This window comes from Sphaerisporangium sp. B11E5, from assembly GCF_039871875.1.
Classification (GTDB): Bacteria; Actinomycetota; Actinomycetes; order Streptosporangiales; family Streptosporangiaceae; genus Sphaerisporangium.
This window is the reverse complement of the sequence record NZ_JBDPMD010000002.1, coordinates 1-115,343: the sequence shown is the minus strand read 5'-3', so window position 1 is coordinate 115,343 and position 115,343 is coordinate 1. Positions and strand designations below refer to the sequence as shown.

Here is a 115,343-nt window from a genome sequence, read left to right as displayed (position 1 = left end):
TCGCTGACCTTGCCCGTCTCGGGTTCGATGCGAACTGGACATGTCTACGAGCGTCCGACATCGGCGCCCCCCACCGCCGCGAACGCTGGTTCTGCCTGGCCTGGCCTGCCGACACCACGCGCCCGCGACAGCAAGGGACCCGGCTACCGCGACGACCTGCCCACGACGGTGGAGACGCTGCTGCCCACCCCGACCACCTCAGAGGGCACCGGGACCGGGCACGCGGCCCGCGGGGGGATGAACCTGCGGCACACCGTGTCCCTGCTGCCGACGCCTCGGGCGTCGGAACGGGAGAACCGGCAGACCAAACGCTCACCCTCGCAGGAAGCGGGCAGGCACGGCCTGTGCCTGGCCGCCGAGGTGGCAGCCCTGTTGCCGACGCCGAGGGCGACCGACGGCACCAAAGGCGGCCCCAACCAGCGGGGCAGCTCGGGGGACCTGACGCTTCCCTCCGCGACCCACCGGATTGGGGACAGTACGGCCCCGCCATCGCCCGATGGGAAGCCATCACCGGCCGCCCGGCACCTCGGCCAACTGACCATCGACGACGCCTATCCCCCCGATTCGTCGAATGGCTGATGGATCTGCCCGGCGGATGGGTCACCGACGTCCCCGACCTGACCCGCAACCACCAGTTACACGCCCTGGGCAACGGCGTGCTCCCCGCACAGGCCATCGCCGCCCTTCACACCCTCCTACCCGACCACCTCGCCACCGACGTCAAGGACGCGGCGTGATCGGCCGGACCTACCTCGAACGCGGGCGCCCCGTCGTGGTCCTCATTCACTGGGGACCCGGCGGCGGCCCCCGCAACGTGCTCATTCAGCGCGCGGACGGCACCAAGGTCGTGCGCCCGTTCCGGGGCCTACGCCGCCCTAAGGAGGACACCAGCGATGCCACCGGTTGACCTGACGCGGTACGCCCTGGCCGCCGCCGCTCGCGGCTGGCACATCTTCCCGCTCACCCCCGGCGACAAGCGCCCTCTTCGCGGGTTCACCGACTGGGAGCGCCACGCCACCACCGACGCCGACCTCATCTGCCGGACCTGGACGCGCGGCCCGTTCAACATCGGCGTTGCGTGCGGTCCCTCCCGGCTCGTGGTGCTTGATCTGGACACGCCCAAGCCCGGCGATACACCACCATCCGCGTGGGACCTGCCCGGCGTCGCCGAGGGCGCCGACGTGCTCGCCCTGCTGTGCGAGCAGTCCGGCCATCCGTTCCCGACTCTGGAGACCTTCCAAGTCCGAACGCGCCGAGGCGGGACGCACCTGTACTACGCCGCCCCGGCTGGCAGCACGTTGGGGAACAGCAGCGGGAAACTCGGCTGGCTGATCGACACCCGCGCCGCCGGCGGCTATGTGGTCGGCCCCGGCAGCGTCGTCGATTTCCCGGACGGAGCCGGACGATATGAGGTCATCCACCCCGCCGACCCGGCCCCGTTGCCCGGTTGGCTGGCTGCCCGGCTGACGACGACCGCCCCCGTACCTGCCGCCGGTACCTCCGTGGGGGACGTACTGGCCTTCTCCGGCGGTGACCGCGCCGCAGGGTACGCCCTCGCCGCACTCCGTGGGGAGGTGGAACGAGTCCTCGCCGCGGCCCCCGGCACGCGGAACGACACGCTCAACGCCGCCGCGTTCGCCCTTGGGCAGCTCACCGCCGCCCGGTTACTGCCGCGCCACCTGGCCGAATCGGCGCTACAAACCACGGCCGAGGCCATCGGACTCGCTTCTCGCGAAGCCTTCGCCACTATCCGCTCAGGACTGAACTCCGGCGAACGTCAACCACGGAGGGCAGCATGACCGCTAACCGGCCGGACATCAGCGCCGACTCCATCCTGAACCAGGTCAGCGCCGGTCAAGTACTGACCGACTTGCACACACAAGACCGGCATAACTGGGAAACCCCCGCGCCGTTCGGGCAGCGGAGCGAGTTGCCGCCCTTCCCGGCCCACGTGTTCCCCACCTGGGTAGCCGAGCACATGTCCGCGGTCGCCGAGGAAACGCAGACCCCGCTCGATCTCGCAGGCTGCGTCGGCATGGCCGCACTGTCCACCGCCGCCGGAGGGCGAGCCGTGGTCAACGTCCGCGGCTCGTGGGTCGAGCCGGTCAACCTGTTCGTCATGGTGGCCATGCCACCCGGCTCGCGCAAGTCCGCGGTGTTCCGGGACATGACCGCACCGCTACGGCACGCCGAGAAGACCCTGACCGACAGCGTCACTCCGCGCATCGTTGAAGCCGAGGTGGCCCGCCGCCTCGCCCTGGAGGTCGCCGAGAAGGCTGCCCGCTCCGCCACCACTGCCCGCGGTGAGGCTGCGCCCGAGGCCGTAGCCGAGGCGCAAAGCGCCGCGCTGGCCGTGGAAGGCATCCATGTGCCCGTCAAGCCCCGGCTTGTCGCCGACGACATCACGCCCGAGGCGGCGGCAAGCCTCCTGGCCGAACAGGGCGGACGGCTGGCCGTGCTCAGCGCCGAGGGCGGCATCTTCGCCACCCTCGCCGGCCGCTACTCCGGAACCCCGAACCTGGACCTGTTTCTCAAGGGACACGCCGGAGACACGCTGATCGTGGACCGGCGAGGCCGCACCGAGCACGTTGAACATGCCGCCCTCACGCTCGGGCTCGCCGTCCAACCCGAGATCATCGCCGACATCGCGAGCATGCCCGGATTCCGCGGCAAGGGTCTACTCGGACGCATCCTCTACAGCCTGCCGAAAAGCAACGTCGGCTATCGACGCATCGACCCGCCCCCCGTCCCTCCGCACGTCACCGAACGGTACGAGACCAACCTCCAGAAACTCGTGATCGGCATGTACGACTGGGACGACCCGGCCCGGATCGTGCTCTCCCCCGAGGCCGCCGAAGTCTTCGCCAACCACCGGCGCCGGACCGAACCTCGGCTACGCCCGGACTCCGGCGACCTCGGCCACATCGCCGATTGGGCGGGAAAGTTCGACGGTGCCGTAGCCCGCATGGCCGGCCTGATCCACCTCGCCACCCACATTGACGACGGCTGGCGCCACCCGATCAGCGCCGACACCATGAACGCCGCCGCCACCCTCGGCGAGTACTTCACCGCTCACGCACTCGCCGCGTTCGACGCGATGGGCGCCGACCCCGAATTGGAAGGCGCCCGGGCGGTCCATGCCTGGCTACAACGCACACGCCCCGAGCGCTTCACCGTCCGCGAGGCGTTCACCGCGCTCCCCCGCAGCCGCTTCCGCAAGGTCGCCGACCTGGTAACGCCACTCGATGTCCTCGAACAACTCGGCTGGATCCACCGCGAGCCCGAACCACCCCGCACCGGCCCCGGCCGCCGGCCGTCCCCCGCGTACGCCGTCCACCCAAGCCTCTGCACTCAGCGATAGCGCACCCGCAACGGAAGGAGCTGCCGTATGCCCTCGGCTATCAAGCCGAACGAGAAGCTCACAGTCCGCCAACTCTGCGAGGAACTGCAAATCTCCACATCGACTTTTTACGACTGGCGCCAGAAAGGCACCGCGCCAAAGTGCATCCGCATCCCGAACGGCGACCTCCGTATCCGCAGAGCGGACTTTGAGAGGTGGCTGGACGAGCACGAGGACGCCGCTTGATGGACAACATCACCTACAGCGTGCGCTTCTGGAAGACCAAGACCTACAAAGGCGCGAAGGTAACGACCCACACGGTTCGGTGGGTCGTCGGTGGCCGCGAATGGAAGGAGCCATTCCGGAACGTAGCGCAAGCCGAAAGCTTCCGGGCGCGCCTGATGACTGCGGCCCGTGAAGGGGAAGCCTTCGACACCCGCACCGGCCGCCCGATCTCCTGGAAGCGCGAAGAGTCCGCTCTGAGCTGGTACGCCTTCACCCTGGCCTACGTCGATGCCAAATGGCCGTACGCTTCCCCGAACCACCGCCGAGGAATCGCCGAGGCCCTCACCGATGCGACCGAAGCCCTTCTGACCAGCGAGGCGGGTGCGCCCCGAGACCTCCGGCGCGCCGCACTTCGCTGGGCCTACAGCACACGCATTCGAGATAACGTGCGACCGCCCGCCGACCTGATTCAGGTCATTCGATGGCTGGAACAGCACACGGTCCAGGTGGCTGCGTTCACCGAACCCGGCAAGGGCGCGATCCTAGCTCGCGCCGTACTCGACAGAGTCAGCCGTACCAAAGACGGCGAATTGGCAGCGCCGAATACCGCCAACCGCAAGCGAATGGTTCTAAATAACGCAATGGAACACGCCCGCGAGATGGGCTTACTACCAGCCAACCCCCTCAAGGCCGTGAAGTGGACAAAGCCCCGCACCCTCACCACGGTGGACCCTCGAACCGTCATCAACACCGAACAGGCCCGGCGATTTCTCGGGGCAGTCCGACGGCGCGGCGAACGCGGAGCGCGAATGCAGGCATTTTTCGGCTGCATGTACTACGCCGCGCTACGGCCGGAGGAAGCCATTGACCTCCGGCGCGAACACCTCGTGAGTCTGCCGGACGACGGATGGGGAGAAATGCGGCTCACCAACGCCGAACCCCGCGCCGGAAGCCGCTGGACCAACAACGGCCGGCCACGCGAGCGCCGCGCCCTCAAGCACCGAGCGGACGGCGAGACACGGCCGGTACCGATTCACCCCGAGCTGGCGACCCTCCTACGGGCGCACCTGAAGGAGTTCGGCACTGGCCCCGAAAGGCGCGTGTTCATCGGCCCCCGCGGCGGGCTGATGACCGACCGCGCATACCTCAAGGTATTCCACGAAGCCCGAGAACAGGCGTTCACCGCCGATGAAGCTGCCTCACCGCTCATGGATGTCCCCTACGCCCTCCGGCACGCCGCCGTGTCCACGTGGCTCAACGCTGGCGTCCCTGCGCCTCAGGTCGCCGAGTGGGCAGGACACAGCGTGGACGTGCTCTTGCGAGTATACGCGAAGTGCATCCACGGGCAGCAGGGCGAAGCCCTGCGCCGCATTCTCGACGCCACGACATCCTGAACGGAGGGGCACCAATGTCATGACGCGCCAATGTGAGGCGTTCTCATTGTGCAGTGAAGGTGCTGCGCCGAAGGTCCCCGAGACGCATGGCGCAGCATTCACCGTCATTCCTACTTCTTTGACAACCGAGACCGGCGCCAGAAGACATAGATCATGACAAGGGCCAACGACTGGAGCACCATGAGTCCGATCGCCAGAGGGGCGGGGTACGAAGCCAAAACTTCAGCGTTGGCCAGGGGGATAACGAGCTGAGCAGCCATCGCGGCGGTCGCCACTCCCGCTTCGAAAAGCTGATCGAGATTTTTCGAGGTGACGTTGGCCCTGGCCGTCAGTCCAGTTCCATCAGGGGCCTGGAGGGCGATTGTGGCGTGTGCCTTTTCGGTGGGCTCACCCTCAGCGGTAACAGGAAGGGTACGGGGAGAGGTCGACATGAGTCTCCTTTCGAAGAGGACCGTTCTGCCAATGCAGAACTAGGGAGCCCTCATCCAATGCCGACCGTACGATCACCTATGGGTCAAACCAGGTAGATGCGGACGATCGTTTACGTGCTGTCATCTGTCTCTCCCTTTGTTGGCGCTACTGCGCTGGGACGGAGCTTAGCCCATCCCGAGACGGCTCTGCATCAGTTTGATGCAGACGGTACATGGATCAGTAGTGTTTTGACTGCTCGATGTGCGACCATGAGACTGGGAAGCTGTAGGTTTGATCACTGCCAGCGTCAACCAACCGATCCGAGGAGGTGCATGATGACTCCGAATCCAAGCCCTTCCCCTCGCCAGGTCGTGGCTGAGCGCATAACGGTTGGCCTCGTACCGCGCGTGGCGGAGCAACTTCAGAAGCTTCAGGAGAGCACGGGCCTTTCCAAGACAGACTTGGTGAACAGAGCGATCAGTGTCTACGAGTTCTTGGAGACCGAGGCAGCCCAGGGGAACGATGTCATGGTCCGCAAGCACGACACAGGTGAAACCTTGATCATCAAGATCCTGTAAGCGCCCACATCGCCGTATACGGGAGACGGATCTGGCAGATCCGTGCGTCCATCCCCAGAACCCCCCGCGACGCATGAGAAGTTGGCCGCGTATTGGCCGCAGCGAGCCGTAGAGCACCGTTGTCAGCCGTAGACGGCCGGACATACAGCAAGAGGCCCGTCACCACGTTTCCGCTGGTGACGGGCCTCTTTTGGCTGGTGTGGCAGGTCCAGGGTTCGAACCTGGGTAGGCTGAGCCGACGGTTTTACAGACCGCTCCCTTTGGCCACTCGGGCAACCTGCCTGGGGTCTCCTTGCGGGGACAGGTAGAAGAATAGCGGACTTCCGGGGTGACTGTGACAACGGGCGGGGTGGTGGGCTGCACAGGGGGGTGGGTTGGTCGCTAGGGTCGGGGTGGAGTAGAGAGGATCGTTGATTCGATGGCCGACAGTAGCTTCGATGTGGTTAGCAAGATCGACCGGCAGGAGGTCGACAACGCGTTGAACCAGACGGTCAAGGAGGTGGGGCATCGCTTCGACTTCAAGGGGACGGGGGCTTCGATCGGCTGGTCGGGGCAGAAGGACATTGAGATCAAGGCGAACAGCGAGGAGCGGGCCAACGCTGTCCTTGATGTGTTCCGGGAGAAGATCATCAAGCGGGGGTTGTCGCTGAAGGTGCTGGATCCTGGGGAGCCCAAGTTGTCGGGGAAGGAGTACCGGCTGGTGGTGGGGCTCAAGGAGGGGATCGACCAGGAGCACGCCAAGAAGATCTCGAAGATCATTCGGGATGAGGGGCCCAAGGGGGTCAAGGCGCAGATCCAGGGGGAGGAGCTGCGGGTCAGCTCCAAGAAGAAGGACGAGTTGCAGGATGTGATCGCCTTGCTGAAGGGCAAGGATCTGGACATCGCTCTGCAGTTCACGAACTATCGGTAGTTGCCGGGGTTGAGGGATTTGGTCCGGTGGGGGGCTGGGCGCTCGGGGGCCCGCCCCGAACCGGAGTGCACGCGCGGGGGCCCGTCCCCAATCGGAGTGCACGCGCGGGGGCCGTCCCGAACCGGGGTGCACGCTCGGGGGGCCGTCCCGAACCGGGGTGCACGCTCGGGGGGTCCGCCCCAAACCGGAGTGCACGTTCGGGGACCCGTCCCGAACCGGAGTGCACACTCGGGGGCCCGCCCCAAACCGGGGTGCACACTCGGGGGGCCCGTTCCGAACCGGGGTGCACGCTCCGGCATGCCGGGGGGCTCCAAGGGGGTCGTAGGGGGTGGGCCGGGTGTTGAGGGTGGCATCGTCGCGTCGGCCATGAAGGGGCTTACGCACGGCCGGAACCTGGTGGGAGGGGCTCTGACCATATGTGGTGGGCCGTGCGGGGGGGCTGAGGTGCGTGGGCGGTGGGCTTTTACTCCTTTGGGCGGAGATGCGTAACCCCGTCAAGTGAGCATTTCCGCGTGTGTACAGCGTGTTCTTGGTGGCGCACCATTGCCGGTTGTCACGAGAAGCTCGCGGAAGAGGAGTGACGCTGTGCGGAAGCTGACGTTGACCGCGTTCATGACGTTGGACGGGGTTGTGCAGGGGCCGGGGACGGCTGTGGAGGACACCAGTGGGGGGTTCGACAAGGGCGGGTGGCTGATGCCGTTCGCTGACGCGGACATGGACGAGATCGTCAACGAGTGGTTCTTGCAGGCGGACGACTTCCTGTTCGGGCGGCGGACATACGAGATCTTCGCGGCGCACTGGCCGAACGTCGTCGACGAGGACAACCCCGTTCCCACGCGGCTGAACAAGCTGCCGAAGTACGTCGTGTCGACCACTCTCACGTCGTTGGAGTGGAGCAACTCGTACCTCATCTCGGGGGACGTCGTCGAGGAGGTGGCCCGTCTCAAGGCGCAGCCGGGGAACGAGCTGCAGGTGCACGGGAGCGGGGTGCTGGCGCGGACGTTGATCGAGCACGGGCTCGTCGACGAGTACCGGCTGTGGTCGTTCCCGATCTTCCTCGGGAGCGGGAAGCGGATGTTCGAGGGGGGGAGCGTTCCGCGGACGCTCAAACTGGTGACCAGCCGGACGACGAGCACGGGGGCGATGGTCCACACGTACCAGCCGGCGTGAGCCTCAGGTGATCGGGTCGATCATGATGTGCGGGTCCAGGAGGGCCAGTTGGTCGCCCCGGTCGGTGAGGACGGGCCAGTGGGTCTGGCGGGCGCACCACACGACGTGGCCGGCGACGACGTCGTTGGAGCCGTCGAGCAGTTCACCGATGTCGGGGGCCTTTCCCGCGGTCAGGTCGTCGATGGTGACGCCGGGGCCCATGATGAGGTCGAAAAGCTCCGCCTGGGTGTCGAGCGGGGCGATCGAGTACACGGCGGCCAATGCGGACGACGGCACGCAGAGGCCGCCTCCTCGGTAGAGGCACATCGCGACGATGTGGCGCGAGTAGCGGGTCTTGGCGACGGCGATGTCGACGAGGGCGCTGACGTCCAGGACGCGTCCGGGGATCATGACACCCGCGTCCGGGGCACGGGGGGACGGACGGCCTGCGACCATTCCTCGTCGGTCAGCGGCTCGACGTTGAGTGCGGCCGCGGCGGCGGCGAGGTCCTCGCGGTCGAGACTCCAGCGGGCCATGAGGGTCACGGCGGCCTGTCTGCCGTCGATATGGCGCTGGACGGCGCCGCGGATGATGTCTTCGACCCTGCGGCCTTCCAGGTGCGCCTGGCGCATGAGGGCCTCTGTCTGGAGGTCGTTCAGACGGATGCTGAAAGAGGAGTGCCCCATATCCGTGACGGTAGACGCATATTCGTACGGAGGCACCCCCCAAGAGTGACGGGGTTGAACTTTTGTGGTCTCCCTGGTCACATATGCGCCACCGGCGTGCATGATCAGCCGCGTATCTGACGCCGAATCGTGACCCAACCATCCCGGTTTGTCCGGCATCTATTGAGGTGACGAAAGGAGCGCCATGAAGCGTGCGCGTACGCTCGCCCTGCTCGCGGTGGCCACCGCGGCGACGGTGAGCATGACGACGGGTCCGGCGGAGGCGAGGACGGGAGCCGCCTCCGCCACCATATCCTCGAAAAGCACCACAAAGAGCATGACTAGCGGACAAACCGTGCGTTATGCCTGGTTGAATTCATGCGTGAAAGGCGATTTCAGCCGCCCGTGCGGGTCGTGGAAGCTGACCTTGAGCAACGGCAAGACCGTCACTCTCGCCGACGCCACCGTGTTCCCGCGCCAGGCGGACGGCAAGGTGGACAAGTCGTCCAACGCGCCGCTGGCGATCAGCGGGGACGGCAGCCGGGTCGTGTACTTCCGCAAGTCCGACCGCAAGATCGTGTGGAGGAACGCCGCCGGCGGGACGGCGCGGGCCCTGCCCGGCAAGGCGGCGAAGGTGCCGAAGGGGCTCGGGATGGCGGACCTCGCGATCAAGCTGTCCCGGGAGGGGGACCGGATCGCGATCGACTACAACGACTCCGACGGTTCGCTGCCCACGTTGCTGGTGGACCTGCGGGGCGGGGGGACGGCGACGCTGCCGGGGGTGAAGGTCGTGCAGGGGTTCAGCCCGGACGGGACGCACGTGCTCACCACCGGCTTCACCGAGGACAACACGACCGAGTTCACCGTGTACGACACCGAGGGGAACGCCGGGGAGAGCCGGGTCGTGCCGCAGGTGGTGTCCAACAACGCGCCGATCGCGCTGGCGGACGACCAGGTGACGGTGGGGCTGGTGATCAACTCGCTGACCGGCGGCACGTCGACGCTGCGGCAGTACGACCTGTCGACGGACTCGGTGTCGCCCGCGTTCGACCTCAAGGTGCCGTTCGGCGAGACGCCGTACCGGCTGTACTGGGACGAGAACGGGAAGCTGATCGTGTGGGGGGTGCGGGCGAACGATGACGGGCTGGCGGATCGGGCGACCGCCCGGCGGATCGATCCGTCTACGGGAGAGTTGACGCGGATCGACGCGTTCCCGATGAAGCCGGATGTGTGGACGTGGTGGTTGCCCGGGGAGTGAGCGACTCTTTTCGGTCCCGTATCCCGGCCGGGATACGGGACCTTTCGCGTCAGCGGCGGTAGCCGGCCATGCGTTCCAGGCGGGCCACTCTTGCCGAGGTCGAGGGGTGGGTGGTGAAGAGGCGGGCTATGCCGGTGCCCCGGAAAGGGTTGGCGATCATCAGGTGGGACGCGGAGGCCAGGCGGCTGCCTTCCGGCAGCGGGGTGGCGCGGGTGCCCATCTCTATCTTGCGGAGGGCGGAGGCCAGGCCCAGGGGGTCGCCGGTCAGCAGGGCGGCGGATTCGTCTGCCTGGTATTCGCGGGAGCGGCTGATGGCCATCTGGATCATGGCGGCGGCCACCGGGCCCAGGAACATCATCAGGAGGCCGCCGAGGAAGCCCGGGCCTTCGTCGTCGTCGGTGGAGCCGCCGAAGAAGACGGCGATGTAGCTGCAGTACGTGATGATCGTGGCCAGGGCCGCGGCCACCGAGGAGATGAGGATGTCGCGGTTGTAGACGTGGGACAGCTCGTGGGCGACGACGCCGCGTAGTTCGCGTTCGTTCAGAGTCTGCAGGATGCCGTAGGTCATGCAGATGGACGCGCGGCGGGGGTGGCGGCCGGTGGCGAAGGCGTTGGGCTGCATGGTGGGGGAGATGTAGAGGCGGGGCATCGGCTGGCGGGCGTCGGTGGAGAGTTCGCGGACGATGCGGTACAGGGTGGGTTGCTCGACTTCGCTGACCGGGCGGGCCCGCATGGCGGACAGGGCGATGCGGTCGGAGAAGAAGTAGGCCACGCCGGTGGTCAGCAGGGCGAACACGACGGCCAGCCGGAGGCCCGGGCCGCCGCCCAGCCAGGCTCCGGCGAGCAGGATCAGGGACGAGAGGGCGGCGAGGAGGACGGTGGTGCGCAGGCCGTTGTGGTGCACGGTTCCTCCCCTCCGGTGTGCTGGCTCCACCCAACCAACGCTCGTAACCAGGTCGAACGTTCCCAGTGGTCCCGGCTATCCCACGACGGAGAGGATCAACTGGGGGGCGAGGGAGAACGCGACGGAGAGCGCGAGGGCCATGGCGACGGCGACGGCGGCGGGACGGGCGGCGGCGAGACGGCCGTCTGTCAGCGTGGGGTCGCCGACGGGCGGCGTGGCAGGGGTGGGGACGAAGAGCCGGGCCATCCAGGCGAGGTAGTAGTACAGGCCGATCACGGTGTTGACGGCCATGACGACGGCGAGCCACGCGCCGCCGCCGTCCACGATCTCGCGGAAGACGACGACCTTGGCGAACAGGCCCGCGAGGCCGGGGGGGAGCCCGGCGAGGCAGACGAGGAAGAAAGCCAGGGAAAGGGCCGCGGCGGGACGGCGGAAGGCCAGGCCGCGGTGGTCGTCCAGGTCGCCTGAGCCCGGTACGAGCATGACGACGGCGAAGGCGCCGATGTTCATCGCGGCGTAGATGGCGAGGTAGGCGGTGGCGGCGCCGACGGCGTTCTCGCCCTGCACGCCGAGGGGCGCGAGGATGTAGCCGGACTGCGCGACCGACGACCAGGCGAGCAGGCGTACGGGGTCGCGCTGGCGGAGGGCGAGCAGGTTGCCGGCGGTCATGGTGAGGGCGGACAGCACCGCGACCACAGGGGACCAGAAGGCGGTCTGCCCGGCCAGGGCGATGGTGAGCACCAGGATGAGCCCGGCGAAACCGGCGGCCTTGGAGATCACCGACAGCAGGGCGGCGACCGGTAGCGGGGCACCCTGGTAGACGTCCCCGGCCCAGAAGTGGAACGGCACGGCGGCGACCTTGAACGCGAAACCGGCGATCACCAGGACGACGCCGACCGCGAGCACCCCGCCGGGGGCGGCCCCGGGGACGGGGACGGGGGCGGTGAGGCCCGCCGCGATGCGGTCGAGGTGGACCGAGCCGGTGAGCCCGTACAGCAGGGAGACACCGAAGAGCATGACCGCGGTGGAGATCACCGAGACGAGGAACAGCTTGAGTGCCGCCTCTGAGCCCTTGGCGTCGTATCGCTTCAAGGCGGCCATGGCGAAGATCGGCAGCGAGACCAGTTCCAGCGCGACCACCAGCATGATCAGGTCGCGGGACGCGGGGAGGGTGACGGCGCCGGCGAGGGTGCAGAGCAGGAGGAAGTACCACTCCCCCACCGGGATCGCGCCGGGTCGCGTGAACTGGGTCGCGGACAGCAGCACGATGACGAGCGCGGTGGTGAGGACGACGGCGGCGAACACCAGGGTGAGGTCGTCGACCACGTAGGAGCAGGCCGGGGCGGGGTGGCGGCGGTCCGGGGGGACGCAGAAGGTGCTCAGGGTGCGGCCGGCGGTGGCCTGGAGGATCACGGCGACCAGGGACGCGAGGACGCCGGCGAAGGTGACGGCCGTCAGGAGCGTGCGGGTGCGCGGGAGGAAGGCGTCCAGGAGGAGGACGAGGCCGGCCATCAGCGCCAGGATCAGGGACGGCGCGATGGCGGCGTAGTCGATCGACTGGATCACGGCGCCCCCAGGAGTGCGCGTACGGCCGGGTCGGTGACGGCGAGCAGGGCCTTCGGCCAGAGCCCGAGGGCGAGGATCAGGACGACGAGCGGGGTCCACGCGGCGAGCTCGTACGCGGTCACGTCGGGGACGGCGGGGTGCTCCCGGGCGGTGGCGTCGGGACCGGCGGCTTGCGCTTCGCGGGCGGCGAGGTCGGCGGCGGCGGCGCTGTCCTCGGGTCCCGGCCCTGTGAGCACCGCGTGCCCTTCAGGTTCGGCGGCGGCGGCGACGCGGGACGGGGGGCCGTGGGTGATCAGGGCGAGGGTGCGCAGGAAGTAGGCGGCGGTGAGGACGGTGCCGATGCCGCCGACGGCCATGTAGGTGAGGTACAGCGGACGGGACAGGGTGGACGCGGGGTCGAAGGCCGCGAGGAGGGCCAGCATCTCGCCCCAGAAGCCCGCGAGACCCGGCAGCCCCAGGGACGCCACGCACGCGAAGGTCAGCAGGGACGTCAGGTACGGCAGGGTGCCGAGCAGGCCGCTCGGCAGGCTCGCCAGCGAGGCGGTGTGGTACCGGTCCTTCAGCGACCCGACGACGAAGAACAGCAGGCCGGTGATGAGGCCGTGGGCGATGTTGCCGAAGAGGGCGGCGTTCATGCCCGCGGGGGTGAGGGTGGCGAGGCCGAGCAGCACGAAACCCATGTGGCCGACCGAGGAGTAGGCGATCAGCCGTTTGAGGTCGCGCTGCGCGAGGCACGCCAGCGAGCCGTAGACGATGCCGGTCACGCCGAGCGCCCCGAGCCACGGCGCGAGGACCTCGGCGCCCTCCGGCAGGACGGGCAGGGCGATGCGGGCGAAGCCGTAGGTGCCCATCTTGAGCAGGACGCCCGCCAGCAGCACCGACCCCACGGTGGGGGCCTCGGTGTGGGCGGCGGGCAGCCAGGTGTGCAGCGGCCACATGGGCGCCTTCACCGCGAACCCGGCGCCGACCGCGAGGAACGCGATGATCTGCGCGGCACGCGGGATGCCCTCGCCGTGCCGTTCCGTCAGGCGCACCATGTCGAGGGTGCCGGCGTGGCTCCAGATCAGCAGCAGGCCGAGCAGCAGGACGGCCGAGCCGAGCAGGGTGTACAGGATGAACTTGACGGCCGCCGCGCGCCGCTCGGGCCCGCCCCAGACGGCGATCACGAAGTACATCGGGATCAGCACGATCTCGAAGAAGACGAAGAACAGCAGCAGGTCGAGCGCGAGGAACGTGCCGATCATGCCGACTTCCAGCACCAGCAGCGTGAACGCCAGCTCGGGGAACCTCCCCTGCTCGGGGCGGTGCCGCACGAGGTACAGGAAGCACAGGAACGTCAGCAGCGCCGTCAGCACGACCAGCGGCAGCGAGATGCCGTCCACGCCGAGGTGGAAACGCAGGTCGAGCCCGGGGATCCACTCCCGGTCCACCTGGAGCTGCATGCGGCCGGCCCTGCCGTAGTCGAACACGGCGGCGGCGGCGAGGGCCAGCGCCAGCGTGACCCCGGACACCACGACCCCGTACCAGGGCACGACCTGCGCGGTCTCCCCGGAGGAGGGACGGCGGGCGAGCAGCACCAGCAGCACGACGGCGCCGGCGAGCGGCGCGGCGAGCAGCGCGACGAGGATCATCGGGCCACCACCCGTGTGAGGCGCGCGGGGATCATCCGAACACCACCGCCCCCACCGCGAGGATGAGCAGGCCGGCGAGCACACCCGTGAGGTAGAGCTGCAGGTTGCCGGTCTGTCCGCGCCGCAGCAGCCCGGCGAGGGACGTGGTGGCGGTGCCCGAGCCGCGGACGGCGCCGTCCACCACCGTGTCGTCGGCGCGGGCGACCACCCGGGCCAGCCACATCACCGGGCGGACGAAGACCAGGGCGTACAGCGTGTCCACGTAGAAGGCGTTCTCGCAGGCGGGACGCAGCGGGCCGAGCAGCCGGGCCGGGTCCCGCGCGGGCGCGGCGCGCCAGGCGGCGTAGACCAGGCCCGCGCCGATCAGCGCGGCCAGCACGCTGAGCACGGCGGACGGCCACGCGACCAGCCCCACGCCGGTGAGGCCGAGCAGCAGCGCGGGCACCGCCAGCACGCCGATGGGCCACAACATGGACGAGGGCGCCTCCCGGCCGTCCCAGACGTGCGCCACGCCGGGCTCGGGCTCGGGCAGCGGCACGGCGGCCACCCGGGGCTCGCCGAAGAAGGTGCGCAGCCACGCGCGGGCGGCGTACGCGCCGGTGACCGCGACGGTGAGGATCGCGCAGACGAGCAGCAGCCACGCGGTGACCCCGGCGAGCGGCGCACCCTCGGCCGCGGCGTGCTCGACGGCGGCGAGCACCGCGTCCTTGCTGAAGAAGCCGCTGGCGGGGGGCAGGCCGGCGAGGGCGGCGAAGCCGATGGTCATCGCGGGGAAGGTGATCGTCATGGTGCGCCGCAGGCCGCCCATGTGGCTCATCATGTTGGACCCGACGGCGTGGATGACCGCGCCCGCGCACAGGAACAGCAGCGCCTTGAACGCGCCGTGCGTGACGAGGTGGAACACCGCCGCGGTGTCGGACCCGGCGGCGAGGCCGCCCGCCATGTACGCGAGCTGGCTGATCGTCGAGTACGCCAGCACCCGTTTCAGGTCGTCCTGGGCGAGGGCGGCGAGCGCGGCGCCCAGCATGCCGAGGGACGCGAGCACGGCGAGGGTGTTCAGCGTGGCGGGGGCGCCGAGGAAGGCGGGGTAGAGGCGGGCGACGACGAAGATGCCCGCCGCGACCATGGTGGCGGCGTGGATGAGGGCGCTGATCGGGGTGGGGCCCGCCATGGCGTCCGGCAGCCAGGTGTGCAGCGGCACCTGGGCGCTCTTGCCTGCCACGCCGAGCAGGAGCAGCAGCGTCGCGGCGACCAGCGTGCCGCGCGGCATCTCGGGGACGGCGGCGAGCACGTCGGTGACGCGGAAGCTGCCGGCGGACAGGCCGAGGGTGAAGATGCCGAACAGGAAGCCGACGTCACCGGTGCGGGTGACGAGGAACGCCTTGACCGCGGCCCGGGAGTTGGCGCGGTCCTCCCACCAGTGCGCGATCAGCAGGTAGGAGCACAGGCCCATGATCTCCCAGCCGACGTACAGCACCAGCAGGTCGGCGGCGTACACGACCAGCAGCATGGCGCTGGTGAAGAGGCTGATGAAGGCGCTGTACGACGGGTAGCGGGGCTCGGCGCGCATGTACCCGACCGAGTAGATCTGCACGGCGAGCGCGACCGCGGTGACCAGGACGGCGACCACCGCGGCGAGCTGGTCCACCCGCAGGCCCACGTCGATCGGGACGGAGCCGGTGACGATCAGCGACAGGGAGCCCTCGACGGAGCCGGCAAGCCAGACGGGCGCCGCGCCCGGGCCTTCGCCGCTGTAGTCGACGTAGCTGCGCGGGAACGGGTCGCTGGTCAGCAGGTGGAGCGCCAGCCAGGACGCCAGGACGAACGAGACCGCCGCGGGCAGGACGGCGATGAGCGCGGCCCGCCGGTACGCGCCCCGGTCGACGGTGCCGGGGGTGGAGGGCGCCCAGGGGCGGCGGGTGAGCAGGAGGCCCGCGGCGGCGGCCAGGAACGGCAGCAGCACGACCGCCGCCGCGGCGACGATCACCGGGCACCGCCCCGCGCCGGGGCGGGGACGCCGTCGCCCTCGGGGATCATGTGCCCGTCAGGGGCGTCGCCGTCCGGTAAGCCGCCGTGCGGCCCGGGCGTGTCGCCGTCCGGGCCCGCGGCGGGGGGTTCGCCGCCGGGCGGGATCTCGGCGAGGTCGCGCAGGTGGTCGATCTCGACGGTGCGGCGGTTGCGGAACACGGCGAGCACGATGGCGAGGCCGACGCCGAGCTCGGCGGCGGCGATCACGATGACGAACAGGGTGAGCACCTGCCCGCCGTGCAGCGCGTCGCGCAGCCACACGTCGAAGGCCACGAGATTGAGGTTGACCGCGTTCAGCATGAGTTCCACCGACATCAGCACGAGGATCGTGTTGCGCCGGGCGAGCACGCCGTACACGCCGATCGAGAACAACAGCGCGGCGAGGACGGCGGGGTAGACGACGTGCACGTCAGTCCTTTCCGCCGATGTCGGTTCTGGACAGCACGATGGCCCCGATCAGCGCGGCCAGCAGGAGCACCGACAGCGCCTCGAACGGCAGCACCCAGTTGCGGAAGATGCTCGCCCCGAGCGGCTCGGCGGCGCCCCGTCCCGGGGTGAGCTCCGCGTACGCCGTACCGAACCCGGCGATCACGGTCGTGACCAGGACGGCGGCGGTGGCGACCCCGACGGTCAGCGCGGCCGGCCGGTTGCCGGAGTCGAGGTCGTCCGACCGCCCGATGGGTGCCCGGGTGAGCATGATCCCGAACAGGAGCAGCACCACGACGGCGCCGACGTAGATGAGCACCTGCACCCAGGCCACGAACTCCGCGGTCAGCACCAGGTAGCACCCCGCGAGCGCCCCGAACGAGACCACCAGCCACAGGGCGGCGTGCACGATCTGCCGGGTCGTCACGACCAGCAGCGCCGACCCCGCCGCCACCACCCCCAGCAGCAGGAAGACGACCTCCTGGACGGTAGGCGGCCAAAGGCCCGGCGCCGCCGCCGTCACGACTCCTCCACCGCCCCTGATCCGTCGTCCTCCCGCCGTTCGGCACCGGGCGAGGCCGGTGGAGCCGCCGGAGTGCTCCCCGGCGTGACGGGTGAGGCAGGGGTGGCCTTGGAGATCGGTGGAGCGGCGGCGGTGTCATCGGTGGCCGGGGTGGCCGGAGTGGCCGCTGGGGTGGATGAGGCCGATGGGGCCTGCTTGTCGGGAGTGGTTCTCTTGGGGAGGGATCCCGGAGGGCGGATGGCCTGGACGGCGGCGTGGCCCGTCGGGGCCGCGGCGGCCGCCGGTCTCGCGGGGCGGCCGGTGGTGGCCGGCCCCGCAGGGCGGCCGGTGGTGGTCGGCCCCGCCGGGTGGTCGGTGGTGGCCGGCCCCGCCGGGTGGTCGGTGGTGGTCGGCCCCGCCGGGTGGTCGGTGGTGGCCGGTCCCGCGGGGCGGTCGGCGGTGGACCTGGCCGGCCTCGCGGGGCGGTCGGTGGGGCCGGCGCCCTCGGAGGTGGCTCTGGGGGCTGGGCGGGTGGGCTTGGGGGTGGTGGCGGCGGCTATTTCCTTGGGTGGGGCGGCGCCGGGGTCGTGGGGTGGAGGGATGGGGATGGTCTGGGACCACTCGGCGAGTCTGTCTTTTTCGTGGAGGAGGTCGCGGATGTCGTAGTCGGCGTACTCGAACTCCGGGGTCCAGAACAGGGCGTCGAAGGGGCAGACCTCGATGCAGATGCCGCAGTACATGCACAGGGAGAAGTCGATCGCGAAGCGGTCGAGGACGTTGTGCGCGCGGGCGCGGCCGCCCTCGGGGGCGGGGGTCGTCTCCTTGTGGGAGTCGATGTAGATGCACCAGTCGGGGCACTCGCGGGCGCACAGCATGCAGACCGTGCAGTTCTCCTCGACCAGCGCGATGACGCCGCGGCTCCGCGCGGGCAGATCCGGTCGTACCTCAGGGTATTGGCGGGTGTCCGCCCTGCTCAGCATGTGGCGGAAGGTGACGGCCAGCCCCTTCGCCAAACCTTCTCCTGGTATACGAGCCACGATCCAACATCATGACGCACACAGGCGGTCTCGTGAATGCGTGACCCCCATCCACCTCCCTGGTTTTCCTGAAACATCAGTCATTCGAGGGAATTTTCCGACACGCCGACCGGCACCTTAGACCGATGCAGGGCCCTGCGCGAAGCCGTATTGTTCCCGTTATGCACCCGACCAACGGCGGCCAGGGGAGCCCGGGATCGGGGCCACCGGACCCCTCGCGGCCCGGTGATCCGGGGCCCCGGCGACGCGAACGGCCCTCCGCCCCGCCGCCCCGGTACGAACGCCCGTACGCCCCGCCGCAGGACCCGCGGCGCCCCCAACCGCCGTACGCCCCGCCGCCCCCGCACGGGGACGCGCACCACGGGCCGCACGGCGGCCCGCACCTGGGCCAGAACCCCACGCACGGCCAGTTCCCGGTCGACCGGCCCGCGCCGCACCGGCCGGAGCCGCGCCCGCACGTGCCGCCACCGCCGTTCACCCAGGGGGTCCCGCCGTACCAGCCGCCACCGCCGTCCGGCGCGGGCAGCGTACTGTGGGCGCTCGCCCCGTTGTACACCTGCGGGTTCGCCACGCCGTTCACCATGGGGTACGCGGCGGCGCGGGCCCGCAGCGCGTGGCTCGCCCTGTCGGCGCTGGTCTACGCGCTCGGCCTGGTGCTGTTCGTCACCGGCGTGGCCGCCGACGCCCCCGGCGGGGACGACACGCTGGAGATCCTCGCGGTGCTCGGGTCCACGCTGAACTGGCTCGGCGGCACCGTCCACTCCCTGATCGTGCGCAAGCACGTCTTCGAGCGCAGGGATTCTCCCAACGACCAGGCCGTGGCCATGGCGCAGTACCGCCGCGAGCTGCGGCAGCAGGCGCGGGAGCTGGCCGAGCGCGACCCGGCGCTCGCCCGCGAGCTGCGCATCGGCCGTCCCGACCTGCCCCGGCAGTACGACGACGGCGGGCTCGTGGACATGAACCACGCGCCGGCCGAGGTGATCGCCACGCTGCCCGGCATGACGGCGGAGCTGGCCCGGCGCGTCGTCACGGCCCGGGAGGAGGTCGGCGGCTTCATCTCGGCCGAGGACGTCTCCATCGCGGTGAACCTGCCACCCCACCTGAACGCCGACCTGGTGGAGCTCACGATCTATCTGCGCTGACCCGCAGGGCCGGGTGGGGAAGGTCGCGGTTTAGCACCGCATTCTCTGGCACGGCCGGAAAAACGTGCGCACCATCATTCATCTCCGTATTGTTCGCGCTATGCAGCCAGTCAGGCCCTCTTCCTCCACCACGGCGCTGAGCATCGTGTGGGCACTGGCTCCGCTTCTGACCTGCGGCATCGGCACGCCGTTCACCATCGGCTTCGCCGCGGCCCGCAGGCGTGCCCCCGTGTTGTGGGTGGCGGCGGTGCTGTACCTCGGATGCCTGGTGGTGATGACCGCGCTCGCCGCCGCGTACGGCGACTCCTCGAACATGCCGGACTGGGTGGCCATGGTCATCGTGGTGGCGCTGTTCACCGTCTGGATCGGCGGTCTGATCCACTCGCTGGCCATACGCTCGGTGGTCTTCGGCCCCCGCCCGCCCCGGCGCGGCGCCCTCCCGCCGCCGCCCCACGGCTACCCGGCGGCGCGTCAGCAGTCCCCCTACCCGGCCCCGTCGTGGCAGCCGAGCCCGGCGCGGCCCGCGAGCCACTACCAGCCCGCGCCGCCGAGGCCCTACCCCACCCCGCAGGAGCGCCCCCCGTACGGCCAGAACCGGCCGTCCTACCCGCCGGCCACGCCGCCGCGGTACCCGCACGGCGCGCCGCCCGCGCCTCCCGACGCACCCCGCAACACGCCGCAGGACCGGCCCTCGTACCCGCCGGCCGCGGCGCGGGAACGGCCGTCGTACCCGCCGCAGGACCGCCCCGCGCCCCCGCCGCCGAAGCCCACGCTCGTGGAACGGCCGGAGCCCGGGCCGTCACAGACGCTGCCCACGCCGGACAAGACGTCCATCCTGCACAGCGGCGCGACGCTGCCCGGCCGGGACCCCGGGCCGCTGCCCGTGGGCGAGCCCACGCAGATCGGGCGCTACCGGCTGATCGGCAGCCTCGGCGAGGGTGGCCAGGGCGCGGTGTACCTGGGCGAGACGCCGGAGGGCACCCGGGTCGCGATCAAGGTGCTGCACGCGCGGCTGGCCACCGAAGGCAACGCGCGGCAGCGGTTCCTGCGCGAGGTGGAGGCCGCCCGCCGGGTGGCGCCGTTCTCCACCGCGCGGGTGATCGACGCCGACGTGGCCGACGAGCGGCTGTTCATCGTGAGCGAGTACGTCGAGGGCGCGTCACTGGAGCAGCTCGTGCGGGAACGGGGACCACGCAGCCAGGACGGCCTGGTGCGGCTCGCGCTCGGCACCTCGGGCGCGCTGGCCGCCATCCACCGGGCCGGCATCGTGCACCGCGACTTCAAGCCGAGCAACGTGCTGATCGGCACGGACGGGCCCCGGGTGGTGGACTTCGGCATCGCCAGGGTGCTGGACAACGCCACCGCGACCTCCAGCGGGGCGCTCGGCACGCCCGCGTACATGTCGCCCGAGCAGGTGTCGGGCGAGCGGGTCGGGCCGCCGTCCGACATCTTCAGTTGGGCGGGCACGATGTACTTCGCCGCGACCGGCACGCCGGCGTTCGGCGAGGACAACATCGCCGCGGTGTTCAACCGGATCTTCACCAAGCAGCCTGACCTGTCGGCGCTGCCGGACGGGCTGGCGGACGTGATCGGCAGGTGCTTCGACAAGAAGCCGGAGAACCGCCCCACGGCCTCGGACGTGATGCTGGCCATCGTGCATTAGGCGGCCGGTGTCACCGCATGACGGCCGGTACCGGAACACGCGGGGAATGCGGGGATAAGCGGGGGTTCGGTAATTTCGATTTTCGGATTCGGTAAGCCTGGCAGCCCGGCACGCGCTTCCCTTAGGTTTACACGGCGGTGTCAGCCGCCGTGTCCGGCCGCTCCGCAGGGAGGAGTTCGCATGCCGCCGTCGCCCGTCGCGCAGTGCCGTGCGGACATGGCCGAGGTCGCCGAGGCGGCCGGTGAGATCCTGCAGGCGCTCGCCGCCGTCCCGCCGCTGTTCGGCGACGCCACCTGGCACGGCGCCGCGGCCGACCGGTGGGCGGCGGACTGGTACGCCCGGTACGCGAGGCTGGTCAGGCTCCTGCACGACGTGCTCGCCGAGCAGCCCCATCTGATCGCCCGCCTTGAGGAGGCGGAACGCCGGAAGGTCGCGTTGTAGCAGACCCGGACGGCGGGCCGTCCGCGAGAGGGGGGACATGGACGAGTTCGTCGGTGTCGAACCGGCCGGCCTCCAGGAGCTGGCACGCCGGCTCCAGCGGCTGGAGTCCCTGCTCGCCGAGCACGGCCCGACGATCCAGCGGAAGATGCTCCAGTGGGACAGCACCCTGTCGTTCGCCGCCCTCCCCCACCTGGCCGACGAGGCCCTGCGTGACGCCCGCGACATGGCCGCCCGCGCCGCCAAGGCCCTCACCCTGGCCGACCCCCCGTCCGCCCCGGCACCGGCCTCCGGCGGATCACCCGCCACGTCCGCGACGACCGTACGCCTGGACTGGGAGGCCACCGGGCACGCCGGCGAGCAGGCCGAGCGACACGTGGAGGCCCTGTCCCGGGTCGTGGCGGGCGAGAACCCGGCGGGCGGGAGCCCGGTGGAGGGGAACGCGGCCAACGGGCACGCCGCGAACGGCGGCGCGGCGGACGGGAACGCGGGCCACGGGAACGCGGCGGCGCGTCTGCTCGCCGAGGATCTGGTCCGGCGGCTCGGGGACGCGGGCTATCTCGCCGCGTTCTGGGGGCAGGCCTGCCCGGTGGCCCTCCAGGCGGCGCGTACGCTGATCAACCGGGCGGGGCCGGGGCTGTTCGGGCCGGAGAGCGCGAGCATCCTGCGGGCTCTCGGCGGTGCGCTGGCCGCCGCCACGCGGATGCGGCGCGGGAACGGCCCCGACGCGCGGCCGCTGCTGCCGGACGCCGTGCTCGACGAGATCACCAAGCACCCCGACCAGTGGTCGGTCGCCATGCTCGTCAAGTACGGCCCGGACGGCAGGAGCTGGGACTGCGACATCCTCGCCGCCATCACCCGCGCCGTGCTGGAGGCCCACTCCACCGGCCGCATCGACCTGCCGGACCGGGCGCGGGGCACGGACTCCGACCCCGTGGCCGCCGTGCTGCGCCGGGCCGCCGAGAACGGCCGGGCCGCGCGGCGCCTGCTCGACGACCCCGCCACCTGCCCCGAGCACGCCGCGCTGCTGCGCGAGGCTCTCGCGAGGGTGTCAGCCGGCGAGCACCTTGACGACGCCGGTGAGGGCGAGCTGGAGCAGCGCGGCCGGGACCAGCCCTAGCCAGGCCAGCTTCTGCAACTGGTCGGCCCGCAGGCGCGGGAAGCTGACCCGCACCCAGATCACCACGAACGCCAGCGCGAAGACCTTCAGCAGCGTCCACACCGGCCCCGGCAGCAGCGGCCCCTGCCACCCGCCGAGGAACAACACCGTGGTCAGCGCGGACAGCACCACGATGCCGACGTACTCCGACAACATGAACAACGCGAAGCGGATGCCGGTGTACTCGGTCATCGGCCCCATGATGATCTCGGAGTCGGCGATCGGCATGTCGAACGGCGGCCGGCGCAGCTCGGCGAGGCCAGCGACGAAGAACACCACCGCGCCGATCGCCTGCCACGGCAGCCACCACCACTGCCAGGCCTCCACGATGCCGGGCAGCGACAACGTGCCCGCCGCCATCGCCACCGACGAGGCGGCCAGCACCAGCGGCAGCTCGTACGACATGAGCTGCGCGGCCGAGCGCATGCCGCCGAGCACGGAGTACTTGTTGGCCGACGACCAGCCCGCCATGATCGAGCCGAGCACCCCGACGCCCATCACGGCGAGCACGAAGAACAGCCCGGCGTCGAGGTCGGCGCCGATCAGCCCGGGCCCGACCGGGATGACGATCATCACGACGAGGTACGGCACCAGGGCCACGGCCGGGGCCAGGGAGAACACCCTGCGGTCGGCGGCGGCCGGGATGACGTCCTCCTTCTGGACGAACTTCACCCCGTCGGCGATGAGCTGCGCCCACCCGTGGAAGCCGCCCGCGTACATCGGGCCGAGGCGGGACTGCATGTGGGCCATGGCCTTGTGCTCGGTCTGCCCGACGATCAGCGGCAGGGTGAGGAACGCGATGACGATCACGGCGAGCCGCAGCGCGACGTCGAGCACCTCAGCCATCGCTCGCCTCCCCGGGCGCGGCGGGCTTCCCCCAGTCGGCGGGCACGCCGGGCGGCAGCACGCGGCGGCGGCTCGGCGCGCCGTGCCCGGACTCGCCGGGTTCCTTGGCGCCCGGCCACGGCTTGGCGACCCGGGCGGCGAGCACGAAGTCCTTGCGCAGCGGGTGGCCCTCGAAGCCGTCGGGCAGCAGCAGCGGCACCAGGTGGGGGTGGCCCTCGAAGACCACGCCGAACATCTCGAACGTCTCGCGCTCGTGCCAGTCGGCGCCGCGGTAGACACCGGTGACGCTCGGCAGGCGCGGGTCGGCGCGGGAGACCTTGGTGCGTGCCAGCAGGTGGACGTGCTCGACGGGGTCGAAGAGGTGGGCGACCACGGTGATGCTCTCGGGCGGGTCGTCCACGCCGGTCAGCCAGTCGAAGTACACGCAGCCGAGGCCGTCGCGGGCGAAGCGCAGCAGGTCGAGCCAGTCGGCGGGACCGATGTCCACGGTGGTCTGGCCGAAGGAGTCGGACACGGTGGCGCGTTCGCCGTACCGGTCCTCGACGGCGGCCCTCACGCGTCCACACCCTTCGGCGCGTACCGCTCGCCCAGGGACTCGCCGGCGATCTTCTCCTGCAACTTCATGATGCCGTACAGCAGCGCCTCGGGCCGGGGCGGGCAGCCGGGCACGTAGACGTCCACCGGGATGATCTGGTCGACGCCCTTGGTGACGCAGTAGGAGTCCCAGTACGGGCCGCCGCTGTTGGAGCAGGCGCCGAACGAGATGACGTACTTGGGGTCGGGCATCTGCTCGTAGAGCCGCTTGACGGCCGGCGCCATCTTGTCGGTGACGGTGCCGGACACGATCATCAGGTCGGCCTGCCTGGGGCCGTTGGCGAACGGGATGACCCCGAAGCGGATGAAGTCGTGCCTGCTCATCGAGGTGGCGATGAACTCGATGGCGCAGCAGGCGAGCCCGAAGTTGAACACCCACAGCGAGTAGCGGCGCCCCCAGTTGAGGATGAACCGCATGGGTTTCGGAGCGAGCCGGGAAACCGGCCCGACCGTGGGCATCGGGAGATCGCTGGCGGCCATGGTCGCATTCTCCCTCCTGCGACGTGATCCGGCGAGGCCCAGGTGCGCCGAGGGCCTGGTCAGGTCCAGGTCAGCACGCGCTTGCGGTAGGCGTACAGGATGCCGAGCGCGATGAACGCCAGGAAGACGAACATCTCGACCAGCGTGGTGAGGCCGAAGCCCGGCGCCGCGAAGACGGTCGCCCAGGGGAACAGGAACACCGCGTCCACCGCGAACACCACGTAGAGGTAGGTGAAGACGTAGTAGCGGATCTGCGTCTGCGCCCATCCCTCGCCGACCGGGTCGACGCCGCACTCGTAGGTGGTGAGCTTGTCGGGGGTGCTGTTGCGGGGGCTGAGCATGCGGCTGGCCAGCATCGCGCCGGCGAACACGGCACAGCCGATCAGCAGCAGTACGGCCACGACCAGGTAGGAGCTGTAGTAACCGCTCGTACCGCCCATACCGCCTCCACCTCCACGGGGCCGGCTCCCCTAAAAGTACACCAATGCCCCTGCGTCCCCCAGGCACTACCCAGCGGGACCGACGCACCCCCACGCCGCGGCTCCCCCGCTGGTACTGAAGGGGCTGGCGCGCCGCGGTTATACCTTTGTCACCGTCCCCGACCTGCCGGGTCCGGAGAGCATGGCGGCAGGACAGGTCCACGACGCCGCGCCGGGTGCCCGAAGCCGCGCCACACAGGCGAGGCGAGACTGGGGCCATCGGCATGAGCGACATATAGTTGGTGAACGTGACCAGTGACGTGCTCTACTCCCGCTTGCACGTTGATCTAGGCAGGCTCGCCGCAGGGCTGTGTACCTGGATCCGCTTCCGGCCGTGATGAGGCCGTGAGCGGACGTCTCCGACCCCCGTACGACCCCGGGTCCTCCCCCGGGAAGGACCACCGCCATCCACGGCCGTCCCCCTGACGGCTTGCCGGAACCGCGGAGAACACCGCCCGCCGTCCCAGAGACGGGTCACACCTCTGATCGACGCGCATGCGGAAAGAAGCCGAGCCACCCTTAGGGATCTAGCATGGAAGTGACATCGTGCCACCAGCGACGACGCCGCGCCGCGTCGAAGAGGAGTGAGCTGTGACCAAGCAGGTGCAGCAACTCGATCGCGTGATCATCCGATTCGCGGGCGACTCCGGCGACGGCATGCAACTCACCGGCGACCGATTCACCGCCGAGACCGCCGAGTTCGGTAACGACATCTCCACACTGCCCAACTTCCCTGCGGAGATCCGCGCCCCCGCGGGCACGCTCCCCGGAGTGTCGAGCTTCCAGCTCCACTTCGCCGACCACGACATCCTCACCCCCGGTGACGCCCCCAACGTCCTCGTGGCGATGAACCCCGCCGCCCTCAAGGCCAACCTCGGCGACCTGCCCCGCGGCGCCGACATCATCGTCAACACCGACGAGTTCACCAAGCGCAACCTGCAGAAGGTCGGCTACGCCGCGAGCCCCGTCGAGGACGGCTCCCTCGGCGAGTGGCGCGTGCACGCGGTGCCGCTGACGTCCCTGACGGTCAAGTCCCTCGAAGGCTTCGACATCTCCAAGAAGGACGCCGAGCGGGCCAAGAACATGTTCGCCCTCGGCCTGCTGTCGTGGTTGTACCACCGGCCGACCGAGGCGACCGTCAAGTTCCTGCGCGCCAAGTTCGCCAAGAAGCCCGACATCGCGAACGCCAACGTCGCGGCGTTCCAGGCGGGCTGGAACTACGGCGAGACCACCGAGTCGTTCTCGGTGTCCTACGAGGTCAAGCCGGCCAAGCTGGCCCCCGGCCTGTACCGCAACATCTCGGGCAACCAGGCGCTGGCGCTCGGCTTGGTGGCCGCGTCCGTGCGGTCGGGTCTGCCGTTGTTCCTCGGGTCCTACCCGATCACCCCGGCGTCGGACATCCTGCACGAGCTGTCCAAGCACAAGCGGTTCGGGGTGCGCACCTTCCAGGCGGAGGACGAGATCGCGGGTGTGGGCGCGGCCCTCGGCGCGGCGTTCGGCGGGTCGCTCGGCGTCACCACCACCTCCGGCCCCGGCGTGGTGCTGAAGGGCGAGACGGTGGGCCTCGCGGTCGCCACCGAACTGCCGCTGATCGTCGTGGACGTGCAGCGCGCCGGCCCGTCCACCGGCATGCCGACCAAGACCGAGCAGACCGACCTGCTGATGGCCATGTTCGGCCGCAACGGCGAGTCGCCGCTGCCGATCGTCGCGCCGTCCACCCCGTCCGACTGCTTCGACGCGGCGATCGAGGCGGCCCGGCTGGCCGTCAAGTACCGCACGCCGGTGATGCTGCTGTCCGACGGCTACCTCGCCAACGGCTCCGAGCCGTGGCTGCTGCCCGAGGTGGACGATCTGCCGGACCTGTCCGCCGACTTCACCGTGGCGCCGAACGGCGACGACGGCACGACGTTCCTGCCGTTCCGCCGCGACCCGCAGACGCTGGCCCGCCCCTGGGCGGTGCCGGGCACGCCGGGTCTCGAGCACCGCATCGGCGGCATCGAGAAGGCCGACGGCAGCGGCAACATCTCCTACGACCCCAACAACCACGACCGCATGGTCCGCCTGCGCCAGGCCAAGATCGACGGCATCGCGCAGGACATCCCGGCGCTGGAGGTCGACGACCCCGAGGGCGACGCCCGGGTGCTCGTGCTCGGCTGGGGCTCGACCTACGGGCCGATCGCGGCGGCGATACGGCGGGTCAGGCGGTCCGGCGGCAAGGTCGCGCAGGCCCACCTGCGTCACCTGAACCCCCTGCCGGCCAACACCGGCGAGGTGCTGCGCGCGTACGACAAGGTGCTGCTGCCGGAGATCAACCTCGGCCAGCTCGCGCTGCTGCTGCGTGCCCGCTTCCTCGTCGACATCATCAGTTACAACCGCGTGCGCGGTCTCCCCTTCAAGGCCGAGGAACTGGCCGGAGTGATCCAGGACGTGATCGACAGTGAGTGAAACCACGACCAACGGACATGTCGGTGATGTCGAGGGGCTCAGGGGCAGCGGGCTGACCCTCATCCCGCGGTCCGACGCCAAGCAGAGCCTGAAGGACTTCAAGAGCGACCAGGAGGTGCGCTGGTGCCCGGGGTGCGGTGACTACGCCATCCTGGCGGCGGTGCAGAGCTTCCTGCCCGAGCTCGGGCTGCGCCGCGAGAACATCGTGTTCGTCTCCGGCATCGGCTGCTCGTCCCGCTTCCCTTACTACCTGAACACCTACGGGTTCCACTCGATCCACGGCCGCGCCCCGGCCATCGCGACGGGCCTCGCGGCGTCCCGCCCCGACCTGTCGGTGTGGGTGATCACCGGGGACGGCGACGCGCTGTCCATCGGCGGCAACCACCTGATCCACGCGCTGCGCCGCAACGTCAACCTGAACATCCTGCTGTTCAACAACCGCATCTACGGCCTGACCAAGGGGCAGTACTCCCCCACCTCCGAGGTCGGCAAGATCACCAAGTCGACGCCGATGGGCTCGCTCGACAAGCCGTTCAACCCGATCTCGCTGGCGCTCGGCGCCGAGGCGAGCTTCGTGGCGCGCACCATCGACTCCGACCGCAAGCACCTGCAGTCGGTGCTGCGCGAGGCGACGGCGCACCGCGGCGCGAGCCTGGTGGAGATCTACCAGAACTGCAACATCTTCAACGACGGCGCGTTCGACCAGCTCAAGGACCCTGGGCTGCGTGACGACATCACGCTGCGCCTGGAGCACGGGCAGCCGATCGTGTCCGCCACCAAGGCCGCGCGCCGCGCGCCGGGCGGGGGCATCGAGGTCGTGGACCGCGCGGGTGTGCCCGAGAGCGACATCCTCGTGCACGACGCGCACAACCCCGACCCGTCGGTGGCGTTCGCGTTGTCCCGGCTGGACGAGCCGGCGTTCGAGCACGTGCCGATCGGCGTGTTCCGGTCGGTGGAGCGCCCGGCGTACGACACGCTGATGGAGCAGCAGGTCAACGACGCCGTCGCCGACCGCGGGCCGGGCGTGCTCTCCGACCTGCTGCGCGGCGGGGACACCTGGCGCGTCGGCTGACCCCGGCCACTCGCCGCCACCACGCACAAGGGAAGGCCCCCGCGGAAACGTCCGCGGGGGCCTTCCCTTGCCGGTCCTCCGGGCTCAGCCCGCGGAGACGGGCTTGCCGTCCTCCCAGACGTTGTCCCGCCACTCGTTGCCTGTCCCGTTCTTGTCCCAGTACGCGACCGGGCCGTGGTAGCCGCCCTTGGCCCAGACGTCCTTGCTGAAGACGTTGCCGACGACCTTGATGTTGGACGAGACGCCCTTGCTGCCCGCCCCGGCGTACAGCGAGTAGCCGCCGCCGGCCAGGAAGTTGCCCTCGACGGTGACGTTCCTCACCACGCCGAAGTCCTGGAACAGGGCGATGGCGCCGGTCTGGTCGAGGTTGTTGATCACCGTGTTGCCGCGGATCACCAGCTTGGCGCCGGACGGCGGGCCGGCGGTGCACATGATCATGTCGGTGTGGTCACCGGAGAAGTACTTCGGATCGTGCAGGTAGGAGTCCTCGATCAGGCCCTGCTCGGTGAGGATGCCGTTGCTGATCGTGTGGATGTCGGCCCGGCGCACGGTCAGGTCGCCGCCCTGGTTGATGATGCCGAACTGCGTCTGCTCCTTGCCGTTGCCGAACACCTCGCTGTCCTGCACCACCAGGCCGCTGCGGCCCTGGCGCTGGATGATGCCCCACTGGCCGGGCGACGCCGCGACCCGCGTGTTCTTGATGGTGACGTTGTCGGCGTCCACGTTGATCTCGCCGCGGACCTCCATGCCGTCGATGACCGTGCCGTCCTTGGTCACAGTGATCGACTTGCTCTCCTTCAGCGTGACCCCCGCGGGGACGCCGGTGTCGGCGGCGCCGGGGAACGAGCCGGTGGGCGGCGGCGGCGTGGAGCTGCGCGTCGGCGTGGGTGTCGCCTCCCGCGTCGGCGTGTTCGACGGCGTCAGCGAGGGCCGCGGGGTGGAGCTGCGGGTCGTGCTCGGCGTCGCGCTCGGCGTGCGGCTGCGCGTCGGCGTCGGCGTGGCCTCGGGCGGCGTGGGCGTCAGGCTCGGCGTGCTGCTCGGCGTGCCCGGCTCGGTCGGCGTGAGGCTCGGGGTCGGCGTGACCTCGCCGTCGGTGGGCGACGGCGTCGGCACGACCGTCGGGTCGGTGGTCGGCGCGCCGGTCGGCCGGCCGCTCGGGCGCGGGTGGTGCCAGCGGCGCTCGCGGTGCCGGAAGACCAGGTCCACGAAGTAGCTGACCCGGCGCGGGTGCACGCGGGAGGGGAAGCCGGCCTGCTCGGTGACGCCGAACACCCCGGCCTCCGCGGTGAGCGGGCCGGAGGTGACGGGCCGTTTGAAGGCGCCGGGCTTGGCGACGTACCCGCCGTTCTCGGTGTGGTAAGAGACGGTGTAGGTGCGTCCGGCGACGGTGCGGACCGGCTCGTCGAACAGCGCCTGCTGCCAGCCGCTCTTGCTCTCGCCGGTGAAGGTCACCTTGGCGAGCAGCTTGCCGCGGGAGTCCCACAGGCTGCCGCGGTGGACCCCGGTCTCACCGGCCGGCTTGTAGAAGCGGACGCCCGCGACCTCGCCGTCCTTGTTGGCACGGAATCGGGTGCCGAGCTCCAGCGGGGTGTTCTCCATCTGGGCCGTGCCCGCGACCTTCTTGGTCTTCCACAGGCTCGACTCCAGCGTCACCTCCGACGACACCGGCGCGGTGCTCGCGACCGGCGGCGGGGCGGGCGCCCGGTTGACGATCACGACCGTGACCGTCGCCCCCAGCAACGCCGCGGCGGCCAGTAAGGAGACCCGTCCGAGCACGGGGAACCGGGACGGCCTCCCGGCTCTGCTTCTCGTGGACCGGCGCTCGGGGCGCGAGCGGTCCGCATGCCGGCGAGTGCTCACTGGCACAGCCTCCACTCCGGCGCACCTGAGCGCCGATCATGTTTCAGTGCGAGGCCATTGTTGCGGTTGGGAAACGATGAGACAACCGGATCGCCTGGTTTTAACTGCTAATTGGGCCCAATTGGTATACGTAATGCGATTACGGCATCCCTTTCTCGCTCATCTCAGCAACCGGAAACGCAACAGACGTCCGGTTTCGCCTGATCAGCAGTGGCACGGTTCAACCGGACGAGCGGGCACGCAGCTTGGCGTAGTACGCGAGGCAGTCGTCGTACTGCGGCAGCAGCCCCTTCTCGCGCGCCTCGGCCAGGGTCGGCGCGGCGGCGTCCTTGGGCGACAGCAGCGGCCGCACGTCCGCGGGCCAGGCGATGCCGAGCGCCGGGTCCAGCGGGTGCACGCCGTGCTCGCGCCGCGGGGCGTACGGCTCCGAGCAGGCATAGATGACGGTCGCCTGGTCGGTGAGCGCCATGAACGCGTGGCCGAGTCCCTCCCCGACGTACAGGCCCCGCCGGGTGCGGTCGTCTAGCTCGACCGCCTCCCACCGGCCGAAGGTGGGCGAGCCGACCCTGATGTCCACCACGACGTCGAGCACGGTGCCCGACACGCAGGTGACGTACTTGGCCTGGCCGGGCGGCACGTCGGCGAAGTGCACGCCGCGCAGCACGCCGCGGCGGGACACCGAGCAGTTGGCCTGGGCGAGGTCCAGCCGGTGGCCGACGACCTCGGCCATGCGGTCCGCGCGGTACCACTCCAGGAACGTTCCCCGCTCGTCGGTGTGGAGGCCGGGGGTGTGCAGGTAGGCGTGCGCGATGCTCAGTTGCTTCACGCGCCCAGAGTGACATCTCCGTGTCTCAGTGCGCTATCGAATGGCCCGTGCCGCTCCGCGCGGCGGCGGCTTCTGCGATAGTTGGGCGGTCTCGTTTTGGAACGTGCCCAGCCCGCCCTCCGCCGGCCCGTGCCGCACCGCTCCGCCGTCCCCCCCAGTCTCCTAACCGCCGTCAAGGAGAGACAGTGAGCCGTCTGAACGCCCTCCGGAGTCGCTTCGTCGACGCCCCCGACTCGCTCGGGGCCAAGGCGAGGGCGCGACGCTGGAACTGGTTCGCCCAGCGCTTCCCCGACCTGTCCGAGATGTCGGTCATCGACCTCGGCGGCACGGCGGGCGCCTGGCTGCGGGCGCCGGTGCGCCCGGCGCGGGTACGCGTCGTGAACCTGGAGAAGCCCCCGGCCGAGTTGCCCGACTGGATGCGCGCCGACGTCGCCGACGCGTGCGACCTGCCGCGGGAGATCCGGAACGGCGGGTACGACCTGGTGTTCTCCAACGCGGTGATCGAGCACGTCGGCGGCCACCTGCGCCGTCAGCAGTTCGCCGACGCGGTGCACGAGCTGGCCGACCGCCACTGGGTGCAGACGCCGTACCGCTACTTCCCGGTGGAGCCGCACTTCCTGTTCCCCGGCTTCCAGTACCTCCCCATCGCCGCCCGCACGGCGCTGCTGCGGCGCTGGCCGCTCGTGCACACGCCGACCTCCGACCGGGAGGCGGCCCGCAACATCGTGATGGAGGTGGAGCTGCTCAGCATCACCGAGATGCGGCATTACTTCCCCTCGTCGCACATCCGGTTCGAGCGGCTCGGCGGTCTGGTGAAATCGGTCATCGCGCTGAAGGAGAAGGCCGGGTGAACACTTTCCCGGCCGTTCGGGAAACCCGCCTTACCCAGAAATGAATACCAGCCGCGAAGCCCCCGCGGCCGGGCGAGGCCGCCCGGCGCGGGACGCCCTGGCACGGGTCAGGGCCCCTCTGGCGAGGTTACGGGTGTGACAGAAGGGTCCCGATTGCCTGTCCCTGGTAAACCGGCGTCACCGTACGGGCGTCGATTCGTCGGGACCACGCTCCGCAGCGTGAGCACCACCGGGGATCACTCACCCATATCGTCACGTGGGAGCACCATGACATCGCGCAGTGCCGCGCGCCGGCCTTTGTCGGCGATCGCCGCGGCAGCGTTAAGTTTCATCGCATTTCTCACCGTGCCGGCCACGCCGGCCGGTGCCGCCGGCCCGTGCGACGCGGGCGGCAACAAGATCACCTGCGAGAACGACCAGCAGGGCAACGACCGGAGCGAGTGGGAGACCAACCCGCAGGGCACCGTCGAGGGCTACGCCGACCAGATGAGCGTCAACCTCGGCCAGACCGTCAACTTCAAGATCAGGTCCGCGGCCCTGACGCTCCAGGTCGACATCTACCGGATGGGCTACTACCGCGGCGACGGCGCCCGCAAGATCATCTCCGTGCCCGCCACCACCTCGGTCTCCCGCTTCCAGCCGAGCTGCCCGGAGAACGCCACCACCGGCGAGGTGTCCTGCAACTGGGGCACGGTCGCGAGCTGGACCGTTCCCACCACGGCCGTCTCCGGCATCTACTTCGCCCACGTGATCCGTCCCGACACCAACGACGACACCCACGTGGTCTTCGTCGTGCGCGACGACGCCAGCACCTCGGACCTGCTGTTCCGCACCGCCGACAGCACCTGGCAGGCGTACAACTCCTGGGGCGACATCCCCGCCACCGAGGAGAACCCCAACAAGGTCCACAACAGCCTGTACCGCGGCGACAGCGTCGCCGCCCCCGGCCGCGCCGTGAAGGTCAGCTACAACCGGCCGTTCAACACCCGCGAGTCCACACCGTGGGGCCGCGACTTCGTCTTCGCCAACGAGTACCCCATGGTCCGCTGGCTTGAGGCCAACGGCTACAACGTCACCTACCAGTCCTCGCTCGACGCCGCGCGGTCGCCCGCCACGCTGCTCACCCACAAGACGCTGCTGTCGGTCGGCCACGACGAGTACTGGTCGGGCGAGGAGCGCGCCGCGTTCGAGGCGGCCAGGGACGCCGGGGTGAGCCTCGCGTTCTTCAGCGGCAACGAGGTCTACTGGAAGACCCGCTGGGAGAACAACTACCGCACGCTGGTCTCCTACAAGGAGACCCACGCCAACGCGAAGATCGACCCCACGCCCAACGTGTGGACCGGCACCTGGCGCGACAACCGCTTCAGCCCGCCCGCCGACGGCAACCGGCCGGAGAACGGCCTCACCGGCCAGTTGTTCACCGTCAACTGCACCACGTCGGCCAACGGCTGCCAGGCGATCCCGCTGACCGTCCCGGCGGCCGACGGCAAGATGCGCTTCTGGCGCGGCACCACGGTGGCGAGCCAGTTCACCGGGTCGATCAGCTTCCCGGGCCTGGTGGGCTACGAGTGGGACGAGGACATCGACAACGGCGCCCGGCCGAAGGGCCTGGTGCGGCTGTCCAGCACCACCTCGATGGCCGAGCAGGTGCTCATCGACCAGGGCACCAACGTCGCCGAGAGGAGCGCCACCCACCGCATGACGCTGTACCGCGCGCCGAGCGGCGCCCTGGTGTTCGGCGCCGGCACCGTGCAGTGGAGCTGGGGCCTGGACGACGAGCACGACAGCTACGACTCCAACAGCTACGCCGACCAGCGGATCAGGCAGGCCACGGTCAACCTGTTCGCCGACATGGGCGTGCAGCCGAAGTCCCTGGTCTCGCCGCTGAGCCTCGCCGTCAAGTCCACCGACGTCACCGCGCCCACGGCCACGATCACGGCCCCGGCGTCCGGCGCCACCGTGAGCAACGGCTCCACCGTCACCGTCAGCGGCACCGCCCTGGACCTCGGCGGGCAGGTCGGCGCGGTCGAGGTCTCCACCGACAACGGCGGCACCTGGCACCCGGCCTCCGGCCGTACCGCCTGGACCTACTCGTGGAAGGTCACCGGCGTCGGCGCCACCACCATCAAGGTGCGCGCGGCCGACGACAGCGGCAACGTCGGCGCCGAGGCGACCAGGAACGTCACCGTCGAGTGCCCGTGCAGCCTGTTCTCGCCGTCCACCGTGCCGAACAACCCCGCGGAGAACGACGGCAGCGCGCTGGAGCTCGGCGTGCGCTTCACCCCGTCGGTCAACGGCTACCTGACCGGCGTGAAGTTCTACAAGGGCACCGGCAACACCGGCACCCACACCGGCACCCTGTGGTCGAGCACCGGCGACCCGCTGGCCTCGGGCACCTTCGGCGGCGAGTCCGCCACCGGCTGGCAGACGCTGAACTTCGGCTCCCCGGTGTACGTCACCGCGGGCACCGAGTACGTCGCCTCCTACTTCGCGCCGAACGGCCACTACGCCGCCGACGGCAACTTCTTCCGGTACCAGCCGCTGGTGAACGCGCCGCTCACCGCGCCGAAGGCCACCGAGACGGCGGGCAACGGCGTCTACCGGGCCGGGGCGGGCTTCCCGAACCAGACCTACAACGGCGGCAACTACTACGTCGACGTCGTCTTCACCGTCAACGACGTCTACCCGCCGGCGGCCACCTCGGCCACGCCGGTGCCCGGCTCCTCCAGCGTGGCCACCACGGTGCAGCCGAAGATCACCTTCGGTGAGCCGATCCAGTCCGGCACGGCGGTGTTCACCGTGAAGGACTCCACGCAGGCGAACGTCGCCGGCACCGTCTCGCTGGACGCCTCCCGCAAGAACCTCACCTTCGCGCCGGCCGCGCCGCTCGCCCCCGGCGAGCCGTTCACCGTGTCGGTCAGCGGGGCCAAGGACGACGCGGGCAACACGATGACCCAGCCGTACGAGTTCACGTTCACCACGGCCAAGGCGTGGGCCGCGGGCGTGTGCCCGTGCACGATCTGGCCGGACGTCACGGTGCCGGACAACCCGAGCGTCAACGACCCGGCGGCGGTGAACCTCGGCGTCAAGTTCCAGGCCTCGCAGGACGGCTTCATCGAGGGCATCCGGTTCTACAAGGGCCCCGGCAACACCGGCACCCACACCGGCACCCTGTGGAGCGCCACCGGGCAGGAGCTGACGACGGCGACCTTCACCGACGAGTCCACGCAGGGCTGGCAGGAGGTCTACTTCGGCACGCCGTGGCCGGTGACCAGGGACACCACCTACGTCGCGTCCTACCACGCCCCGAACGGCCGGTACTCGGCGACGTCCAACGGCCTCGCCTCGGCGGTCACCGCGACGCCGCTGCGCACCCTGGCCAGCGGGTCGAGCGGCGGCAACGGCGTCTACCAGTACGGCGCGCGTGCGTTCCCGACGAGTTCGTGGGGCGCGAGCAACTACTGGGTGGACGTCATCTTCACCAAGCTGGCCGACACCACCGCGCCGTTCATCACGATGCGGTCGCCCGACCACGGCGGCACCGGCGTGGCCACCGGCACCGCGGTGACCGCGACGTTCAGCGAGCCGATCGTGGAGAGCACCGCCACGATCACGGTGAAGAACGCCGCCAACCAGGCGGTCGCGGGCACCCGCTCGCTCAGCCAGTCCGGCACGCTGCTGACCTTCACCCCGGACGCGCCGCTGGCGCAGAGCACCACCTACACCGTGACGGTCAGCGGCGCCGAGGACGACTCGGAGAACGCCATGACCACCACGTCGTGGTCGTTCACCACCGGCGGCCCCGCGAGTTGCCCGTGCTCCATCTTCGCGAGCAACGCCGTGCCCGCCACCCCGTCGATCAACGACTCCAGCTCGGTGGAGCTCGGTGTGAAGTTCACCGCGGAGATGGACGGCGTGATCAACGGCATCCGCTTCTACAAGGGCGCGGGGAACACCGGCACCCACGTGGGCAACCTGTGGAGCGGCACCGGCACGCCGCTGGCCAACGGCACCTTCGTCAACGAGACGGCGAGCGGCTGGCAGACCCTGCTGTTCGACGTCCCCGTGGACGTCGTCGCCGGCCAGGTGTACGTGGCGTCCTACCTGGCGCCGAACGGGCACTACGCGGGCGACGGCGGCTACTTCAACGCCGGGCCCGTGGACAACTCGCCGCTGCACGCGCTGGCCAACGGCGGGGCGGGAGGCGCCAACGGCGTGTACCGGTACGGGTCGTCCTCCGGCTTCCCGACCGCCAGCTTCAACGGGGCCAACTACTGGGTGGACGTGCTGTTCACCCCCGGCAGCTGATCCCGCCATCCGTGTGCGATTCGATCGCCTGACGAACGAAAGGAGTGCCACGTGACGATCGGCCTTGCCGTGATCGGCGCGGGCTACTGGGGGCCCAACCTGGTGCGGAACGCGATGGCCACCCCCGAGCTGCGGCTGGAGTGGCTGTGCGACCTCGACGAGGAACGGGCCCGGGCCGTGCTCGGGCGCTACACCACGGTGAGGCCGACGGCGTCGTACGAGCAGGTGCTCCAGGACCCGGCGGTGGACGCGGTCGCCGTCGCCACCCCGGCGCGGACCCATTTCGACCTGGTCCGCGCCGCCCTGGACGCCGGCAAGCACGTGCTGGTGGAGAAGCCGCTGACCCCCACCCACGCGGAGGGGGCCAAGCTGGTGGCGCTCGCCGAGGAGCGTCAGCGCGTGCTCATGCTGGACCACACGTTCTGCTACACCCCCGTGGTCCGCAAGATCCGTGACCTGGTCACCACCGGGGAGCTCGGCGACGTCCAGTTCGTCGACTCGGTGCGCATCAACCTCGGGCTGGTGCAGCCGGACGTGGACGTGTTGTGGGACCTCGCGCCGCACGATTTGTCGATACTCGACTTCGTGCTGCCCGGCGGCCTCGACCCGGTCGCGGTGTCGGCGCACGCCTCCGACCCGATCGGGGCCGGGCGGCCGTGCCTGGCCTACCTCACCCTGTGGCTGCGCTCGGGCGTGCTCGCCCACGTGCACGTCAACTGGCTCAGCCCCACCAAGATCCGCACCACCGTGATCGGCGGATCGCGCCGCACGATCGTGTGGGACGACGTGAACCCCGCCCAGCGCCTCGCCGTGTACGACCGGGGCGTCGACCTGTCGTCCGCCGGGGCGGACGAGCGCCGGGCGGCCCTCATCTCCTACCGGACCGGTGACGTCGTCGTCCCGGCCCTGCCCGAGCGTGAGGCCCTGCGCGGCGTGATGAGCGAGTTCGCCGCCGCCATCACCGAAGGACGCGCGCCGCTGACCGACGGACGGTCGGGGCTGCGCGTCCTCGCCCTGCTGGAAGCGGCCGGGCGAAGCATCCACAATGACGGCAGAAGAATCGACCTGGGGGACCTTCTCGATGATTGACAACAGCCGCTGCCTGGTGACCGGCGGCGCGGGCACCATCGGCTCGACCATCGTCGACCAGTTGCTCGCCGCGGGCGCGGGCGAGGTCGTCGTCCTGGACAACTTCGTCCGCGGGCGGCGCGCCAACCTCGCCGCCGCCGAGGCCGCCGCGGACGGGCGGCTCCGCGTCGTCGAGGGCGACATCCGCGACACCGCGCTGGTCCGGTCGGTGACCAGGGGCATGGACCTCGTGTTCCACCAGGCCGCCATCCGGATCACCCAGTGCGCTGAGGAGCCCCGGCTGGCGCTCCAGGTGCTGGTGGACGGCACCTACGAGGTCGTGGAGGCCGCCGCGGAGGCGGGCGTGCGCAAGGTGGTCGCGGCGTCGTCGGCGTCGGTGTACGGCCTGGCCGAGACGTTCCCCACCCGCGAGGACCACCACCCGTACGACAACGACACGCTGTACGGCGCCGCCAAGACGTTCAACGAGGGCCTGCTGCGCAGCTTCCACGCCATGCGCGGGCTGGACTACGTGGCGCTGCGGTACTTCAACGTGTACGGGCCCCGCATGGACATCCACGGCCTGTACACCGAGGTGCTGATCCGGTGGATGGAGCGCATCGAGTCCGGCACGCCGCCGCTGATCCTCGGCGACGGGCTGCAGACCATGGACTTCGTGTACACCCAGGACATCGCCCGCGCCAACCTGCTGGCGGCGGCCTCCGACGCCACCGACCGGGTGTTCAACATCGCGAGCTCCGCCGAGACCAGCCTGCGTGAGCTGGCCGAGACGCTGATGCGCGTCATGGGGCGCGAGGACCTCGGGCTGGAGTTCGGCCCGGCCCGCGCGGTCAACGGCGTCACGCGGCGGCTCGCGGACGTGTCCGCGGCGGCCGAGGCGCTCGGCTGGAAGGCCGAGATCGGGCTGGAGGAGGGCCTTCGCCGGCTGGTGAGCTGGTGGCGGTCCGAACGCGCGGCGAGCTTGTGAACGGCTTACTGGTCTACGCGGGCGGCACACGGTACGACGGCGTGACCGGCACCGACCGCCACATGGCGGACCGGCTGGCCGGGTTCGCCGACGTGCTGTACGTCGACCCGCCCCGTCCCCTCACCTCGGGGCTGCGCGACCCGGAGACCGGCGAGGCCGGGCACCTGCTGCGGGAGGTCCGGCCGGGCCTGTGGCGGCTCAGCCCGGTCGCGCCGCCCGCCGCGTACCGCCCCGGGGTGGACCGGCTCACCGCGGCGCTGGCCCGGCGTGCCGTGCGCGGCGCCGCGCGGCGCCTCGGGCGGGACATCGCGGCGGTCGTGGTGGCCGGGTCCACCGACCTGCTCGACGTCGCGCCGGGGGCCCGCACCGTGCGGTACGTCACCGACGACCTGGTGGCGGGGGCCGGGCTGATCCGCATGCCGGCGGCCCGGCTCGCCCGCGCCGAGCGGAGCATGACGTCCCGCGCCGGTGCCGTCGCCGTGGTGTCGCCCGGCCTGGTGGACCGGGTGTCACGGCTCGGCAGGAAGGCGTCGCTCGTGCCGAACGGGTGCGACGTGTCGGCGTACGCGGGCATCGATGACGCGCCCCTGCCGGCGGACCTGCCGGAGGAGCTGTCCGGCGTGCCGGTCGCCGGGTTCGTGGGGCACGTCAACGCGCGCATCGACATCGCGCTGCTGGAGGCCGTCGCGGACTCCGGCACGCCGCTGGTGCTGGTCGGGCCGGTCTCGGCGGGGTACGAGCCGGCGCGGTGGCCGCTCCTGGTGGAACGTCCCAACGTGCACTGGGTGGGACGCAAGGCGTACCAGGAGCTCCCGTCGTACCTGCGGGTCATCGACGTCGGGCTCACGCCGTACACGGCGACCGCGTTCAACCGGGCCAGCTTCCCGCTGAAGACGCTGGAGTACCTCGCGGCCGGGCGTGGAGTGATCTCCACCGACCTCCCGGCCACCGAGTGGCTGGCGGCCGGGCCGCTGATCCCGGTCGCGCGGACCCCGCACGAGTTCGCCGCCGCGGTCGCGGCGGAGCTGAACGTGCCGCGAACGCCCGCCCTGGTCCGGCGGCGGCGGGCCTTCGCGGCGCGGCACGACTGGCACCAACGGGTGCGCCTGCTGGCGGACCTGCTCGGCTTGGACATCAGGGAGGTGGCCGGGCGATGATCCCGGTGATGCGGCCGTGGTTCGGCCCGGAGGAGCAGGCGGCGGCCGGCGAGGTCATCGCGTCGGGGTGGGTCGCGCAGGGGCCGAAGGTGGCCGAGTTCGAGCGCGCGTTCGCCGGGCACGTGGGGGCGGAGCACGGTGTGGCGGCCTCCTCGTGCACGACGGCGCTGCACCTCGCTCTCGTGCTCGCGGACCTCGGGCCCGGCGACGAGGTGATCGTGCCGTCGTTGTCGTTCATCGCGACCGCCAACGTCGTGCGGTACGTCGGGGCGACGCCGGTGTTCGCCGACATCGACCCGGCGACCGGCAACCTCACCGCCAAGACCGTCGACGCCGCCCGCGGGCCGCGCACCCGTGCGGTGATCGTCGTCCACCAGGGCGGGGTGCCCGCCGACGTGGACGAGATCCGCGCCGCGCACGGGGAGCTGCTGATCGTCGAGGACGCCGCCTGCGCCGCCGGGTCCACGTACCGGGGGCGGCCGGTCGGCGCGGGGGCGGCGGTGGCGGCGTGGTCGTTCCACCCGCGCAAGCTGCTCACCACCGGTGAGGGCGGCATGCTGACCACCGACGACGCCGCGTGGGCGGCGCGGGGCCGGCGGCTGCGCGAGCACGCCATGAGCGTCAGCGCGGCGGACCGGCACGCCGGCGGGTCCAGCGCGCCCGAGGAGTACCCCGAGGTCGGGTTCAACTACAGAATGACCGACATCCAGGCGGCGGTGGGACTGGTGCAGCTCGGGCGGCTGCCCGCGATGGTGGAGCGGCGGCGTGCGCTCGCCGCGCGGTACCAGGAGCTGCTGGCCGGCGTTCCCGGGCTGGTCACCGTGCGCGATCCGGCGCACGGGCAGGGCAACTACCAGTCGTTCTGGGTGGCGCTGCCCGACGGGTTCCCGATGAGCAGGGGCGAGGTGCTGACGTTCCTCGCCGGACGCGGGGTGTCGGCCCGGCGGGGCATCATGGCGGCGCACCTGGAGCCGGCGTACGCCTCCGGCGGGCCTTACGACCTGCCGGCCACCGAGTGGCTGACGGCGAACTCGCTGATCCTGCCGCTGTTCCACCAGATGACCGAGGACGAGCAGGACCGGGTCGTCGCCGCGCTGTACGCCGCCGCGGGGCTGTGACGTGCGCGTTCTCGTTTACCCCCACGCGATGGAAGTCGGCGGCAGCCAGCTCAACGCCGTGGAGCTCGCCGCCACCGTGCAGCGGCTCGGGCACGAGGTCGTGGTGATCGGCGAGCCAGGCCCCATGGTCGCGCACGTCACCGCGGCCGGGCTGGAGCACCTGCCGCTGGACCCCGGGCGGCGCCGGCCGTCCGCCGCGACCGTCCGCCTGCTGCGCGACCTCGCGGTGCGGCGGCGGCTGGACGTGGTGCACGGCTACGAGTGGCCCCCCGGGGTGGAGGCCTTCTACACGAGCCTCACCGGCCCCGCCGCCGCCGTCTGCACCGTGATGTCGATGGACGTGGCGCCGTTCCTGCCCCCTTCCCTGCCTCTGGTGGTCGGCACCCGCGAGATCCAGGAGCGGGCCGCCCCGGGCCGCCGTCACGTCCACCTCATCGAGCCTCCGGTGGACGTGACCGCCAACGTGCCCGGCCACCCCGTGGGCGCCTTCCGCGAGGAGTTCGGCCTGGAGGAGGGCCCGTTCGACCTGGTGGTGGTCGGCCGCCTGGTCCGCGAACTGAAACTGGAAGGCGTCCTCACCGCGATCGACGTGGCCGGTCGCCTCGCCACCGAGCTCGACCTCCGCCTGATCGTCGTCGGCGACGGCCCCGCCCGTCCCGAGGCCGAGTCCCGCGCCGCCGAGGCCAACGCCGCGGCGGGCCGCCGCGCCGTCGTCCTCACCGGCCAGCTCCTCGACCCCCGCCCCGCCTACGCCGCCGCCACCGCGTGCCTCGCCATGGGCGGCTCGGCCCTGCGTTCCCTGGCCTTCGCCAAGCCCTTGATCGTCCAAGGCGAGCAGGGTTTCTTCGAACTCCTCACCCCCGACACCGAGAAACTCTTCCTCTCCCAAGGCTGGTACGGCCTCGGCGCGGGCCCCGAGGAGGGCCCTGCCCGCCTGGAATCCGCACTGCGCACCCTGGCCGGCGACCCGGCCCTCCGCCACCGCCTGGGAGAGTACGGCCGCCGCCTGGTGACAGACCGCTTCAGCCTGGACCGCGCCGCCCGCACCCAACTGGACATCTACCAACAATCCATCGCCGAACGCCCCGCCCCCCTGGACGCCCTGACCACCGCCACCGGCGTCCTCCGCCACAAACTCCACCGCCGCTACCAACGCCTCCGCGGCACCGCCTCCCGCGACGACTTCAACAACGTAGCCAGGAGACCCGTGTGACCCCATCCCCTCGGGCCACACCACACCCCCCGGACAGCGCCACACCCCGCCACCTGGGCCCGCTCCCCCCCACCCCGCCACCTCCGGGTCGCTTCTCCCGGCGCCGCGACGGTGGGATCCACCTACGGCGAACCCGGCGCCGCGCTGCGGCGGCGAGCGGTCATCCCTTCGTCAGGAGGTCCGTGTGAGCGACACCGCCTCGTTGCGCACGCGCGCCGGAAAAGCGCTGGGCTGGAGTTTTCTCAGCACGCTGGCGTCGCGGCTCGGGACCCTGGCGATCGGGATCACGCTGGCGCGGGTGCTCGGGCCGACCGAGTTCGGGACGTTCGCGGTGGCGCTGGTGGCGTTGCTCGCCATGCTGAGCATCAATGAGCTCGGGGTGAGTCTGGCGATCGTGCGGTGGCCGGACGATCCGCGCGGCATCGTGCCGACGGTCGCGACGCTTTCCGCCGGATTCAGCCTGGTGTTGTGCGGGATCTTCGTGTTGATCGCGCCGGTGTTCACCGAGGCCATGGGGAACCCGGAAGCGACAGGGCCCGTACGGTTGCTCGCGGTCAGTGTGGTCACCAACGGGCTGGTGTCCACCTCCGCCGCGCTGCTGCAACGCCACTTCATGCAGGGACGCAAGATGATCGCCGACCAGGTCGACAGCTGGCTCGGCGCGGTCGTGTCCCTGGTGCTCGCCCTGCTCGGCTGGGGGGCGATGAGCCTCGCCGCGGGGCGCGTCTGCGGCTCCCTCGCGGGAGGCGCCCTCCTCGTGTACTTCTCCCCGGAGAAACTCAGGTTCGGGTTCGACCGCCAGGTGGCCAGGCGGCTGATCCGCTTCGGGGTGCCGCTGGCGGGGGCGTCGCTGCTGGTCTTCGGCGTCGGGTACGCCGACCAGATCGTGGTCGGCCACGTGCTCGGCCCCACGGCCCTCGGGTTCTACGTGCTGGCGGTGAACCTCTCCGGCTGGCCGGTCGCGGTCTTCTCCCAGCCGGTGCGCGCCGTCGCCCCCGCCGCCTTCTCCCGCCTCCAGCACGACCGCCCGAGGCTGAGCCGCGCGTTCGTGGCGGTCGCGGGCCTGCTGGTGGGCGTCACCCTGCCGGTGTGCCTGCTGCTCAGCGGCGCCGCGCCGGCCGTCGTCCGGTTCGTGTACGGCGACGAGTGGGCCCCCGCCGCGGTGGCCCTCGCCGGGCTCGCCGCCCTCGCGGGCCTGCGCATCTTCTTCGAGCTGATCTACGACTACCTCGTGGTCCTAGAGCGCTCCCGATCGGTGCTGGCCGTCCAGGCGATCTGGCTGGTCGTCCTGATCCCCGCCATGTGGACCGGAGTCCAGGCCGACGGCCTGCGCGGCGCCGCCGTCGCGCTCGTCGCCGTGGCGGGAGTCGTGATCCTGCCCGTCTACCTGTGGCAGCTCGGCCGCTCCGGCATCCGCCTGCGCACCCTCGGCCTCCGCCTGTGGCCCGCTGTCCTCGCCGGTCTCGCCACCGGCGCCTTCGCCGTCCTCGCGGGCCGCGTCATCGGCCCCGACCTCGCCGTCGCCGCCGCCGCCGGCACGTTCACACTGCTGGTCGTCGGCCTGTACGGCTACCGCAGCCGCCGCGTCCTGCGGGAGATGCGCGACACCGAGGCCCCCCAGGAGGAACCCCCCGCGATGACCCCGCTCAGCGGCCCGGCCGACCCCGCCAAGGAGACGACCCCATGACCCCCGCCGTCACCACTGGCACGACCCCATGACCCCCGCCGTCACCACTGGCACGACCCCATGACCCCCGCCGTCACCACTGGCACGACCCCATGACCCCCGCCGTCACCACTGGCACGACCCCATGCCCCCGGCCGTCACCACCGAGGAGCGCACCGCATGACCCTTTCCTCGCTGCTCATCGTGGGTGCGGGCGGCTTCGCGCGGGAGACCGCGCAGCTCGTCCACGCGATCAACGACGTGTCCCCCACCTGGGACCTGCTCGGACACCTGGACGACGACCCCGCCAGACACGGCACCAAGGTCGACGACGTGCCGGTGCTCGCGGGCACCGGCGCCGTCGCGGACTTCCCCGAGGCACGGGTCGTGGTCTGCACCGGCAGCCCCCGCGACTACGCCAGCCGTGCCCGCATCGTGGCCCGCCTCGCCCTGCCGTCCGAGCGGTACGCCACCCTGGTGCACCCGAGCGCCTGCGTCTCCCGCACGTCGTGCGTCGGCCCCGGCTCGGTGGTGCTCGCCCAGACCGTGCTGACCGCCGCCGTCACCGTCGGCGCGCATGTCTGCGTGATGCCGCACGTCACGCTCACCCACGACGACGAGGTCTCCGACTTCGCCACCCTCGCCGCGGGCGTGCGGCTCGCGGGCGGGGTGCGCGTCGAGCCGGGCGCGTACGTCGGCTCGGGCGCCCTCGTGCGCGAGTCCCGCGTCATCGGCTCCTACGCCCTGGTCGGGATGGGATCCGTCGTGACCCGCGACGTCCCCCCTGAGCAGGTCTGGGCCGGAGTGCCGGCCCGTTTCGTCCGTCCCGCCACCGTAGACCACGGAGCTCTGTCATGATCCCATTCGCCGATCTGCGCGCCGCCCACGCCGAGGTGGCCGAGGAGGTGTCCGAGGGCTTCGCACGGGTCCTGCGGGACACCGCGTTCGTCCAGGGCCCGGACGTCGCGGCCTTCGAGGAGGAGTTCGCCGCCTTCTCCGGCGTCCCGCACTGCGTGGGCGTGGGCAACGGCACCGACGCCATCGAGCTGGCCCTGCGCGCCCTGAACCCGCCCGCCGGCGCGAGCGCCGTACTCCCGGCCAACACCTTCGTCGCCACCGCCGAGGCCGTCGTCCGCGCGGGCCTGCGCCCCCTGCTCGCCGACTGCGACGACGACCACCTGCTGCTCGACCCGTCCGCCGCCGCCACCGCCGTCGCACCCGGCACCGTGGCGGTGCTCCCCGTCCACCTGTACGGCCAGCAGGCCCCCATGGGCCCGGTGCACACCCTCGCCGGCCGGCGCGGCCTCGCCGTGCTCGAGGACGCCGCCCAGTCCCAGGGCTCCGCCCAGGACGGCCGTCCGCCTCTGGCCCTGGCGGCAACCAGCTTCTACCCCGGCAAGAACCTCGGCGCGTACGGCGAGGCCGGCGCGGTGCTCACCTCGGCCCCCGGCCTGGCCCGCGCCGTCCGCCTGCTCACCAACCACGGCAGCGAGGAGAAGTACGTCCACGAGACGCTGGGCTTCAACTCCCGCCTCGACACCCTGCAGGCCGTCGTGCTGCGCGCCAAGCTCAAGCGCCTCGCCCGCTGGAACGACCTGCGCCGCGCCGCCGCCGACCGCTACGCCACGCTGCTGGACGGCATCGACGGCGTCCGCCTCCCCCGCACCGCCCCCGGCAACCTCCACGTCTGGCACCTGTACGTCATCCGCGTCCCCCAGCGGGACCGCGTCGCCGCCGCCCTGCGCGAGGCGGGCGTCCAGGTCCAGATCCACTACCCCGTCCCCATCCACCTCCAGCCCGCCTTCCGCGACCTCGGCCACGGCCCCGGCGACTTCCCCGTCACCGAGACGGCCGCCGGGGAGATCCTCTCCCTCCCCATGCACCCCCACCTCACCGCGTCCCAGCAGGAGCAGGTCGCCGAAGCACTGGACAAGGCCCTGCGGCAGCTTTGAGTGCGGCACGATAGCCCTCATGGCATGGATCAAGGATGTCGTGGTCGACTGTCGCCATCCCGCGTCGGCCGCCCGCTTCTGGGCGGCCGTCCTTGACGGGTACGACGTCGCTCCCTATGACGAGGCCGAGCTGGAACGTCTGCGCTCGGAGGGCATCTTCTCCCCCGAGGACGACCCGGCCGTGAAGGTCGAGGCCGCCCCCGGCGTCTGGCCGCGGTTCTTCTTCGTGCTGGTCCCCGAGCCGAAGACCGCCAAGAACCGCTTCCACCTCGACCTGGTGAGCGAGGACCTGGACACCGAGGTCGAACGGCTGACCGGCCTCGGCGCCAGGGTCCTGGACACCTACGACGACCACGTGGTGCTGGCCGACCCCGAGGGCAACGAGTTCTGCCTCTTCCCGTCCTAGCGCCGCCGCGCCGAGGCCAGTCCCGGCGGGGCGGCGGCGAGCGCCTTCTGAATGGCCTCGATCAGGGCGAGCGCCGACTCCTCGGTCAGCTCGACCGCCACCCGCGCCGACGGCCCCTCCGCCGGGTTGGTGAAGTCGATGTTCACCGTGTGCTCGTGGCAGGCGTGGTAGGGGTGGTCGACGTAGACGGCGCCCTGGCTGACCGTGAACCACCCGGTGGCACCCTTGCCCGCGCCGTCCAGCTCGATCTTCTCGGTGAGGTAGGTACACATACCGGTCTCCTGTCGGGCGGCGGAACGGCGGCGGTGGACAGCGAAGATACCTCACCGGACGTGCGTGGCCCGGCACGGTCCTCCGCGGCACCATGCCGGACCGCGGTGAATCAGGTGGAGGTGCGGACCGCCCCGTTCAGGGCGAACGACGCGGCGCCGGTGGAGCCGTCGCGGTTCGCCTGGAACCCCGGCCTCAGCCGGCGAGGTGCCGTCCGAAGAAAGCGAAGATCCTCTTCCACCCGTCCACAGCCGCGGCCGGCCGGTACGCGGGCCGGTCGACGGAGAAGAACGCGTGCCCGGCACCCGGATAGACATGGAACTCGTGCGCCTTCCCCAGCCGGTCCAACTCGGCGTCGAGCACCCCGACCTCCGCCGGCGCCGGGAAGGAGTCCTCCTCCCCGAACAACCCGAGCACCGGACACGACAACCCCGGCGCCTTCGGCAACAGCGACCTGACCTTCAGCGGATGCCCCGCCGGCGGATCGGACGCCACGAACGCCCCGTAACAGTCCACCGCCGCATCGATCCCGAGCGAGCACGCCACCAGAAACGCCTGCCGCCCCCCGGAGCAGTACCCGATCACCCCGATCTTCCCGTTGGCATGCTCCAACGAGTTCAGATACGCCGCCCCACCCGCGACATCCCCCACAAGCTGCTCATCCGGCACCCCACCCCTGGCCCGCACCGCCGCCGCCTGATCGTCCGGACTGACCCCGACCCCTTCCCGCGAGTACAGATTCGGACACACCGCCGCATACCCCTGAACAGCAAAGCGCCGGACGATCTCCTTCGTCCCCGCGTCATACCCCGGCAGATGATGAATCACCACCACCCCCCCACGCGAGAACCCCCCAAGCGGCCGAGCCAGATACCCCTCCAACTCCGCCCCCTCATACCCCGCGAACGACACCGTCCCCGCCCAGATCGCGTCACTCATGTCCACGCCCTTCCACGCGGCCAGGGACCCGGCACGACCACCGCGTCCAGACGACCGTCCACCCAGCGAATGTTAGTGATTCCAACCGCCACGCCCTCGCACCGCACGTCCTCACAGCGCACCGAAGAGTTGACTCTGAGTACTTGATCGGATACAGTGGCTGTGTTGTCAGATCCACTGCGGTGAGGTCTGAAAGTGAGCCTCGGGAGTTCCTGCTGGACGACAGGGCCCGGGGCTTGCGCGTTTCCGGCGTCAGAGCTCGGGGGCGATCAGCCGCACCGTGACGCGCGAGGAGATCCTCTCCAGGTATACCGGCTCTCCGGCACGTGCCCGGCTCACCGCACCGCAGAGAACATCTGGAATCCAGAGCATAGGGTCGTTCGGCCCGGCTTCGTGCGACGAATGCAGCCCACCACCGACTTCCCGGCTTTTACGCATATGGTTCATCATTTGGCGATCGCGCTCATCGTCAGCCGGTCCTCTGGACTCAAGGACAAGGCCGGTGCATCCAAGGCTGTCGAGTTCGCGGAAAGCGCTTCCAGACACTTCCGGCGCCGCCGCTCGACCCTGCCGGAACCCCGCAGGGACCTCACCACCACGAGACCTTCGATCGGCATGTCGGCTATCGCGTCGACCAGCTTCAACCTGCGATCAGAACTCTCCGCCCGCCAGTGCACCTTGCGCTGCCCCTTGAGGAGCAGGCCCCGCATCGCTTCGCGTGAGTGGGTTATATCTACCATTTCACTCATAGCGGCCGCCATCATGTACGTCCCGGAGTCCAACCGCCCGCATGTAACGGACTCGTCCCCCCAGGCCATGTACATCTACACCATTTCCCTGCCTCAGCTTTTCTGGCCCCAAACATAGAACAAGGTCGAGCGGAGCGATGAGCGTTTCCGGGAGGCAGGGTTCTCCGACAGCATCACCGTGGCGCATTCAATGAGAATTGGACGTACATAAGCGGCCTTGTTCGCTTGTGTACGGCACGGCATCACAACCGGGTCGGCCGCGTGGACAGCCAGAGCGGAGGACCATTTCCGGGAGGCCGGCGTCCGGCCTTGCAGAGGACTTTCAGGTGGTGGGGCGGTGGGCTGGGGGGCGGGTGGTCTGGAGGCGCCATAGGGCGCCGGTCAGGCCCAGGAGGAGGAACATCACGTTGGCGATCATGGGGAAGCTGAAGGCGTCGAAGGTGCCGAAGCCGAAGATGGCTACGGCGCTGCTGGCGGCGAGGCATTGGGCCAGGTGGCGGGTTTCCTCGTTGGTGGAGGCTTTTCTGGCGCGGCGGGCCAGGACCCAGCCGGCCAGGAGGAAGGTCAGGAGGGCCGCTACGCCTACCAGGCCGGTTTCCAGGGCGGACATCAGGTACTGGTTGTCGATCACGCGGTAGATGCGGGGGAGGTAGGTGGCGAAGCCCTGGCCGAACAGGGGGCGTTGGCTCACGGCTTGGACCACGGCGTCGTAGTCGCCGGTGCGGGTGGTGGAGTTCTCGTCGGCGCCGATCACCGAGATCAGGTTGAGTACGGTGCCGATCAGGCCGGGGATCATGATGCGCATGACGATGGAGGCGGCGCCGAAGATCAGGATGGCTCTGAGGCGCCATTCCGGTTTCCAGGTCGGCAGGAGGACGATCATCGCGACGAACAGGCCCAGGATGGCGGAGCGGGAGACGCTCATGGGGAGGGCGGTGGCGATGAGGGCCACCATCAGCCAGCGCTTGCGGCGGGCTTCGGGGTCGCGGCAGTAGATGGCGCCGTGGAGGGCCAGCGGGAGGATGGCCGCGAGGACGACGCCCAGCTCGATGGGGTGCGTCGCGGTGCCGGAGGGGCGGAAGAAACCCTCGCGTTCGAAGAGGACGCCGGCGCCGTTCTCGACGAGGCCGGGGAGGGCCAGGTACTGGGTGATCTCGATGCCGGTGAAGAACTGGATCATCGCCACGGCGGCCGGGAACGTTCCGCCGAGCACGATGCGGTGGCGGAGGGTCTCCAGGCGGTCCATGTCGTTGATGCCGTCGGCGGTGACGAGCGCGATGCCGGCCCAGCCGGCCACCAGGACCAGTCCCAGGTCGGCGGCGTTCAGTTCCTCGGAGGACAGGGGGCGGGTCATCGCGGCGACGTAGCTGGCGAGGACGGCGAGCGCGAAGAACACGATGACGGCGCGCACCGGCTGGCGGCCCCGCAGCGGGGTCCACCTCGGGGACAGGGTGGACAGCAGGTACCAGACCAGGAGCATCACCGCGACCATGGACGCGGGTGAGCCGGCGCCACCGAGCGGCCCCACGACGTACCGGGCCGGCATGACGAACAGGATGACCAGGAAGAACGAGATGATCGTCACCGGGTCGACCCGGGTCTTCGGCAGCCGCGTGCGGCGCTTGAGCGGCCGGCGGGCGGGTGGGTGGACCCTCGCGGCCTCCGACGTGCTCGTCACCGACCGGGGGTGGTGGGATCGAACACGACGTAGGAATCGTCACCGGCGCCGTTCTGCGGGGCCTTGCCGTTCGCGCCGGGTCCGGGGGACTTGGCGCGGCGGCCCTTGCTCGGCGCGTCGCCGGGGCGGACCGCCGCGGCCGGGGGCGCGCCCCGCGGCCGGTCCTTGTCGTCGGTCCAGACGTAGAGGTCCTCGGTGGCCTTCACGACCGGCATCTGCGTGGTGAACTCGTCGTCGGCCGACGACGGCCCGTCCCACGGGTCCGGGGGCTCGGCCGGCGACCCGTGGCGTCCCGCGGGGGCCGGCGGCGGCGTGCCGATGCGCCGGTCGTACACCCGGGGCTCAGGCGGGTCGAGGGAGCGCTGCACCCTGGCGGGGGGACGGCTGCGCGGCACGGTCGGGCCGGTCGGGCGCGGGCCGCCCGCCGAGCCGCGCGGAACGCGCTGGGTGTGGGACACGCCGGGCGGCGGCCCTAAGTGAGAAGGCTGGGGCTCCGGCTGGCTCTGGCGCCGGCGCTTCTGCGCCTGGGACTCCAGGAACAGCGGAATGCCGAGGGTGAGCAGGCCACCACCCGCGAAGATGATCAGCAGCATCCGGATCTTCTTCTCCGGCGTGAGCTCGGCCTTGTCGGTGGACGTCACCATCTCGGCGCGGATGGTCGCGTCCGGCATGATCGACGACTTCTGCTGCATCTCGGTGAGCCGCTGCGCCGACAGTGCCGCCAGCGCCTCCATGGTGGACTGCGCGATCTTGGGGTCGGGCGCGGTGGCCGTGATGTCCAGCAGCGGGCCGCGCGAGTCCTGGGCGAGGCCAACGGTGAACTCGGCGGTGTTGCCCTGCTCCTTGAGCTTCTGCATCGTGCGCTCGTCGCTCATGCCCCGGGCGATGACCTCGGCCGTGATGGTGAGCGACCCGTCGAACGCCAGCCAGGGGTTGCCCCCCACCGGCTGGGCGCCCTTGCGGGACGACAGGAAGACGACGGTGGCCTTCGATTCGTACTGCCACGGAATCGCCAGGTACGCGCCGAACGTGGCCGCGACCGTGGCGACAAGCAGCGCCACGGTCACCGGCCAGCGTCGCGCGAGCGCACGCAGCGAATCAAGCAGGTCCATTGTGTCCCTTCACCCCCGCCCGGCCGGCCACGCGACCGTGTCTCCCACCCCGCCGGGCCGTCCGGGGTAGGACGCTGGAGAGGCCTGGCGCGTTGTCATCGCCCCAAGTGTTTCCTCTGTCTGGTTTCTTTACCAGGCCTGTCCCGAAACTCCCCCTGCCTGTGCCACGATGTGTCGGTGCGAAGGCGAGTGGTTGCGCGGTGCTGCTGCCTGGCGCTGATCTTCCTGGTCGCCGCCTGCGCGGTCTATTGGGTCCGATATCGGTCACCTCTTTACCAGACTTCGGTCACGGTCGCGTTCGTCACGAAGACCAGCAAGTTTCAGGGCGAGGTGTACGGCCACTTCACCGACAATCACATCTACATGGCGCTCGCCACGGAGCGCTATTTCGACAACCCGGGCACTCTGTTGCGGCTGCGCAAGCTCGGCGGCACCGCGAAGTTCGACTACAAGGTGGCGCATTGGGGCAACCAGGAGCTCCCGGTGTACGGCCAGCCGTACGCCTCGCTCCAGGCGCTGTCCGACGACCCGCAGGAGTCCAAGCACACGCTCGACCTCGCGCTGCGGCTGCTCACCCAGAAGCTCAACAACCTGCAGACCTCCGCCGGTGCGGACGGCCGGGTGATGATCAAGTGGGAGCCCATCGGCGACATCATCGGCCCGCAACGCCAGGGCCTGCAGCGGGGACGTTCCCAGGTGGGCATCGCACTGCTCGCCGTGTTGTCCTCGGCCGCGGTGATCGCCTTCACCCGCGACCGGAACACGCCCGGGCCGGGCTCGGGGTTGACCGGCGGCCATGTGGCGGGCCGGCGTCCGGTGCGGCGCGGCGCCTCGCTCGGCGCCGGGGTGGGCGCGCATCCGTAGATCCGCGAGCGGATGACCGCCTTGTGAAAACTGATGAATTGGAGCGTTCCGACCATCGACCACCGGGAGTACGCAATGCGCTCTTCCCTGCCGGGGCGGCTCGCCCTGCTGACCGTGGGCGCGCTGCTCGCGTCGGGCTGCGGAGGCGGTGCCGCGGGTGCCCGCGACCCCCTGCCGCGCCGCACGCCGAGCGGGCTGGAGAGCGTCTTCCCCGGCCCCGCGACGCCCACGCCCGCGGCCACCCCGACCATCGCGGAGCAGCCGATCCCGGCCGGTTTCCCGTCCGCGGCCACCACGGGTGTGCGGCCGGGCACCAAGCTGACGAAGGTCGGTGAGGTGACCGTGGAGAAACCCGGGGCCGTGGTGGAGAACCTCGAGGTGCACGGCAAGCTGAACATCAAGGCCGACGACGTGACCGTGCGCAACGTGCGGGTCATCGGCGAGGGCGACTGGTCCGTCATCCAGGTGAAGGGCGCCTCGGGCGCGGTCATCGAGGACAGCGAGATCTCCGGGGACGGCGTGGTGAAGGCCCAGTGGGGGGTGCTCAACCAGGGCGGCGACATCACCGTGCGCCGGGTGAACATCCACACGGTGCCGAATTCCGTCGGCACCGACCACGGCCTCATCGAGGACTCCTACATGCACGACTTCAAGGAATGGCCCGGCGACCACGTGACCGGCCCGCAGGCCAACGGCTCGCCCCAGAAGGGGCTGTCGCTGACGATCCGCCACAACACGATACTCAACCAGTTGTCGCAGACCTCGGCCATCTCGCTGTACCAGGACTTCAGCCGGGCCCACGACGTGCTCGTCGAGCGCAACCTGCTCGGCGGCGGGGGTTACGCCATCTACGGCGGCGAGGGGAAGTTCGGCACCCCCACCGGCATCCGCATCGTGAACAACGTGTTCACCCGCCGCCTGTTCCCCAAGGGCGGGTTCTGGGGGCCGGTGACGTACTTCACCACGGAGGGCAAGGGGAACCGCTTCGAGGGCAACACCTGGGAGGACACCGGCGAACCTGTCGTGCTCTGACGGCGGTCCCGTGCCTCGGCTCACGTCGCCACCGGGGAGTACGCGTCGCGCAGCAGCAGCGCCGGGCGGCCGGAACCGTCGGCGGGGACCGTCCACACGTCGGAGCTGTCGCCGCGCAGGCGGCTGTACATGACCGTGCGGTCGTCCAGCCAGGCGGCCTGGTCGTCCACGTCGGCGGTCTCCGCGAGCGGCGTCTCCCGGCCGGTGCGCAGGTCCAGGGTGTACAGGCGCCACGGGTCCGCGGTGCCGCCGGTGCGCTTCTTGTACACCAGGCGCTCGCCGCCGGGGGACAACGAGGGGCACTCGGCGTTCTCGCGCAGCGTCTTCATGCGGCGTTCGGCGAAGTCGCCCTCGACCAGGTACGTGTGCCCGGCGGTGGACACGGTGGCGTAGAAGCGGTTGTCGTCCGCGGCGAAGGTGACGCCCCAGTAGTTCAGGTCGGCCGCCCGGTACGCGCGCCCGTCCTTCTCCAGCGCGAAGTCCTCCAGGCTCTTCACCAGCGTGCCGGTGCGGGTGTCGAGGATGCCCGCGCGGGTGGAGAACCCGGTGCTGAGGTAGGAGTCGCCGGTGACGAAGAACGTCCACGCCGCCATGCGCCCGCTCGCCGAGACCCGGGCCCGGCTCGGCACCCCCGACAGCGGGACGACCCGCTTCTCCCGCAGCCGGTCGTCCAGCACGACGGCCTCCGAGCGGGTCACGAGACCGGTGGTGACCCGCAGGCACACCCCGGTGCCCTCGGCCGCGTAGAACCGCTTGCAGCGCAGCCCGGTGGTGCGCGCCGTGCCCTCCCCGCGCCCCGGCACGGCCAGCACGGTGCCGCTGTCGGCCGACGGCCCGGCCCGCACCAGCATCAGCACGCCGGACTCCAGCGCCGTCTCCTTCGGCAACGGGACGGCCGCGGGCGCGCCGCCGGCGGGCGCGGGCGGCGGCGCCTCCGGCCGGGCCCGAAGGACGTACCCCACCGCCCCCACGGCGGCCACCAGGACCGCGACCGCCAGGATCAGGGCCTTGGACCGCCCGGACAACTCGGCGACGTTCACAGTGGTCCTCCGGACAGCTCGGCGACACTCACAGCGGGCCCCCGGAGAACTCGGCGACACTCACAGCGGCCCCCCGGACAGCTCGGCGGCGTTCACAGCGGACCGCTGAGGTGTCCGTCGCGCTCGGCGTACAGCTCGCCGGTGTCCGGGCAGCGCCAGCTCCCCGGGGCCTGCTCGTGCAGCGTGACGCCCGCGCGGCCCACCCAGCCGATGCGCCGGGCCGGGACGCCGGCGACGAGCGCGAAGTCCGGCACGTCCCTGGTGACCACGGCCCCGGCGGCGACCAGCGCGTGCCGCCCGACGGTGCGCCCGGCCACGATGACGGCCCGCGCGCCCACCGAGGCGCCCTCGCGCACGATGACCCCCTCGGCCGACCAGTCACCGTCCCGCTTCAGCCCGCCGTCCACGTCGGTGGACCGCGGGTACACGTCGTTGGTCAGCACGGCGGCCGGCCCGACGAACACCCCGTCCTCCAGCACGGCGGGCTCGTACACCAGCGCGTAGTTCTGCAGCTTGACCCGGTCGCCGATCCGGACCCCCGGCCCCACGTAGGCGCCGCGGCCGAGGATGCAGCCCTCGCCGAGCACGGCCTTCTCGCGGACCTGCGCCAGATGCCAGACGGTGGTACCCGCGCCGAGCTGCGCGCTCGGATCGACGTCCGCCGTGGGCGCGATTCGCGGTTCGGTCATCGGAGACTCCCCTTCTGGGTGAATACTTCGGAGCTATGCCAAGCGCGAGCGTCGTCATCCCGGCGCACAACGAGGGCCGGGTCATCGGCCGGCTGCTGGAGAGCCTCCTCCGGCAGGCCGAGCCGGGCGAGTTCGACGTGGTGGTGGTGGCCAACGGGTGCGACGACGACACCGCCGAGGTCGCCAGGGGCCACGGCGCCCGGGTCGTCGAGACCCCGGTGCCGTCCAAACGGGAGGCGCTGCGTCTCGGCGACGAGGCCGCCACGAGTTTCCCGCGCGTCTACGTGGACGCCGACGTGCAGGTGAGCACGGCCGACGTGCGGGCGCTGCGCGACGCCCTGGCCGCCACGGGCACGCTGGCCGCCGCGCCGGAGCGTGCGCTCGTGCTGCGCGACCGGCCGTGGCCGGTGCGCGCCTACTACGCGGTGTGGACCCGCCTGCCCGCGGTACGCGAGGGGCTGTTCGGCCGCGGGGTCATCGCGGTGTCCGAGGCGGGCAACCGCCGCATCATGGACCTCCCGCCGGTGATGGGCGACGACCTCGCGGCGTCGCTGGCGTTCACCCCCGGCGAGCGCCGGGTGGTGACGGGCGCCCGCGCCGTGATCCACCCGCCGCGCACCCTCGGCGACCTGATGCGCCGCCGCGTCCGCGCCGTCACGGTGGTCGCCGAGATCGAGCAGGGCGAGCTCGGCGGGCGGGCCGAGGCGGGCGGGCAGGGGCCCGGGCCGGCTCGGGAGGCCCGCACCGGCGCGCGCGACCTGCTGGCCATCGCCAGGCGTGCCCCGTGGCTGGCGCCGCACCTGGCGGTCTTCCTGGCCGTCACGCTGGTCGCCCGAGCCCGGGCGCGCAAGGCCGTGCGGGCCAAGGACTACACCACCTGGCTGCGGGACGAGAGCAGTCGCACCTGACCCGCTGTGGAACGGTCCGGCGGGGAGGATCCGGGGCACCGCGCTACCGGCGTTTCTTCCGGTCGTTGGCGTACTCCTTGGCGACCATCCAGGCGAACCGGGTGTTGGTGGACAGGTAGCGGGGGCCGAGGCGCACCGGCTCCTGGAGGAAGCGGTAGAGCCATTCCAGGCCGAGCCGCTGCATCGGCACCGGGGCCCGGCGCACCTTCCCGGCGAGCACGTCGAACGACCCGCCGACGCCGTGGACGACGCCGGCCTTGATGTCGTCGGCGTACCGGGCCAGGAAGATCTCCTTCTTGGGGGACGTCATGCCGAGGAACAGCAGGTCCGGCCGGGCCGCGCCGATCGCCGCGGCCACCCGCGGAGCGTCGTCGTCGGTGAAGTAGCCGTCCCTGCCCCCGGCGACGCGCAGGCCCGGATACTCGGCGCGCACCCGCTCCACGACCTTCTCCAGCACCTCGGGCCGGGCACCGAGGAAGTACGCCGAGTGGCCGCGCCGCGCGCCCTCCGCCATCAGGGAGGTGAACAGGTCGATGCCGGCGACCCGCTCGGGCAGCGGCCGGCCGAGCAGCCGGGACGCCCACACGATCGCCTGCCCGTCGGCCACCACCAGGTCGCACGAGGTCACCGAGTCGCGCAGCAGGGCGTCCTCGGCCATGCGCACGGCCTTGGCCGCGTTGACCACGCCGATGGTGAGGTTCTCACGGTTGTCCACCGCCGTGACGCACCGGGCGACCGCCTGCTCCATGGTGAGCGGGTCGAACGCCACCCCGACCAGCTCCCGCCGCGGCGCCGGCGGCGCGGCGCCGGTCACCGGACGTCCCTCGGCAGCGAGGACATCCACGCGTACAGCAGCCAGCCGAGCTCGTAGGGACGGCACTCGCGGTCCACGGTCATCGGCGGGTAGATGCGGTCGAGCACGCCGAGCCGGGCCCCCTGGTTGATCGCGGTGGCCACGGCACGGGCGCCGCGCACGATCTTCTTGGGGTCGTCCCTGGCGGCCTTGCGCCACGTCAGGTCGAGCTCCTCGACGATCAGCTCGTCCCCGACCTCGGGCCTGGACGTCATCCAGTGCAGCCCGAGCGCGATCTCCTTGAGGTACGCCGTGCCGCCCGCGTCCGCGAGGTCGAGCAGCGCCATGGGCCCCATGGAGAGCTGGTGCACGCTGTAGACGGGGTAACCCTCCACGACGCCGCCGGTGCGCGCGTCGTAGTGCCACCACCACTGGCCTTCCGGCCCCTGGGCGGCGCAGATGCCCTCGGCCACCCGCCCGGCGGCGCGCAGCGCGGTGGTGTCGCCGACGGCGGCGTGCAGGCGGGCGAGGGCCTGCAGCGGGTACACCTGGTCGGCGAAGCAGCCGACGTGCGCGCGGTACCACGAGGCCGGGCCGATGACGTGCCGGTACAGCCGGTCGTCGCCGAGTCCGCCGAGCAGACGGTCCCTGGCGTGCGAGAGCCACCGGTCGACGTCCGGGGTGCCGCCGGTGACGCGGTGAGCGGCGGCGAGCGCGGCGAGCGCCCAGGCGGCCTCCACGGTGTGCACCGGGTCGCCGGTCCGCGCGGCGCGCTCCAGCTCGGCCAGCCGGTCCAGCGCCCTCGGCAGGTCGCCGTGGCCGGTCTCGGCGGCGGCCCACGCGATGAGGGCCGCGTCGCCGAGGTTGGTGACGGACGGCAGGCCCTTGACGAGCCGCCCCACGAGGTCGTGCACGGTGTCCCCGGCCAGGGCGGCGCGCTGCGCGTCACCCGGCAGCGGGGCCACGCCGAGCGCGACGATGGCGCTGTAACGCACGCTGCGGCCCTCGGGCACGGCCGTCCAGCGGCCGTCCGGCCCCTGGCCGCCCCGGCGGGTGAAGACGAACTCCCCGCCCACGTACCCGGGCGGAAGCCCGCGGATCGCCAGATCGACCATGCGGTCCACCAGATCGGCCGCGGAGGGATCGACCGCGGCGAGCGCCCCGATCCGACCGTCGTGGCGAGTCATCGCCCACTCCCCCAACTTTGTCAGTGAGAATTCGGTTTCGTTGATCAACGAGCTGTCACGGCCTTCGAGCGGCATCCCAGCCTCCGGACCAGGTGTCCCTGGCCGCCCACAGCTCGGCCCAGTCGCCGCGGCGCGCCATCGGGCGCCCCTGACGCTCTGCGTCCACCCCGGCCGCGCGCCCGCTCATCGCTCCGCGCAGCCACACGCCGAACAGCAGGGCACGCGCGCCGGCGCCGCGCAGCCCGCGCGGGAAGTGGCGGCGCACCACGGTGGCCTTGCCGGTGAACAGCAGCACCAGCTTGCCCAGGCTGGACGACGACCGCCCGCCCTCGTGCACGAAGACGGCCCGGTCGGTCACCATGGGCCGGTAGCCGGCGGCCCGGGCGCGCAGGCACAGGTCGGCGTCCTCGCCGTACATGAAGATGCGGGTGTCGAAGCCGCCGGTCTCGTCCCACAGCCGCCGGTCCACCAGCATCATGGCGCCGGTGACGATGGGCACCCGCCGCTCGCCGCTCCACGTCACCGGGGACTCGGGGTCGAACAGCCGGTGGCCGGGGAACGCCGTGGAAAGACCGGTGGCGAAGCACACCACCGACCACGGGGTGGGCCTGCCCCACCAGGAGCGGGGGTCCACCTCGCCGTCACCGGTGACGCAGCATCCGCCGACGATGCCCGCGCGGGGGTTGCGCTCGGCGCAGTCCAGCAGCGCGGTGAAGGCGTCCGGCCGCACCTCGGCGTCGGGGTTCACGAAGACCAGGAAGCGGCCCTTGGCGACCTCGGCCCCGGCGGCGCAGCCGTCGGCGAAGCCGCCGTTGACGTCCCTGGCGACGAGGTTCGCCCAGGGGGCGGCCTCGCGGACCACCTCCACGGTGTCGTCGGGCGAGTCGTTGTCGACGACGATGACCTCGGCGTCCAGGCCCTCGGTGGCCCGGCGCGCGGCCTCCAGGCAGCGGGTGACGTAAGCCGCGCTGCGGTAGGTCAGGATGATCACGGACAGGTTCACCGGCGTGCCTTCCTGAGCAGGGGGACGGCGACGGCCAGCGCCGCGCACAGCGCGACGGCCATCACCTGGACGGCGGTCTCCGGCCCTTGGGCGGTCCACAACGCGCCGAAGGCCCACGAGGCGGCCATCAGGCCGAGAGCTTGCCCGGTCTGCACGACGGCCAGGCCGGTGGCGCGGCGCTCCTCGGGCAGCAGCGGGCCGGCCAGCGCGCTGATGACGCCGTCGGTGGCCGCGTACGCGAGGCCGCGCAGCAGCAGGACCGCGACCAGGGCGGCCGGGCCGGGCGGCAGCAGCACCAGCAGGTAGCAGGCCAGCAGGGCGGCGTACCCGCCGACCACGACGGTGGCACGGCCCACGCGGTCGGCCAGCCGCCCGAGGGGCATCGCTCCCACCAGGTACGCCGCGGCGACGCCCACCGGCAGCAAAGGGAGCCACCCGGCGTCGATGTCCATGCGCTGCTGCAGCATGAGGTAGAGGAACGAGTCGCTGATCGTGGCGAGCGACAGCGGCAGCGTGGCGAGCAGGACCCGACGGTAGGTGCGCTGCCGCAGCAACGCGCCGGTGCCGCGCAGCGTGACCTTCGGGCGGCCGCCCGCCGGGGACGCGCCGCTCGGCTCCCTGACGAACAGCACGAGCACCAGCACGCCGATCAGTGCCACGCAGAAGCTCACCACGAACACCGCGTCGTACGCGGCACCCGCCGCCACGACCACGGCGAAGGCGAGGATCGGCCCGAGCAGCGCGCCGGCGGTGTCCAGCGCCCGGTGCAGGCCGAAAGCCCGGCCCTGCGCCTCCGGCGGCGCGCTGAGGGAGATCATGGCGTCCCTCGGCGCGGTGCGCAGCCCCTTGCCGGTGCGGTCGAGACCGACGACCAGGCCGATCAGCGGCACCGAGCGGCCCGCGGCGAGGAAGCCGAGCTTGCAGACCGCCGACAGGCCGTACCCGAACCCGGCGACCAGCTTGCGCCGCCGGAACCGGTCGGCCACGTGCCCGCCCACCAGGCGCAGCACCGCCGTCGCCCCCGTGTACACGCCGTCGAGCAGGCCGAACAGCATGGGGCTGAGCTGGAGCTGGTAGATGAGGTACAGCGGCAGGACGGCCGTCACCATCTCCGAGGAGATGTCGGTGAACAGGCTGACCATGCCGAGCGCGACGACGTTCCCGGCGAGCACGCTCTTGGTGCGGCTGGTGCCAGGAGCTTTGCCGGGTGGCGCGCCGGGACGGCCGTTTCTCCCGGGCAGGCCGTCTCCCGGCGCGCCGGCCGGGGCTCCCTCACCCGCGGGGGACACCGTGGCGTCGGCCCCGCGGGTCTCCGACAGGTACATCAGGCAGGGCCTCCGGCCATCGACGGCCTCGCTGCCGGCCCCGCCGTCGCGTCTGCCGGCGGGCCCGCGGGCGCCACCACCGGCGGGCTCCCCGGCGCGACCACCGGCGGCCCCGCCGGCGCGACCGCTGACGGCCCGGCCGGCGCGCCGGCCCGCGGCCGCAGCGCCGGCCACGCCGCGTGGAGCGCGTCGCGCCAGTGGCGCATGGGGGCCAGGCCGGCCTCGGTCCAGCGGCCGTGGCCGAGCACGCCGTACGCGGGGCGGGCGGCAGGGCGGGGGAACGCGTCGCCGCCGACCGGGCGCACCCGGGCGGGGTCGGCGCCGAGCAGGGTGAAGACCTCGCGGGCGAGGTCGTACCACGTGGCGGAGCCGCCGCCGGTGCCGTGGTAGACGCCGGGGGCGGCGCCGGACCTGGCCAGCAGCACGAGCTGCGCGGCGAGGTCGCCGGCGTAGGTCGGCTGCCCCACCTGGTCGGCCACCGCGTCCACCGTCTCCCGCTCCGCCTCGAGCGCGATCATCGTGCTGACGAAGTCGCGGCGCGGCCCGCCGTACAACCAGGCGGTCCGCACCACGTAGCCGGTGCCGGGCAGGGTCTCCAGGACCGCGCGCTCGCCGGCGAGCTTGCCCCGGCCGTAGGCGCTGACCGGCGCGGGCGTCGCGTCCTCGGCGTACGGCGCGCGGGCCGTGCCGTCGAAGACGTAGTCGGTGGAGATGTGCACCAGGGTGGCGCCGAGCTCCGCGCACGCCTCGGCCAGGGTGCGCACCGCGTCCCCGTTGATCGCCGTGGCGCTCGCCTCGTCGGTCTCGGCGGCGTCCACGGCGGTCCACCCGGCGCAGTTCACCACCACGTCGGGCTTGTCGCGGCGGACGGCGTCACGCACCGCGGCGGCGTCGCACAGGTCGAGGCCCTCGCGGCCGTACGCGGTGACCTGCGGCCCCAAGGGGTCCGCGGCGAGCGCGGCGACCACGGCCCGGCCGAGCATCCCGTTCGCGCCGGTGACGAGCGGGCGGTTCACCGCTGACCCTTGAGCGGCTTCCACCAGGACGGGTTGTCGGTGTACCAGCGCACGGTGGACGCGAGGCCGTCGTCGAACCCGGTCATCGGGGTGTACCCAAGGGCGCGCAGCTTGCCGTCGTCCAGGGAGTACCGCCGGTCGTGGCCCTTGCGGTCGGTCACCCGCTCCACCATGTCCCAGCCGGCCCGCAGCTCGGCGAGGATGCGCTCGGTGAGCTCGACGTTGTCCATCTCGGCGGTGCCCGCGATGTGGTACACCTCGCCGGGCTCGCCGCGCTCGGCCACGAGCTGGATGGCGCGGCAGTGGTCCTCCACGTGCACCCAGTCGCGCACGTTGCCGCCGTCGCCGTACAGCGGGACCTTGCGGCCCTCCAGCAGGTTGGTGACGAACAGCGGCACGACCTTCTCGGGGTACTGGTACGGCCCGTAGTTGTTGCCGCACCGGGTGATCGACACCGGCAGCCCGTGGGTGACCGCGTAGGCCTGGGCGATCATGTCGCCGCCCGCCTTGGCCGCCGAGTACGGCGACCGCGGCCGCAGCGGGGCGTCCTCCGCCCACGAGCCCACGTCGATGGAGCCGTACACCTCGTCGGTGGACACCTGCACGACCTTGGACACACCCGCGTCCAGGCACGCCTGGAGCACCGCGTGCGTGCCGAGCACGTTGGTGCGCACGAAGTCGGCGGCGCCGTCGATGGACCGGTCGACGTGCGACTCGGCGGCGAAGTGCACCACCACGTCGTGGCCCGGCACGACGTCGGCCAGCAGCGCCCCGTCGCACACGTCGCCGTGCACGAACTCGTAGCGGCCCTCCACCGGCGCGAGGTTGGCGAGGTTGCCCGCGTACGTGAGCTTGTCGAGCACGGTCACCTTGGCCCCGGCGAACGCCGGATAACCGCCGGTCAGGACGGTGCGGACATAGTGCGACCCGATGAACCCGGCGCCGCCGGTCACAAGAAGCCTCATGAGCTGATCTGCACCTTGCTGTGATCGCCGAGCACCAGCCGATGGGCTCGCGGGGTGTTGGGAGCGGGCGTGACCTCGACGTCGTGCCCGATCAGGGACGCCTCGATACGGCGGACCCCGATGATTGACGCGCGGCGCAGCAGGATCGAGTACTCGATCTCGCTGTCCAGAATCTGACAACCTTCGGCGACCGAGGTGTACGGCCCGACGTAGGAGTCGCGCACCACCGCCCCGGCCCCGACGACCACCGGCCCGACCACGCGCGAGCGGGTCACCTCGGCGCCCGGCTCGACGACGACCCGCCCGATGATCTCGCACTCGTCGCCGATGGCGCCGACGAGCCGGCGCTCCAGGCCGTCCAGCACGATGCGGTTGACCTCCAGCATGTCGGTGACGTTGCCGGTGTCCTTCCAGTACCCGGAGATGACGGTCGACTCGACCCGCCGGTCGTCGTCGATGAGCCACTGGATCGCGTCGGTGATCTCCAGTTCGCCGCGCCACGACGGCTTGAGCGAGGCCACGGCCTCGTGCACCGCGGGGGTGAACAGGTAGACCCCGACCAGGGCGAGGTCGCTCTTCGGTACCGCGGGCTTCTCCTCCAGCCCGACGACCTGCCCGCCGGCGTCCAGCTCGGCCACGCCGAACTGCCGGGGGTCGGGCACGCGGGTGAGCATGATCTGCGCGGCCGGGCGCTCGGCACGGAAGCGGTCCACCAGCGGCTCGATGCCGCCGACGATGAAGTTGTCGCCGAGGTACATCACGAAGTCGTCGTCGCCGAGGTACTCCCGGGCGATCAGCACCGCGTGGGCCAGCCCGAGCGGCGCCTCCTGCCGGAGGTAGGTGACGTCGAGACCGAACGCCGAGCCGTCGCCGACCGCGGCCTCGATCTCCTCGTGGGTGTCGCCGACCACCATGCCGACCTCGCGCACCCCGGCCGCCGCGATGGCTTCGAGGCCGTAGAACAGCACGGGCTTGTTCGCGACGGGTACCAGTTGCTTGGCGGAGGTGTGGGTGATCGGTCGCAGCCGTGTGCCGGCTCCGCCGGCGAGCACGAGTGCCTTCACTAGTAGGCCCCTCCCCCGTGGACGACGGCCGACCACGTCTTCCACAGAATTTGCAGGTCAAGTATGAGGGACCAGTTCTCGACGTAGCGAAGGTCGAGACGGACGGACTCCTCCCAGGTCAGATCGGAGCGCCCGCTCACCTGCCACAGGCCCGTCATGCCCGGTTTGACGACCAGGCGGCGGCGCACGTCCGTGCCGTACTGCGCGACCTCGTCGGGCAGCGGAGGACGCGGCCCGACGAGCGACATCTCGCCGCGCAGGACGTTGAGCAGCTGCGGCAGCTCGTCGAGCGAGTACCGCCGCAGGAATCCGCCGACCTTGGTGATTCTTGGATCGTTCCGCATCTTGAACAACACGCCGTCAAACTCGTTGTCATCCAGCAGGTCCAGCCGCAGTTTCTCGGCGTTCTGGACCATGGTGCGGAACTTGAAGACCCGGAACGTGCGCCCGTCGCGGCCCACCCGGGTCTGGGTGAACAGCGCGGGGCCCTCGCTGGTGGCCCGGATCAGCACCGCGATGAGCAGCATGGGAATCGCCAGCACGGCCAGCGCCGCGGTCGCCACGAGCCGGTCGAACAGGCTCTTGACCACCTGGCGGGTGCCGTCGAACTCCGGGTGCTCCACGTGCAGCAGCGGCATGCCGGCGACCGGGCGGATGCTGGTGCGCGGCCCGGCGACGTCCATGAGCGCCGGGGCGACGAACAGCTCGGTGCCCTTGGTCTCGATGCTCCAGGCCAGGCGGCGCAACGCGGCGCCGTCCAGCTCGGGGCAGGCGAGCACGGCCACCGCGTCCGCGCTGACCTTGTCGGCGACGGTGGCGACGTCGGCGAAGTCGCCGTAGACGGGCACGCCGTCGATGTCGAGGCCGTTGCCGGGGAACTGGCCGGGCGGCAGGCACGCCGCCACGACCCGCATGCCGTGGTAGGGCTGGCGCCGGAACTGCATCACGAGGTCGAGCACGGCGGTGCGGTGGCCGACGGCCACCACGCGGCGCAGGTACTCGCCCTCGATCCGCCGCCGGTGCAGCCGCTTGCGCATGCGGTAGCGGAACACCAGCGTCAGCACGGTCGCCAGCGGCAGCATCGCCATGACGTAGCTGCGCGCGATCATCGTCTGGGTGGCGTAGGCGCCGATGGCCACGGCCGCCGTCACGCCCACTCCGCCGTCGAAGACGGCCCTGAACTCCTCGCTGCCTTCGCCGTGGCTCTTCTCTCGGTAGACCCCGGCGAGGGCCATGGCGAGCGGCCACGCCAGCGCCAGGCCGAAGCCGAAGAGCAACTCCGACCACGGGATGAAGGCCCCCACCCAGAGCCTGAATCCCATGACGACCTCACAGGCGATCAAGGCGCACGCCATGTCACCCGCTAACAGTGCCCGCATATAGGAGCGCGTCCAGATGCTGGACGCCTTCAGCGGGCTCGCGTCGAGGGGCGTGACGACACGCTCCTCCAGCCCCACCCTCATGCCCACCCCTACCCTGCTCCTGCGTCATCGTGCAGATAACAGACGGCTGTTGCGTCACTTTGGTTGTCACGCTCCTCCGTAACAACACGAGCACGGGTACCCGTTCAAATACTAAAGATCATTACTAACCAACGAAATAGCTGGGCAATGGCCACATTCGGCCTAGAACCGGGGGGAGGGCCACCCTTGACGGAACGGTCCAAACCTGTGTAGCAAACGCGTCCCCGTTACATTCACACCATGTCTGGCATACATGTGCGGCGCTCCGGGGCGGTCACCACGGTGGTCATCGACCGCCCCGAGGTCCGCAACGCCGTGGACGGGCCGGCGGCCGCCGCGCTCGCCGCGGCCTTCCGGGAGTTCGAGGCGTCCGACGCGTCGGTCGCCGTGTTGTGGGGCGACGGCGGCACCTTCTGCTCCGGCGCCGACCTGCACGCGATCGGCACCGAGCGCGGCAACCGGACCGCCGAGGACGGCGACGGGCCGATGGGGCCGACCAGGATGCGGCTGAGCAAGCCGGTGATCGCCGCGGTCGAGGGGTACGCGGTGGCGGGCGGGCTGGAGCTCGCCATCTGGTGCGACCTGCGGGTGGCGGCGCGGGACGCCACGTTCGGGGTGTTCTGCCGCCGCTTCGGCGTGCCGCTCATCGACGGCGGCACGGTGCGGCTGCCGCGGCTGGTGGGCGCCGGGCGGGCCATGGACATGATCCTCACCGGCCGGGCCGTCGGCGCCGAGGAGGCCCTTGCCATCGGGCTGGCCGACCGGGTGGTGCCGCCCGGGCAGGCCAGGGAGGCCGCCGAGAAGCTGGCGGCCGAGTTGGCCGCGCTGCCGCAGGAGTGCCTGCGCGGCGACCGGATGTCGGCGCTGGAACAGGAGGGCCTGCCGCTGGAGGACGCCCTGCGTGGCGAGTTCCGGCACGGCGTGGAGTCGCTGCGCGCGGCGGCGGACGGGGTGGACCGCTTCCGCTCCGGCGCCGGACGGCACGGCGGGCCGGCGTCCTAGCCCCGTTTTCCGCACATCGCCCTCGACGACCTGCACGGATCACTCACCGCACCGAATATCACAGCACACCTGACCAGGGACATTCGGGCTCGTGCGGAAAACAGGGCTAGCGTCCCTGCGCGCGGACCGGCCGCGCCCCTGGGATCAGTCGTATTCGAGGTCCGGCAGCGGGGACGGCGGATCGGGGCTGCGCCAGACGACGACGTAACTGGAGTTCGCGGTCAGGAACGCCTCGCTGAGCCGGTCCAGGTCGAACTCCGGCAGGTAACGGAGCCTGGCCAGAAAGGTCGCGTCGGTGGCGGAGCGCGGCACCACGCAGCCCTGCCCGTCCCGGTCGAGAAGGACGATCAGGATGTCGGATTCGGTGACGCCCCCGACACGCACCTCGACGACGTCCTCCCACGCCAACGCCTCGACGCTGCCGTCGGCGTAGTGGCGGGTGACGCCTTCTTCGGTGACGTAGACATAGGAATCCGGCACAGAGTTGCCGTGCATGGGCGCGATTGTGACGACTCCCGAGCCATCCGTGCAAGGGAAGTGGCTAATCAGCGCCCCAGGTGTGATCCAAATGGGCCGCCATCGCGCGGCGCGCCACCTCGGCGGGACCGGTGGCGATGGCCCGCAGCAGCCCGAGATGCTCGGCGACCAGCCGTTCCCTGTCCTGGTAGACGGTGCGCAACCGCACGAGGCCGAGCCGGGTCTCGGCGGCCAGCGTGCCGTACAGCCGTTCGAGCCGTGGGCTGCCCACGGCGACGACGAGCGCCTCGTGCAGGGCCATGTGCTCGGCCACGACGTCGGCCCACGGCGCGTCAGGCGGCAGGGCGGCCATGCGCGACAACGCGCGGTCCGCCGCCGGCACCCGGCTGCCGGCGAGCTTGGCGGCCATCAGGTTCTCCAGGGGCCGCCGCACGAACATCAGGTCCGCGAGGTCCTCCAGGGTGACCTCGGGCACGTGCGCGCTGCGGTTGGGCTCACGCCGCAGCAGCCCCTCGTGCACGAGGACGGCCAGGGCCTCGCGGACGGTGGGGCGGGCGACGCCGTACCGGCCGGACAGCTCCTGTTCCGGCAGCGCGGTGCCGGGGGCGATCTCGCCGGAGAGCACCCGCCGGCGCAGCTCGGCGGCCAGGGCGTCGACCGTGGAGACAGGGCGGAGCTTCACGCCGACGATTCTGCCTCTCCCCGCGCCTGGGACGGTACCGGGACCCGCGGGACGGCCCGTCCGGGGACGGCCACCAGCACCAGGGCGGCGCCGAGCAGCACGAGGCCCGCCCACGAGACCGGCGCGAGCCGCTCGTGCAGGAGCAGCACACCGAGCAGCGCGGCCACCGCGGGCTCGGCCAGGGTGAGGGTCGCGGCGCGGGCCACCGGCGTGGCGCGCAGCCCCCGGCCGTACAGGTGGGCGGCGAGGGCGGTGGTGGCGCAGCCGAGGTAGACGGCGGCGAGCAGGCCGGGCGGCTCGGCGAGCCAGCCGGTGCCCCGCCACAGCAGCACCGGCAGCATGATCACGGCCGCGCCGCCGAACAGCACCCCCATCACCGCGCCGGACGGCGCCCCGGCCGTGATAGACCCCGCGGCGACGACGGCGTAGAAGGCATAAAGGAGTCCGCCCGTCAGCGCGAGCAGCACGCCGAGGGGGTCGCCGCCGACCGCCTGGCCGCCCGAGACCAGGACGGCGCACCCGGCGACGGCGGCGGCCGTGGCGAGGGTCCAGCGGCGGCCGGGCCGCGCGCGGTCCCTGAGCCACGTGAGGAGCCCGGTGAAGACGGGGCCGCTGCCGATGGCCACCACGGTCGCGATCGCCACGCCGGTGCGCCCGACCGCGGCGAAGTAGCACAACTGGTACGCCGCGGCCGCGGCGGCCGAGGCGATCATCGGCGCGGGCCGGGACCGGATCACGGCGGCGACGCTCGCGAGGCCGGCGAGCACGGCCACCACGGTGCCGCCGACGACGAGGCGGGCGGCGGCGAGCGCGACGGGGTCGGCCGTCCCGCCGAGGGCGAGGGTCCCGGCGGTGCCCGCGGTTCCCCACAACACGGCGGCGGCCACGACGGCGGCCGCGCCCGACGGGGTTCCACGCGCGGGGAGAGGCGCGACGGTAGGCACGGTTGTCATGACATGGATTGTCTGACAACTAGACAGTACGCGCTACCGGTTAAGTTGGAGTTCCTACGTAAAAGGAGCCGTTTCGTTGCTTCGGGGCACTACCTCCGCACGATTCCCATTGGTAATGTTTCGCCACCGATAACCCGCGTGTAACGATCCGGTTCCCCTGCGAGGTCACATGGGCGGGCAGAGAAGATCCATCAAGTTCAAGATCCTGGCCCTGGTACTGGTTCCACTGGTCTCCCTCATCGGGATCTGGGCGTTCGCCGCGACGATCACCACACAGGACGGACTGCGGCTCCTGCGGATCAGAACGGTCTACGACAACGTGATCAACCCGGCACGGGCGGTCACCGCGAACATCCAACAGGAGCGCTATTTATCCTTGCTCTACCTCGGGTCCAGCTCCGCCGACCGCAGTGAGCTGGACGAGCAGCGGGCCAAGACCGACCGCTCCCGGGCGACTCTGGAGCGCCTGGCGCTGGCGGACAACGTCCGCGCGGTCACCGCTCCCCCGCTGCTCGCGGCCGTCACCGACTTCGTCACCGTCACCCGGCGGCTCCCCGACATCCGCGCGCGTGTCGACACACGCAGCTTCACCCGCATGCTGGCGCTGGACGCTTACCGGCTCATGTCGGACGCGGTGACCCGCATCTACGACAAGAACCAGATCTCCGACGACCCCTCGCTCAGCGAGCCGACCCGTGCCCTCACGCTGCTCGCCCGCAGCCGTGAGCTGATGAACGAGCAGGCCAGCCTGCTGGCCGCCGTCGTCGGCCTCGGCGCCATGACCGCCGAGGAGAAGACGCTGTTCACCTCGATGGTGACCAAGCGGCGCCTGCTGTACGACATGGGCTTCCAGCTCCTGGACCAGGAGCTGCGCCGGCCCTACCTCGTGCTGCAGAACTCTTCGGCGTACACGCGGTACGCCTCCATCGAGGACTCCGTCAACAACGAGGTGCGGCCCGGCCGGCCGCTGCCCGGCTCGTCCGCGACGTGGGGATCCACGATCCAGAGCCTCAACATCACGTTCGACAAGCAGGCGGGCATCGCCTCCCAGCAGGTCGCGGACCGCGCCGCCGGCATCGCCGGCAAGACGTTGTGGCAGGTCGGCATCGTGGCCCTGCTCGGCCTTGTCGGCATCGGCCTGTCGCTGTACGTCTGCGTGCGCCTCGGCCGCCGCCTCACCGCCGAGCTGGTCGGGCTGCAGCGCGCCGCGCTGGAGCTGGCGCACCGGAAACTGCCCGGGGTCGTCCAGCGGCTGCGGCGCGGCGAGGACGTCGACGTGGCCGCGGAGACGCCGCCGATCACCGCGAGCGGCACGGAGGAGATCGAGAACCTCGGACGGGCGTTCACCTCTGTGCAGACCACCGCGATCGAGGCCGCCGTCGGGCAGGCCGAGATCCGCAAGGGCGTCGGCAAGGTGTTCCTCAACCTGGCGCGGCGCAACCAGTCGCTGCTGCACCGGCAGCTCACCATGCTGGACTCCCTGGAGCAGCGGGTGTCGGAGCCCGACCTGCTCGAGGACCTCTTCGGCATCGACCACCTCACCACGCGCATGCGGCGGCACGCCGAGGGCCTGATCATCATGTCGGGGGCCCAGCCCGGCCGCGGCTGGCGCAACCCGGTGGCCCTCTACGACGTCGTGCGTGCGGCCGTGGAGGAGGTCGAGGACTACCTGCGGGTCCACATCACCATCCCGGAGAACATGGCGCTGAGCGGCGCCGCCACCACGGACGTCATCCACCTGCTGGCCGAGCTGGTCGAGAACGCCACGATCTTCTCCCCGCCGCACACCCATGTGGAGGTCCGCGGCGAGGCGGTGGCCAGGGGATTCGTCATCGAGATCGAGGACCGTGGCCTCGGGCTGACCCACGAGGAGATGGCCGAGATCAACCAGCGGCTGTCCGACCCGCCGGAGTTCGACCTCGCCGACAGCGACCGGCTCGGGTTGTTCGTCGTGGGACGTCTCGCGGCCCGGCGCGGCATCCGCGTGTCCCTGCGCGCCTCGCCGTACGGCGGGAGCACGGCGATCGTCCTGATCCCCGAGGAGCTGGTGACCCCGATCCCCTCGGGCGGCTCGCAGGGCGGGCACTACACCGTGGAGCAGATCACCGCGCTGGAGGCGGGCACGGGCCCCGGCGAGGGGAGCCGGCAGGCGGACCGCGAGGGGTACGTGCCCGCGCACCGCGCACCGGTGGCCGAGATCTCCGACGGCTTCTCCGAGAGCGAGATCCTGACCGTAGGGGACGACGCCGCCGAAAGGTCAGGGAACGGGCGCCGTGCCGGGCTGCCGCACCGGGTGCGCCAGGCGAGCCTCGCACCCCAGTTGCGGGAGTCGGCGAAGAAGGCCGCCGCCGAGCGCCGCGCGGCCGAGGGCCTCGAGGAACGGCCGCCGGAGGTGCTGCAACCGTCGCCGGACATGTTCTCCTCGTTCCGGGCCGGCTGGCAGCGCGCGCGTGACGGGGAGGGGGACGTTTCATGAGCGACGGAGAGCGCTGGCTCGACGAGGACGCCGGGCCTCTCGTCCGTCCCTACACCGTCACCCGGGGCCGCACCCGGCCGACCGGCCCGGCGTTCGACATGGTGGCGCTCGTGAGCGCCGTCCCCGGGGCACGGCCGCGCCCCGGGCTCGGGCCCGAGCACATGCGGCTCCTGCGCATGTGCGCCGAGCCGACCTCGGTGGTCGACCTGGCCTCCGACAGCGGCCTGCCGCTGACGGTGACCCGCGTGCTGCTCGGCGACCTGCGCGACCAGAACCTCGTCACGGTGCGGCCGCCCGCCGGCGTGTCGTCCCTGCCGCAGGAGCGCATTCTGCGGGAGGTGATCCAGGGCCTTCGCGCCTTGTGATCCGTCTCCCGGTCGTGGGGGTACCCGGTCCTGACCGGGTACCCCCACGGCTTTTCCGTCACCCCTGCCCGCAAGGGCTCCGCGGGCTCCGAGGTCAGGGGTCGAGTGGTCCCAGGTAAAGCTTTCGTACCCATTTGGGTGGTATGGGTAGCGAAATGGGTACTTATCCCGTTACTTGGTATTAACCGATCGAGGCATACTCGACGTGTTGGCAAAGCTCAACAGGCGCGAGAAAGATCAGATACGAAGGTAACTGCCATGTGTCACCACGAACCTCAGTGCCCATCCGCGGACGCCGTCGACCACGAAGCGGCCTGCATGGTGGCGTTCCACCCCGAGCAGGGCTGGGGCCTGCTGTGCAACGGCGTGGTCGTTTTCGAGGACACAGGCGAGCTCATGCCGGACGGGCGCAGCGTCCCCATCCACCGGGCGCCCCACAAGCGCTCATACGGACAGGCGGCATGACGATGACGGTCACCACGCCGATGATCCGGGTGCAGGTCGGCGGCCAGAACCGGCCCGTGCGGCCCGTGCGGTCGGCATGGCGCGACGGGACACGGGCCTCCTGGGTGCTCGCGCCCGAGCCCACCACGGTCCCGCGCATCCGCAAGCGGGTGCGACGGCAGCTCGCCGAGTGGGGCGTGCCGGCGTGCGGCGACGTGGTCGAACTGCTGGTGAGCGAAGCAGTGACCAACGCGATGCGCCACGCGTGGGGTGCGGTGCTGACGCTCTCGGTGGAGAACGGCGTGTGCCGCTGCGAGATCCGTGACACCAACCCCGCCATGCCGTCCATCTGCCACGCCCACGACGGTGACGAGGGCGGCCGCGGCATGTACCTGATGGAAGCGCTTTCCGACCACTGGGGCACCTATCCCGTCCCCACCGGCAAAGTCGTGTGGTTCGAGGTCGCCTCACCCACCCTGTCACCGGCCGCCCGCGATGCCTGACACGCCGCCCCCCCCCCCCCCCCCCCCCCCGCACAGCACCCCCGCGCCCGCGCCCGTGCCCCGCCACCGCGAGCTCCGCCTCCGCCGCGCCCGCCGCCGCCCCACTGACGACGCCTACGACCCCCGCACCCCGTCGGGCCGCGTCCTGCCGTACTGATCCCCGCGCCACCCGCTTCCCGCCCCCGGTGCTCGGCGCCGCCGCTTCCCGCGCCACCTGCTTCCGCGCCACCCGGCTCCCGCGCCACCCGGCTCCCGCGCCACCCGGCTCCCGCGCCACCCGCTTCCGCGCCACCCGGCTCCCGCGCCACCCGCTTCCGCGCCACCCGGCTCCCGCGCCACCCGGCTCCCGCGCCACCCGCTTCCGCGCCACCCGGCTCCCGCGCCACCCGCTTCCGCGCCACCCGGCTCCCGCGCCACCCGCTTCCGCGCCACCCGGCTCCCGCGCCACCCGCTTCCGCGCCACCCGGCTCCCGCGTCGCCTGCTTCCCGCGCGGCTCTCTCGGTGTCCGCTTCCCGCGCCGCCCTACCGATCGTCCCGCGCCTTGTGGTCCTCCGGGGTGCGGTTTTCCTGGACCCAGGCGGCGATGTGGCCGCGGGAGTGGACGTTCAGTTTGCTCATGATGTGCTCGATGTGGCCCTCCGCGGTGCGCTGGGAGATGACCAGGGCCGCGGCGATCTCCTTGTTGCTCAGGCCGCGGGCCACCAGTTCCGCGATCTCGGTCTCCCTGCGGGTCAGGGGGGACGGGTGTGCGGCGGGGGCGGACGGCAGGTCCCGCTCGCCCAGGGCGTAGGACAGGATCTCCTCGAGCGGGAGCCGCGCGCCCTCGTCGGCGGCGCGGGTCAGGCCGGCGGGGCCGATGGCCGTCCGGATCCGGGTGGTGCACTCGTCGTGGAACTCGGCGAGGTGGCCGAAGCCCGACAGGGGCATGCCGGGGGTGCGCCGGATGGCGCGCAGCGCGCCGAGCATCCGGGCCGCGCGGAGGGCGTCCCCGTCGGACGCCGCGGCCCAGGCCAGCACTTCGAGGGCGATCCTGATGCCGAACCAGTCGTTCAGGGGGCCGGTGATCCGCAGGCTGTCGCGGGCCAGGGCCACCGCCCGCGCCGCGTCACCCCGCCGCCACACCTCGACGGCCAGCGCCATCAGCGCGTACGCCCGGTGCCAGCCCTCGCCGTGCGCCACGCAGATCGCGATCGACTCCTCGGCGGCGGCGACGGCCTGCGCCGACTCCCCCTCCTCCGAGAACGCGAGGCACAACCGGTTCAGCGTGAGCGCCGTCCGGCAGTCGTTCCCGGCGGACCGATGGCCGGCCAGCGCCTCGTGGTACAGCTTCTTCGCCGACTCGGGGTCCCCGTCGTCCATGGCCACCATGCCGGAATACAGCACGACGTCGGCCAGTACGTCGTCAAGGCCGAGCCGCTCGGCCAGGCTCCGGCTCTCCATGAGCATCGCGAGGGCTTCGGCCTTCTCCCCGTGGAAGATCGCGAGCCAGGCGTTGCCCGCCAGGGCGCGGGCCCGCAGCGGCGTCGGCTCGGTGGCCGCCGCGAGCGCCTGGTCCAGCCACTGGCGCCCTTCGCGCACGTGGCTGCTGGTCTTCCAGTGGTACAGCAGGTCGATGGCCATGCGCAGGCAGACCGCCGCCTCGGCGGGGCGGTCCAGCGAGAAGCGCATGGCGGTCCGCACGTTGGCGTGTTCCAGCCTCATCCGGGTCAGCAGCTCGAGCTGGGCGCCGCTGAACAGCCGGGCATGGAAGTCCGCGGCCATCTCCGCGTAGTAGTCGCGGTGCCGCAGGGCCAGCCGCTCCTGGTCGCCCTGGGCGGCGAGCCGCTCGGCGCCGTACTCCCTGATGCTGTCGAGCAGGCGGTACCGCACGCCGCCGGGGTGCTCCTCGCGCAGCAGCACCGACTTCTCGACCAGCCCGATGACGAGATCCAGGACCTCCTCGCGGGCGATGCCGTCCCCGGGGCAGACGGCTTCGGCGGCCTCCAGGTCGAGGCTGCCCTCGAAGACCGAGGCCCGGGCCCAGAACAGCCGCTCCGGCTCGGTGCACAACTCGTACGACCAGTCGATCAGCGCCCGCAGCGTCCTGTGGCGTTCGCTGACCGCGGTGGAGCCCGCGGTGAGCAGGCGGAACCGGTCGTCGAGGCGATCGAGGAGCTGTTGCACGGACAGGGCACGCAGCCGGACCGCCGCCAGCTCGATCACCAGCGGGACACCGTCCAGGCGGCGGCAGATGCGCACGACGGCGTCGCGGTTCTCGTCGGTGACGGCGAACCCCGGCACGACGGCCGCGGCGCGTTCGGCGAACAACCGGATGGCGTCCACCCGGGCCAGCGACCCGGTGGACAGGGGCGGGTGGTCGTGGTCGGGGAGCGGCAGGGGCGGCACCGAGAGGATCTGCTCGCCGGCGATGCCGAGGGCCTGGCGGCTGGTCACCATGACCTGCAGGTCGGGGACGCTGGCCAGCAGGTCGTGCAGCAGGACGGCGCACTCGCGCACCCGGTGCTCGCAGTTGTCCAGGACCAGCAGGGCCCGCCGGTCCCTGAGGTACTCGATGACCGAATCCAGGGGCGAGCGTGCCGGGTCCTCCTGGATGTGCAGCGCGTCCGCCACGCTCTGCGGCAGCAGCCCGCACCCGTCACTCGCGCCGAGCTCCACGAACCAGACCCCGCCCGGGTAGGTCCGCCTCACCTCCGCCGCCACCCTGGTCGCCAGCCGCGTCTTGCCCACACCGCCCGCGCCCACCAGGGTGACCAGCCGCGACGTGGACAACATCGCCCGGACGTCGGCCATCTCGCGCCGCCGCCCGACGAAACTCGTCACCTCGGCGGGCATCCCCCGCGCCCGCCGCCGTTCCCCCGTCATAGGTGGCATCGCTTCCCCACTGCCCGGCCCGGCTCACCCCCCCGCGACCCGGCGACCGGCCTGACACGGCGCCTTCCCGGCCACCGCACGGCCCGCCCGGTGCGACCGGCCCGATCGGCCGCACCCATGAAGGCTCGAACCCGGCACAGCCCTCTATGCCCACCCTCCGTCGGCAGCACCGCGGGGGACGCACCGATCCCCCCATCCGACCGCAAAACTTCGGTCATCTTCTGCCCAACAACCGGCCCGGCGCCCCACCCCGGCCGGGCGGCCGTCCCTCGACCCAAGGTGTGGCGCACCGGACGGGACGGCCTCAGCCCACGTCCAGGGAGCCGTCCTCGTGGAAGGGGAAGGCGCCCCACGCGATCTCCCACAGATAACCGTCCGGGTCGGTGAAGTAGCCGCCGTAACCACCCCAGGAGGTGTCGGCCGCCGGTTTCACGATCTCGGCCCCCGCGCGGGCCGCGAGCTCCAGCACCTCGTCGACCTGGTGACGTTCCCGGACGTTGTGCGCGATGGTGATCCCGGTGAACTTCGAACGCGGCACTTCCCAGCCGGGCCCGACGTCACCGGCGAGGTCGGAGTAGGGGTACAGCGCCAGCACCACACCGGAGGTGCGGAAGAACACCACCCCCTCCTCCGGCTTCCGGCTCGTGGGCAGCCCGAGCCCGTCCCGGTAGAACTCGTAGGACCGGTGAAGATCGGCCACACCCAGCGTGATCAGCGAGATCCGAGGTTCCATGTTTCCGAGTATGGCCACCCCCACCGACATGTCCGCTCATGAACGAGCCCCGACAAGTGCGGCCGCCCCCCAACCGGCGGTACGGCACGTGAGCGGGCGGGCCCGAGCGACTGCGGCCGTCCCCAGTGGCGGTACCGCACGTGGGGCGGGCAGTCCCAGAAGGCGGAGGCCGGGGGGTGCGGCGGCTGGGGAGGCGGCGTCAGGGGGCGTTCGGGGCGACCTTCTCGGGGGCGCCGGCGTAGACGACCATCCAGTGGGGCTCCAGGCGGTAGTAGACGACGCCGTCCCAGTCGCCGGGGGACTCGCCGGGGGAGTCGCCGTAGTGGGCGGCGAGGTGGGCCTTCACCGAGGCCCAGCCGGGGTCGGGCGGGGCGTCCTGGGGGTTGAGGACGTGGGCGGTGCCGTGGGTGAAGACGCCGATCTCCTCGCCGCGCATGTACGCGGCGCTGACCGCGGGGCGGGCGCTGATGTGGCGGGCCTTGGCCGCGGTGACGGAGGTACCGAAGATCCACTTGCCGTGCAGGAAGTGGCCGTCCACGCCGCTGATCCTCGGCTCGCCACTCGCCGTCACGGTGGAGAGGGCCAGCGTGCACATGCCGGTGAGGACCTCGGTGAGCCGCCGCGCCGGCAGAGTGCGCTCGCCGGGCGTGACGATGGACCTCAGGTGGGCGGTCGAGCGCGCCAGCGAGGCGTCGAGCAGGGCCTGGAGCTGGTCGAGCTCCGCTTCGGTCTCAAACATGCCCCATACTCTGACGCACGCCACCGACAGTTCCGGGCCGTCAGCGCAGATCGCGCGGGACGGCGGCGCGCCCGGAGTGGGCGGACAGGAGCCAGACGGCGGGCAGCACCACCAGGACGGCGGTCGCGACGCCCAGCATGGCGTAGGAGCCTGCGGCGACGACCACCCCGGCGACCACGGTGCCGGTGGCGCCGCAGACGTTCATCAGCAGGTCGGACAGGCCCTGCGCCGAGGGGCGGTGGTCGATGGCGACCGACTCGCTGAGCAGCGCGGAGCCCGCCACGAGGCCGCAGGACCACCCGGTGCCGAGCAGGAACAACCCCAGGCTGAGGAGGGCGACGTCGCGCGGCCCCGCGGAGGCGGCGAGCGCGGCGGCGAGCAGGAGCTGGAACAGCCCGACGACCAGCACGGGGATGGCGCCGGCGCGGTCGGCGAGCCAGCCGACCAGCGGGGAGAAGACGTACATGCCGGCGATGTGCGCGCTCAGGACGACGCCGATGATCGACAGGCCGATGCCGCCGTGGTCCAGGTGCACCGGCGTCATCGACATGATCGACACCATGGCGGTGTGGCTCACCGCGATCGCCACCAGCGCCCGCCGCGCGTCCGGCGTCTCCCGCACCACCCGCCACGACCCCCGCAACGTCCGCTTCGGCCCGGCCGCCCCACCGCCGGAGCCGCCGTCAGGGGTGCCGGAGTCCCCGGGTGTGCCGCGGGCCACGAGCAGCGGGTCGGGGCGCAGTCCGGCGACCACGATCAGGGCGGCGAGGGCGAACGTGACGGCGGCCAGGGCGAACGGGCCCTCCTCGCCGCCGAATCCGAGTGCGACGGCGGCGTCCTCGGCCGGGTCGGCGAGGTTGGGACCCGTCACCGAGCCGATCGTCGCGGCCCAGACCACCAGGGACAGGTGCCGCCCGGCGTGCCCCGGCGGGGACAGGTCCGTCGCGGAGTACCGCGCGGCGAGGTTGCCCGCGCTGGCCCCGCCGAACAGCACCAGCCCCACGAGCAGCAGCGGCCACGACCGCAGGGCGATCGCGCCCACGCAGATCAGGCACCCGATCACCGCCAGCCCGTACGCGAGCAGCAACCCGGCCCGCCGCCCCGACCGCCCCGCCACCTGCGCCGCGGGAATCGCCAGCAGCGCGGCGCCGAGCACCGTCGCCGTCCCCGCGAACCCGCTGATCGCCACCGACCCCGAGATGTCCGCCACCACGAGCGAGCTGAGCGCCGCCCCGGTCGCCACCCCGATCCCCCCGGCGATCTGCGCCGCCGACAACACCCCCAGCGTCCGCCGCTGCAGCCGCCGCAGGTCCGGCCGGTCGTTCCTGTGGGTCGCGGCAGCGGTTTGCCCGGATTGTGGAGTCACGAGTGAAGTGTGCCATCACTCCTGTCCTCGACCCCACCGAGTTTCACCGCTCGTTGCCGGACACCGGCCGCGAGCGTCCTCGGTGAGGCCCGCCGCCCCATGAACGAAGATGGAGAGCGCGCCAGTCCCAGCGAAGTGGGAGGTACCCCCGGTGATCCACCACGTGCAGCTCAGTTGTCCCCCCGGCAGCGAGCCCGCGCTCCGCGCCTTCTACCAGGGCGTGCTCGGGCTGGCCGAGATCCCCAAACCTCCCGTGCTCGCCGCGCGCGGCGGCTGCTGGTTCCGCGGCCACGGCATCGAGTTGCACCTCGGCGTCGAGGAGGACTTCCGCCCCGCCCGGAAAGCCCACCCGGGCCTCCTCGTCCGGGACCTCGACGACTGGGCACGCCGCCTCACCGAGGCCGGCTACCCCGTCACCTACGCCGACGAGATCCCCGGTCTGCGCCGTTTCCACTCGGAGGACTGCCACGGCAACCGCTTGGAGTTCATCGAGCCCGTCTCCAGTCGCTAGCGGCCGGGTACGCCCCGGGTGTCACGGCACATCTGGGGGCGGCAGTGCAGACCTTCCTCCCATATCCAGATTTCAGGCTCACCGCCCGGGTGCTGGACCCGAGGCGGCTCGGCAAGCAGCGGGCCGAGGTGATCCAGGTACTGCGGGCGCTGACCGTGCCGGGTTACGGCTGGCGGCACCACCCGGCGGCGCGGATGTGGGCCGGGTACGAGGAGGCCCTGGTCAGATACGGCCTGGAGATCTGCCGGCGGTGGTGCGCGGCGGGCCGGGCGGACACGTGCGCGGAGACGTTGCGGCGGGAGCTGGCGGAACGCTGCGGCGTCGCCGAGCCCCGGTCCCAGCCGTCGCTGGGGGCGGCCGCCGAGCTGCCTCCCTGGCTCGGTGACGAGGCCCTCCACCGCAGTCACCGGTCCGCGCTGCTGCGCAAGGCCCCGGAGTTCTACCGCCCCCTCTTCGGTGACGAGCCAGACGACCTGCCCTATCTCTGGCCCTCCTCGGGCCGCCCACCGGCCTGCCCGCCCGGCTGAATCTTTCAATGGGTTGTCCGGGGGTGGATGACCGTTATCCGGCTTCCGGACGACGTTTCCCGAGGTTCCGCGCCGATTGGGTCATGCCGCCGTGCCCTATTCACGGGTTATCCGCTCACCACAGGAGGTGAGCGGCGGCGGCGTCCTGTACACGTTCGCGAAACATGCCGAACCTTGAACACACCGACGTCCGGCAGTGGGAGACCTGGTGGGCGGGGCAGCGGCCGTCGTACGGGGACGGCTGAACAACGGTCTCACTGATCACGGAGATGATTGTCCATGGGGCATGCTCAGACTCGGGTACCGCACAAGGTCCTCACGATCGTCATGGCGGCGCTGGTCGCCGCGGCAGGGCTGGTGCTCGGCACCTCGGGACGGGCCGACGCCGCGGTGGCCTGCGAGGTCACCTACACCACCACCACCTGGGGATCGGGCTCGGGCGGCTTCACGGCGTCCATCGCGGTCAAGAACACCGGTGACCCCCTGTCGAGCTGGACGCTGGCCTTCACCTTCCCGGGCAGCCAGCGGCTCACCCAGGGCTGGTCGGCGAACTGGACCCAGAACGGCCAGCGGGTCACCGCGACGAGCCAGACCTGGAGCGGGCAGGTCGCGACCGGCGGGTCCTTCACCGTCGGCTTCAACGGCACCTGGACGGGGAGCAACCCGCCCCCGACGGACTTCGAGATCAACGGCGTGCCGTGCCGGGTCATCCTGGTCCCGAGCCCCACACCGACGCCGACCCCGACCCCGCCCGCGCTGCGCATCATCGTCAGCCCCACGTCGGTGAACGTCCCCGAGGGCGGCCGGGCGAGCGTGCAGATGCGGCTCAGCGCACGGCCCACCCGCGACATCATCGTCGGCACCGCCCGCGTCCAGGGCGACACCGACCTCGTGGGCAGCCCTCCGCTGACCTTCACCCCGGACAACTGGGACGTCCCGCAGAACTTCGTCGTGACCGCCGCCGAGGACTCCGACCGGACGAACGGCCAGGCCACGTTCGACACCCGCAGCAGCCAGATCACCGGCAGCAGCGCCGTGCTGTGGAGCGCCACCGAGGTCGACAACGACGGCCCCGACGTCGACCCCGCCGCCCCTGCGCATCATCGTCAGCCCGGCGTCGCTGACCGTGCCGGAGGGCGGCCGGGCCAGCGTGCAGATGCGGCTCAGCGCGCGGCCCTCCCGCGACACCATCGTCGGCACCGCCCGCGTCCAGGGCGACACCGACCTCGTGGGCAGCACTCCGCTGACCTTCACCCCGGACAACTGGGACGTCCCGCAGAACTTCGTGGTGACCGCCGCCGAGGACTCCGACACCGACAGCGGCCGTGCCACGTTCGACTCGCGCAGCAGCCAGATATCGGGCAGCAGCGCCGTGTTGTGGACGGCCGTCGAACAGGACAACGACACCACTCCCGGCGTGCCGGTGGACAACCCGTTCGCCGGGGTGTCCGGCTACGTCAACCCGGACTGGACGGCCAACGTCGAAAGCTCCGCCGTGACGGCCGGCGGCACCGCGGCCGAGCGCATGCGGCGCCTGAAGACGGTCCCCACGGCGGTCTGGCTGGACCGCATCGCCAAGGTCACCGGCGGCTCGGGCGTGACGCGCAACCTTGAGGCGCACCTGGACGCCGCCGTGGCCCAGGGCGCCGGCTACGTCACGCTGGTGCTGTACAACCTGCCGGACAAGGACTGCCTGTCGCTGGTGTCGCCCGCCGAGCTGCACGCCCAAGAGAACGGCCTGAACCGGTACAAGACCGAGTTCATCGATCCGATCGTCTCCGTCATCTCCCAGGCCAAGTACGCCGGGCTGCGCATCGCCACGGTCGTGGAGCCCCGCTCGCTCGCCAGCCTGATCACCGGGGTCCACTACATCTCCTGCGAGCAGGTGGTGCAGTCCGGCGCCTACCTGTCCGGCCTCCGTTACGCCCTGGACCGGCTGGCCCCGCTGCCCAACGTCTACACCTACCTCGACGCCGGGCACGCCGGGTGGATCGGCTGGGACGCCAACTTCGCCGCGATGGCCTCGTTGATCACGGACGTCGTGCGGGGCACCACGCAGGGGGCGGCGAGCCTGGACGGCATCGCGACCAACGTCGCCGACTACATCCCCACCGAGGAGCCGTACCTGCCGGACCCGTACCTCATGATCGGCGGCGCCCCGGTCCGCTCGGCCACCTTCTACGAGTGGAACCCCTACTTCGACGAGCGGGACTACGCGACGGCGATGCGCAACGCCCTCATCCAGCGGGGCCTGTCCAGCACCATCGGCGCCGTGATCGACACCTCGCGCAACGGCTGGGGCGGCCCTGACCGGCCTGGCTCGGGCGGGGGCGGCGAGGGCGGCGACAACCTGAACGACTACGTCGACCGCAGCCGCCTCGACCGGCGCCCGTACCGGTTCAGCTGGTGCAACCAGAAGGGCGCGGGCATCGGGGCCCGGCCGGTCGCGAGCCCGTTCTCCGGCGTGGACGCCCTGCTGTGGATCAAGCCGCCGGGTGAGTCGGACGGCGCGGGCGGCCCCCTCATGCCGCCGGGGTCGAGCCGGCTCGTGGACCGCATGTGCGACCCGTACGAGAACAACCGGTTCAACCCGAGCGTGCCGACCAACGCCCTGCCGAACGCGCCGATGTACGGCGACTGGCACCACGACCAGTTCGCCATGCTGGTGGAGAACGCCTTCCCCGCCCCCTGACCCCCGCGGCCAGACGCCCGGCCGCGAGCTCCGGAGAGGAACCCCATGGGAACCGGGAACAGCCGCTCCCGCTGGTACCGCGCGCTGACCGTGCCGGTGGTGCTCGCCCTCGCCGCCACCGGCCTGTTCGCCGCGCAGGGCACCGCGTCGGCCGCCGCGTCGTGCGAGGTCACCTCCACCGTGCGGGAGTGGGGCGTCGGCTCGGGCGGCTTCGTCGCCGACCTGACGGTGAGGAACACCGGCGACCCGGTCTGGGGCTGGACGGTGGCCTTCACCTTCCCGGGTCCCTTGGGGAGCCAGATGCTCCTCCAGGGCTGGAACGCGTTGTGGCAGCAGTCCGGCACCCAGGTGACCGCGCGGAGCCAGCCTCCCTTCCACGCCCTGCCCACCGGCGGTGTCCGCACGCTGGGCTTCCACGCCACATGGCAGGGCGCCAACCCGCGCCCGGCGGTCATCACCCTCAACGGCGTGGCCTGCCGCCTCCCGGCCACCCCCACACCCACACCCACACCCACACCCACACCCACACCCACACCCACACCCACACCCACGCCGACCGCGGGTACCCCCGCCAACCCGTTCCTCGTCGGGCGCGGCTACGTCAACCCCGACTGGGCGGCCAACGTCGCCGCGTCCGCCACCACGGCGGGGGGCGACGCCGCGCGGCGCATGCGGGCCGTGGAGAACACCCCGACCGCCGTATGGCTGGACCGCATCGCCAAGGTGACCGGCGGCCCCGGCGTCACCCGCACGCTGGTGGACCACCTGGAGGGCGCGCTGGCGCAGCAGGCGTCGTACGCCACCTTCGTGCTGTACGACCTGCCGTACCGCGACTGCACCAGCCCCGCGGGCGGGGGCGAACTCGCCTCACCCACCGGGCTCGGCAGGTACCGGGCCGAGTTCATCGACCCGATACGCGAGATCCTCGCCCGGCCGCGCTACCAGGGCCTGCGCGTCGCCTTCGTCGTCGAGCCGCGCTCGCTGGCCTCCCTGGCTGTCGCGCCCTTCCAGCCGACCGCGATGTGCCAGACCGCCGAGGCGAGCGGGGTGTACACCGACGGCATCCGGTACGCCCTCAACACCCTTGGCGCGCTCCCCAACGCCTACCTCTACCTTGACGCCGGGGTCTCCCATTGGACCGGTTACGACACGATCTTCCCGGGTCTCGCCGACCGGATCACCACCACCGTGCGCGGCGCCGCGGCGGGGCTGTCCGCCGTGGATGGCTTCGCCACCAACGTCGCCGACTACGTGCCGATCGAGGAGGTCTTCCTGCCCGACCCCTACCGCCTGGTGGGCGGGAACCCGGTGTACACCAGCAGGTACTTCGACCGGAACCCGGTGTTCGACGAGCGCGACCACGCCGCGGGCCTGCGCAACGCCATGATCAGCCGCGGCTTCCCTTCCGCGATCGGCATCGTCGTGGACACCTCGCGCAACGGGTGGGGCGGGCCCGGCCGGCCGGGGGCGGTCTCCACGTCGGCCCAGCTCGACACCTACGTGGACGAGAGCCGGATCGACCGCCGCTCCTACCACCACAACTTCTGCAACCAGACCGGCGCCGGCCTCGGCGAGCGCCCGCGGCCCGCGCCGGTGAGCGGCGTCCACGCCTACCTGTGGATCAAACCGCCCGGCGAGTCCGACGGTGTCAGCCGGCCGCCCATCATGGACGAGGACGACCCGAACGCCCGCTACGACGTGATGTGCGACCCCACGAGGTACGGCCGCGTCGACCAGGACGAGCCCACCGGCGCCCTGCCCGACGCCCCGCACACCGGCCGCTGGCACCACGCGCAGTTCGCCATGCTGGTCGCCAACGCGTTCCCGGCCCTGTGACGATCACCACGGGGACGGCGCCGGTGGCGCCACGACCGGCGGGCGGTCGTCACAGGTGATGGTGTTGGGCAACTCCCAGGGTGCGAGCCACGGGCCGGTGGTGCCGCCGCCGTCGTTGCCGCCGAGGTCCACCAGGGAGAACTCCGAGCCCGCCGGGGTGAAGTGGAACGACCCGCAGTTGTTGACGCCGACCGCGCCGACGTGGCGCGCGTCCACGTTCTCGAACGTCGCCGAGCCGGCCACCCGGGCGCTGACCACCGAGGTGCCGGTGCCGTCCACCCTGATGTCCTTGAAGTGCACGTTCGAGATCGAGTACAGGTCCTTCACCGACCACTCGCTGACCAGCATGATCGCGTTGTAGGTGTTGTCCAGGAAGTGGTTGCCCACGACCTGGACGTCCGCCTCGATGCTCTTCTCCAGCGCGTAGAACCAGATCGCCCCGAGGCCGATGTTCCAGTTCAGCTCGTACGTGCCGGCGCGTACCGTCGTGTTGTCCTTGATCCACAGGTGCCCGGTGAACGGCTCCGCGCCGAAGCGGGAGCCGACCTGGATGCCGCTGCCCTCCCTGATCGGGTCGGCGACGAGGTTGCCGGTCAGCGTGTTGTCCTCGCCGCCGTAGACGGCGATGCCGTTGGCGAGCACCGGCGTCTGCACGGTGTTGCGCTCGAAGGTGTTGCCGGTGTCGGCGGTCTTCTCCGACCACATGGCGAGGCCGTCGTCGCCGGTGTTGCGGACGAAGGTGCCGGACACCACCGAGTCACGCACGCCGGTGTGGAAGTTGATGGCGTCCGCGATCTGGTCGACGATGATGGTGTCCGTGACGCGCAGGTTCCGCATCGGGCCGTCGAACCACATGCCGACCTTGGTGTGGCGGATGTACAGGCCGTCGACGGTGGAGTCGCTCATCGCGCCGCCGACGCCGTTCACCTGGTCGGTGTCGACGCGCTCGCGCACGTCGCCCTCGATGGCGAAGCCGGACAGGTGGACGTTCCGGCTGCCGCCGTCCGCCGCGTCCTTGCCGTAGAAGCCGACGCCGGTGTGCACCGAGCCGTCCGGGGCGGGTGTGGGCAGCGCCACCTCGCGGCCCTTGATGATCGTGTACCAGTTGCCCGCGCCCTCGATGGTCACGTCGTCCACGATGATGTGGCGGTTCACCTGGTAGGTGCCCGGCGGGACGTACACCTTGAGCTTGTTGCGCTTGGCGAACGCGATGGCCCTGTCGAACGCGCCGGCCGAGTCGCGCCGGCCGAGCGGGTCGGCGCCGAACAGCAGCACGTTGGCCGCGACCAGCCGCACGTGCGGCGCCCCGACGAGCTCGGAGTCGAGCAGGTCGATGACGGTCCACGCGGCGTTCGTGCCGGCCGGGGCGGTCAGCCGCACCCGGTCGCCCGCGCGGTAGGTCCTGCCGAGCAGCAGGCGCTGCTCGTCGTAGAAGTGGGACGGCCGGAACGGCTTGGTGATCACCGGGGCGGGGGTGGTGGCGTTCGGCACGCACCGGCACTCGGTGATCCACCAGTCCGGGTGCAGCAGGTCGGCGTCCGGGTCGTTGCTGAACGGGTACTGGTTGTACAGCCACGCGTACTGTGACGTGAGGGTCATGACCTTCTTGCCGCCGCCGTTCACCGTGACGTCCAGCGGCGCGGTGATGCCGCCGCCGCCCGGGGCGTCCGGGATGCTGTAGCGCACGGTGATCGCGTTGGCGGCGCTCGGCAGCGTGAACTCGACGTACTGGCCGGGGGTCAGCCGGACGGCTTCACGGCCGGACGCCTCCGACGGCAGCGTGTAGGCGGTGCGGTCCGGCCCGATGACCGTGCCGTTCGTCGCGGCGTTCTCCGCCTCCTGCTCGAGGAAGGCGACCTCGGCGCCCCGCCCGGCCACCAGCGACGGGTCGAGGGCGGCGCGCGTCACGACGGGGGCGCGGCCCCGGTCGGCGAGGGCGGGCCCCGGCACCACGCCGAGACCGGCGGTCGCCGCCGCCACCGCCACGACCGCCACCGCGGCCCGCCGCGACGACCTGCCGGACCACCTCGCCAGAGCCCCTGTGATCCTCCGTGACATTCGAATGCTCGTTTCTCTCGGGGGGTGAGCCCCTCACGACGTTTCGACGGCAGCACGAAGGCCGTGAGGGTGAGGTGACAGTAGGCGGGGGACGCCCCGTTGCACAAGGGCTCTGTGAAATAGTTTCGCGAGTTTGTTCCTTGCGTACGACATCTTCTCAGTCTTCTTGCGGCAAACAACGCAAGTCGTTGCAAGCTTTCGCAAGACGCAGGCACGGCCGTCCGATGGGTTGACGCGGCCGATCTTCGGGGGTAGCACGGGAGGATGCACCGCCCTCAGCGAGCCGCGGCCGTCCTGATCTGGTCGACGAGCCTTGCGGTCGCCACCGGGTGCACCTCGGAGCCGCCGCGGGAGAAAGCCGCGCCGGCGACCGGGGGGACGTCATGTGCCGTGACGAAAGTCCGGAAAGACGCACTTCCTGAAGGGCTGGATCGGGGATTCAGCGACCCCGGCTCGCCCCCGCCGTGGATGGGCACCACCGATTTCGTCGCCGTGCTTTTCTACGCCGCGGGCGGCGATCCCACCATCGCGCCGGGCGGGGAAAGCAAGGAGGGCGTGAGCTCGAAGATCCTGTGGATGGTGCGGGGAGCCGACGGGCCGCTGACGATCCGCGGCACCGAGGCGGTGGGACGCACCGAGTACACGCAAGAGATCAACCCGGTTGACGACGTGTCCTACCCCAGCATCGTCGCCGTGCCGTCGGCGGGCTGCTGGACGCTGGAAGTTTCGGTGGCCGGGCGGGTGGCCGGATCCATCACCGTTCCGGCCCGCTGATACACCGGCGTCCCCCTCGTCGGCATTTCAGGCTGTTTCGGGGTTCCTTACCTGGTCACCTTGACCACTGTGCGCGGTGCTTGACATGCCCACAATGAAAATCTAGATTGCGTGCCGCATGGTTATGTCGGGAATTTCATGAAAGTTTCATCACACCGACTACGAAGCGAATAGGCGCGCGGCACGCGAAACGCTTCATGAGGCTCGTCGCGCCACCCCTATCGACAGGCAACGAGCCGCGGGCGAGCGCCCCCGGCGTTCGAGTACGGAGAACCGCGTGGAGCCAAGGACAACGTCCCGCCGTACCTTTCTCACCCTCTCCATGGGCCTGCCCATCGGAGCCGTGCTCGCCGGCTGCGGCACCGGCGGTCCCGGCGACACCGGCGGCGGTGGCGGGGCCGGCGGCGGGGGCGGCGGCGGCACCAAGGCGGGCTACTGGATCCTGACGGCCCAGCCGGCGGAAGGGGTGCGCCGAGCCGTCGTCGACCGGTTCAACAAGGCCAACCCCAACAGCCAGCTCGCGGTGACGGCGTTCCAGAACGACGCCTACAAGACGAAGATCAAGACGGCGATCGGCGCGGGCCAGGCCCCCACCCTGGTCTTCGGCTGGGGCGGCGGCACCCTGCGCAGCTACGTGCAGGCCGGCCAGGTGGACGACCTCACGCCGTGGCTGGACCAGAACCCGGCGGTCAAGGACCGGCTGTTCGACTCCGCGTTCGGCGCCGCCACCGTCGACGGCAAGATCTACGCCCTGCCGATCGAGCGGGTGCAGCCGATCGTCCTGTACTACAACAAGAAGGTCTTCGAGCAGGTCGGGGTGTCGCCGCCGGAGAGCTGGGGCGACATCATGGATTTGGTGCCGAAGTTCAACGCCAAGGGCATCGCGCCGTTCTCCCTCGGCGGCCAGTCCCGCTGGACCAACATGATGTGGCTGGAGTTCCTGTTCGACCGCATCGGCGGCCCCGAGGTGTTCCAGGCCGTGTTCGACGGCGAGAAGGACGCCTGGTCCAACCCCGCCGCCCTGGACGCGCTGACCAAGATCCAGGACCTGGTCAAGGCCGAGGGCTTCATCAAGGGCTTCTCGTCCATCACCGCCGACTCCAACGCCGACCAGGCCCTGCTGTACACCGGCAAGGCCGCCATGATGCTCCACGGAAGCTGGTCCTACGGCATCCTCAACACCGAGGGCGGCGACTTCGTGCCGAGCGGGGGCCTCGGGTACATGAACTTCCCGCCGGTGGAGGGCGGCAAGGGCGACCCGAGCAACACCGTCGGCAACCCCGCCCAGTACCTCTCGATCTACTCCAAGGCGACCCCCGAGCAGAAGGAGATCGCCAAGAAGTTCCTCGCCACCGGCCTGTCCACCGACGCCGAGGTGAAGGACTGGATCGCCACGGGCTCGGTCCCGATCGTCAAGGGCACGGAAAGCCTGCTCAGCGCCTCCAAGGACGCCGCGTGGCTGAAGTTCGTCTACGACATCGCCAGCCAGGCCAAGACGTTCGGTCAGTCCTGGGACCAGGCCCTCAGCCCCACCGCGGCCGAGGTCCTGCTCGACAACATCGCCGGCTTGTTCCAACTGAGCACCTCCCCCGAGAAGTTCGTGGCCAACATGAACGCGGTCATCGGCAAGTGACTCCCTGACGGCCGCCGCCGCGGCAGGATCGCGCCACGGCGGCGGCCCGCGGGCTCTTCCCCGCCCGGCTCCGGGGGGTGACGCCCGGTACCGCGCGTGGCGTAGGAGACGGACCGCGTCCACGCCTCCCGCCGTACCCGAGCGGCCGTCCCCGGAGGGATGACCGCCGGCCGGCGGTGGACGACGATCTCGAGTCATGGACGCGACCAAGAGGCCCGGTGATCCCGCCGCCACCAGGCGGCCCGGCGGCGGCACCCGGGCGAGAAGTTCCACCACGCCACCCGCCGGGGCGGGCGCGGGCGCGACCGGCACGAGTGCCACCGCGCCGCCCGGCCGGGTGCGCGCGGCCGTGACCGGCCTGGTCCAGGGGTTCGCGCTGCTGGCGAGCGGCCTGCTCGCGGGCACGTTCGCCTACGGCGCCGTCAACGTCGTGCCGTCCTTCAACGCCGTGCCCCTCGACGTCAGGCTCACCTTCCACGCCGCCATGATGCGGATGAACGAACCCGTCATGCGGACCGCGATGGCTCTCGCGATCATCGGGGCCCTCGCCCTCGCCGTGATGTCACGCGGCGCGCCACGCCTCCTGGCCGCGGGGTCCGCCGTCCTCGGCGTATCCTCCCTGCTGATCACCCTCCTCGGCAACGTCCCCCTCCACCAGGACATCAAGCGCTGGGCCGCCGCGGGCGCCGCCCCCGCGGGGCACGAGCAGGTCCTGCGGCAGTGGGAGACCTTCCACGGCTTCCGCACCGCCACCGGCCTGGCCGCGTTCCTCCTGATCATCACCGTGGCGGTCCTCGCCCGCAGGACCCGCGCCGGCGCTGACATCCCCCGGTGGCAGAATCGGTCCCCGTGACCGACAACCGCATCTCTCCGCCCTACATCGCCGACGAGCGCACCATGCTGACCAACTTCCTCGACTGGCACCGCGAGACCTTGGCCGTCAAGTGCGCGGGCCTCTCCGAGGAGCAACTGCGGGCACGCTCGGTGCCGCCGTCGACCATGTCGCTGCTCGGCCTCGTCCGTCACATGGCGCACGTGGAACGTGTCTGGTTCCGCCGCGTGCTGAACGGCGAGGACGTCCCGCTCCTGTACAAGACCCCCGGCCCCGACTCCGACTTCGACGACGTGGACACCGCTTCCACCGAAGAGGCCTTCGCCACCTGGCGAGCCGAGGTCGCGCTCGCCCGCGAACTGTCCGCCGAGGTCCCCCTGGACGCCATCGGGAAGCAGCAGCGTCACGGCCAGGACTGCTCCCACCGCTGGATCCTCGTCCACATGATCGAGGAGTACGCCCGACACAACGGCCACGCCGACCTGCTGCGCGAGCGCATCGACGGCGCCACCGGCGAGTAGCCCGATCGCACGGCCGGTTTGGGGGGAAATGTCGGCATAAGCTGGTTCGTTGTGCGGAGCAGAAGGTGACCCAGCGTGATGCCTGACGGGGGCTCGGACACGGAACTCACCCTCGGTGCCCAGGCGGGAGACGTCGCGGCTCTCGGGGTCCTGCTGGCGCGGCACCAGGCCGGCATGCGCGCGGTGGCGCTCAGCCTGCTGGGACACGGACCGGACGCCGACGACGCGGTACAGGACGCGGCGCTGGTGGCGCTCCGGCGGATCGGCGACGTCCGGGACCCCGCCGCCGTGGGGCCGTGGCTACGGATGATCGTCCGCAACGCGTGCCGCACGCGGCTCCGGGCCGCTCGCACGATGTGGCCCGTCGCCGAGTCGGCGCTGCCGTCCACGGACGCGACCCCCGAGCAGACGCTGGAGCGGCACGCCCTGCGGGACTGGATCTGGCACGCCGTCGAGGAACTGTCCCCGCCGATCCGCATGGCCGTCATGCTGCGGTACTTCAGCACCGGCGTCACGACCTACGAGCAGATAGCGACGGCCTGCGGCGTACCGATGGGCACCGTCCGCAGCCGTCTCAGCCAGGGGCGGGCCAAGATGGCCGAGTCCCTGCTCGCGTCCGCGGCGTCCGCGCACGGCGACGCCGCGGGACTGGCCGAGGCGAGCCGCCGGGAAGCGCTCGAGACCCTGGCGGCGGCCGAGGGGGGCCGGTTCGGCGACGTCCTGGCCGAACGGTGGTCACCGGAGGTCACGCTGCTCGGCGGGCCGCGGCCGATCGTCGGCCGTGAGTACCTCCTGCGGGGGATGGAGTGCGACCTGGAGGCCGGGGTCCGCCAGCGCCTCGCCCACGTGGTCGCCGGTCGTGACATCACCGTCTGGGAGATGGACATCGTCAACCCCGTGGAGGACCCGGACCACTGCCCGCCCGCCGTGACCTGGCTCATGTCCCTTCAGCGGGGCCGGGTCCACCGGCTGCGTCTCCACCATCCGCGGCCCTCGGGAGCCCCGGCGACGTGACCGGCGCCGTGTGACCACGATCACATGTGCCGAATCGAACTTCGCCGCCGTCTCCGCGTCCTGCCGGTGTCCACGACGACACCACGACCGGAGATCCCCATGAGCGACCCACTGTCCGCCGGCCCCCACACCATCGAGGTGAACGGCGTCACCCAGCGCTACCACGTGCACGGCACGGGCCCGGTGTGCCTCGCGCACCCCGGCGGCCCCGGAGTCCTCTGGGACTACCTGCGGATGCCGGAGGTGGAGCGGCACCTGACCATGGTCTACGTCGAGCCGATCGGCACGGGCGGGTCGGGCCGCCTCGCCGCCCACCCCCACGGCTACACGCGGGACCGCTACGCACGAATGATCGACGGCCTGCTCGACCACCTCGCGCTCCCGCGGGTGCACCTGCTCGGCCACTCCCACGGCGGCTTCGTCGTGCAGCACTACGCGTCACGCCACCCCGGCCGCGTCGCCGGGATCGTCCTGTACGACAGCGCCCCCGTCACCGGGCCCGAGCACATGGCGGAGGCCATGCGCAACGTCGGGGAGTTCGCCCGCAGGAACGCGGGCATCCCCGGACTGGCGGCGGTGCTCGACGCCCTGCGGTCGACCGGCTCCATCTCGAACGACGAGGAGTTCACCACCGCCGTCCGCGGCCTGCTCCCCGCGTACTTCGCCGACTACTGGGGCCGGGAGGACGAGTTCGCCCCCATGCGGGCCACGGTGAGCGGGTCACACATCTCCGGCCTGGACGAGCACCTGGTCCCCGACCTCGTCGACGACCGCGAGCCGCTCGTGACGCTCACCGTCCCGGCCCTGGTGATCGCCGGCCGGTACGACGTCATCTGCGGGGTGCGCTGGGCACACGAGCTCCACGAGCTGATCCCCGGCTCCACGCTGCTCATCCTTGAGAAGAGCGGCCACTTCGGGCACCTGGAGGAGCCCGGGGCCTTCGCCCGAGCGGTCGCCGGCTTCGCCGCCGGCCGGGATCTTTAGACCCTTTCCTTCAGCGATCTGCGGGCGCGTAGCGTCTCGAAGCCGATCAGGTCGTCGGGGAGGGCGTCGGGGACCAGGTCGTCGAAGTCCCAGAGGACGCGGCGGCGGCGGGCGACCAGGACGCACAGGGCGATGGCGGCGCCCAGCAGCACGTAGAGGAAGCCGATGCCGCGGCCCTCGCCGGTGCCGATGAAAAGGCCCACGGTGTTCGCCAGGGCGCCGCCGTCCATGAGCAGCGGCTCGAGGAGGGCGGTGCCCAGCGGCGCGATCACCGCGTAGCCCAGCGGCAGCGTGGAGAAGGCCACCATCTGGTTGAGCGCGAAGACACGTCCGTGGTACCGCTGCGGGATCTTGACCTGGACGATCGTGGTGTAGACGCCGTTGAGCAGGGTCAGCGACAGGAACAGGCCGAACACCCCGGTGGCGATCACCACGAGGTCCTCCCTGACCCCGATGATCATGGCGGCCACCGCCAGGGACAGCGTGAACATCAGTTGCCCCCGGAACCGCCGTACCCGCGGGCCGCCCCAGATCGCCATGACGATGCCGCCGGTGAACACCCCGAGACCGCCGAAGAAGGAGACCGTGCCGACGTCGGTGAGCGACGCGAACGACAACACCAGCGGCGAGATCATCATGAACAACGCGGACATGAACAGGTTGACCACCGCGAAGAAGGTGATCATGCGGCGGAAGCCCTTGTTGCCCCACGAGTAGCGGAAGCCGTTGACCAGCTCGGCGGTCATCGACTCGCGGCGCCGCCAGGCCATGGTGGCCGGGAAGCGGATGAGCAGCAGGCTCCCGATCGCGATGGCGTAGCTGACCACGTCGACGACCAGGATGCCCTCAAGCCCGATGAGGGCCATCAGGCCGGCCGCCGCGAGGGGGACGATCAGTTGCGCGACCCCGTTCATCATGCCGACGAGGCCGTTGGCGTGGCCGAGGAAACGCTTGGGCACCAGTTGCGGGATGGCGGAGCCGTACGCGATCCGCTGGAAGGCCAGGGCCACCGACAGGCAGGCGAGCAGCGGGTAGATGTGCCAGATCTGCAGGTTGCCGGTCCACAGCAGCACGCCGAGCGCCAGTTGCGTGCCCCCGGCGCAGGCGTCGCCGAGCAACATGACGCGGCGCCGGTCGCTGCGGTCGACGATGGTGCCGGCGAGAGGCGCCACCAGCATCCCCGGCACCAGCGCCAGGATGGAGAACAGCGCGAAGTCGACCAGCGAGCCGGTGGTGAGGTAGATCCAGATCGGGACGGCGAACTCGGTCAGCGCCGACCCGATGATGGAGACGCCCTGACCGACGGCGACCCCGAAGAAGCGGTGCATGCTGGGCGGCGGCCCCACCGGCCGCGATGCCCCGGCCCCCTCCCGGACCCCGGAACCGTTCGAGCTCCCCACGCCGTTCGAGCCCCCGGCGCCGTTCGAGCTCCCGGAGCCGTTCGAGCCCCCGGAACCGTTCCGGCCGGCCGAGGTCCCGGAATTCCCTCCCGGTCCGCCGGTGACCGGCGTCGGCGGGGTGGCGAAGGAGACGCCTTCCAGCCACCAGGTCCTCTCGCCGGTGCCGCGTTCGATCGGGGCGGTCTCACCGGTCCCGACCGCGAGGTGGACCCGCGTGAGGATCTCCGCCAGCTCGTCCGCCCGGTACTTCAGGAAGAAGTGGGCGGCCTCGTCGAGGACCACGCAGGCCGTGACCGGTGACAGGACATGCCACTCCCGGTACCGCTCCTGGTAGAACTCCATGACAGGGTCGCGCTCCCCCGCCACCGCGATGACCGGCGCCGCGAGCCGGCCCGCCTCCCCCTCGAACAGCCGGGTGAAGTACCGTTCGGCGGCCCGGGTGCCCTTCCTGCGGTTGTCGACGATCAGCCTGAGCTCCTCGGGGCTCAGATCGGAGACGTCGAGGCCGGCCGCGGTGAGCGCGTTCACCCGGCCCTGGGCGCCGCGCAGGTCCTCCAGCCGGTGACGCAGCTTGGTCAGCCGGCCCTCCGGCCGGGCGAACGGGAAGATCCCGCCGAGGTAGACGGCCTCGACGTCCCGTCCTTCCGCCTCCAGGCGCCGGGCGATCTCCGCGGCGATCATGGCGCCCAGCCCGCAGTGGCCGTACAGCACGACAGGGCCCCGGATGTTCGCCAGGATCTCCTCGGCGCAGATCCGCGCCACCTCGTCCGGCGGCATCGCCTCCTCCCCGAGGTCGTGGCCGGGGACGGCGATCGAGTACAGGGCCCAGTCGGCGGGCAGGGCGTCCGCCAGCGGCTTGTAGATGACCGCGCTGCCCCCGCCGTACGGCGCGCAGACCAGCGTCGTCGTCGCGGCGCGTGCCGGGGTGAGCCGGTGCAGCAGACCGTCCGGCCCCGACCCCGGGCCGGATTCGAGCAGCGCCGCCGTCTGCTGGACGGTGGTGTGCTTGAACAGGTCCATCAAGGTGAGCCGGTGCTCCGGCGCGGCCCTGCGCAGCCGGGCCAGGACCTGCATGGCGAGCAGGGAGTGCCCGCCGAGCTCGAAGAAGTCGTCGTACGCGCCCACCTGGGCGAGGCCGAGCACGTCGGCCCAGATCCCGGCGACGGTCTCCTCGGCGGGGGTCCGCGGCGGCACGAACTCGGCGCCGCCGTCGAGCCGCTCGCCGCCGGGGTCCGGCAGCGCGGCCCGGTCCACCTTGCCGTGCGACTTCAGCGGCAGGTGATCCAGCCAGACGTACCGGGACGGGATCATGTAGTCGGGCAGCCGGTCGCGCAACCAGGCCCGCACCTCGGCGGCGGGCATGCGCTCGGCGTCCCCGCCCGCCTCGGGCAGCAGGTAGCCGACCAGCCGGCCGTCGCGCAGGTCGGCCACCGCCTGCGCGACCCCCGGGCAGCCGGACAGCACGGAGTCGATCTCGCCCAGCTCGACGCGGTAGCCGCGCACCTTCACCTGAAGGTCGCGGCGTCCGAGGAACTGCAGGTCGCCGCCGGGCAGCCACCGGCCGAGGTCACCCGTCCGGTACATGCGCGCACCGGGCTCGCCGCACGGGTCGGGCACGAAACGGCCGGCGGTCAGCTCGGGCTTGTCGAGGTATCCCCTGGCCAGCCGCGGGCCGCCGAGGTAGATCTCCCCGGCCACGCCCACCGGGACCGGCCGCAGCCGCTCGTCGAGCACGTGGACGTGGGCACCGGGCAGCGGACGGCCGATCGGCAACGTGGTGCCCTGCTCGGGGACGGCCGGGTCGACGGTGTAGGTCGTCATGCCCACCGTCGCCTCGGTGGGGCCGTAGTGGTTGACCACCGCGCAGCGGCCGAGAGCGGCCAGTTCCCTGGCCCAGGCCCAGCCGGAGGCCTCGCCGCCGAGGATCAGGAGCTTGCGGGGCAGCAGGTCGGCGGCGGGGGCCTCGGCGAGCAGCGCCGCCAGATGCGACGGCGTCATCTTCAGGTAGTCGGCGGGCGTCCGCCCGAAGTACTCGGCCAGTTCGCGGGCCGAGGTCCTCGACGGGATCAGGTGCAGCCGGCCGCCGGTGAGCAACGCCAGGTAGAAGGTCGTGACGCCGAAGTCGAAGGCCAGCGACTGGAGCAGCGCGAACGAGGAGCCCGGCTCGACCGCGAAGCGCTCGCGGACCCCCGCCAGGTAGTTGACCAGCTCGCGGTGCTGGACCGCGACCCCCTTGGGACGGCCCGTGGTGCCCGAGGTGTAGATCACATAGGCCAGGTCGTCCGGCGTGACCGCGGCGTCCACCGCCTCGGGAGGCGCGTCCGCGGCCTCGGGGGCGTCCTCGGGCAGGCCCCGAGCGTCCAGCGCGACCTCGGCGAGCCCGGCCGGCAGCGGGTCCCGCGACCGCGCCGAGGTGACCACCGTGCGGACCCCGGCGTCGTCGATCATGTACGCGATGCGCTCGGCGGGCTGCTCCGGGTCGAGCGGCACGTACGCGGCGCCCGCCTTCAGCACGCCGAGGAGTGCGACGGCCAGCCCGGCGGACTGCTCCAGGCAGACCCCCACGCGGTCGCCGGGCCGTACGCCGAGGTCGCGCAGGCGGCGGGCGAGGTGCCCCGCCCGCAGATCCAGCAGCTCGTAGGTGAGCGTCTCCCCCGCGAAGATCACGGCCGGCGCGCCGGGGGTGCGCGCCGCCTGTGCCGAGACCAGTCCGTGCAGCAGGCCCCCGGCCGGCGGCGCGGGTGCGGGGGCCGTGCCTGAGCCCAGCAGGCGGGTGTGCTCGGCGGCCGGGAGGATGTCCAGGTCGGCGAGGCGGGTGTGCGGGGCGGCCAGGGCGGAGCGCACCAGGCACGCCAGGCCCGTCCCCATGCGGTCGACGGTGTCCGGGCCGAACAGGGCGGTGTTGTAGACGAACGTGCCGTCCAGGCCGTCAGAGCCCTCGTGCAGGTACAGGCTGAGGTCGAACCGGCTGACGATGGTGTCGGCGGCGAACGGCGACAGCTCCAGTCCGCCGGAGCCGGCCGGCCGCGTGGCGTAGTTCTGCAGCGCGAACATCACCTGGAAGACCGCGGGGCGGCTGACGTCGCGCTCCACGTTCAGCTCGTTGACGAGCTGGTCGAAGGGCAGCGCCTGGTGGGAGAAGGCGTCCAGGGCCGACTCGCGGGTGCGGGCCAGCAACTCGGCGAACGTCGGGTTCCCCGCCAGGTCCGCGCGCATGGCCAGCGTGTTGACGAACATCCCGGCGACGCCGTCCAGCTCCGGCAGCCCGCGTCCGCTGACCGGGCTGCCCACGGCGAAGTCGGTCTGCCCCGCCCACCGGCCGAGCAGGGCCTGGAAGGCGGCCAGCAGCGTCATGTACGGCGTGGCGCCATGGGTGTCGGCGAGGACGCGGACGGCCTCGGCCGTCCGCGCGTCCAGGTGGAACCCCCGTGCCGCCCCCGCGAACGTCTGCTCGGCGGGGCGCGGCAGGTCGGTGGGCAGTTCCAGCGGCGGCAGCCCGGCGAGCCGCTGCCGCCAGTAGTCGACGTCGGCCCGGTACGCCGGGGTGCCCACGCGCCGGTGCTGCCAGAGGGCGTAGTCGCCGTACTGCACCGGCAGAGGGGGCAGCGCCGACCCCGCGTGCAGGGTGAGCAGTTCGTTCAGCAGGATGTCGCTGCTCCAGCCGTCGGTGACGGCGTGGTGGGCCGCGATGAGCAGCACGTGGTCCAGCGGGTCCAGCCGTACCAGCAGCACCCGCATCAGCGGCCCCGCCGCGAGGTCGAACGGGCGGGCCAGTTCCGCGGAGACCAGGGCGCGGGCCGACTCCACGGAGCCGGCGTCGGTCACCTGGAACACGGTGGCAGGCTCCGGGTCGATGACCAGGCGCGGCGTGCCGTCCTCGGAGGTGAGGAAACGGCTGCGCAGGCTCTCGTGCCGGGCGGTCACCTCGTGGACGGCCCGGCGCAGGACGTCGGCGTCCAGTGCCCCGGCGATCCGCACCGCGCAGGACACGGTGTAGGCGGGCGTGCCGGGAAGGTACTGCTCCAGGAACCACAGCCGCTCCTGCGCGTGGGAGAGCGGCGGCACCGTCCCCTCGGGGCGCGGGGTCACCGTGAGCGTGGTGGTGGCACCGCGGCGCCGCAGCCGCTGGGCCAGCAGTGCCTGCTTGGCCGGGGACGGGCTCGTCACGGCACCTCCGTGGAGTCGAGCAGGCGCATGGCCTCCTCATCGGACAGGTCTTCCAGGTCGGCGAGCAGGATCTCCTCCACCACTCTCGCGAACTCCTCCAGGGTGCGGTGGGTGAAGAAGGCGCGGATCGGCACCTCGGTCTCGATCAACGCTCCCAGCCGCGCCGCGGCGCGTACGGCGAGCAGCGAGTGGCCGCCGAGGTGGAAGAAGTCGTCGAACGCCCCGACCCGGGCGACGCCGAGCAGGTCGCTCCAGACGTCGGCCACCAGGGCCTCGGCGTCGGTGCGCGGTGCGACGTAGGCACGCACGGCGCCGGGCCCCGCGGCGGCCGAGCCGATGACCGCCTGGTCCTCGATCCGGCCCAGTTTCTCCAGCCGTCCGTCGAGGTGGCGGCGGGCCCGTTCCCCTGTGCGGCGCGGCTCGCCGTCCTCCCCGCCGGGGGCGTACAGCTCCCCCGCGGCTCCGGGCGGGACCGGCCCGCCCCAGGGGTCGAGCAGCCGTTCAGGCAGCCCGGCCCAGGCCGACAACTGCGCCTCGTCGGCCGGGGTGTGCAGCGGCAGTTCGGAGATCCGGCGATCCGGCCCGGCCGCCACCCGGTCCAGCAGCACGGCGAACCGGTCGGCGAACCTCTGGACGGTCGCCGCGTCCAGCAGCGAGGTGTCGTAGGTGAAGGACAGGGTGAGACCACCGGGCTCCGGGTGCGCCGTCAGGGCCAGGTCGTGCACGAGCTCGGCGGGCCGCGGGGCGAAGGGGGCGCAGCTCAGACCGCCGAAGGTGTCCGGCGGCGCCAGGGTGAAGGAGGCGTCGCGCAGGGTCAGCTCGGTCTGGAACAGCGGGGCCTGGCCCGCGTCGCGCTCCACCTGGAGGGCGGAGACCAGTCGTTCGACCGAGATGTCCTGCTGCTCCTCCGCCTCACGTTCCGCGGCCCGGGTGCGGCGCAGCAGGTCGGTGAAGGCGGGATCGCCGGACAGGTCCCCTCGGATCACCAGATACCGGGTGAGGTGGCCGACGACCCGTTCCAGCTCGGCCTGTTCGCGCCCGCTGATCGGACGGCCGACGACGAAGCCGGTCTGCCCGGTGTGCCGGGCCAGGGCCACCTGGTAGGCGGCGAGCAGCGTGGTGGACAGGGTCCCGCCCGCCTGCCTGCCGAGTTCCGCCAGCCGCTCGGCGTGCGCGGCGGTCAGCCGCAGCTCGTGCGCCCCCGGCGTACGGGCGGGCTCCTCGGGCCTCGGCCGGTCGAGGGGCAGCTCCAGGATCGGGGCCCCGGCCAGCCGTCCGCACGAGCTCTCCAGCGCCGCCCTGGACAGCTCCTCGCGCCTGCGCCGCCAGATCGCGACGTCGCCGTCCTGCACGGCCGGGGGCCGCGGTTCCTCCTTGGCGTACAGCGCGGCGAGATCGGCCGACAACACGCCGAGCGACCACTCGTCCGCGATCAGCGGATGGGCCACCAGGCACAGCACGTGGTCGTCGGCGGCCAGGCGGATCAGCGCCGCCCGTACCGGGGGAACGGCGGACACGTCGAACGGCTCCGCGGCGCAGGCGTCGCACAGCCGCACGGCCTCGGCTTCCGCGCCGGGCAGCCCGGTGAGGTCGTGCCGCGCGACCGGTGGTGCGTACGCCGGCTCGATCACCCGCCGGGGGTGACCGCCGTCAGCCGGGAAGCGGGTGCGCAGGGCCTCGTGCCGGGCCGTCAGCGCGGCGAGGGCTCCGGCGAGCGCGTCCTCGTCGAGAGGGCCGCGCAGGCGCAGGGCCGCGGACTGGTGGGCGGAGGGATCGCCGTTCCGGTAGGAGTGGAAGAACCACAGCCCCTCCTGCACCGGGGACAGCGGCGCCGGCGTGCCCTCGGCCCTGGGACGCAGCGGCACCTCCGGCCGGCTGCCGGGGGCGGGCAGGGCCTTGCGGTCGATCTTGCCGTTGGGGGTGAGGGGCAGGGCCTCCAGCGGCACGAAGAGCGTGGGGATCATGTAGGCCGGTAAGCGCTCGGCCAGTGCCGCGCGTAAGTGGTCGGGGTCGGGGGTGCCGACCACGTAGGCGACGAGGGTCTCGCGGTGGACCGCGACGACGGCTTGGCGGACGTCGGGGTGGTCCTCCAGGACCGACTCGATCTCGCCGAGCTCGATGCGGTGGCCGCGCAGCTTGACCTGGTTGTCGGTGCGGCCCAGGTACTCCACGGTGCCGTCGGCGCGGTGGCGGGCGATGTCACCGGTGCGGTACAGCCGGGCGCCGGGAGGGCCGTAGGGGTCGGCGACGAAGCGGGTGGCGGTGAGGTCGGGGCGGTGCAGGTAGCCGTGGGCCAGGCCGTGCCCGCCGATCAGCAGCTCACCGGGGGTGCCCTGGGGCACCGGCTCCAGGTGGTCGTCGACGAGGTAGACCTGGGTGTTGGCGATGGGACGGCCGATACAGACCCGGTCGGGACCGGCCGGGACCTCCCACGCGGTGGACCAGATCGTCGTCTCGGTCGGACCGTAGACATTCACCAACCGGCCGGTCACCGCCCGCAACTCCCGCGCCAGCGGGAGCGGGAGCGCCTCGCCGCCGACCAGCGCGGTCAACCTCCGATCCTCGTACCCGGCGGCCAGCAGCACCCGCCACCCCGACGGCGTGGCCTGCGCGTGCGTGACCCCCTCGGCCCTGACCAGGCCGGCCAGCAGACGGCCGTCACGAGCGGTGTCGGCGTCCGCCATGACGGTACGGCCACCGGTGACCAGCGGCAGGTACAACTCCAGCCCCGAGATGTCGAACGACAGCGAGGTCAGCGCCAGCCACACATCGTGCGGCCCCGACCCCAGCAACTCCCGCATCCCCACCAGGAAGTTCAGCAACGCCCCATGCGGCACCACCACCCCCTTGGGACGCCCCGTCGACCCGGAGGTGTACAACACATACGCCGCATCGGCCCGGTCCACCGTGATCGGCGGGTCGACGGCCGGAAAGCCGGAATGGTCGGCGTCCAGCTCCAGCACCGTCCCGCCGAAGGACGGCAGCCGCTCACGCAGCCCGCGGGACACCAGAGCGACGCGCGCGGCACTGTCCTCCAGGACCAGCTCCACCCGCGCCGCCGGGTACTCCGGATCCAGCGGCAGGTACGCCGCACCCACCTTCAGCACCGCCAGCATGCCGGCCAGCGTCCACGCCGACCGGTCGGCGTACAGGGCCACCAGCCGGCCGGGCCCGGCCCCGGCCTCGCGCAACCGCCACGCCAGCCGGTTGGCGGCCGCGTTCAGCTCCCCGTAGCTCCACCGCGCCTCACCGGCCACCACCGCGACCCGCTCGGGCGCGACCGCCGCCCAGTGCTCGAACAGCTCCACCATCCCCGGCGACGCCGGCATCACCGTCGCGGTGTCGTTCAGGTCATGGAGGACCCGCTGACGCTCGGCGCCGTCCACCCTCAGCAGCCGCGACAGCCGTGCCTCCGGCCCGGCGACGACGCCGTCGAGCAGGCGGACGAACCGGCCGGCGAAGCTCTCGATCGTCTCGGGGTCGAACAGCGCCCTGTCGTAGCCGAAGGTCAGCTCCAGCCCGGTGTCCGACATCCAGGCGTCCACCATCAGGTCGAACCGCGCCGGGGTGTGGTCGGCGTGGAACACCCCCACCGTGGTCTCCCCGAGGGTGTCGCCACGGGCGCCGACCTGGGTGTGCAGGATGAACATGGTCTCGAACACGGCCGCCGGGCCGGAGTCACGCCCCCCGCCCGGCCCCGCGAAGAGCCGTTCCATCGGGATGTCCTGGTGGGTGAACGCCTCCAGGACCGCGTCGCGGGTCGTGCCGAGCAGGTCGGTGAAGGCGGGATCGCCGGACAGGTCGCCGCGCACCACCACGGTCCCGGCCAGGTAGCCGATCACGGACTCCAGCTCGACCCGGTCCCGCCCGGCGACCGCGGTCCCGACCGCGATGTCGTGCTGCCCGGTCTGACGGGCCAGCAGCGCCTGGTAGGCGGCGAGCAGCACCATGAACAGTGTCGTGCCCGTCGTCCGGCCGAGGCTCTCCAGCGCGGACACCGTCCCGGCCGGCAGGGTGGCGCGGTGGAAGGCGCCCCTGCGGCCACTTCCTGGAGAACGCGGATGGTCGGTGGGAAGGTTCAGGGCGGGGACGCCGGCCAGGCGCTCCCGCCAGAACTTCACGGCGGCCTCGCCTCCCGCCGCGTCGCGCTCCCGCCGCCAGTGCACGACGTCGCCTTGGTTCAGCACCTGCTCGGGCAGTTCCCGTCCCTCGTAGAACGCGATCAGATCCGCCAGCAGCACGTTCTGCGACCAGCCGTCGCTGATGATGTGGTGGAGCACCACGCAAAGGACGTGCTCGCGCTCGGCGAGCCGGATCAGGACGGCCCGCAGCGGCGGTGCGGCCGCCAGGTCGAAGGGCGCGTTCACCCGTTCTGTCACCAGCCGCCGGGCCTCGGCCTCCCGCTCGCCGTCCGGGAGGTCCGACAGGTCGGACCGTTCGAGCGGGTAGGGGGCGGGCGGATCGACGACCGCGAGGAGCATGCCGTCGGTCTCGGGGAACCGGGTGCGCAGCGCCTCGTGCCGGGCCACGACCCGGGTGAGCGCGTCGGCCAGGCGGTCCTGGTCGAGCGGGCCGCGCAGCCGGTGGGCCAGGTAGACGTTGGAGATGTCGCCGGGGTCGAGCCGGTGGAGGAACCACATCCGTTCCTGGGCGGCGGACAGCGGCGGCGGGGTCCCGGCGGGACGGGGGCCGAGCGGCACCGAGGACGACTCCAGGTCCTCCACGGCCGCGGCGAAGGCGGCCACGGTCGGACGGGCGAACAGCGCCTGGACCGGGACCTCGACCCCGAGCCGCGCGGTGAGCCGCGCCGCGGCCTTGGCGGCCAGCAGCGAGTGGCCGCCGAGCAGGAAGAAGTCGTCGCGGACGCCGACCGTTCCGAGCTCGAGGACCTCGGCGAACACCTCGGCGACGTGGCGCTCGGCCGCGGTGCGCGGCGCCTCGCCCGACCCGCTCTCCGGGAGCTCGGGCCGCGGCAGCGCCTTGCGGTCGATCTTGCCGTTGGGGGTGAGCGGGAGGCTTTCCAGCGGCAGGAAGATCGACGGGATCATGTAGGCCGGCAGCCGCTCGGCCAGCGCGGCCCGCAGGCCGGCGGGGTCGGCGTCACCGACCACGTAGGCGACCAGGGTCTCGCGGTGGACCGCGGCGACGGCCTGACCGACGCCGGGCTGGTCCTCGATGACGGACTCGATCTCCCCCAGTTCGATGCGGTGGCCGCGCAGCTTGACCTGGTTGTCGGTGCGGCCCAGGTACTCCACGGTGCCGTCCGGCCGGAGGCGCGCGATGTCCCCGGTGCGATAGAGACGCCCACCGGCACGGCCGTAGGGATCGGGCACGAACCGCTCGGCGGTCAGGTCGGGGCGGTTCAGATAGCCGTGGGCCAGGCCGTGGCCACCGATCAGCAGCTCTCCCGGGGTTCCCGGAGGGACCGGATCAAGACGGTCGTCGACGATGTGAACCTGGGTGTTGGCGATGGGACGGCCGATCGAGATGTGGCCGGGATCGGCCGGGACCTCCCACGCGGTGGACCAGATGGTGGTCTCGGTGGGCCCGTAGACGTTGATCAGCCGGCGGGTGCGCGCCCGCAGCTCCCGGGCCAGCGGAACGGTCAGCGCCTCGCCGCCCACCAGGGCCGTGACGGAAGGATCGGCGTAGTCGGCGGCGAGCAGCACGCGCCAGCCCGAAGGAGTCGCCTGCACATGCGTGACCCCCTCGGCCCTGACCAGCTCCGCCAGCAGACGGCCGTCACGGGCCGTACCGGAATCGGCGATCACCGTCCTGCCACCGGTGACCAGCGGCAGGTACAACTCCAGCCCCGAGATGTCGAACGACAGCGAGGTCAGCGCCAGCCACACATCGTGCGGCCCAGAACCCAGCAACTCCCGCATCCCCACCAGGAAGTTCAGCAACGCCCCATGCGGCACCACCACCCCCTTGGGACGCCCCGTCGACCCGGAGGTGTACAACACATACGCCGGATCTGCCCCGTCCACCACCACCGGCGGAGCGTCGTCGCGATACCCCGAACAATCACCCTCCAGCTCCACCACCGTGCCGCCGAACGCCGGGAACCCCTCCCGCGCCTCCCCCGACACCACCGCCACCCGCGCACCGCTGTCGGCCAGCACCAACTCCACCCGCGCCGCCGGATACCCCGGATCCAACGGCAGATAGGCCCCACCCGCCTTCAACACCCCCAGCATCGCCGCCAGCGTCAACGCCGACCGGTCGGCGTACAACGCCACCACCTCACCCGGCCCCACCCCCGCCTCACGCAACCGCCACGCCAACCGATTGGCCGCCGCGTCCAACTCCCCGAAACTCCACCGCACCCCGCCCGCCACCACCGCCACCCGCTCGGCCGCCGCCACCACCCACTCCTCGAACAACCCCACCGCCCCCGCCGCCTTCGGCAACACCAGTTCCGTGTCGTTGAGGCCGTTCGGCGCCGGCTGGAGCGAGTCGTTCGAATTCTCCCGTTGCGGCGTTCCGCGCATCGCGCCATCCTCTGTCGTACGGGTGGGGTCGTCCCAGCTCGAAGGTAGGATCAGGCGCCCGCCGACAGGTGCCAGGTGGTGCCCCTTGACGCCTCGCGCTTCGCGCGGGAGCGAGCACGACGGCACCCGTCATTCACGACGAGAGCGGCAAGCCTGGTGGGAACGCTCCCACGGAACGTCAGGTTAAGGAGCTGCTCACCCCAGGTCAAGATCGAGACGATTCCCGTCCTCGCCCTGATCGCCGAAAGTGTGAATAACGCCTGGCTGGAAAGCTTTACAGCGGAGTTTCCAGTACATTACAAAGTCTGTTCACTTGACATCTGTCACCCGTGATTTCACTCTCTTGCTGGAAGCGTTCCGGGCGATATATGGGAGCGCTCCCACCCCACCACTTGGCCGACGGAGACCGGAGAAGGGGAATGACACCGATCGAGGACGTCAGCGGCTCCGGTCGCACCGGTTCGGCGAGGCCGGACCTCCATGAGCGCCGTAATCACTGAAGGAGCCGAGTGCGGGCTGTCGCCCCTCGCCGACGACGACCTCGACCGCCTGCTGCTGATCAGGCACTTCGAGACCACCCTGCTCCGGCTCTTCGGTGAGGGCCTGCTGAGCGGCACCACGCACACCTGCCTCGGTCAGGAGTACGTGCCCGTGGCGCTGAACCCGCTGCTGCGCGAGGACGACTTCACGCTGAGCAATCACCGCGGCCACGGCCACTTCCTCGCCCGCTACGGCGGCGAGGCCGCCGGGCTGCTCGCCGAGATCATGGGCAGGGAGGGCGCGCTGTGCGGCGGGGTGGGAGGCAGCCAGCACATCCATCACCGTGGTTTCCTGTCCACCGGGGTCCAGGGCGAAAGCCTGCCGGTGGCGGTCGGCATCGCCCTGCGGATGCGCCGCACCGGCCGCGGCGCGCTGGCCTGCGTGTACATCGGCGACGGCACGTGGGGCGAAGGCGCGGTCCACGAGGCGCTCAACATGGCCGCGCTGTGGAACGCGCCGGTGCTCGTCGTGGTCGAGAACAACGGGATAGCCCAGTCGACGCCCACCGAACGCGAGATGGCGGGCACCGTCGCCGGCCGGGCCGCCGCGTTCGGCGTCCCCTACCACGGGGTGGACTCCATCGACGTGAACACGATCCGGGCGGGGCTGGCCGGCCCGGTCGCCGCCGTACGCGAGTCGGCGTTCCCGCTGGTGGTGGAGTTCTTCACCCACCGGTTGGGGCCGCACAGCAAGGGGGACGACACCCGCACCCCCCAGCAGCTCGCGGCGGTCAGGGACCGCGACTGGCACGCACGCTACGCCCGCGCCTTCCCCGGCCGGTTCGCCGCGGCCGACGAGAAGTGGCGCCGGCACGTGGACGCCCTGGTCGCCGAGGTGTCCGCACGCCCCCTGGCCACCCGATGACCGGCCGATCATCCGGCACCCGCCACGGGTGCACCACGGACGGGCCGGGGTCACCGGCCACCCCGACCGGCCACCGCCGGCGAGGCGACCGACGCCGATCCGGACGTGTACCCGCTCGGCGAGGCCGCCCGGCCGTACCCTGCCCCTGGGGAAACGGGCGGCCCGCCCCGGCCTCATCCCCCCTACCGAGAACGCGAGGTGCCCGTGCACGCACATCCCGTCCGCCGCGCCGCCATGGAGCCGCCGGCATGACCGGCACCGTCCATGACGAACCCGGCGCCCCGTCCGCAGCCGCGCCGGCCGAGGACACCCGGTGACGGAGGGCCAGGCGGCGGAGCGGCTGGCCGGCCTGTCCGACCGGCGGCGAGAGCTGGTGACGCGGCTGCTCGCCCAGAAGGCGGCGGCCACGGCCATCCCCCGGCTGCCACGCACCGGCGCCCCGCTGGAGTGCTCCCACGAGCAGCGCAGGATCTGGCTGGCCGCGCAGGCCACCCCGGACGCCGCCCCGCCGAACGTCACGCTGGGTGTGGCGGTCACCGGTGAGCTCGACCTGACCCGCCTCTCGGCGGCGCTCAGCGCCCTGGTGGCCCGGCACGAGTCGCTGCGCACCCGGTACACCGCGATCGACGGCCTGCCCTGTCAGGTCGTCCGTGCCGCGCAGCCGGTGCCGCTGGAGTTCGTCGACCTGACGTGCCTTCCCGAGCAGGAGCGGGAGGCCGAGGCGCTGACCCTGTCCCTGGCCGCCGCCGCGGAACGGTTCGACCTGGCGCACGGGCCGGTGCTGCGGCTGACCGTGTACCGGCTCGGACCGCTGGAACACCGCCTGTTCCTGGTCTGCCACCACATCGCCTGCGACGGCGGCTCCGTCGGGCTGGTGGCGGCCGACCTGGCCGCGCTGTACTCCGGCTCGGACGTCCCGCCTCCCCCGTCCCCGGAGTACGCCGACTACGCCGCCTGGTCGGTGGAGCGCGCACGGGAGCGTGCGCCGAAGCGCCTGCCGTACTGGCAGGAGCGGCTGGCCGGAGTCGAGCCGGTGTTCCCCCGGATACCCCACAAACCGGGCACCGGGCGCGGCAGCGCGACCACGTACTCGAGGATCGGCCGCGACGTGGTGGACGCCCTGCGCGAGAGCGGCTCCACCACGCCGTTCATCGTGCTGCTGTCGGCCTACCTGGTGCTGTTGCACCACCTGACCGGGCGGCGCGACCTGGTGGTGGGGATGGTGACGAGCGGACGCGGCCGGCGCGAGACAGAGCCGGTCGTGGGGTGCTTCATCAACCTGGTGCCTCTGCGGGTGAGCCTGCCGGACGACTTCCCCGCCCTGGTCGGCCGGGTCAAGGAGGCCGTGGCCGGCGCCCTCGCCAACGAGATCCCCTTCGACACCCTCGTCTCCGGGCTCGGCGCTCACCGCCTCCCCGGCGTCCACCCCGCCTTCCAGGCCGCCATCGTCCACCGGGACGACCCGGCCCCTCCACCGGGCTGGGAAGGACTGGACGCGCGCCTCTGGGACCACGAGGTGGACGACGCGAGCTTCGACCTCGGCCTGACGGCCACCCCCAGAGGCACCGACTACGACCTGGCCCTCACCGGCCGCCTCGCCCGCTACACCCCCGGCGACCTGGCCGGCCTCACCGAACGCCTCCTCGCCATCCTGCGTGAACCGGCCCTGTGAACACTCGCCGCCGTTTCGGCGGCGGCGCCACCGGCAACGCCCAGAAGGGAGGAACGGGAGGCGCGGTCATCGACCTGTTCGACGTGCTCGCCCGGGACCACGAGCTGGTCAGGGCGTTGCTGCGCGAGCTCGAAGCGGGGCCGCCGGCCGGGGCGGGCCGGCGCCGCCTTCTGCCTGCGCGCAAACGGCAGGTCGACCGGCTCATCACCGAGGAGAGCGGGCACGAGGCCGTCGAGGGTCAGTACTTCTGGCCCGAGGTGCGCAGGGTCGTCCCGGACGGGAGTGACCTGGCCGATCGCGGGATGGCCCAGGAGCGCGTGGCGAGGTTCCTGCTGGACGAGCTGCTGGCGTTCCAACCCGGCGAGGCGGCGCACGAGGAGATGCTCGCCGGGTTCCTCAACACCGCCAGGGAGCACCTGAAGTACGAGGAGCACCAGGTCTGGCCGGCGCTCCGCCCCCGGCTCAGCCGCGAGGAGGCCGCGGACCTCGGCGCGAGGATCATCCGCGCCAAGACGTGGGCCCCGACCCGCCCGCACCCGCGTTCGTCGATGAGACCGGCCCTGCTCCGGGCCACCGCCCCTCTCGTGGGCGCCACCGACCGCTTCCGCGACGCGGTCAGCGGCCGCCATCGGCACTGAGGACCGCCCGATGCGTGCTTCGCGGCCATGTCCTCTCGCCGAGCGATGAGCCGGCGCCGGCGTCACGCCGCGGTCGTGGCGTAGGAGCCGGAGGTCAGCTCCTCCAGCAGGCCGGGGGCCGCGGGGGTCCAGCCGTAGAGTCGGCGGGCGCGGGAGGCGTCCAGCGGGGTGGAGCGGGTGAGCACGGCGGCGAAGGGGCCGAGGGCCTCGATCGCCTGGTCCAGGGAGATCGAGACGACGCCGACGCCGGCCGTCCGCGCGACGGCCGCGGCGATGCTCCGCATGGGGGTGGGTTCCGCGGCGGCGGCGTTGACGACGGCGCCGGGGTCGCGGCGGGCCAGGACGGCCACGTACAGGGCGGCGAGGTCGTCGACGTGCACGGAGGACCACGCGTTGGCGCCGTCGCCGACGTAGGTCACCGCGCCCTGCTGCCGGGCGGAGGCCAGCATGCCCTGGAGCAGGCCAGAACCGGCCCGGCCGTAGATCAGCGACGCGCGGATCACCGTGCCCGCGACGTGGCCGGCGTCCAGGACCTGACGCTCGCCGAGGATCTTGTACGGCTGGGGCGAGGTCTCCGGGGCCACCGGGTGGTCCTCGTCCACCGTGACGCCCTGGGTGTCCGGGTAGACCAGACCCGTACTGGTGTAGAGGAAAGCGGACCCTTCGTTCGTCCCGTCCAGCAGTGACCGCACGGCGTCATGTTCGATCTCGCCCATGTCCGGGTCGCCGTAGTCGACCGCGGTGTGGACCACGGCGTCGGCGGCGGCGGCCCCGGCCCGCAGGACGCCGAGATCGCGCAGGCCGCCGTGCATCGGCTTCGCGCCGAGTGCCTCGGCCCGCTCACGGGCCCGCGGGGAGCGGGTGAGGGCGACCACCTCGTGGCCGGCCCGGATCAGGTGCTCGGTGACGACGCCGCCGAGATAGCCGCTGGCGCCGGTGATGAAGATGCGCATGGTTTCGATCCCTTTCCGGGGTGACGGGTGATGCCGGCCGGCAACCCCACCGTCGCGCCCGCCGGCCCGCGCAGCCAGGGACCATGAGTCCGTGGCTGAGCGCCGCCGTCCCGGCATACCGTGGGCGGCATGGACAGACGCGCACTGGCGGACTTCCTGCGCAGCCACCGCGAACGGGTCACCCCCGCGGACGCGGGCCTGCCCGAGGGCCCCCGCCGGCGTACCCCCGGCCTGCGGCGCGAAGAGGTCGCCCAGCTCGCCTACATCTCGGCCGACCACTACACCCGGCTGGAGCAGGCCCGCGGCCGCCACCCGTCCCGCCGGGTCCTCGACGGCATCGCCCGCGCCCTGCGCCTCACCGCCCAGGAACGCGCCCACCTGTTCCACCTGGCCGGGGAACGTGAGGAGGACGAGGCGGCCGGCCCGGCCAGCGAGGTCCAGCCCAGCACGCTGAGCCTGCTCAGCCGCCTGACCGACGCCCCGGCGATCGTCGTTGACCCGACCTGCAGCGTCCTCGCCTGGAACCCGCTGGCCGCCGCCCTGTTCGAGGACTTCTCCGCCCTCGCGGGCGAGGAACGCAACATCATCCGCCGCTACTTCCTCCACCCCGACCCCGGCCGGCGGCACTACGGCATGGGCACTCCCGAACGTTTCGTCGTGACCGCCGTCAGCTACCTCCGCGTCGCCGCCACCCGCTACCCCGGCAACCCGGAGCTGAAGGCCCTGATCGCCGACCTCCTGGCCGGCAGTGAGGAGTTCGCCCGCCTGTGGAACTCCCACCACTTCCACATCGACCGCCATCTCCAGCAGACCGTCCACCACCCCCAGGTCGGCCCCATCGACCTCGACTTCGACGTCCTCACCATCCCCGACCAGGAACAACAAGTCGTGATCTTCACCGCCGCCCCCGACTCCCCCGCCTACCGCTCCCTGCAGCTCCTCAGGATCATCGGCCCCCAGCCGGTGACCGTCGAAGCCTGACGGTGATCCATTCTTGTCAGGGAAGGTTCCCCGGGGTGTGGGTTCGCTGTCACCGGACGGTGGCCGGAGAGCCGATAGATGTCCTTCATGCGTAAATCTCTCCTCGCCACCGCTCTGATCGCCACGTCGCTCACCGCCGGTGTCGCCTCGTCCGGTACCGCCGGGGCCGAGTCCGGTCACACTCAGAACGGCCGGGGCCCGTCCTTCACCTTCGCCCTGCTCGGCGACACGCCCTACGGGGAGGCCCAGGAGGCCGCGTTCCCTGAGCTGGTCAAGGACGTCAACGCCGCCAAGGGCGTCAAGCTCGTGCTGCACGCGGGGGACGTCAAGAGCGGCTCCACCTCCTGCGACGACGCGCACCTGACGGCCACCGCGCGGCAGTACCAGACCTTCGAGGACCCGTTCGTCCTGACCCCCGGCGACAACGACTGGACCGACTGCCACCGCACCGCCGCCGGCGGCTTCCTGCCCACCGAGCGCCTCGACGCGGTCCGCCGCATCTTCTACCCGGTGCCCGGCCGCACGATCGGCCGTCGCACCATGAAGGTGGACACACAGGCGAGCGACCCCCGGCACCGTCCCTACGTCGAGAACGTGCTCTTCACCGAGAAGGGCGTCGTCTTCTCCACGGTGCACGTGGTCGGCAGCTCCAACGGCCTCGCCCCCTGGAGCCAGCTCCCCGGCGGCGACCAGCCCGCCCCGCGCCTGGCCGAGTTCGAGGCCCGCAAGGCCGCCGCCCTCGACTGGATCGACACCACCTTCGCCACCGCCCGCCGCACCGACGCCCCCGGCGTCATCATCATGATGCAGGCCGAGCCCACCGCCACCGACCCCGGCTTCACCGACATCCGCGCCCGCGTCGTCGACCTCTCCCGCGCCTACGGCAAGCCCGTCCTCCTCGTCCACGGCGACGAGCACATCCAGGAAGCCGAGCCCAACTACGCCGGCGTCCCCAACCTCACCCGCCTGGAGACCTTCGGCGACACCGCCACCCAGTGGCTCAGCGTCACCGTCACCCCCAAGTCCCCCGAGGTCTTCTCCTGGGAACAGCGCACCGTCCCCACGAGCTGAGACCCCCGCGCCGGGCCGCTCCGTCCTCAAGGGGGCGGCCCTTGCCATCGCCCGGCGAAAGACGAGCGCACCGGGATTGTCGGTCCTCCGCGGTACCTTCGGCGCACAGAAACCGAACAGCCGTTCGAATCAGGGCGGCCAACCCCTCGGAGGTCCTGTGAGACTGCGGTCTCTACTGGCGGGCACCGCTGTGCTCGCCGTCACCGCGACGGCCGCGCCGGCCGTCGCGGCACCCGCTCACGCCTCGGCCGCGCCCGTCGTGGCCGAGAACCTCGCCGCGGAGGTGGTGAGCGGCAAGAAGGCGCGTGCGATCGTCGAGGTCAGGGGCTATGTCGCCCGGGTGGCCGAGACGCTCGAAGCGGCCTCGGGCGAGACCACGGTCATCGACAAGACGAGTTCCGGCGATTTCCTGGTCGCCACCATCGACCAGCCGACCCTCGCCGCGGCCGTGGCCGACCCCATGGTCAAGGCCGTCTACAAGGACGAGCTGAGCAAGCCGGCACTGAACGTCAGCACCAAGCTGATCGGCTCCAAGAGAGCCAACCGGGCGGGGTGGACCGGCAGGGGCTCCACCATCGCGATCCTCGACACCGGCATCGACCGCGACCACCCGTTCTTCGCCGGGCGTATCGTCCGCGAGGCATGCTTCTCCACCTCCGATCCCGACCCGCTGTACCAGGCCCACTCGTTGTGCCCCAACGGCGAGCCGTCCCAGGTCGGCGAGGGCGCGGCAGACGCCGAGACCGCGAAGTGCGTCGTGGACGGCGTGGTCAGATGCTCCCATGGCACGCACGTCGCGGGGGTCGCGGCCGGGAAGAGGGCCGGCGACGTGCGCTTCGACGGCGTCGCGCCGGAGGCGGGCATCCTGCCGGTGCAGGTCTACTCCCGGTTCGACGGCCCCGTCTGCGCGGAGCAGGGCACCTCGGCGCCGTGCTTCCTCAGCTTCACCTCCGACCAGAAGCTCGCGCTGCAGTACGTGGACCAGGTGCACGCCGGGCTGAACGTCGTGGCGGTCAACCTGAGCTTCAGCGTGGGCCCCAAGCACACGGCCCCGTGCGACCAGGACCCGGCGTACGGGGCACTCAAGTGGGAGATCCTCTGGCTGAAGGACTTCGGCGTCACCACGGTGGCGGCGTCCGGCAACGACCGGCACCGGGACGGCGTCGCGAGCCCCGCCTGCCTCTCGTCGGTCGTGGCGGTCGGCGCGACCGGTGACGACGACCGTCCCGCCGCCTTCGGCAACCGCGGCCCGCTGCTCGACCTTCTCGCGCCCGGTGTGGCCGTCAGGTCCGCCGTGCCCGGCGGCGTCTACCGGGCCCGCAGCGGCACCTCCGTGGCCGCGGCCCACGTCGCGGGCGCCCTGGCACTGGTCCGCCAGGCCAACCAGGACCTGCCCGGTGAGGGTCTCGTCGAGAAGCTGCGGACCACCGGCAAGAGCGTCGCGTACCGCAGCGGCGGCACCACGGTGACCACCAAGCGAATCGACCTCGTCGCCGCCCTCTCGCTCAGGCCCACCGCCACTCCGCACGAACACGTCGACCAATAGCGGCCGGCCATGAGAGGGACGCCGGTCACGCCGCGCGGCGTGACCGGCATCCCCATGTTCCGCCGGCCGCTCATCCGAAAGGCGGGACGTGCGCACCAGGCCGGCGAACACCCCCGCATCGAGGAGTCAGCGGTCGCTGGACGCGAGCCGCGTGACGGACCCGTGCATCCGCTGGCGTACTTCATCGGTTCGTGGGGAATTTCGGGTCGTCGGCCGGCTGCCGTGAGATTCCCCCACCGCCGGGTCAGGAGGGCACGGGGAAGCTGACGGGGCTGCGGTGTCCGGCCTTGTCCACGGATCTCACGCCGAAGAAGACGTTGTCCTTCGACAGGTCGACGCGGACCTCGGTGACGTCGCCGACCGGGATGACGTGGGTCCAGTCGGGGCTGGTGGTCTCGCGCCAGACCACCTCGTAGCCGGCGAGGTCGGGTTCGGTGCCGCGGGCCCACACCAGGTCGGTGTCGTTGGTGAGCCGGTCGGTGCGGATCCTCACGGTCTTGGGGGTGCCGGGTGCCTGGGAGAGCGACCACAGGGTGGCGGCGTTGACGCGGGCGACGCGGGCGATGTAGGGGAAGTCGCAGAACTCGGGCAGGTCGCCGTACTGCTTGCCGTCCTCGACGCGGACGTCCTGGTGCTGGTGGGCGTAGTCCTCGTTGGGTTCGGTGAAGCGGGCGGCGGGATAGCCCTGTTCGAGGAAGCCGATGTGGTCTCCGCCGCGCAGGTAGCGGTCGCGGCGGTAGATGACGCGGATGTTCATGCCGGTCTCGTCGTTGTCGGCGACGTTCGTGACGAACCGGGCGAGCTGGCGGGCGGGGGAGTCGTTCTCGCCGCCGACCGAGCGGCGGATGTTCGCCTCGGCGGGGGTCTCGGCGGTGGGGACACCCTCGGCGAAGAGCCGGACGGTGCGCGGATCGCGGGTGCCGTCGTCGGCGACGCTGCTGCCCACGATGTCGTTGGTGAACATCGCCTGCACGTCGGTGGCCGCGGCCTTGTACCGGGAGGCCATGTAGCGGGCGCCGTAGAGGTTCTGCTCCTCCCCCGCGACGGCGGCGAAGACGATGGTGGCCTTCGGCCGGCGGGTGGCCATGACGCGGGCGAGCTCCATCGCGACGGCCACACCCGAGGCGTCGTCGTTGGCCCCGGCCGAGTCCGCGGTGGCGTTCATGACGTCGGTGACCCGCGAGTCGTAGTGACCGGACACCACGTACACCCGCTCGGGTGTCACGGAGCCGCGCAGCGTGGCGACGATGTTGGTGATCTGGGTGGCGACCGGAATCCGGGTGCCGGGCTGCTGGAGGTACGACTGCAGCTCGACGGCCATGCGCCCGCCCGACCCCGCGGCGTACCGCTGCATCTCGGCGAAGATCCAGTCACGGGCGGCGCCGATACCGCGGTCCGGGTCGTCCTGGGCGGAGAGCGTGTGCCGCGTCCCGAAACTCACGAGCTTGCGGACGGTGGCCTCGATGCGCCGGTGGTCGATCTCCCGCAGCAGAGCACGCAGCTCGGCGTCCGGCCGCTGCTTGCCGGCGGGCCGCCCCGGCCCGGTGGGCCCGCCCGACGCCGCCGCCGGGCTGCCGTCGAGGGTGACGCCCGCGGTCGCCGCCGCCGCGGCCGCGGAGAGGGAGATGAACGTACGACGCGTGGGTTGACTAAGCGGTTGAGAGTCTTTGTTAGCCACAAGGCGGGTTTATCCGGACATAAGGACTTTGTCTAGACGTGAGTAAAACGCCGGGCCGCATCCCTGGTGGGGATGCGGCCCGCGGGTTCCCGGCCCGGCAGGTCAGCGGACGATGCCCTGGCTGTCCTTGCCGTCGCCGTCCCAGTCGCCGATCACGGGCAGGTCGGGGGTGTCGCCGTAGGCGACCGAGTGGGTGGTCTCGGTGGCCGTCGTGACGGGGCTGGTCCGCAGGTAGAACCGGTTGCCCATGCGCACACCCACGTTGTCCTTGCCGTCGGCGTCCCAGTCCCCGACGAACGGCACGGCGTTGGGGTTGCCGTAGAGGAAGCTGTACTGGGCCTGCCCGGTGGCGGGGTTGTCGCTGAGCAGGAAGCGGCCCGAGGCCGGGTCGTAGGCGCTGACGGTGTCCCTGCCGTCACCGTCCCAGTCACCCGCCAGGGGGATCATCGGGGTGTCGCCGTAGGCCACCGACTGGGTGGTCTCGGTCGCGGTGGTCACCGGGCTGGTCCGCATGAAGAACCGGTTGCCCATCCGCACACCCACGTTGTCCTTGCCGTCACCGTCCCAGTCCCCCACGAACGGCACCGCATAAGGATTGCCGTACAGGAAGGTGTACTGCGCCTGCCCGGTCGACGGAGTATTGCTGATGAAGAACCGCCCCGCCGTCGGGTCGTAAGTGCTCACGGTGTCCTTGCCGTCACCGTCCCAGTCCCCGGTGATCGGCACCATCGGGCTGTTGCCGTACTGGAACACCGGCCGCGTCGCCGCACCCGAACTCTGATCATCCGACAGGTAGAAGTCCAGCACCCCGTAGTTGCCGGTGTTGTTCCACAGGGCGTCGACGAGCAACTGGGCGTCGTGCACCTCGCGGCCGTAGGCGTCCGGGAACGCGGAGACCTGCACCCGCTGGCAGATGGCGCCGATGTCCCCGCTCATCCACGTGTTGTTGGGGTACTTGCGCAGCATGGCGTTGATGAACGCGTTGGTGGCGTACACCGGGTCGACGAGCTGCGCCGGGGTGCCCCATCCCTGGGAGGGGCGCTGCTGGAACAGTCCCAGGCTGTCGTGGTCGACGGCGACCGTGTAGTTGTGCAGGGTGCTCTCGGTGATCGCCGTGGTCACCGCGATCACCGCCGCACGCTTGTCAAGTCCGCGGCCCTTGACGGTGGCGGTGATGATCCGGGCGCACGACACGTTGTAGGCGTTGACGCTCCGTCCCAGGCGGGGGCCGTTCATGTACGGCCTCACCTGGTTGGCGACCGCGCCGTCGGCCGCGGTCTCCCCGCCCGGCACGCACGCCGCGTACGCCAGGGCGGCCGCGAGCTCCGCGGGCACCGGGGGGCCGGCCGGGCCGGGGACGGGGGGTGTGGGCCCGGGTCCGGTGGCCTCCGCCGCCGGAGCCACGGCGGCGGAGACGAGCAGGCCGCCGACGAGAGCGGTGAGCGCGATCAGCGGACGGACGACGGGGGAACGAAGGCGCAGGGCAGGGCTGTTCACGATGTTCTCCTGGGGGTGTGCCGGGTCAGGGGGGTTGTCAGCGGACGATGCCCTGGCTGTCCTTGCCGTCGCCGTCCCAGTCGCCGATCACGGGCAGGTCGGGGGCGTCGCCGTAGGCGACCGAGTGAGTGGTCTCGGTCGCGGTGGTCACCGGGCTGGTCCGCAGGTAGAACCGGTTGCCCATCCGCACACCCACGTTGTCCTTGCCGTCGGCGTCCCAGTCCCCGACGAACGGCACGGCGTTGGGGTTGCCGTAGAGGAAGCTGTACTGGGCCTGCCCGGTGGCGGGGTTGTCGCTGAGCAGGAAGCGGCCCGAGGCCGGGTCGTAGGCGCTGACGGTGTCCCTGCCGTCACCGTCCCAGTCACCGCTGAACGGCACCATCGGAGTGTCGCCATAAGCCACCGACTCAGTGGTCTCGGTCGCGGTGGTCACCGGGCTGGTCCGCATGAAGAACCGGTTGCCCATCCGCACACCCACGTTGTCCTTGCCGTCACCGTCCCAGTCCCCCACGAACGGCACCGCATAAGGATTGCCGTACAGGAAGGTGTACTGCGCCTGCCCGGTCGACGGAGTATTGCTGATGAAGAACCGCCCCGCCGTCGGGTCGTAAGTGCTCACGGTGTCCTTGCCGTCACCGTCCCAGTCCCCGGTGATCGGCACCATCGGGCTGTTGCCGTACTGGAACACCGGCCGCGTCGCCGCACCCGAACTCTGATCATCCGACAGGTAGAAGTCCAGCACTCCCAGGTCGGCGGAGCCGCCGCAGTTGTGGCTGGTGACGTACCTGTTGGTCTGGTTGTTGGCGCCGCCGTACGTGACGCCGTTGAACGTGGGCCTGACCCGCTCGGCGCCCGCGTAGCCCCAGGTCGCCTCGCCGTTGCCGTTCGCGTCGTACCCGAGCTCGAAGTGGAGGTGGGGATGGTTGTTGGACGTGGGCCCCGTCCGGCCGACCCTGCCGATGAGGGCACCCTGCGCGACCCTGGCCCCCACGCCGACGGCCCGGGACTGCAGGTGAAGATAAGTGGTGAAATAGCCGCCACCGTGATTGATCTGGATCACGTTGCCGGCGTTCTCGTGGTAGTACGACTTGTTCACCGTTCCCGGAGCGGGCGCGATCAGCGACGCGCCCTCCGTGCCCTGCTGGTCCGGTTCCTTGACCATGTCGAGCGCCGGGGCGTGCCCCCAGGTGTCCAGCCGCCACTGCTGACCGCAGAGGAAGGGGAGCTGGAGGTTGGGAGCGGCCGCGGCGGAGGCCGTGTGCGCCGGAAGGTTCGCCAGACCGCCGACGAGGACGGTGAGCGCCGCCGCGGTCAGTGCTCTCCCCCACGCGGGGTGCCGTGTTCCTCGCTGCGGAGCGGGGGAGGAAGTGAACGGACGCATGATCATGCATCTCCTGACGGTCGAGTGGTCCGTGCGACCGGTGGCTGCCGAAGCAGATAGTGATCTTCTTCGCCTGACGGTCATCACCGTGGCCGGACGTCCGTCCCACAGCAAGGGGAATGGGACAACTCAGGGCCTGTGGGATAAGGAACGGCTCTTACCAGCGCAATCCCGGGCGCGTTGGGACAAGGTGGGATATATCCGTAGATGCTGGTGGTTCTGCTGTTAACCTCTGGGGTGTCGTACTCGGGTCGGAACTCGAGGAGTCAAGGTGACAGAGCCGCCTGCCGCCGATGATTTAGCCACATATCTCCGCCACCTGAAGAACAAGACCGGCCGTAGTTACGACGCCCTCGCCAAGCGGCTCGGAGTCAGTAAAAGCACCCTCCACCGCTACTGCTCCGGCGACAGCGTGCCGCCACGCTTCACCCTCCTGGAACAGTTCGCCAAGGAATGCCAGGCGAACCAAGCAGAGATCATCGAACTCCACCAGCGATGGGTCCGCGTCCAAACCGCCCAGCCCCCCGCACCCGAACTCCCCCCAGAACACCCCACCGACCCCACCAGCCCCATCGACCTCGCGGACACCCACCCCGAGCCACCCGCCCCGCCCCC

97 protein-coding genes, 1 tRNA gene and 3 pseudogenes (1 of these 101 running past the window's edge) are annotated in these 115,343 nt (G+C 71.6%); 54 read left to right on the top strand and 47 right to left on the bottom strand.

The window, feature by feature from the left end; all coding sequences use genetic code 11:
• The 7 genes and pseudogenes from ABGB17_RS02605 to ABGB17_RS02575 all read left to right on the top strand — a co-directional run.
• A pseudogene (locus ABGB17_RS02605) lies at window positions 1–56 on the top strand (DNA cytosine methyltransferase); its annotated part reaches 391 nt to the left of the window's first position; the annotation flags it as partial.
• Entirely contained in the window at window positions 28–579 is a 552-nt protein-coding gene (locus ABGB17_RS02600; protein WP_347626333.1) for a hypothetical protein, read from the top strand. The pseudogene ABGB17_RS02605 and the gene ABGB17_RS02600, both read left to right, overlap by 29 nt.
• A complete protein-coding gene (locus ABGB17_RS02595; protein ID WP_347626332.1) occupies window positions 579–737 on the top strand; it encodes a hypothetical protein in 159 nt (52 codons plus the stop codon). Before ABGB17_RS02600 ends, ABGB17_RS02595 begins: the two co-directional genes overlap by 1 nt.
• Window positions 738–893: 156 nt before the next feature.
• Window positions 894–1,799 carry a bifunctional DNA primase/polymerase gene (locus tag ABGB17_RS02590; RefSeq protein WP_347626062.1) on the top strand — a complete coding sequence of 302 codons (906 nt, stop codon included), beginning with the start codon at window positions 894–896 and terminating at the stop codon, window positions 1,797–1,799.
• Window positions 1,796–3,361: a YfjI family protein gene (locus ABGB17_RS02585; protein ID WP_347626061.1), complete on the top strand. Its 1,566-nt coding sequence runs from the start codon at window positions 1,796–1,798 to the stop codon at window positions 3,359–3,361. The genes ABGB17_RS02590 and ABGB17_RS02585 overlap by 4 nt, the downstream gene beginning before the upstream one ends.
• A gap of 27 nt (window positions 3,362–3,388) precedes the next feature.
• Window positions 3,389–3,586, top strand: a complete 198-nt coding sequence (locus ABGB17_RS02580) for a helix-turn-helix domain-containing protein (protein WP_347626060.1) — start codon at window positions 3,389–3,391, stop codon at window positions 3,584–3,586.
• Window positions 3,586–4,959, top strand: coding sequence for a tyrosine-type recombinase/integrase (locus ABGB17_RS02575; protein ID WP_347626059.1), 1,374 nt, complete (start codon window positions 3,586–3,588; stop codon window positions 4,957–4,959). Before ABGB17_RS02580 ends, ABGB17_RS02575 begins: the two co-directional genes overlap by 1 nt.
• Window positions 4,960–5,069: 110 nt before the next feature.
• Here ABGB17_RS02575 and ABGB17_RS02570 read toward each other — a convergent pair whose 3' ends face one another.
• Entirely contained in the window at window positions 5,070–5,390 is a 321-nt protein-coding gene (locus tag ABGB17_RS02570; RefSeq protein WP_347626058.1) for a hypothetical protein, read from the bottom strand.
• Window positions 5,391–5,741: 351 nt separating this feature from the next.
• On the opposite strand from ABGB17_RS02570, the gene ABGB17_RS02565 reads away from it, so the two are divergent.
• A complete protein-coding gene (locus ABGB17_RS02565) occupies window positions 5,742–5,948 on the top strand; it encodes a hypothetical protein (protein WP_347626057.1) in 207 nt (68 codons plus the stop codon).
• Window positions 5,949–6,148: 200 nt separating this feature from the next.
• On the opposite strand, the gene ABGB17_RS02560 is transcribed toward ABGB17_RS02565, so the two are convergent.
• Window positions 6,149–6,230, bottom strand: a tRNA-Tyr gene (locus ABGB17_RS02560).
• Between the two features lie 136 nt (window positions 6,231–6,366).
• Here ABGB17_RS02560 and ABGB17_RS02555 point away from each other — a divergent pair.
• Both ABGB17_RS02555 and ABGB17_RS02550 read left to right on the top strand, forming a co-directional pair.
• A complete protein-coding gene (locus tag ABGB17_RS02555) occupies window positions 6,367–6,858 on the top strand; it encodes a YajQ family cyclic di-GMP-binding protein (protein WP_347626056.1) in 492 nt (163 codons plus the stop codon).
• Window positions 6,859–7,443: 585 nt separating this feature from the next.
• Window positions 7,444–8,028, top strand: coding sequence for a dihydrofolate reductase family protein (locus tag ABGB17_RS02550; protein WP_347626055.1), 585 nt, complete (start codon window positions 7,444–7,446; stop codon window positions 8,026–8,028).
• A gap of 3 nt (window positions 8,029–8,031) precedes the next feature.
• Here ABGB17_RS02550 and ABGB17_RS02545 read toward each other — a convergent pair whose 3' ends face one another.
• The 3 genes from ABGB17_RS02545 to ABGB17_RS02535 form a co-directional block, all read right to left on the bottom strand.
• Window positions 8,032–8,418, bottom strand: coding sequence for a hypothetical protein (locus tag ABGB17_RS02545; RefSeq protein ID WP_347626054.1), 387 nt, complete (start codon window positions 8,416–8,418; stop codon window positions 8,032–8,034).
• A complete protein-coding gene (locus ABGB17_RS02540; protein ID WP_347626053.1) occupies window positions 8,415–8,693 on the bottom strand; it encodes a hypothetical protein in 279 nt (92 codons plus the stop codon). Before ABGB17_RS02540 ends, ABGB17_RS02545 begins: the two co-directional genes overlap by 4 nt.
• Before the next feature lie 159 nt (window positions 8,694–8,852).
• Window positions 8,853–8,999: a hypothetical protein gene (locus tag ABGB17_RS02535; RefSeq protein ID WP_347626052.1), complete on the bottom strand. Its 147-nt coding sequence runs from the start codon at window positions 8,997–8,999 to the stop codon at window positions 8,853–8,855.
• Between the two features lie 55 nt (window positions 9,000–9,054).
• Here ABGB17_RS02535 and ABGB17_RS02530 point away from each other — a divergent pair, with 55 nt between their 5' ends.
• Window positions 9,055–9,930 (top strand): hypothetical protein, encoded by an 876-nt coding sequence (locus ABGB17_RS02530; protein WP_347626051.1) that lies wholly within the window; start codon window positions 9,055–9,057, stop codon window positions 9,928–9,930.
• Between the two features lie 49 nt (window positions 9,931–9,979).
• On the opposite strand, the gene htpX is transcribed toward ABGB17_RS02530, so the two are convergent.
• The 7 genes and pseudogenes from htpX to ABGB17_RS02495 form a co-directional block, all read right to left on the bottom strand.
• The gene (gene htpX, locus ABGB17_RS02525) at window positions 9,980–10,834 is read right to left on the bottom strand and encodes a zinc metalloprotease HtpX (protein WP_347626050.1); all 855 of its coding nucleotides are present in this window, start codon (window positions 10,832–10,834) and stop codon (window positions 9,980–9,982) included.
• A gap of 75 nt (window positions 10,835–10,909) precedes the next feature.
• On the bottom strand, window positions 10,910–12,400 hold the full coding sequence (locus ABGB17_RS02520; RefSeq protein WP_347626049.1) for an NADH-quinone oxidoreductase subunit N: 1,491 nt from the start codon (window positions 12,398–12,400) through the stop codon (window positions 10,910–10,912).
• Window positions 12,397–14,031, bottom strand: coding sequence for an NADH-quinone oxidoreductase subunit M (locus ABGB17_RS02515; protein WP_347626048.1), 1,635 nt, complete (start codon window positions 14,029–14,031; stop codon window positions 12,397–12,399). Before ABGB17_RS02515 ends, ABGB17_RS02520 begins: the two co-directional genes overlap by 4 nt.
• A gap of 31 nt (window positions 14,032–14,062) precedes the next feature.
• Window positions 14,063–16,018: an NADH-quinone oxidoreductase subunit L gene (locus ABGB17_RS02510; protein WP_347626047.1), complete on the bottom strand. Its 1,956-nt coding sequence runs from the start codon at window positions 16,016–16,018 to the stop codon at window positions 14,063–14,065.
• Window positions 16,019–16,164: 146 nt separating this feature from the next.
• Window positions 16,165–16,467: pseudogene (nuoK, locus tag ABGB17_RS02505) on the bottom strand (NADH-quinone oxidoreductase subunit NuoK); the annotation flags it as partial.
• A 1-nt stretch (window position 16,468) separates the two neighbouring features.
• Window positions 16,469–17,008 (bottom strand): NADH-quinone oxidoreductase subunit J, encoded by a 540-nt coding sequence (locus ABGB17_RS02500; protein ID WP_347626046.1) that lies wholly within the window; start codon window positions 17,006–17,008, stop codon window positions 16,469–16,471.
• Window positions 17,005–18,000 (bottom strand): 4Fe-4S binding protein, encoded by a 996-nt coding sequence (locus ABGB17_RS02495; protein ID WP_347626045.1) that lies wholly within the window; start codon window positions 17,998–18,000, stop codon window positions 17,005–17,007. The genes ABGB17_RS02500 and ABGB17_RS02495 overlap by 4 nt, the downstream gene beginning before the upstream one ends.
• Before the next feature lie 185 nt (window positions 18,001–18,185).
• On the opposite strand from ABGB17_RS02495, the gene ABGB17_RS02490 reads away from it, so the two are divergent.
• From ABGB17_RS02490 to ABGB17_RS02475, 4 genes are all read left to right on the top strand, one after another.
• Complete coding sequence (locus ABGB17_RS02490) at window positions 18,186–19,166, top strand: helix-hairpin-helix domain-containing protein (protein WP_347626044.1); 981 nt, start codon at window positions 18,186–18,188, stop codon at window positions 19,164–19,166.
• Between the two features lie 100 nt (window positions 19,167–19,266).
• Window positions 19,267–20,829, top strand: a complete 1,563-nt coding sequence (locus ABGB17_RS02485; protein WP_347626043.1) for a protein kinase — start codon at window positions 19,267–19,269, stop codon at window positions 20,827–20,829.
• A 180-nt stretch (window positions 20,830–21,009) separates the two neighbouring features.
• The gene (locus tag ABGB17_RS02480) at window positions 21,010–21,270 is read left to right on the top strand and encodes a hypothetical protein (protein ID WP_347626042.1); all 261 of its coding nucleotides are present in this window, start codon (window positions 21,010–21,012) and stop codon (window positions 21,268–21,270) included.
• Window positions 21,271–21,307: 37 nt separating this feature from the next.
• Window positions 21,308–22,387, top strand: coding sequence for a hypothetical protein (locus tag ABGB17_RS02475; protein WP_347626041.1), 1,080 nt, complete (start codon window positions 21,308–21,310; stop codon window positions 22,385–22,387).
• On the opposite strand, the gene nuoH is transcribed toward ABGB17_RS02475, so the two are convergent.
• The 4 genes from nuoH to ABGB17_RS02455 all read right to left on the bottom strand — a co-directional run bounded on the left by nuoH (window position 22,319) and on the right by ABGB17_RS02455 (window position 24,786).
• Window positions 22,319–23,272, bottom strand: coding sequence for an NADH-quinone oxidoreductase subunit NuoH (gene nuoH / locus ABGB17_RS02470; RefSeq protein WP_347626040.1), 954 nt, complete (start codon window positions 23,270–23,272; stop codon window positions 22,319–22,321). The two genes, ABGB17_RS02475 and nuoH, sit on opposite strands and share 69 nt — an antisense overlap.
• Window positions 23,265–23,828 carry an NADH-quinone oxidoreductase subunit C gene (locus ABGB17_RS02465; RefSeq protein ID WP_347626039.1) on the bottom strand — a complete coding sequence of 188 codons (564 nt, stop codon included), beginning with the start codon at window positions 23,826–23,828 and terminating at the stop codon, window positions 23,265–23,267. The genes nuoH and ABGB17_RS02465 overlap by 8 nt, the downstream gene beginning before the upstream one ends.
• Window positions 23,825–24,283, bottom strand: a complete 459-nt coding sequence (locus ABGB17_RS02460; protein WP_347626317.1) for an NADH-quinone oxidoreductase subunit B family protein — start codon at window positions 24,281–24,283, stop codon at window positions 23,825–23,827. The genes ABGB17_RS02465 and ABGB17_RS02460 overlap by 4 nt, the downstream gene beginning before the upstream one ends.
• 122 nt (window positions 24,284–24,405) lie before the next feature.
• On the bottom strand, window positions 24,406–24,786 hold the full coding sequence (locus tag ABGB17_RS02455; protein WP_347626038.1) for an NADH-quinone oxidoreductase subunit A: 381 nt from the start codon (window positions 24,784–24,786) through the stop codon (window positions 24,406–24,408).
• Between the two features lie 630 nt (window positions 24,787–25,416).
• Here ABGB17_RS02455 and ABGB17_RS02450 point away from each other — a divergent pair.
• A complete protein-coding gene (locus ABGB17_RS02450; RefSeq protein WP_347626037.1) occupies window positions 25,417–27,270 on the top strand; it encodes a 2-oxoacid:acceptor oxidoreductase subunit alpha in 1,854 nt (617 codons plus the stop codon).
• Window positions 27,263–28,342 (top strand): 2-oxoacid:ferredoxin oxidoreductase subunit beta, encoded by a 1,080-nt coding sequence (locus ABGB17_RS02445; RefSeq protein ID WP_347626036.1) that lies wholly within the window; start codon window positions 27,263–27,265, stop codon window positions 28,340–28,342. The genes ABGB17_RS02450 and ABGB17_RS02445 overlap by 8 nt, the downstream gene beginning before the upstream one ends.
• 84 nt (window positions 28,343–28,426) lie before the next feature.
• On the opposite strand, the gene ABGB17_RS02440 is transcribed toward ABGB17_RS02445, so the two are convergent.
• Both ABGB17_RS02440 and rfbC read right to left on the bottom strand, forming a co-directional pair.
• Entirely contained in the window at window positions 28,427–30,118 is a 1,692-nt protein-coding gene (locus tag ABGB17_RS02440) for a DUF4082 domain-containing protein (protein ID WP_347626035.1), read from the bottom strand.
• Window positions 30,119–30,422: 304 nt separating this feature from the next.
• Complete coding sequence (rfbC, locus tag ABGB17_RS02435; RefSeq protein ID WP_347626034.1) at window positions 30,423–31,028, bottom strand: dTDP-4-dehydrorhamnose 3,5-epimerase; 606 nt, start codon at window positions 31,026–31,028, stop codon at window positions 30,423–30,425.
• 185 nt (window positions 31,029–31,213) lie between these two features.
• Between rfbC and ABGB17_RS02430 the strand changes: the two genes are divergently transcribed.
• From ABGB17_RS02430 to ABGB17_RS02380, 11 genes are all read left to right on the top strand, one after another.
• Window positions 31,214–31,879, top strand: a complete 666-nt coding sequence (locus ABGB17_RS02430) for a hypothetical protein (RefSeq protein ID WP_347626033.1) — start codon at window positions 31,214–31,216, stop codon at window positions 31,877–31,879.
• A 345-nt stretch (window positions 31,880–32,224) separates the two neighbouring features.
• Window positions 32,225–36,187, top strand: a complete 3,963-nt coding sequence (locus ABGB17_RS02425; protein WP_347626032.1) for a DUF4082 domain-containing protein — start codon at window positions 32,225–32,227, stop codon at window positions 36,185–36,187.
• A 51-nt stretch (window positions 36,188–36,238) separates the two neighbouring features.
• Complete coding sequence (locus ABGB17_RS02420; RefSeq protein ID WP_347626031.1) at window positions 36,239–37,276, top strand: Gfo/Idh/MocA family oxidoreductase; 1,038 nt, start codon at window positions 36,239–36,241, stop codon at window positions 37,274–37,276.
• A complete protein-coding gene (locus ABGB17_RS02415) occupies window positions 37,269–38,243 on the top strand; it encodes an NAD-dependent epimerase/dehydratase family protein (RefSeq protein ID WP_347626030.1) in 975 nt (324 codons plus the stop codon). The genes ABGB17_RS02420 and ABGB17_RS02415 overlap by 8 nt, the downstream gene beginning before the upstream one ends.
• Complete coding sequence (locus ABGB17_RS02410; RefSeq protein ID WP_347626029.1) at window positions 38,213–39,400, top strand: glycosyltransferase; 1,188 nt, start codon at window positions 38,213–38,215, stop codon at window positions 39,398–39,400. Before ABGB17_RS02415 ends, ABGB17_RS02410 begins: the two co-directional genes overlap by 31 nt.
• Entirely contained in the window at window positions 39,397–40,518 is a 1,122-nt protein-coding gene (locus ABGB17_RS02405; RefSeq protein ID WP_347626028.1) for a DegT/DnrJ/EryC1/StrS family aminotransferase, read from the top strand. The genes ABGB17_RS02410 and ABGB17_RS02405 overlap by 4 nt, the downstream gene beginning before the upstream one ends.
• 28 nt (window positions 40,519–40,546) lie before the next feature.
• Window positions 40,547–41,731: a glycosyltransferase gene (locus ABGB17_RS02400; RefSeq protein WP_347626027.1), complete on the top strand. Its 1,185-nt coding sequence runs from the start codon at window positions 40,547–40,549 to the stop codon at window positions 41,729–41,731.
• A 184-nt stretch (window positions 41,732–41,915) separates the two neighbouring features.
• The gene (locus ABGB17_RS02395) at window positions 41,916–43,418 is read left to right on the top strand and encodes an oligosaccharide flippase family protein (protein WP_347626026.1); all 1,503 of its coding nucleotides are present in this window, start codon (window positions 41,916–41,918) and stop codon (window positions 43,416–43,418) included.
• A 159-nt stretch (window positions 43,419–43,577) separates the two neighbouring features.
• The gene (locus ABGB17_RS02390) at window positions 43,578–44,255 is read left to right on the top strand and encodes an acetyltransferase (protein ID WP_347626025.1); all 678 of its coding nucleotides are present in this window, start codon (window positions 43,578–43,580) and stop codon (window positions 44,253–44,255) included.
• Complete coding sequence (locus ABGB17_RS02385) at window positions 44,252–45,349, top strand: DegT/DnrJ/EryC1/StrS family aminotransferase (protein WP_347626024.1); 1,098 nt, start codon at window positions 44,252–44,254, stop codon at window positions 45,347–45,349. Before ABGB17_RS02390 ends, ABGB17_RS02385 begins: the two co-directional genes overlap by 4 nt.
• 19 nt (window positions 45,350–45,368) lie before the next feature.
• On the top strand, window positions 45,369–45,755 hold the full coding sequence (locus ABGB17_RS02380; RefSeq protein ID WP_347626023.1) for a VOC family protein: 387 nt from the start codon (window positions 45,369–45,371) through the stop codon (window positions 45,753–45,755).
• On the opposite strand, the gene ABGB17_RS02375 is transcribed toward ABGB17_RS02380, so the two are convergent.
• The 5 genes from ABGB17_RS02375 to ABGB17_RS02355 all read right to left on the bottom strand — a co-directional run bounded on the left by ABGB17_RS02375 (window position 45,752) and on the right by ABGB17_RS02355 (window position 50,503).
• Window positions 45,752–46,027 carry a DUF6295 family protein gene (locus tag ABGB17_RS02375; RefSeq protein WP_347626022.1) on the bottom strand — a complete coding sequence of 92 codons (276 nt, stop codon included), beginning with the start codon at window positions 46,025–46,027 and terminating at the stop codon, window positions 45,752–45,754. The two genes, ABGB17_RS02380 and ABGB17_RS02375, sit on opposite strands and share 4 nt — an antisense overlap.
• A gap of 193 nt (window positions 46,028–46,220) precedes the next feature.
• A complete protein-coding gene (locus ABGB17_RS02370; RefSeq protein WP_347626021.1) occupies window positions 46,221–46,964 on the bottom strand; it encodes a dienelactone hydrolase family protein in 744 nt (247 codons plus the stop codon).
• 446 nt (window positions 46,965–47,410) lie between these two features.
• On the bottom strand, window positions 47,411–47,713 hold the full coding sequence (locus tag ABGB17_RS02365; RefSeq protein ID WP_347626020.1) for a hypothetical protein: 303 nt from the start codon (window positions 47,711–47,713) through the stop codon (window positions 47,411–47,413).
• A gap of 322 nt (window positions 47,714–48,035) precedes the next feature.
• A complete protein-coding gene (locus ABGB17_RS02360) occupies window positions 48,036–49,391 on the bottom strand; it encodes an O-antigen ligase family protein (RefSeq protein WP_347626019.1) in 1,356 nt (451 codons plus the stop codon).
• Window positions 49,388–50,503, bottom strand: a complete 1,116-nt coding sequence (locus ABGB17_RS02355) for a hypothetical protein (RefSeq protein WP_347626018.1) — start codon at window positions 50,501–50,503, stop codon at window positions 49,388–49,390. The genes ABGB17_RS02360 and ABGB17_RS02355 overlap by 4 nt, the downstream gene beginning before the upstream one ends.
• A 177-nt stretch (window positions 50,504–50,680) precedes the next feature.
• Here ABGB17_RS02355 and ABGB17_RS02350 point away from each other — a divergent pair, with 177 nt between their 5' ends.
• On the top strand, window positions 50,681–51,367 hold the full coding sequence (locus ABGB17_RS02350; protein WP_347626017.1) for a hypothetical protein: 687 nt from the start codon (window positions 50,681–50,683) through the stop codon (window positions 51,365–51,367).
• Window positions 51,368–51,442: 75 nt separating this feature from the next.
• Window positions 51,443–52,399, top strand: a complete 957-nt coding sequence (locus ABGB17_RS02345) for a hypothetical protein (protein WP_347626016.1) — start codon at window positions 51,443–51,445, stop codon at window positions 52,397–52,399.
• A gap of 20 nt (window positions 52,400–52,419) precedes the next feature.
• Here the strand turns inward: ABGB17_RS02345 and ABGB17_RS02340 are convergent, their stop codons facing one another.
• Window positions 52,420–53,439 carry a hypothetical protein gene (locus ABGB17_RS02340; protein ID WP_347626015.1) on the bottom strand — a complete coding sequence of 340 codons (1,020 nt, stop codon included), beginning with the start codon at window positions 53,437–53,439 and terminating at the stop codon, window positions 52,420–52,422.
• Window positions 53,440–53,531: 92 nt separating this feature from the next.
• The gene (locus ABGB17_RS02335) at window positions 53,532–54,128 is read right to left on the bottom strand and encodes an acyltransferase (protein ID WP_347626014.1); all 597 of its coding nucleotides are present in this window, start codon (window positions 54,126–54,128) and stop codon (window positions 53,532–53,534) included.
• Window positions 54,129–54,163: 35 nt separating this feature from the next.
• Between ABGB17_RS02335 and ABGB17_RS02330 the strand changes: the two genes are divergently transcribed.
• On the top strand, window positions 54,164–55,036 hold the full coding sequence (locus ABGB17_RS02330; protein WP_347626013.1) for a glycosyltransferase: 873 nt from the start codon (window positions 54,164–54,166) through the stop codon (window positions 55,034–55,036).
• A gap of 43 nt (window positions 55,037–55,079) precedes the next feature.
• Here the strand turns inward: ABGB17_RS02330 and ABGB17_RS02325 are convergent, their stop codons facing one another.
• The 8 genes from ABGB17_RS02325 to ABGB17_RS02290 are packed head-to-tail and all read right to left on the bottom strand — an operon-like array spanning window position 55,080 to window position 63,852.
• Window positions 55,080–55,880 (bottom strand): WecB/TagA/CpsF family glycosyltransferase, encoded by an 801-nt coding sequence (locus ABGB17_RS02325; protein WP_347626012.1) that lies wholly within the window; start codon window positions 55,878–55,880, stop codon window positions 55,080–55,082.
• Window positions 55,847–57,016, bottom strand: coding sequence for a hypothetical protein (locus tag ABGB17_RS02320; protein WP_347626011.1), 1,170 nt, complete (start codon window positions 57,014–57,016; stop codon window positions 55,847–55,849). Before ABGB17_RS02320 ends, ABGB17_RS02325 begins: the two co-directional genes overlap by 34 nt.
• 55 nt (window positions 57,017–57,071) lie before the next feature.
• Window positions 57,072–58,019: a glycosyltransferase family 2 protein gene (locus ABGB17_RS02315; protein WP_347626010.1), complete on the bottom strand. Its 948-nt coding sequence runs from the start codon at window positions 58,017–58,019 to the stop codon at window positions 57,072–57,074.
• Window positions 58,016–59,344 (bottom strand): MFS transporter, encoded by a 1,329-nt coding sequence (locus ABGB17_RS02310; protein ID WP_347626009.1) that lies wholly within the window; start codon window positions 59,342–59,344, stop codon window positions 58,016–58,018. Before ABGB17_RS02310 ends, ABGB17_RS02315 begins: the two co-directional genes overlap by 4 nt.
• Window positions 59,344–60,360, bottom strand: a complete 1,017-nt coding sequence (rfbD, locus tag ABGB17_RS02305) for a dTDP-4-dehydrorhamnose reductase (RefSeq protein ID WP_347626008.1) — start codon at window positions 60,358–60,360, stop codon at window positions 59,344–59,346. The genes ABGB17_RS02310 and rfbD overlap by 1 nt, the downstream gene beginning before the upstream one ends.
• A complete protein-coding gene (rfbB, locus tag ABGB17_RS02300; RefSeq protein WP_347626007.1) occupies window positions 60,357–61,325 on the bottom strand; it encodes a dTDP-glucose 4,6-dehydratase in 969 nt (322 codons plus the stop codon). Before rfbB ends, rfbD begins: the two co-directional genes overlap by 4 nt.
• Window positions 61,322–62,389 (bottom strand): glucose-1-phosphate thymidylyltransferase, encoded by a 1,068-nt coding sequence (locus tag ABGB17_RS02295; RefSeq protein WP_347626006.1) that lies wholly within the window; start codon window positions 62,387–62,389, stop codon window positions 61,322–61,324. Before ABGB17_RS02295 ends, rfbB begins: the two co-directional genes overlap by 4 nt.
• Complete coding sequence (locus ABGB17_RS02290; RefSeq protein WP_347626005.1) at window positions 62,389–63,852, bottom strand: sugar transferase; 1,464 nt, start codon at window positions 63,850–63,852, stop codon at window positions 62,389–62,391. Before ABGB17_RS02290 ends, ABGB17_RS02295 begins: the two co-directional genes overlap by 1 nt.
• A 240-nt stretch (window positions 63,853–64,092) precedes the next feature.
• Between ABGB17_RS02290 and ABGB17_RS02285 the strand changes: the two genes are divergently transcribed.
• Window positions 64,093–64,854 carry a crotonase/enoyl-CoA hydratase family protein gene (locus ABGB17_RS02285; protein ID WP_347626004.1) on the top strand — a complete coding sequence of 254 codons (762 nt, stop codon included), beginning with the start codon at window positions 64,093–64,095 and terminating at the stop codon, window positions 64,852–64,854.
• 144 nt (window positions 64,855–64,998) lie between these two features.
• Here ABGB17_RS02285 and ABGB17_RS02280 read toward each other — a convergent pair whose 3' ends face one another.
• The 3 genes from ABGB17_RS02280 to ABGB17_RS02270 are packed head-to-tail and all read right to left on the bottom strand — an operon-like array spanning window position 64,999 to window position 66,966.
• Window positions 64,999–65,349 carry a hypothetical protein gene (locus ABGB17_RS02280; protein ID WP_347626003.1) on the bottom strand — a complete coding sequence of 117 codons (351 nt, stop codon included), beginning with the start codon at window positions 65,347–65,349 and terminating at the stop codon, window positions 64,999–65,001.
• Window positions 65,350–65,395: 46 nt separating this feature from the next.
• Window positions 65,396–66,013, bottom strand: a complete 618-nt coding sequence (locus ABGB17_RS02275; RefSeq protein WP_347626002.1) for a GntR family transcriptional regulator — start codon at window positions 66,011–66,013, stop codon at window positions 65,396–65,398.
• A complete protein-coding gene (locus tag ABGB17_RS02270; RefSeq protein WP_347626001.1) occupies window positions 66,010–66,966 on the bottom strand; it encodes an EamA family transporter in 957 nt (318 codons plus the stop codon). Before ABGB17_RS02270 ends, ABGB17_RS02275 begins: the two co-directional genes overlap by 4 nt.
• 169 nt (window positions 66,967–67,135) lie before the next feature.
• On the opposite strand from ABGB17_RS02270, the gene ABGB17_RS02265 reads away from it, so the two are divergent.
• The 4 genes from ABGB17_RS02265 to ABGB17_RS02250 all read left to right on the top strand — a co-directional run bounded on the left by ABGB17_RS02265 (window position 67,136) and on the right by ABGB17_RS02250 (window position 70,754).
• Window positions 67,136–69,442: a nitrate- and nitrite sensing domain-containing protein gene (locus ABGB17_RS02265; RefSeq protein ID WP_347626000.1), complete on the top strand. Its 2,307-nt coding sequence runs from the start codon at window positions 67,136–67,138 to the stop codon at window positions 69,440–69,442.
• Window positions 69,439–69,807, top strand: coding sequence for a DUF742 domain-containing protein (locus ABGB17_RS02260; protein ID WP_347625999.1), 369 nt, complete (start codon window positions 69,439–69,441; stop codon window positions 69,805–69,807). Before ABGB17_RS02265 ends, ABGB17_RS02260 begins: the two co-directional genes overlap by 4 nt.
• Before the next feature lie 258 nt (window positions 69,808–70,065).
• Window positions 70,066–70,272 (top strand): DUF5999 family protein, encoded by a 207-nt coding sequence (locus ABGB17_RS02255; RefSeq protein WP_347625998.1) that lies wholly within the window; start codon window positions 70,066–70,068, stop codon window positions 70,270–70,272.
• Window positions 70,269–70,754: an ATP-binding protein gene (locus ABGB17_RS02250; protein ID WP_347625997.1), complete on the top strand. Its 486-nt coding sequence runs from the start codon at window positions 70,269–70,271 to the stop codon at window positions 70,752–70,754. The genes ABGB17_RS02255 and ABGB17_RS02250 overlap by 4 nt, the downstream gene beginning before the upstream one ends.
• Before the next feature lie 523 nt (window positions 70,755–71,277).
• Here ABGB17_RS02250 and ABGB17_RS02245 read toward each other — a convergent pair.
• The 4 genes from ABGB17_RS02245 to ABGB17_RS02230 all read right to left on the bottom strand — a co-directional run bounded on the left by ABGB17_RS02245 (window position 71,278) and on the right by ABGB17_RS02230 (window position 76,464).
• Complete coding sequence (locus ABGB17_RS02245; protein WP_347625996.1) at window positions 71,278–73,626, bottom strand: LuxR C-terminal-related transcriptional regulator; 2,349 nt, start codon at window positions 73,624–73,626, stop codon at window positions 71,278–71,280.
• A gap of 304 nt (window positions 73,627–73,930) precedes the next feature.
• Window positions 73,931–74,359: a VOC family protein gene (locus ABGB17_RS02240; RefSeq protein ID WP_347625995.1), complete on the bottom strand. Its 429-nt coding sequence runs from the start codon at window positions 74,357–74,359 to the stop codon at window positions 73,931–73,933.
• A gap of 199 nt (window positions 74,360–74,558) precedes the next feature.
• The gene (locus ABGB17_RS02235) at window positions 74,559–75,098 is read right to left on the bottom strand and encodes a pyridoxamine 5'-phosphate oxidase family protein (protein WP_347625994.1); all 540 of its coding nucleotides are present in this window, start codon (window positions 75,096–75,098) and stop codon (window positions 74,559–74,561) included.
• Window positions 75,099–75,138: 40 nt separating this feature from the next.
• Window positions 75,139–76,464 carry an MFS transporter gene (locus ABGB17_RS02230; RefSeq protein ID WP_347625993.1) on the bottom strand — a complete coding sequence of 442 codons (1,326 nt, stop codon included), beginning with the start codon at window positions 76,462–76,464 and terminating at the stop codon, window positions 75,139–75,141.
• A 151-nt stretch (window positions 76,465–76,615) separates the two neighbouring features.
• On the opposite strand from ABGB17_RS02230, the gene ABGB17_RS02225 reads away from it, so the two are divergent.
• The 5 genes and pseudogenes from ABGB17_RS02225 (at window position 76,616) to ABGB17_RS02205 (ending at window position 82,030) form a co-directional block, all read left to right on the top strand.
• Window positions 76,616–76,975: a VOC family protein gene (locus ABGB17_RS02225; RefSeq protein ID WP_347625992.1), complete on the top strand. Its 360-nt coding sequence runs from the start codon at window positions 76,616–76,618 to the stop codon at window positions 76,973–76,975.
• Window positions 76,976–77,019: 44 nt separating this feature from the next.
• A complete protein-coding gene (locus ABGB17_RS02220) occupies window positions 77,020–77,502 on the top strand; it encodes an MSMEG_6728 family protein (protein WP_347625991.1) in 483 nt (160 codons plus the stop codon).
• 279 nt (window positions 77,503–77,781) lie between these two features.
• Window positions 77,782–78,144, top strand: a pseudogene (locus ABGB17_RS02215) (cellulose binding domain-containing protein); the annotation flags it as partial.
• Between the two features lie 514 nt (window positions 78,145–78,658).
• Window positions 78,659–80,194, top strand: coding sequence for a glycoside hydrolase family 6 protein (locus ABGB17_RS02210; protein ID WP_347625990.1), 1,536 nt, complete (start codon window positions 78,659–78,661; stop codon window positions 80,192–80,194).
• A 45-nt stretch (window positions 80,195–80,239) separates the two neighbouring features.
• Window positions 80,240–82,030, top strand: coding sequence for a glycoside hydrolase family 6 protein (locus tag ABGB17_RS02205; protein WP_347625989.1), 1,791 nt, complete (start codon window positions 80,240–80,242; stop codon window positions 82,028–82,030).
• A 3-nt stretch (window positions 82,031–82,033) separates the two neighbouring features.
• On the opposite strand, the gene ABGB17_RS02200 is transcribed toward ABGB17_RS02205, so the two are convergent.
• Window positions 82,034–84,088 carry a glycosyl hydrolase family 28-related protein gene (locus ABGB17_RS02200; protein WP_347625988.1) on the bottom strand — a complete coding sequence of 685 codons (2,055 nt, stop codon included), beginning with the start codon at window positions 84,086–84,088 and terminating at the stop codon, window positions 82,034–82,036.
• 468 nt (window positions 84,089–84,556) lie between these two features.
• Here ABGB17_RS02200 and ABGB17_RS02195 point away from each other — a divergent pair, with 468 nt between their 5' ends.
• From ABGB17_RS02195 to ABGB17_RS02170, 6 genes are all read left to right on the top strand, one after another.
• Window positions 84,557–84,862 (top strand): hypothetical protein, encoded by a 306-nt coding sequence (locus ABGB17_RS02195; RefSeq protein ID WP_347625987.1) that lies wholly within the window; start codon window positions 84,557–84,559, stop codon window positions 84,860–84,862.
• 277 nt (window positions 84,863–85,139) lie between these two features.
• Window positions 85,140–86,495 (top strand): extracellular solute-binding protein, encoded by a 1,356-nt coding sequence (locus ABGB17_RS02190; protein ID WP_347625986.1) that lies wholly within the window; start codon window positions 85,140–85,142, stop codon window positions 86,493–86,495.
• A 196-nt stretch (window positions 86,496–86,691) separates the two neighbouring features.
• Complete coding sequence (locus tag ABGB17_RS02185; RefSeq protein WP_347625985.1) at window positions 86,692–87,348, top strand: DUF1772 domain-containing protein; 657 nt, start codon at window positions 86,692–86,694, stop codon at window positions 87,346–87,348.
• The gene (locus ABGB17_RS02180; protein WP_347625984.1) at window positions 87,345–87,848 is read left to right on the top strand and encodes a DinB family protein; all 504 of its coding nucleotides are present in this window, start codon (window positions 87,345–87,347) and stop codon (window positions 87,846–87,848) included. Before ABGB17_RS02185 ends, ABGB17_RS02180 begins: the two co-directional genes overlap by 4 nt.
• Window positions 87,849–87,926: 78 nt before the next feature.
• Window positions 87,927–88,862 carry a sigma-70 family RNA polymerase sigma factor gene (locus tag ABGB17_RS02175; protein WP_347626316.1) on the top strand — a complete coding sequence of 312 codons (936 nt, stop codon included), beginning with the start codon at window positions 87,927–87,929 and terminating at the stop codon, window positions 88,860–88,862.
• A gap of 99 nt (window positions 88,863–88,961) precedes the next feature.
• The gene (locus ABGB17_RS02170) at window positions 88,962–89,846 is read left to right on the top strand and encodes an alpha/beta hydrolase (protein WP_347625983.1); all 885 of its coding nucleotides are present in this window, start codon (window positions 88,962–88,964) and stop codon (window positions 89,844–89,846) included.
• Here ABGB17_RS02170 and ABGB17_RS02165 read toward each other — a convergent pair.
• Window positions 89,843–95,413, bottom strand: a complete 5,571-nt coding sequence (locus ABGB17_RS02165) for an amino acid adenylation domain-containing protein (RefSeq protein WP_347625982.1) — start codon at window positions 95,411–95,413, stop codon at window positions 89,843–89,845. The genes ABGB17_RS02170 and ABGB17_RS02165 overlap by 4 nt on opposite strands.
• Window positions 95,410–101,907 carry an amino acid adenylation domain-containing protein gene (locus ABGB17_RS02160; RefSeq protein ID WP_347625981.1) on the bottom strand — a complete coding sequence of 2,166 codons (6,498 nt, stop codon included), beginning with the start codon at window positions 101,905–101,907 and terminating at the stop codon, window positions 95,410–95,412. The genes ABGB17_RS02165 and ABGB17_RS02160 overlap by 4 nt, the downstream gene beginning before the upstream one ends.
• 480 nt (window positions 101,908–102,387) lie before the next feature.
• Here ABGB17_RS02160 and ABGB17_RS02155 point away from each other — a divergent pair, with 480 nt between their 5' ends.
• The 3 genes from ABGB17_RS02155 (at window position 102,388) to ABGB17_RS02145 (ending at window position 105,621) form a co-directional block, all read left to right on the top strand.
• A complete protein-coding gene (locus ABGB17_RS02155) occupies window positions 102,388–103,311 on the top strand; it encodes a thiamine pyrophosphate-dependent dehydrogenase E1 component subunit alpha (protein WP_347625980.1) in 924 nt (307 codons plus the stop codon).
• Between the two features lie 313 nt (window positions 103,312–103,624).
• On the top strand, window positions 103,625–104,983 hold the full coding sequence (locus ABGB17_RS02150; RefSeq protein WP_347625979.1) for a condensation domain-containing protein: 1,359 nt from the start codon (window positions 103,625–103,627) through the stop codon (window positions 104,981–104,983).
• Window positions 104,980–105,621 (top strand): hemerythrin domain-containing protein, encoded by a 642-nt coding sequence (locus ABGB17_RS02145; protein WP_347625978.1) that lies wholly within the window; start codon window positions 104,980–104,982, stop codon window positions 105,619–105,621. Before ABGB17_RS02150 ends, ABGB17_RS02145 begins: the two co-directional genes overlap by 4 nt.
• Before the next feature lie 62 nt (window positions 105,622–105,683).
• Here ABGB17_RS02145 and ABGB17_RS02140 read toward each other — a convergent pair whose 3' ends face one another.
• Entirely contained in the window at window positions 105,684–106,574 is an 891-nt protein-coding gene (locus ABGB17_RS02140; RefSeq protein ID WP_347625977.1) for an NAD-dependent epimerase/dehydratase family protein, read from the bottom strand.
• 129 nt (window positions 106,575–106,703) lie between these two features.
• Here ABGB17_RS02140 and ABGB17_RS02135 point away from each other — a divergent pair, with 129 nt between their 5' ends.
• The 3 genes from ABGB17_RS02135 (at window position 106,704) to ABGB17_RS02125 (ending at window position 110,172) form a co-directional block, all read left to right on the top strand.
• Complete coding sequence (locus ABGB17_RS02135) at window positions 106,704–107,555, top strand: helix-turn-helix transcriptional regulator (protein ID WP_347625976.1); 852 nt, start codon at window positions 106,704–106,706, stop codon at window positions 107,553–107,555.
• Between the two features lie 87 nt (window positions 107,556–107,642).
• A complete protein-coding gene (locus ABGB17_RS02130) occupies window positions 107,643–108,626 on the top strand; it encodes a metallophosphoesterase (protein ID WP_347625975.1) in 984 nt (327 codons plus the stop codon).
• Between the two features lie 157 nt (window positions 108,627–108,783).
• Complete coding sequence (locus ABGB17_RS02125) at window positions 108,784–110,172, top strand: S8 family serine peptidase (RefSeq protein ID WP_347625974.1); 1,389 nt, start codon at window positions 108,784–108,786, stop codon at window positions 110,170–110,172.
• 244 nt (window positions 110,173–110,416) lie between these two features.
• Here ABGB17_RS02125 and ABGB17_RS02120 read toward each other — a convergent pair whose 3' ends face one another.
• From ABGB17_RS02120 to ABGB17_RS02110, 3 genes are all read right to left on the bottom strand, one after another.
• The gene (locus ABGB17_RS02120; RefSeq protein WP_347625973.1) at window positions 110,417–111,850 is read right to left on the bottom strand and encodes a M20/M25/M40 family metallo-hydrolase; all 1,434 of its coding nucleotides are present in this window, start codon (window positions 111,848–111,850) and stop codon (window positions 110,417–110,419) included.
• 102 nt (window positions 111,851–111,952) lie between these two features.
• Window positions 111,953–113,347, bottom strand: a complete 1,395-nt coding sequence (locus ABGB17_RS02115) for a hypothetical protein (protein ID WP_347625972.1) — start codon at window positions 113,345–113,347, stop codon at window positions 111,953–111,955.
• A 37-nt stretch (window positions 113,348–113,384) separates the two neighbouring features.
• Window positions 113,385–114,728, bottom strand: coding sequence for a M23 family metallopeptidase (locus ABGB17_RS02110; RefSeq protein ID WP_347625971.1), 1,344 nt, complete (start codon window positions 114,726–114,728; stop codon window positions 113,385–113,387).
• 271 nt (window positions 114,729–114,999) lie between these two features.
• On the opposite strand from ABGB17_RS02110, the gene ABGB17_RS02105 reads away from it, so the two are divergent.
• Window positions 115,000–115,343, top strand: a 344-nt coding sequence (locus tag ABGB17_RS02105) for a helix-turn-helix transcriptional regulator (protein WP_347625970.1), incomplete at its 3' end; no start/stop codon positions are given.

What these genes read in the sequence shown, in the direction of transcription:
- ABGB17_RS02285 (WP_347626004.1), top strand. Translation starts at nt 64,093, where the DNA reads ATGTCTGGCATACATGTGCGGCGCTCCGGGGCGGTCACCACGGTGGTC.
- ABGB17_RS02200 (WP_347625988.1), bottom strand. Translation starts at nt 84,088, where the DNA reads ATGTCACGGAGGATCACAGGGGCTCTGGCGAGGTGGTCCGGCAGGTCG.
- nuoH (WP_347626040.1), bottom strand. Translation starts at nt 23,272, where the DNA reads ATGGCTGAGGTGCTCGACGTCGCGCTGCGGCTCGCCGTGATCGTCATC.
- ABGB17_RS02320 (WP_347626011.1), bottom strand. Translation starts at nt 57,016, where the DNA reads ATGACTCGCCACGACGGTCGGATCGGGGCGCTCGCCGCGGTCGATCCC.
- ABGB17_RS02490 (WP_347626044.1), top strand. Translation starts at nt 18,186, where the DNA reads ATGCACCCGACCAACGGCGGCCAGGGGAGCCCGGGATCGGGGCCACCG.
- ABGB17_RS02240 (WP_347625995.1), bottom strand. Translation starts at nt 74,359, where the DNA reads ATGGAACCTCGGATCTCGCTGATCACGCTGGGTGTGGCCGATCTTCAC.
- ABGB17_RS02235 (WP_347625994.1), bottom strand. Translation starts at nt 75,098, where the DNA reads ATGTTTGAGACCGAAGCGGAGCTCGACCAGCTCCAGGCCCTGCTCGAC.
- ABGB17_RS02570 (WP_347626058.1), bottom strand. Translation starts at nt 5,390, where the DNA reads ATGTCGACCTCTCCCCGTACCCTTCCTGTTACCGCTGAGGGTGAGCCC.
- ABGB17_RS02260 (WP_347625999.1), top strand. Translation starts at nt 69,439, where the DNA reads ATGAGCGACGGAGAGCGCTGGCTCGACGAGGACGCCGGGCCTCTCGTC.
- ABGB17_RS02400 (WP_347626027.1), top strand. Translation starts at nt 40,547, where the DNA reads ATGGAAGTCGGCGGCAGCCAGCTCAACGCCGTGGAGCTCGCCGCCACC.
- ABGB17_RS02170 (WP_347625983.1), top strand. Translation starts at nt 88,962, where the DNA reads ATGAGCGACCCACTGTCCGCCGGCCCCCACACCATCGAGGTGAACGGC.
- ABGB17_RS02380 (WP_347626023.1), top strand. Translation starts at nt 45,369, where the DNA reads ATGGCATGGATCAAGGATGTCGTGGTCGACTGTCGCCATCCCGCGTCG.
- ABGB17_RS02135 (WP_347625976.1), top strand. Translation starts at nt 106,704, where the DNA reads ATGGACAGACGCGCACTGGCGGACTTCCTGCGCAGCCACCGCGAACGG.
- ABGB17_RS02515 (WP_347626048.1), bottom strand. Translation starts at nt 14,031, where the DNA reads ATGATCCTCGTCGCGCTGCTCGCCGCGCCGCTCGCCGGCGCCGTCGTG.
- ABGB17_RS02590 (WP_347626062.1), top strand. Translation starts at nt 894, where the DNA reads ATGCCACCGGTTGACCTGACGCGGTACGCCCTGGCCGCCGCCGCTCGC.
- ABGB17_RS02575 (WP_347626059.1), top strand. Translation starts at nt 3,586, where the DNA reads ATGGACAACATCACCTACAGCGTGCGCTTCTGGAAGACCAAGACCTAC.
- ABGB17_RS02475 (WP_347626041.1), top strand. Translation starts at nt 21,308, where the DNA reads ATGGACGAGTTCGTCGGTGTCGAACCGGCCGGCCTCCAGGAGCTGGCA.
- ABGB17_RS02455 (WP_347626038.1), bottom strand. Translation starts at nt 24,786, where the DNA reads ATGGGCGGTACGAGCGGTTACTACAGCTCCTACCTGGTCGTGGCCGTA.
- ABGB17_RS02375 (WP_347626022.1), bottom strand. Translation starts at nt 46,027, where the DNA reads ATGTGTACCTACCTCACCGAGAAGATCGAGCTGGACGGCGCGGGCAAG.
- ABGB17_RS02185 (WP_347625985.1), top strand. Translation starts at nt 86,692, where the DNA reads ATGGACGCGACCAAGAGGCCCGGTGATCCCGCCGCCACCAGGCGGCCC.
- ABGB17_RS02595 (WP_347626332.1), top strand. Translation starts at nt 579, where the DNA reads ATGGATCTGCCCGGCGGATGGGTCACCGACGTCCCCGACCTGACCCGC.
- ABGB17_RS02545 (WP_347626054.1), bottom strand. Translation starts at nt 8,418, where the DNA reads ATGATCCCCGGACGCGTCCTGGACGTCAGCGCCCTCGTCGACATCGCC.
- ABGB17_RS02110 (WP_347625971.1), bottom strand. Translation starts at nt 114,728, where the DNA reads ATGCGTCCGTTCACTTCCTCCCCCGCTCCGCAGCGAGGAACACGGCAC.
- ABGB17_RS02175 (WP_347626316.1), top strand. Translation starts at nt 87,927, where the DNA reads ATGCCTGACGGGGGCTCGGACACGGAACTCACCCTCGGTGCCCAGGCG.
- ABGB17_RS02460 (WP_347626317.1), bottom strand. Translation starts at nt 24,283, where the DNA reads ATGCGGTTCATCCTCAACTGGGGGCGCCGCTACTCGCTGTGGGTGTTC.
- rfbB (WP_347626007.1), bottom strand. Translation starts at nt 61,325, where the DNA reads ATGAGGCTTCTTGTGACCGGCGGCGCCGGGTTCATCGGGTCGCACTAT.
- ABGB17_RS02480 (WP_347626042.1), top strand. Translation starts at nt 21,010, where the DNA reads ATGCCGCCGTCGCCCGTCGCGCAGTGCCGTGCGGACATGGCCGAGGTC.
- ABGB17_RS02370 (WP_347626021.1), bottom strand. Translation starts at nt 46,964, where the DNA reads ATGAGTGACGCGATCTGGGCGGGGACGGTGTCGTTCGCGGGGTATGAG.
- ABGB17_RS02585 (WP_347626061.1), top strand. Translation starts at nt 1,796, where the DNA reads ATGACCGCTAACCGGCCGGACATCAGCGCCGACTCCATCCTGAACCAG.
- ABGB17_RS02330 (WP_347626013.1), top strand. Translation starts at nt 54,164, where the DNA reads ATGCCAAGCGCGAGCGTCGTCATCCCGGCGCACAACGAGGGCCGGGTC.
- ABGB17_RS02600 (WP_347626333.1), top strand. Translation starts at nt 28, where the DNA reads ATGCGAACTGGACATGTCTACGAGCGTCCGACATCGGCGCCCCCCACC.
- ABGB17_RS02155 (WP_347625980.1), top strand. Translation starts at nt 102,388, where the DNA reads ATGAGCGCCGTAATCACTGAAGGAGCCGAGTGCGGGCTGTCGCCCCTC.
- ABGB17_RS02130 (WP_347625975.1), top strand. Translation starts at nt 107,643, where the DNA reads ATGCGTAAATCTCTCCTCGCCACCGCTCTGATCGCCACGTCGCTCACC.
- ABGB17_RS02270 (WP_347626001.1), bottom strand. Translation starts at nt 66,966, where the DNA reads ATGACAACCGTGCCTACCGTCGCGCCTCTCCCCGCGCGTGGAACCCCG.
- ABGB17_RS02390 (WP_347626025.1), top strand. Translation starts at nt 43,578, where the DNA reads ATGACCCTTTCCTCGCTGCTCATCGTGGGTGCGGGCGGCTTCGCGCGG.
- ABGB17_RS02245 (WP_347625996.1), bottom strand. Translation starts at nt 73,626, where the DNA reads ATGCCACCTATGACGGGGGAACGGCGGCGGGCGCGGGGGATGCCCGCC.
- ABGB17_RS02385 (WP_347626024.1), top strand. Translation starts at nt 44,252, where the DNA reads ATGATCCCATTCGCCGATCTGCGCGCCGCCCACGCCGAGGTGGCCGAG.
- ABGB17_RS02195 (WP_347625987.1), top strand. Translation starts at nt 84,557, where the DNA reads ATGGGCACCACCGATTTCGTCGCCGTGCTTTTCTACGCCGCGGGCGGC.
- ABGB17_RS02310 (WP_347626009.1), bottom strand. Translation starts at nt 59,344, where the DNA reads ATGTACCTGTCGGAGACCCGCGGGGCCGACGCCACGGTGTCCCCCGCG.
- ABGB17_RS02415 (WP_347626030.1), top strand. Translation starts at nt 37,269, where the DNA reads ATGATTGACAACAGCCGCTGCCTGGTGACCGGCGGCGCGGGCACCATC.
- ABGB17_RS02580 (WP_347626060.1), top strand. Translation starts at nt 3,389, where the DNA reads ATGCCCTCGGCTATCAAGCCGAACGAGAAGCTCACAGTCCGCCAACTC.
- ABGB17_RS02555 (WP_347626056.1), top strand. Translation starts at nt 6,367, where the DNA reads ATGGCCGACAGTAGCTTCGATGTGGTTAGCAAGATCGACCGGCAGGAG.
- ABGB17_RS02265 (WP_347626000.1), top strand. Translation starts at nt 67,136, where the DNA reads ATGGGCGGGCAGAGAAGATCCATCAAGTTCAAGATCCTGGCCCTGGTA.
- ABGB17_RS02335 (WP_347626014.1), bottom strand. Translation starts at nt 54,128, where the DNA reads ATGACCGAACCGCGAATCGCGCCCACGGCGGACGTCGATCCGAGCGCG.
- ABGB17_RS02255 (WP_347625998.1), top strand. Translation starts at nt 70,066, where the DNA reads ATGTGTCACCACGAACCTCAGTGCCCATCCGCGGACGCCGTCGACCAC.
- ABGB17_RS02345 (WP_347626016.1), top strand. Translation starts at nt 51,443, where the DNA reads ATGCGCTCTTCCCTGCCGGGGCGGCTCGCCCTGCTGACCGTGGGCGCG.
- ABGB17_RS02205 (WP_347625989.1), top strand. Translation starts at nt 80,240, where the DNA reads ATGGGAACCGGGAACAGCCGCTCCCGCTGGTACCGCGCGCTGACCGTG.
- ABGB17_RS02250 (WP_347625997.1), top strand. Translation starts at nt 70,269, where the DNA reads ATGACGATGACGGTCACCACGCCGATGATCCGGGTGCAGGTCGGCGGC.
- ABGB17_RS02485 (WP_347626043.1), top strand. Translation starts at nt 19,267, where the DNA reads ATGCAGCCAGTCAGGCCCTCTTCCTCCACCACGGCGCTGAGCATCGTG.
- ABGB17_RS02210 (WP_347625990.1), top strand. Translation starts at nt 78,659, where the DNA reads ATGCGGCTCAGCGCGCGGCCCTCCCGCGACACCATCGTCGGCACCGCC.
- ABGB17_RS02540 (WP_347626053.1), bottom strand. Translation starts at nt 8,693, where the DNA reads ATGGGGCACTCCTCTTTCAGCATCCGTCTGAACGACCTCCAGACAGAG.
- ABGB17_RS02355 (WP_347626018.1), bottom strand. Translation starts at nt 50,503, where the DNA reads ATGGACCTGCTTGATTCGCTGCGTGCGCTCGCGCGACGCTGGCCGGTG.
- ABGB17_RS02405 (WP_347626028.1), top strand. Translation starts at nt 39,397, where the DNA reads ATGATCCCGGTGATGCGGCCGTGGTTCGGCCCGGAGGAGCAGGCGGCG.
- ABGB17_RS02140 (WP_347625977.1), bottom strand. Translation starts at nt 106,574, where the DNA reads ATGCGCATCTTCATCACCGGCGCCAGCGGCTATCTCGGCGGCGTCGTC.
- ABGB17_RS02160 (WP_347625981.1), bottom strand. Translation starts at nt 101,907, where the DNA reads ATGCGCGGAACGCCGCAACGGGAGAATTCGAACGACTCGCTCCAGCCG.
- ABGB17_RS02365 (WP_347626020.1), bottom strand. Translation starts at nt 47,713, where the DNA reads ATGAGTGAAATGGTAGATATAACCCACTCACGCGAAGCGATGCGGGGC.
- ABGB17_RS02290 (WP_347626005.1), bottom strand. Translation starts at nt 63,852, where the DNA reads ATGAGGGTGGGGCTGGAGGAGCGTGTCGTCACGCCCCTCGACGCGAGC.
- ABGB17_RS02280 (WP_347626003.1), bottom strand. Translation starts at nt 65,349, where the DNA reads ATGCACGGCAACTCTGTGCCGGATTCCTATGTCTACGTCACCGAAGAA.